The organism is Lysobacter hankyongensis (assembly GCF_039543145.1).
Taxonomy (GTDB): domain Bacteria; phylum Pseudomonadota; class Gammaproteobacteria; order Xanthomonadales; family Xanthomonadaceae; genus Lysobacter_I; species Lysobacter_I hankyongensis.
In genome coordinates, this window is record NZ_BAABJE010000007.1 from 55600 (window position 1) to 170942 (window position 115343).

Here is a 115343-nt window from a genome sequence, read left to right on the forward strand (position 1 = left end):
CCCGCGTCGACCATGAAATTCATTGAAATCATGCATTTGCGACGGATTTTCGGATCGGGACCGGTCGCATGCCGGCATGCGGAGAGCGGCGCCGGGCGGAGGTTTCGGCGCCGAACCGCGCCGGCGATCCGCTCAGATCGCTTCCGATTCGACGATGCGCACGCCCGGCGTCGCCGTGAGCGCGGCATCGAGCAGACAGCGTGCGATCCGCTCCGAGGGCGCCACCCGGTAACGCTTCGGCACCAGCGGTTCGAGCGCGCGCAGAGCGACCATGCCGAGATGCTCCATCGGTCGCCGCCGCTCGCGCTCGCCGCCGATGATCGACGGCCGCACGATCGTCAGCGACGGATAGCCGAGCGCTTCGACGCCGCGCTCCGCCTCGCCCTTGCAGCGCAGATAGAACCCGCGCGCGCCGGCGTCGGCGCCCAGCGAGGAATTCAGCGCGAAGGCCCGCGCCCCGGCATCGCGGGCGTTCGCGGCGACCGCGAGCACGTAGTCGACATCGACCCGTCGGAACGCCGCCTGCGAGCCGGCATCGCGGATCGTGGTGCCGAGCGCGCAGACGACGCCATCGACCGACCACCAGGGCGCCTGCGCGGGCAGGGCCTCGAAATCGACCACCGGGTTCTCGAGTTTCGCGTGAGCGGGCAGTGCGCGACGGGTGGGCGCGACGATCCGCGACACGCGCGGATCCGCGAGCGCCAGGGCCAACGCATGACGGCCGACGAGACCGGTCGCACCGGCGATGAGGATCCGGCTCATGGCGGCGTCGGCTCGGTGTCGCGGTCCGCAGCCGCCGGCGTTCGGACCGATGGCGCGGACGCCGTGGACGCATGTCGCGCCAGTGCGCCGCGCAGCGATTCGAGCTTCACCGGCTTGGTCAGGTAATCGTCCATGCCCGCCTCCAGACAGCGTCGGCGGTCGTCGGCCATCGCATGCGCGGTCAGCGCGATGATCGACAGCCGCGGGCGCCGTTCGGCGATCTCGATCTGGCGCCAACGACGGGTGGCGGCGTAGCCGTCGATGTCCGGCATCTGGCAGTCCATCAGCACCACGTCCCAGCGATCCTGTGCCATCCGCTCCAGCGCGCGTCCGCCGCTGCCGGCGCATTCCACCGTGCAGCCATCGCGTTCCAGCATGAGCTTGACCAGCGATGCGTTCAGCGCGTTGTCCTCGACCACCAGCACGCGCAGGCCGCCGATCGCGGACGCCGGCGTCGCGGTCGCGACCGTCGGCGGCATGCCGGCATCGTCCGCCGACGCGGCCGACGCCGCGCTCGCCTCGGCTTCGGGCACGATCACCGCGAAGCGGCTGCCGACGCCCGGCTCGCTGTCCAGATCGATGCGCCCGCCCATCAGCGCGATGAGGTCGCTGGAAATCTTCAGGCCCAGACCGGTGCCGGCATGCGCCCGGCTCACGGAATCGTCGCCCTGCTGGAACGCCGAGAAAATCCGCGTGCGCGCATGCGCGGCGATGCCGGGCCCGGTATCGACGACCGCGATCCGCAGCCTGCGCGGCGCGTCGTCGCCCGGCAGCAGGTCGACCTCGATCCGCACGCTGCCGGCGGCGGTGAACTTGATCGCGTTGCCGACCAGATTCACCAGCACTTGGCGCAATCGCGCCTGATCGCCGACGAAACGTGCGGGCACGTCGGGTGCGCAGACGGCATCCAGCACCAGCGATCTGGCGTCGGCGTCCGGAGCGAACATGTCGAGCACGCCGTCGACCAGTCGTCGCGGCGCGAACGGCGCGGCATGCAGCACGATCTTGCCGGCTTCGACCTGCGAGAGATCCAGCACATCGCTGATGAGCGCCAGCAGCGACTGCCCGGCGCGATGGATGCTGTGCGGCAACTGCCGGTGCTGCGGCGCGTCCGGCGCTTCGGCCAGCAGCTCGCTCATGCCGATGATCGCGTTCAGCGGCGTGCGCAGCTCGTGGCTCATGTTGGTGAGGAAGGTGGACTTGGCGCGATTGGCGGCATCGGCGCGATCGAGCGCTTCGCCCAGGGTCCGGGTCATCGTCATCAGCGCGGTGCGCTGGGCGATGTTGTGCTGGATGGTGCGGCTGACGACGAACCCCTGGCGCAGCAGGAAGGCGGCGAAGAAACAGGCGGCCACACCGGCGACGACGAAATCCCGTTGGCCGGAGAACAGGAAATACAGCGCGAAAGGCCCGATGTTGCACAGCACGTAAGCGGCATGCGCCGGCCACCAGGCGCCGAAACTGCTGGTCGCGGCGGCAGGCATGCTGATCAACAGGAATGCGATCACGAAGTACAGCTCGCTGTGGCCCAGCGGGAACAACAGCGTGGCGGCCGCGCCCCACACGCCGCCGCACAGCGCACCGAGCAGGATGCAGCCCAGCGGGGAGCCGGAAAGACTGTCGCCGTTCGCATCCGGCTGCCACTGCGCGGGCGACGCCAGCCAGATCCGCAACGCCGACGCCAGGCCCACGGCGATCGCCCATCCGCCCAGCAATTCCGGCGAATGCACGTCGCGCAGCGTCCACAGGAACAGCACGGCCACGGCGAGGGTCGCGAACGCACCGGCACGCCCCTGCGCAAGCACGAGCTGTCGGCATTCCTTCTGGATGCGCTCGCGCGTCGCCACGGATTCAGCGCTGGTCATGATCCCCCCCTCGTTCCGCGGCCCGCATTCCCCTGCGGTATCAGGCCATACGATACCGGCAGCCCACGTTCGCGGCGAGCGCCCGCCGCCATGAGACGTGACGCGCCCCCCGTTTCCGGCCGTCGGGGCCGATCCGCCCGCGACCGCTGGCGACATGCTTCGGCCGTATGGTGTCTGAACACGGCCGCGGTCCGCGGTGTCCTCTCGCCGCATGGCTCTGCGTTTGCTGGATTCGAGGCCGGCGCACCATCCCGCCGTCCGCTTCCATCCCGTCCTTCATCATTCGATTCGACAAGAGGTCATCCATGCTCAAGCGTCTGTCCGTTCTCATCGCCGCCTCGCTGCTCAGCACCTCCGCGTTCGCCGCGGACGGCTGGACCGGTTGGTACGTTGGCGCCAGCGCCGGCCACGGCAGCGGCGAATCCGATGCCCGCGTCGCGCTGGGTGGCGCCTGGTCCAGCGAATCGGCCGCGCTGCGCGACGAAGTGGTCGCGCAGATGTCCAACGACCTCGATCCGAGCGGCAGCGGCTATGGCCTGCAGTTCGGCTACAACCACGACTTCGGCGGTTTCGTGCTGGGCGCCGAACTCGATCACAGCTGGCTGAACATCGACGAGTCCGCCGTCGACGGCCCGCGCGCCACCACCGCTTTCCCCTCGCTGAGCTACACGACCGTCAACGCCGTCGAACTCAACGACCAGACCAGCCTGCGCGTGAAACTCGGCTATGCCGCGGATCGTCACTTCGTCTACGCCACCGGCGGCTGGACGCAGGTGGACGTGGATGCGGCCGCCGGCATCACCAGCAACGGCGGCTACGCCAAGCTCGGCGGCTTCTCCGATCGCCTTGACGGCACCCAGTATGGCCTCGGCTACGAATTCGACTTCGGCAATCAGTGGTCGATCCGCGGCGAATACCTGCGGACGAATCTCGACGATTTCGACTACGACACCGTCTACCTGCCGGGCAGCACCTTCGTGAGCCCCGCCTACACCGAAACGGTGCGCCAGGATCTGGATTTCGACACCATCCGCGTCGGCGTCAACTACCGCTTCTGATCCCGCTGCTGCAGCGCAATTCGGCGACACCCCCCTTCGGGCCCGGAATTCCGGGCCCGATTTTTGTTCTACCGCCCGGAATTCCGGGCCCGATCTTGTTCTACCGCCCGGAATTCCGGGCCCGATGTCGTTGGGCGCTCTCCGGCATCGATCGCGCCCGAAACGAGACGCGCATCTCACCCGACGATCGCGCACGCTCAGCGGATCGATTCTCATTTGCCGCAAACGACTGTTGCAGGGCAACAGATCGCGCCGTCGTCGCATGCCGCAAGGACCGCGATGCGGCGCAGGCGACGCGCGGCGCGATCCGCATCCATCGCCTGCGTTTCACGGGACGCGAACGCGCGCACGCAGTGGGGGACCGCCATCGACACGGCCGGGCGCGCGCGGCCATCGCGCCGGCGACGCTTGCAAAATGCACGCATTCGCGGCACACACACGTTCCCCCAGCCCTGCCGCGCCCGCGGCCCACCCGGTCGACATGATGCGACCGCACCACCCCGACATGGAGAGATCATGACCGCTCGTCTGTTGTTGCCTGCCGCGCTTCTGCTCTGCCTCGCCGCTCCGCTGCCCGACACCGCCCTCGCCGCGCCCCCCGACGCCGGCGCACCATCCGCCGAAGACGAGCGGCCGGTCTTCGTGACCATCCAGTATCGCGATCGCGCGCAGCTGCAGTCGCTGGCGTCGCGCTTCCAGCACATGATCGTCGACCGCACCCAGCGCACGGTCCGCACCGAAGCCACCACCGCCGATATCGACGCGATCCGGCGCAGCGGCATGCGCGTCGACATCGATCAGGCCTCGACCGACCGCATCCGCAGCGCCGAAGCCGCGATGCGCGGCGGCGGATTCGGCACCCGCAGCATTTCCGGCTATGCCTGTTATCGGACCGTCGAAGAGACCTACGCGACCATCGACCAGCTGGTCGCGAACAAACCCGCGCTCGCCAGCGTGTCCAACATCGGTCCGACCTGGTTGAAGTCGCGCAACACCGGCGGCTACGACATGAAGGTGCTGCGACTGACCAATTCGGCGACGAACGCGACGCGCCCGAACAAGCCGCCGATGGTGATGTTCGGTTCGATCCACGCCCGCGAATACACCCCGGCCGAGCTGCTGACCCGCTTCGGCGAATGGCTGGTCAACGGATACGGCAGCGACCCGGAAGCCACCTGGCTGATGGACAACTACACGTTCTATCTCGTGCTGCAGGCCAATCCCGACGGCCGCAAGAAAGCCGAAACCGGCCTGTCCTGGCGCAAGAACGTCAACAACACCAACGGCAGTTGCAGCGCCAACAGCGTCGGCATCGATCTCAACCGCAATTTCCCCTTCCACTGGAACACCGTGGCCGGCGGCTCCAGCGGCAACGCCTGCGTCGAAACCTATCGCGGCCCGCTGGCGCAGTCAGAACCCGAAACCCAGAATCTGATGCGGCTCGTCGCCGGCACACCGAACGCCAGCGGCGTCTACAGCGGCGGCCTGTTCCCGGATCGCCGCAGCGACGGCAACACCAGCGCCGCCCCGGACGACTACCAGGGCATGTTCCTCGACATCCACAGCTATTCGCAGCTGGTGCTGTGGTCGTGGGGCGATACCACCGCGGCGGCGCCGAACGGTCCCGCGCTGCGCACGCTGGGCCGGCGCATGGCCTACTTCAACGGCTATCGCCCGCAGCAGTCGAACGAGCTCTACGGCACCGACGGCACCACCGACGACACCATGTACGGTCTGCTCGGCGTGCCCAGCTACACGATCGAACTCGGCGTCTCGTTCTTCGAATCCTGTTCGACCTTCACCGGCTCGACGCTGCCGAACAATCTCGCGTCGCTGAAGTACGCGGCGCGCAATCTCACCGCGCCCTACCGCTATCCGTCCGGCCCGAACACGGTGAGCGTGTCCACCTCCAGCGCGTCGGTTCCGGCCGGCACGCCGGTGACGATCTCCGCGATCCTCGACGACAGCCAGTTCAACCAGAGCAACGGCACCGAAACCACGCAGGCGATCGCATCGGCGAAGCTCTATCTCGACCTGCCGCCGTGGGAAGCGGGCGCGACCGGCATCGCGATGAGCGCGAGCGACGGCAGCTTCAACGCCACCCGCGAGACGGTCACCGCCAGCCTCGGCACCACCGGTCTGGCCGCGGGCCAGCACATCGTCTACGTGCAGGGCACCGACGCCGCCGGCAAACCCGGCACACCGAATGCGGTGCTGCTGACGATCACCGGCGGCGGCGGTGGCGGCAACGTCGCACCGGTGGCGAACTTCAGCAGCACGGCGTCGGGGCTGACCGCCACGTTCACCGACACCTCCACCGACAGCGACGGCAGCATCGCCGCGCGCAGCTGGAATTTCGGCGATGGCAGCACCTCGACCGCGACGAATCCGAGCAGGACCTACGCGGCGGCCGGCACCTACAACGTCAGCCTCACCGTCACCGACAACGGCGGTCTCACCAACACGAAGTCGCAGTCGGTCACGGTGAGCGCCGGCGGTGCGCAGACCTACACCAACGGCACCGACGTCGCCATCGGCGACAACGCGACGGTGGAAAGCCCGATCACCGTGTCCGGTCGCAGCGGCAACGCGGGCGCGGCGACGCCGGTTCTCGTCAACATCGTCCACACCTACAAGGGCGATCTGAAGGTGGATCTGGTGGCGCCGGACGGCAGCGTGTACGTGCTGCACAACCGCACCGGCGGCAGCGCGGACAACATCAACACGACCTACACCGTGAATCTGTCGACCGAAGTATTGAACGGCATCTGGAAGCTGCGGGTGAACGACAACGCCGCGGGCGATACCGGCCTCATCGACAGCTGGAGCATCACGTTCTGAGTCGTCGGCGACAATGACGCGACACGAAAGACCCGGGCATGCCCGGGTCTTTTTTTGTGCGCCGCGCGAGCGCAGGGGCGTCGTTCCCGAACCACGACTCCGGCCTCGACGCAAGCCTTGACGAAGGCGAAATCTGTCGCCCGAGGAATCACGAAAACATCTGTTTTTCAAGAGATTTCATTGATCGTCCGGCGTCGCAGTCCGTGCGACCCCGATGCCGATAATGGACAGCACGCAAAGACACGACGTCATCCTCGAACGCCCGAATGCGTGCCGGGCGACACCCATCGAAGATCGCCGGGAGGAGGACAGGACGTCTTCCTTCGCAGGGACGCACTTGCCTGGCCGGTGGACTCCACGGATGGAGACCGCCGGCCGGGGAAGACGGCGCAGCGCGCGACGGCGGATGCCGAAAAGCCGCAACAGAGTAGGCGAAAGAGCAGGCAAACCACCACAAGGAGCAACACATGCCCAATCTCGTGCAGGAACTCAACAGCCTCGACTTCAGCGTCTACATCGGCGGCCCGCTGCAGGCGGCCGTGGATGCGCAGCATGCCGCGTCGATGTCGCAGGTCAATTTCATCAAGGAAGTCGGTTTCATCCCGAACCAGAACGCGTCGCTGCCGTCCGATCTGCGCTACGTGAAATTCAAGTACAAGAAGGACGTCCCGAATCCCGGCTACAGCCCGACCGCGACGAGCGCCCCCGCCAACCAGCCCTACAACAAGGTCGACGTCGAGATCGAAGTGCCGTTCCTGACCATGCTGACCATCCCGGCGCTGCGCATCGAAGAAGTCAACATCGACTTCAACGCCAAGCTCACCTCGGTGGAAACCACGAACGTCTCCAGCGAGTTCGCGGCCAACGCCGAAGTCAGCGGCCGGATCTGGAAGGTGAAATTCAAGGCCTCGGCCTCGTACAAGCGCACGTCCAGCAGCACCAGCACCACCGAGCGCACCTACAACCTCGGTGTGCGCGTCCGCGCGGTCAACGACGAGATGCCGGCCGGCCTCGAGCGGATCCTGAACCTGATGGAAGAAAGCATCATCCGCCAGGAAGCGCCAGCGGCGGCGTAAGCCGGTGCGATCGACGCGCGCGGCCCTCGCGACCGCGGCGTCGAACCGCTTCCGCATCGAACGGGGCCGGCTCCGGCCGGCCCCACTTTTCCCAAGCCCTTTCCAGGACAGCGCACCATGCCCACCCTCAACGAATATCTCGGCGGCCTCGTCGCCAGCATCACCGACGCGCGCGTGATCGCCGACCTGCAGACCGTGCAGGTCGCCGAGCAATACGCGAAACACGATCTGCTCAAACATTTCTCCGTGCCGCGCATGCGCATCGGCGACATCGAACTCACCATTCCGGTGGCGATCGAAGGGCTGAGCGAACGCAGCGGCTACCAGCTCGACCCCATCGGCAACGCCGAGTTCAAGCGCATCTGCGCGCGCGAACTCTCGCGCTTCGTCGGCTACGTGGAACTGCCGCCGGTCGCGGCCCAGAAACTGCTCTCCGCGCTCGACGCGCACATTCCGAAACTCGTGGACGGCATCCGCGTCTCCGGCGATCGGATCAAGCCGATGCTGACCTTCGCGGGCGATATCATCTCCAATCTGTTCGACATCGGCATCGAAGCGCGCCTGCACGAGGGCAAGTTCCCAGATGGCTACCCGCAGGACGAGATCACGAAGCGTTGCCACGAACTCGGTCTCGGCCTGGTGAACGGCGTCGTCGACAAACCCGTGCTCGACCAGCTCGCCGTGATCGCCGAATCCCATCGCCTGCGCGAGCAGCGTCCCGAAGACATCATCCACATCCGGATGAAGATCGGCGAGGACGGCATGGAATGGCAGACCTCGGAACGCAGCGACGGCACCATCGAACGCAAACTGATCCCGGAGTAAGCCGCCATGCTGAGATCGAAACTCCAGCTCGTCCGCCAGATGTCCGACCAGTTGCTGCGCGTGCCCTCGCTGGTGCGCGGCTTCGAACGCAAATCGCCGACCGCGCTCGACGACCTGCTGCACTGGATCGACGCATCGGAAACGCTGCTGTCGGGACACGGTCTGGTCGCGGCCGCCGATCTCGCCGGCCACAAGGCGCGCATCCTCGCGGCCGAATACGACGAACAGCGGCGCGGCACGCTGCGTCGCCGCCAGCATGCCATCGCCATCGGCCTGATGCACGAACTGCAACTGTCCGCACAGGACGCGCTCCGCCCGCATGCGGCGAAAGTGCAACAGGCACGCGATCTCGCCCGGCAGTTGTTGCAGATCGTCGCCCAGAGCGGCGCCGTGCACTACGACCCGGCCAACGACATCGCGACGATGGTCGACCAGGTCTGGGCGCTGTGCACCGGCCACGAGCAGCTGAAACCGCTGGCTGCGCAGTTGCGCGCACTGCTGTCGTCCGACGACATCCGGCTGCTGCTGGTCGAGGAAATCGAACCGCTGGATTTCCCCATGCAAACGGCCAGCCGCTGAGGACCGCGGCCTCCGTCGCCCGGATGCGGACGCATCCGGGCCGTGCGGTGATCCGCGTCTTCCGCATCGCACCCCGAACGAACGGCGCACGCCCAGGAGGGGCCATGCCCGACCGCAACGATATCCTCTGGTTCAAACGGCAGTTCGCGGCGCGCATCGCGTCCGCGGTCGAAGGCACGCCGCTGGGCGTCGATCTGGTCGTCGCCATCGCCTGCCAGGAAACGGGTTTCATCTGGTCGACCCTGCGTCGCAAGCGCATGCCGATCGCACGCATTCTCGAACTGTGCGTGGGCGACACCATCGATGCGCGCGCCGACGGCAGCGGACGCCCGTTCCCGAAGCACCGCGCCGATCTGCTGTCGCATCCGCAGGGCGCGGCGATGTTCGCGATCGCGCGCCAGGTGCTCGTCGACATGGCGGCGCATATTCCCGGTTACGAACGCTCGGCCGAGAATCCCGACAAGTTCTGCCGCGGTTACGGGCTGTTCCAGCGCGACCTGCAGCATTTCCGCACCGATCCGGATTATTTCCTGGACCGCCGCTACGCGCGTTTCGACGACACCCTGGCGATGTGCGTCGACGAACTGAAGCGCGGCCTGCGCACGCTCGGCCTCGAACACCGCCGCAGCCTCGGCAACGAAGCGCTCGCGCAGGTCGCCATCGTCTACAACACCGGCCGCTTCCGGCCCGAACGCGGGCTGCGTCAAGGCCATTTCGACGGCCAGCGCTATTACGGCGAATCGGTCTTCGCGTTCCTGCGGCTGTCGAAGACCGTGTCGATCGACGAAGCCCTCGCGCCATCGCCGGCCGCACCGCCCGCCACCGGCCCGTTCCTTCGCGTCGAAACGCGCGGCAGCGCGCTGCGACTGCGCAGCCGGCCGCGACGCAGCACCCCACCGGATGCGAACGTGATCGCGGACCTGCCCGACGGCCATCCGGTGCGCGCGGTCACCGGTCGTTCCGTGTACGGTTTCATGGCGGTCGAAACGATGCTCTCCGGCAGGTTGCTGCGCGGCTTCGCGGCGACCGCATTCCTGGTGCGCGACGAGCGCGTGGACGACGCGTCGCCGTGATGCTTCAGTTCGTGATCGCCTGGCTCAACTCCGCCCAACTCGGGGGCGCCGGCCATTCCGCGGTCTGATTGCCGGCCAGAATCCGCCGCAGATCGTGACGATCGAGCTGCGGCGCGAGAGACACCAGCAACTCCACGGTGTAATCGCGGAGCACGCGCTCGCGCGGCAGCACCGCCCAGGCGGTGCATTCCGGAATGGCGTCCGGCGCGGGCAGCGCGACCAGGTCGTTGTCCTGGATCGCGCTCACCGCCATCTCCGCGAGCAGTCCCACGCCGATTCCGGCGCGGACATAGGTCTTGATCAGATCGGCGTCGCGCGCGGTCATCGCCAGTTGCGGCTCCAATCCGCGCCCGGCGAAGGCGCGGCGCAGCGAGGAATCCGGACGGATCGAGGATTCGTAGCTCACCAGCGGATAGGCGGCGAGATCCGCCAGCGTCGGCCGCGCACCGCTCTGCGCCAGCGGATGCGCACGCGGCAACAGCACCACGCGGCGCCAACGGAACAGCGGAATGGCGATGCCGTCGGACGGCGCGGCACCCGCGGTGCTGATCAGCGCGAGATCGGCCTCGCCGCGGGCGAGCTGGGTGAGCACGTCGCCATCGGCGCTGGGCTGCAGATGGATGCTCAACTGCGGGTACGCCTGATGCACCTGCGAAATCACCGGCGGCAGCACGAAGCGGGCCTGGGTGTGGGTGGTGGCGATCAGCAGCTGACCCTGGCCGTCGCGGCGCTGGTTGGCGGCGAACGCGCGGATGTTCGCCGCCTCGCTGAGCAGCTTGCGCGCGTGCGCGAGCACCTGGGTGCCGGCGGGCGTCAGCCCTTCCAGACTGCGGCCCTTGCGCACGAACAGCAGGAAGCCGAGCTCATCCTCCAGTTGCTTGAGCTGCTTCGACAGCCCCGGCTGGGTGGCGTGGACGTGCTCCGCCGCCGAAGTGATGTTGAAGCCGGCATCGGCGATCGCGACGAAGTAGCGGAGCTGGACCAGGGTCATGGCAGTGGCGGGCTCATGGCGGAGAGCGTGGCGGGATGCGGGGCTCGATGAATCCGGACGGCGCCCGAAAATCTCTTCATTCGCATCAAGCGATATGAATAACAGATAACGATTGGATATGAGTGTGGCGCCTTATTCCAGATAAGCATATAACCAAGCCCCGCGATCATTTCCTGCGTTTCCGTCCCGGAACTACGTTGGAAAGCCCCTCTTCCCGGCGGATCGGCCATGCCCGAAGCCCAGCCCCACGCGAACACACCGCACCCGGCCGACCCGGCCCGGGAAGACGCGACGCGGACGGAGGACGCCGGCACGTCGCCCCTGTTCCCCGCCTTTCTCGACCTCCGCGGCCGACCGGTTCTGGTGGTCGGCGGTGGCGCCGTGGCCCGACGCAAGATCGCCGCACTGCTGCCCACCGGCGCCCGGGTGCGGGTCGGCGCACCGGAATTCTCCCCCGAAGTGGCCGCCTGGGCCGCCGAAGGTCGGATCGAACTGCTTACCGGCCGCTTCGAACCGGCCTGGCTCGACGATGTCTGGCTGGCGATCGCCGCGACCGACGATCCCGACGCCAATCGCGCCGTGGCCACCGCCGCCGAAGCGCGCCGGATCTGGGCGAACGTGGTCGACGACGCGCCCCTTTGCAGTTTCCAGGTGCCGGCGCGGATCGAGCGCGGCCCGCTGCAGATCGCCATCTCCAGCGGCGGCGGCGCGCCGATGCTGGCGCGGCACCTGCGCGAGAAACTCGAAACCGATCTCGACGAATCGCTGGGCGCGCTCGGCGATCTGCTGGTGCGACATCGCCACCGGATCCGCATGCGCATCCCCGATACCGGCGTGCGCCGGCGTTTCTTCGATGCGGTGCTGCGCAGCGATGTGCAGAGCCTGCTGCGTCGCGGCGACGCCGCGGCCGGCGAACAGCGGCTGCTGGCCCTGCTGGAGGCATCGGCCGACCTGAACGCGCGCGGGCGGGTGGCGCTGGTCGGCGCCGGTCCCGGCGATGCCGGGCTGCTCACGCTGCGGGGTCTGCGCCTGCTCAACGAGGCCGACGTGATCCTGCACGATCGTCTGGTGAGCGCGGACGTGCTCGAACTCGCGCGCCGCGACGCCGAACGCATCGAAGTGGGCAAGGAGGCCGGCCACCATCACGTGCCGCAGGAAGGCATCCACGCGCTGATGCTGGAACACGCGCGTGCCGGCAGGCGCGTGGTGCGGCTGAAAGGCGGCGACGGTTTCATCTTCGGCCGCGGCGGCGAGGAACTCGAATTCCTGCGCGCGCACGACATCGATTTCGAAGTGGTGCCGGGCATCACCGCGGCGCTGGCCTGCGCCGCGTATGCCGGCATTCCGCTGACCCACCGTGATCACGCGCAGTCGGTGCGATTCGTCACCGCGCATGGCAAGCAGGAAGACGACGGCCTGGACTGGGCCGGATTCGCGCGCGAAAAGCAGACGCTCGCGTTCTACATGGGCGTGTCCGGACTGGAGCGCGTGCGCGCGCGCCTGCTGGCGCACGGCCGCGCCGCGTCCACGCCCTGCGCCCTGGTCGAGAACGGCTCCCGCGCAGGACAGCGCGTGGTCGTCGGCACGCTGGACGACCTGCCGGAATGCGCGCGTCGCCACGACATCCGTTCGCCCGCGCTGCTGTTCGTCGGCGAAGTCGCCGCGCTGGCCGCACGATTGCACTGGTTCGGCGACGCGCCGCTGGTCGCGGAAGCGCGCGCCGCAGACGTTCCTGACGCCGCCGCGGCGCTGGCGGAGGCCGCATGACCGCGCAGCCCGCCGCCATCTTCCGATGTCGATGAGCGTCGCGATCATCGAACGCCGTCCACTTCCCGAAATCCGCCAGACCACAGGAATCCGCTCATGGCTCTTTACGACAACATCCTCGACACCATCGGCGGCACGCCGATCGTCCGCCTGCAACGCATCGCGCCGAAGCATGTGACGCTGTACGCCAAGGTCGAAGCCTTCAACCCCGGCGGCTCGGTCAAGGACCGTCTCGCCATCGCCATCGTGCTCGACGCCGAGAAGAAAGGCCTGCTCAAGCCCGGCGACACCATCGTCGAAGCGACCTCCGGCAACACCGGCGTGGCGCTGGCGATGGTGGCCGCGGCGCGCGGCTACAAATTCGTCGCGGTGATGACCGAAACCTTCTCGGTCGAACGCCGCAAGCTGATGCGCGCCTACGGCGCCAAGGTCATCCTCACCCCCGCCGCCGAGCGCGGCAGCGGCATGGTGCGCAAGGCCCGTGAACTGTCCGAGAAGCACGGCTGGTTCCTCGCCAGCCAGTTCGAGAACGAGGCCAATCCCGCCTATCACCGCAGCACCACGGGTCCGGAAATCCTGCGCGATTTCGCCGGCAAGCGGCTCGACTACTTCGTCAGCGGCTGGGGCACCGGCGGCACCATCACCGGCGCCGGCGAAGTGCTGAAACTCGCGCGTCCGGACATCCGCATCGTCACCACCGAACCTGCCGGCGCCGCGCTGCTGTCCGGGCAGGAGTGGAAGCCGCACAAGATCCAAGGCTGGACCCCGGACTTCCTGCCGGGCGTGCTCAACCGCACCATCGCCGACGAGATCATCCTGATCGACGACGTCGTCGCCCGCGACACCTCGCGGCGACTCGCCGCCGAGGAAGGCCTCTTCGTCGGCATCTCGGCCGGCGCGACCGCCGCCGCCGCGCTGAAGGCCGCGGAATCCGCGCCGGAAGGTTCGGTGCTGCTGACGATGCTGCCCGACACCGGCGAACGCTATCTCTCCACCTTCCTGTTCGAAGGCGTGAACGAAGGCTCCGACGACGAGTGGCTGGCCTCGCTGGGCTGATGCCGAACCGCCGGCCCTGAAACCTCCGCGCCGCGGTTCCGCGGCGCGGAGTTCCGCATTCGCTACGGCGACGACGCGACGTCCGCCTCGGCACAGTGCTTCTGGGTTTCCTGCATCAAACCGTTGCAGCCGGAATCGTTGCCGCGGCCATGCCGCAGGCAGGCGCTGGCGCTCCATTCGATCGTCTTCACGATCTCGCCCGGCGGCGGCACCTTGTCGCAGAAGCCATCTGCGCGACGACTGGCACGGAGACAGCCGCTCAACCACAGGCGCGCGCCGAGGCCCGTGCCGAACGATCCGTCCTCCTTCAGCCGCGCGATCGAGGCATCGACGCAGACACGATCGTCGAGATCGCGGCCCGCCCGCTCGCCTTCGGCCACGGCTTCGGTGCCCCGACTCAGCCAGGCGTCCTTGTTCGAGGACACGAAGCGCCAGGTCAGCACGGACACGCCTGCCCCGAACAGCAGCACGAGCAGGCATCCGGACAACAGCCACTTCATGCTTCGACGCATCGGAATCTCCCCAGGGCGGACAGACAGAACGAAAACAGGTGGAACAAGAAACAGGCGGAACGAAACGGCGCGGTGGATGCCGGCATCAGCGCGCCGGCACGCAGCGCATTTCGGGCGCGCCATAGCCCCAGACCACGGTCGCCTCGCCGTGGTGCTCCCATAACCACTCGTTGCGACCGACGTATTTCGCTCCGCTGGCGACGGGCTCGACATACATCAGCGACACGCTGTCGCCGCGTTCGGCGATGAGCGTCGCCGGCTCGGTCTCGAAATAGGTCGCGAGCACTTCATTCGCAGGCTGTCCGTCGCAGACATAACGCACGCTCGCCACGACCGGCACCAGCCGGTAGCGCGCCTGCAGTTCGGCGATGCGGCGGACGTAGGCGTCGCGCACGCAGGCGGGCTTGCCCTCGCTTTTCCAGCAGTCGTTGCGGCCCTTGACCCAGCCCGACTGCTCAGCCCGCAAGGTCGACGGGCGTTCCTTCGCGGCTTTCTTCGAGGCCCGCGCGTAGACATCGGCCAACGTGCGATCCAGCGCCGACAGCGCGGCATCGGTGCAGACCATCGCCTCGATGCTGCCCGGCGCGACCTTGGCGCAGGAAAACGACGGCCCCCGTGCGGCGGGTGGGGATGCGGCGGAGACAGGCAGCGCGAACGCCGCAACCAGAATCGTCATTGCCGGGGATACGCTGCGCATGCTGCCTCCATCGGGCGGATGAGGATGCGGAAGTCCGCAACGCCGATCATCGCGCATCGGGCCGCCAGTGCGACGCGCGATGCGACATCCTCCGACGACCGGCGCGCGCCGAAGACCGCCATACGCCGGTGTCGGCACTCAGGGGCCTGCGCCGGGTCCCGGGAAATACGGCATGTTCCCGCCGCCCTTCCGGTCGTTGCGCAACCGGAAGGGAATCAGGCCCTTGCCGGAGGTGCCCGGCTCGAAGCGCAGGCCACGCGCCCAGGCGAGCGCCGCCTTCTCGACGCCGCCGCTGCCGGTCCGCTCCAGCACGCGCGCCTGCTGCACCCGGCCCTCGTCGTCCCACTGCACTTCCACCGTCAGCTGCAGGGTCGCGAGGTTGGTCGCGTCCATCGCCCGCTGGACCTTGCGCAGGGACGGATACGAGACCAGTCCCGGAATATGAGGCCTGGAGGTGTCCACCGCCGCGGGGGCGGCGACTTCGGCCGGAGGCGGGGCGCCCTGCGCCTGCGCGATGGACAGGCACAGCATCGATGCCAAAACCACGATGAGCGAAATCTTCAAGTGACGGACTCCCGGTGAATGGTCGTGCGTTCAAGGCCGAAACGATGCGGGATACGCACATGTTCGCGACAATGATACGAGAGCGATGGCGTCGACGGGCGACGCTCAGAACCCGCGCTGGCGATAGGCGTCGAACAGCGGGAACGACGCCGGCGGCACCATGCGCCGAGGGCTGCGCGCGAGCGGCCAGTGATTGACGAACAGGATCTCCTTCGAGGCCGCGCCGTTCGCGAACGCCTGGGCCGCGGCCGCGTCGTTGAAGAAGGCCTCGCCCACGATCCACGGCAGCGCGCGGTACTTCGCCGGCAACGCCGACTGCTGCGCGAGCAGCGCGCTGAAGATCGCCGCGTCGGTGTTGCCGTTGCTGCCGTCGCCGTAGACGTGCACGTCGATCGCGGTCGGCGTGCGGCTGCCGTACAGCGATGCGATCTGGCCGTAGCGATGCTGCGCCGTCCAGGTGCTGTCGACGGCGATCGAGAAGCCGACGGTATCCAGGGTGCCGAACTCCGCGGCATAGCGGTTCCAGGTCGCACGCACATAGTCGAAGTGGCAGGCGGGGCGTCCGGTCTGCGGAATGCCTTCGTTGCCGAGATCGATCATGTATTTCAGGCCGGAGGCGCGCGCGATCGCGCGCAGGTCGGCGATCACGCGATAGTTCTGGTCGGCCAGTGCCTGCCAGCGCTTGGGTTCGCTGAGTTCGCACGACCACGGATCGTTGCGCCACTGCGGAAACAGGCCGACGATCACGTGCTCGTAACCGATCTGCTGCGCGTAATTGAGCAGCTTGGCGAGATTCGTCCTGCAGGCGGCTTCGAGCCCGCCGGACGCGCCGCGTTTCGAAACGGGATCGGACGGTGCGGGATCGGGGCCGCAGGCATAGTCGTTCGGCGGCGTTCCCATCCGCCCCTCGTCGAGGAACCACACCGGGATCCGCAGCGTGCGCGCACCGGCCTCGTGCATCTCGATCAACTGGTTCATGACGGTCTCGCCGAGCACGAAATGCCCGAGCCCTTCCATCGCGGTATACGGCACCCATTGGCCTTCGGGGTTCTGGGCGTAATCGATGTCGTAGTAGAAGTAGTTCATGCCGCCCGCCAGCGCGGCCTTCTGCATGCGCTTGCCCCAGACCCGGGTGCGCGCCGTGGCGATGCCATTCACCCGCACTTCGAATTCCTGCCCGGGCCACTGCACGGCATAGGGCCAGTCCTGATCGCCGCTGGTGCCGTTCGCCGCCCACAGCCTGGCGTCGCCGGTCATCGGGTCGACCACGTAGACCATCGCCTCCTTGCTGGACGATTGCCAGCGGATATTGAGCGTGCACATCGTTTGCCCGGCCGGCAGCGCGCAGGTCGTGGCGACGATGCTGTCCTCCGCCATCGCCGCATGCGGCGCGCTCGCCGCCAGACCCGCGCAGAGCGCCGCCTTCCACAGGTGTTTCGCCAATCGCATCGATTCGATTCCTCGTCGCGGTTGCCGCGGACTGTCGTCGGCGGCGGCCCCGACAGACGCGGAGCCACCCTGATCAGCGGATCGGGAAGGCGAAAAGGATCATGACCGCAAACGGCGCCGCGTCAGGTCTCGGGCCAGACCCGGAACCAGCTCTCGTCGGCCAGCGCCAGCAGTTCGGCGTCTTCCGGCGTGTCGCCGTAGGCGTGGACCGCACCGAAATCCGACAACACGTACTGCTCGCGGACGCGCCGGGCCTTTTCCGCGCCCACGCACTGCGCGCCAGCGTAACGGCCGGTGAGTCTGCCGTCGACGGTTTCCAGCGACGAGCAGATCAGCCCGAGCCCGTGTTCGCGACACCAGGGTTGCAGGTAGACATCGTACGCACCGGACACCACGACCACGGTATCGCCGCGCGCACGATGCCACGCGATCCGCGCCATCGCCTGCGGACGCAATACCGCCGGCAGGGCCTCGCGTGCGAAGCGCTCGCCGGCGGCGCGGCAATCGGCCGCGGACATCCCGCGAAAGCCGAACCACGCGATCTTCCGGCGGATCGACACGCCCGAGACCCAGCCGAGCCGATAGCCGATCACCCACGGCGCCAGCAGCCACGACCACAGCCGCAGTCGCGACGGCGGTACCGCGAAACGCACGAACGCCGGCAGCATCTCGCGATCCGTGATGGTGCCGTCGAAGTCGAAGAGGGCGAGATTCATCGCGACGCTGCACGCACTGTCATACCGGAACCGATCACGATGCGGACAGCCCTCAGGGCTTCCTGAACACGAACGGCAAGCGCCCCATGCCGGCCGTACCCGGCTTCAGCTTGATGCGCTTCGACCAGGCGACGACGGCCTTGTCGAGCGAAGCGCTTCCGCTCGAATCGACCAGTCGCACATCGGTGACGCCGCCGTCGGCGGCGTAGTCGACATGCACTTCCGCGAATGCTTCGGAGAAATCGGTGGACGCGAAACTCTGCAGCACGGCCTTGAGCGGCGGCTTGAACGCCAGCTCCGCAACCCTGATCTCCGGGATCGGCGCGACATCCTCCGTCAACGTCTCGTCGATGAAGCTGAAAGGGATCCGTCCACTGCCCGCCGATGTGGTCGCGAGGCGGACCTGCTTGGCCCACTCGACGATGGCGCGATCGAGATCGCGATGTCGCGAAGACTTCACGACATCGATATTGGTCGGACGCCCGTCGGCGTCGTAGGCGATCAGCAGCACCGGCTCCGCGACCCGCAACCCCGATGCCTTGAATGCCGCCTGGACCGGTTCCAGCGAGGGCCGCCACAGGAGCGAGACGCGCATGTCGCCCGCGTCCGGACTCGGTGGAGGCGGTGGCGGCGGCGGTATCGCCTGCGCATGCACCATCGCGCCGAGAGCGAGCGACACGATCAGCAGCGACCGCACGAACCGGATGCGCCACGATCGCATCCGCAGTGCGCCCCGGAATGGACAGAACACGAAACGATCAGCCCCGTCCATACACATCCTCATAGCGCACGATGTCGTCCTCGCCCAAGTAATCGCCGGACTGCACTTCGATCAGCTCCAGCATTTCGGTGCCGGGGTTTTCAAGTCGGTGCTTGGCGCCGATGGGAATGTATGTGGACTGGTTCGCGACCAGCTCGAACACGTCGAGATTGCGGGTGACGCGGGCGATGCCGCTGACCACGATCCAGTGTTCGGCGCGGTGCGCGTGCGACTGCAGCGACAGCGATGCGCCGGGCTTGACCTTGATGCGCTTGACCTGGAAGCGCGCGCCCATGTCGACGGAATCGTAACTGCCCCAGGGGCGCTGCACTTCGCGATGCAGCGCGGCCTGCGAGCGCTGGTCGGCCTTCAACCTGGCGACGACCTGCTTCACGTCCTGCACCTTGTCCTTCGCGGCGACCAGCACGGCGTCGTCGGTTTCGACCACCACCAGATCGTCGACGCCGACCAGCGCCACCAGTCGCCGCGCGTAGGCGTAGCTGTTGCGGGTGTCGATCGCGATCACGTCGCCGTGGTGCGCGTTGCCGTCGCCGTCCTGCTCGCTGACGTCCCACAGCGCCGACCATGAACCGACATCGTTCCAGCCGATGTCCACCGGCAGCACCATCGCGGCGTCGGTCTTCTCCATCACCGCGTAGTCGATGGATTCCGACGGCGACACCGAGAACGCGGCCTTGTCGAGACGCAGGAACTCTCCGTCCGGATCGAGGTGCTCGCAGGCGGCGCGCGCGGCGTCGAGGATGTCGGGGCGATAGTTCGCAAGTTCGGCGAGAAAGCGCGAGGCGCGGAACAGGAACATGCCGCTGTTCCAGAAATAGCCGCCTTCGTCGAGATACCGCTGCGCGGTGGCGGCGTCGGGCTTTTCGACGAAACGCAGCACGCGACGCACGCCGTCGCCCGTGCCGGCCTGCGCCGCGTCCGCCTGGATGTAGCCGAAACCGGTCTCCGGCGACTGCGGCACGATGCCGAACGTCACCAGCGCACCGGCATCGGCGGCGGGCACCGCGGCGAGTACCGCCCTGCGGAAGGCTTCGGGATCGCGGACGACGTGGTCCGAGGGCAGCACCAGCAGCAGCGGATCGTCCTGCGCGTGCTGCGGATCGGCGCGCGCGATCAGCGCGGCGGCAGCGATGGCCGGCGCGGTGTTGCGGCCGACCGGCTCCAGCACGATCCGCGGCGTCGGCGCACCGATCACCCGCAACTGCTCGGCGACGAGAAAGCGATGCGCCTCGTTCGCCACCACCAGCGGCGCGCGCGTGGCGATGGCTTCGACCCGGCGCCAGGTGGCCTGCAGCATGGTGTCGTCGCCAGCCAGCGCCAGGAACTGCTTCGGATAGGCCTCGCGCGACAGCGGCCACAGCCGGGTTCCGGACCCGCCCGACAACAACACCGGCTGCAGTTCGATCATGGCGCGCTCCCGAAAACGTGGCCCGCAGTTTACCCTGTCGGCTTCGCCGAACCGCCGCCGTCCCGCATGCGCACAGACCCCGCTTCAGCCCACGATGCCCTCTCGACCGACGACCGCGCCGCCGCCCGCGATGCCTGGGTCCGCACCGCGACCGGCGATGCCGGGCTGACGCTGGAACGCGCCTCGATGGACGCCGGCTTCCGCAGCTATTGGCGCGGCGACAGCGCCGCCGATGCGGCCGTCGCGGGCAGCGTGATCGTGATGGACTCGCCGCCGGACAAGGAAGACGTGCGTCCGTGGCTGCGCATCCGCGCCCTGCTCGAAGCCGGCGGCGTGCGCGTGCCGCGGGTGCTGGCCGAAGACGCCGACGCCGGCTTCCTGCTGCTGGAGGATCTCGGCCGCGACACCTATCTGCACGTCATCGACGCCGACAACGCCGACGCGCTGTTCGACGACGCGGTAACCCAGTTGCTGGCGCTGCAGCGGATCGCACCGCCGGCGGATCTGCCCGGCTACGACGAGGCGTTGCTGGCGCGCGAGCTGAAACTGTTCGACGAATGGTTCCTAGGCCGTCACCTCGGCATCACCCTGGACTGCGGCGATCTGGAAGCCCTGGAACTCGTCTACCGCCGGCTGATCGATGCCGCGCTGGCGCAGCCGCAGGTGCTGGTGCACCGCGATTTCATGCCGCGCAATCTGATGCCCGCCGACGAGGGCCCGGCGGTACTCGATTTCCAGGATGCGGTGCGCGGCCCGATCGCCTACGACGCGCTGAGCCTGTTCAAGGACGCGTTCCTGAGCTGGCCGCAGGATCGCGTCGATGCGTGGCTGGACCGCTATCACGCCCGTGCGCTGGCCGCCGGGCTGCCGGTGCCGCCGCTGGCGCGCTTCCGCCGCGACGCCGACTGGATCGGCGTGCAGCGTCACCTCAAGGTCATGGGCATCTTCGCCCGCCTGCACCATCGCGACGGCAAGCCGAAATACATCGCCGATGCGCCGCGCTTTCTCGCCTATCTCGACGCCATGGTGCGGAAATATCCCGATCTGTCGCCGCTCGGCACCCTGCTCGACCGCCACGTCCGCCCCGCACTGCGTGCCTGAACGCGACGACGTGCCGAACGGCACAGTCCCGACGCGGGTCTCCATGGCACAGTGGCGGGGACGCTCACAGGGGGATGCGGCGCCATGAAAGCCTTGATTTTCGCCGCGGGCCTGGGCGAACGGATGCAGCCGCTTACCGACAGCACGCCCAAGCCGTTGCTGGCGGTGGGCGGCAAGCCGCTGATCGTGTGGCATCTGGAAAAACTCGCCGCCGCGGGCATCCGCGACGTGGTGATCAACACCAGTTGGCTCGCGCAGCGATTCCCGGAAATGCTTGGGGACGGTTCGCGGTTCGGCGTGCATATCGACTACACCTATGAAGGCCCGACGCCGCTGGAGACGGGCGGCGGCATGTGGCACGCACTGCCGCTGCTGGGCCGCGAGCGCATCAGCGAAGAGCCCTTCCTCGCCATCAACGGCGACATCTGGACCGACCACGACTTCGCCGCGCTGCCGCGTGAGCCCGCCAGCGACGCGCATCTGGTGCTGGTCGACAATCCCGATCACAACGCACGCGGCGATTTCAGCCTGATGCGCGACGGACAGGTGTTGAGCGCGACGCCCGCCGCGGACGAGATCGTCGACGGCGACACCGGCACGCGGCTGACCTTCGCCGGCATCGGCGTGTACCGCCCGAATCTGTTCGACGACTGGCGGCGGATCATCGGCGACGCACCCGGCGCGCGCGAGAAACCGCCGCGCTTCAAACTCGCCCCGCTGCTGCGCGCCGCGATGGGTCGCGCCAGCGTGACCGGCGAACATCATCGTGGACGTTGGACGGATGTGGGAACGCCGGAGCGGTTGGCGGAACTGGATCGCAGTCTCGGCAGCTGAACCCGCAATCCCGGGCCATGACCGTTCGGAGGAATCGAAGATGTGCCACGTCTGCATCGATCTCGACCTCCCACGCAGCCGCGCGAAATACAGCGTCCGCAACGCGATCCGGGAATTCGCGGGAAATCGACCGCCCCGCCCGGTCCGTGACTATGCCGCCGCGGCTGGCGGCGGGCTTCGCACGCGGATGGCGGTATTGACCGGGAAGCGCTGGAAGCCGGGCCGCACGCTGAAGATCGCGTTTCTGGATGGCGACACAACGGTGCAGGCGCGGGTGGCCGACATCGCCCGGATCTGGCTGCGGCACGCCAACCTCAAATTCGACTTCGGCGACCACGACCGCGCCGAGATCCGGATCTCGTTCCGCGGCCCCGGCAACTCGTCCCACATCGGTACCGATGCGCTCGGCGTCTCGCGCTCGAAAGCCACGATGACGCTGGCCGGGCTGACCCCGGAAACCAAGGACGAGGAATACCATCGCGCGGTGCTGCACGAGTTCGGCCACGTGCTGGGCTGCATCCACGAGCATCAACACCCCGAAAACGGCATTCCTTGGCGCAAGGAACCCATCTACGCGTTTTACGCCGGCCCACCGATGCGCTGGTCGCGGGAGAAGACCGACCGCAATTTCTTCCAGCGCTACGCGCGCAGCGAGACGAACTTCGGCGCGTTCGACGAAACGTCGATCATGATGTACGGATTCCCCGCGGAGTGGACCGAAAATGGGTTCGCCACGCGCCGGAACACCATGCTCTCGCCGGGCGATATCGCCTTCATCGGCAGCGTCTATCCGTTCGACTGACCGACGCGGCGCAGCGACGAGGCGTCCGCGAGACTTTACGCTTCCGACATCGCAGACCGGCAGCAGGCCGCGCCGCAAGCTCGCAGCCGTGATCCTGATCGCGGCTCTTCTGCGCTTGAAGACATGTCGCCATCAAGTCCTGGCCCGGGAGCCCCCCATGCAGCACCCACGTCACGCCCACGCACCGACCCGCTGGTTGCGGGCGATCGTCGCCGTCGCCTTCGCCGCCGGCCTCGCGCTCGCGGCCACCGGCACCGCGCATGCCGACATCTCCGAACTCAACGACTGCACGACACCGCAGTACGTCGTGTTCTCCAGCGCCGGCAACGGCAGCGACGTCACCCGTACCGTGTATTACCGGGGCGCCTCCGCGCCGGTGGTGCTCGGACGCAATCCCGAGGGCAATCGCAATCATGCGCCCGGGCATTTGCAGAACTGCACCCGGAACTACAGCGGCAACCCCGATCAGGTGCAGTGGCTGACGTTCAAGCTGTACACGCGCAACTGGTTCGGCACACCGAACGAGGATCACCTCGCGGTGGCGATGCGCGCGAAATTCCGCAATCTGTCGATTCCCGGCAGCGAGTCCTACGATGCGCGCGGCTTCATCGTTCACCGCTACCTGGGCGGCATCCTCGGCGAGCGTTACGCGCTCAACGTTCCGGGCGTGCAACAGCAGATCGAATCGTTGGGCGCGTCGGCAGATCCCGGCTTCTTCCGCAACGACGTGATCTACCAGATCGAAGCGCACGCCTCGCGCAACGGCGTCGCCTATCGTGCGACCAACACCGCCACCGGGCAGACCACGGACTGGCGCTACCACGGGCAGTTGCCGGGCGATGTCGACACGCGGGGCACGGGCCTCGGCTTCGTGGTGCTCTGCCCCACCCCGGGCGCGGCGAACTGCGGCCTCAGCCCCGGTTTCAACGTGTACTTCTGGGACATCTCGACCGGCTGGTTCACGCCGTAACCGCATCCCCAGGCGGCCGCCGCGCGGCGGCCGCATTCACGCCGGCCCGACGATCCGCCTCAGGAACGGCACCGTCAGTCGACGCTGCGCGGCCAGCGATTCGCGGTCGAGGCGATCGAGCAGACCGGTGAGGCTGACCAGATCGCGATCCACGCGCTTGAGCAACCAATCGATGGCGGCATCGTCGAGCTGCAGGCCGCGGCGCAGCGCGCGCAGGCGGAGGACTTCGGCGCGGCCCGCGTCGTCGAGCGCTTCCAGCGCGATCCGCGCGCATTGCGACAGCCGCGAGCGCAGGTCCGGCAACACGAGTTCGAGCGCATCGGGCGCGACCCGCGCGGCGTAGAGCAGCGTGCGGCCTGCATCGCGGGCGCGGTTGTGAGCATCGAACAGGGCGATCTCGTCCTCGCGATCGCCGGCCACCGCTTCCAGGCCATCGAGGGCCAGCAGATCGGCATGTTCGAAGGCATCCAGCGCGTCGCGCAGGCGGCCAGCGGCGGCGGCCAAGGGCAGATAGGCGGTGCGACGACCCGCCGCCTCGGCTTCCGCACAGGCCGCCAGCAGCAGATGGCTCTTGCCGGTCGCGGCGGGGCCGGTGACATACACGCAATCCGCGGCGTCGCCCTGCGCCAGCGCGCGCAACTGCGCGAGCGCGCCGGCCGGCGCCGAAGCGAAGGTCTCGAACCGCTGGTCGGGCGGAAACCGCAGCGCCAGCGGCAACTGCACCGCGGCCGTGGCGGGTGTGCTCGCGTTCACGCCGGGTCCGTCGGCTCCGCCGGCCTGGCTGCATCGGTCGCCACGGGCTGGCGCCCGTGATGCACTTCGGCGATCTCGATCTTCGCCGTCGCCACGTCGTCGCCGAGATAGAAACGACTTGCGGTGTATTGCGTGTGCACGTGGCGGATCAGCACGTTCGCCACCGACGCCACGGGCAGCGCCAGCAGCATGCCGAGGAAACCGAACAGCGTGCCGCCGGTCATCACCGCGAACACCACCGTCACCGGGCTGAGGCCGACACGGTCGCCCACCAGTTTCGGCGTCAGCACGTAGCTCTCCAGCACCTGGCCGAGGCCCCACACCGCGAGCACGCCGACCAGATGCTGCCAGTCGCCGAACTGCACCAGCGCGGCGATGACGCCGCCGACCAGCACCGTGGTCGGGCCGATGTAGGGAATGAAGGTGAGCAGGCCGGCGAGCACGCCGATCAGGATGCCGACTTCCAGGCCCACGCCCCACAGGCCGACGGCGTAGAACACGCCCATCGCCAGCATCACCAGGAACTGGCCGCGCAGGAAGCTGCCGAGGACGGCGTCGGATTCCTTCGCCAGCTGCGCCACGACCGCAGCGCGCGCGCGCGGCACCAAGCCGGCGACGCGCTGCACCAGCAGACCCCAGTCGCGCAGGAAGAAGAAGGTGAGGAACGGGATCAGAACGATGTTGGCGAACCAGCCGAGCACCGTGAAACCGGACTGGGTGACCACGCCGAGCACCTGGGTGGCGATGCCGCTGGCCCCTTTCCAGTTGCGCTTGAGCATGTCGATCAGCGCGTCCTGATCCAGCCAGGCCACGATGTCCAGACCGGTCTTCGCCTGCAGCCACGGCAATCCGGTCTTCGACAGCCAGTCCAGATAGTTCGGCACGCTGCTCACGAGCACGACGACCTGTTCCTGGATCACCGGCACCAGGATCAGCACCAGCACCACTACGACCAGCACCATCAGCGTGAACACCAGCGCGACCGCGCCGTTGCGCGACATGCCGCGCTTCTGCAGGCGGCAGACCACCGGGTCGCCCAGCCACGCCAGCAGCAGCGAGGCGGCGAACGGCGTGAGGACCGGCGTCAGCAGCCAGATCAGCGCGCCCACGCCCAGCAGCAACAGCGCCCACTGCAGACGACGGAAGAACAGCGCGATGTCCTCGACGGCCCCGGAGTTGTCGGGACCGCCGGATGGTTCGGGTCGGATATCCATTTCGGCCTCAGCGCATGTCGAACGTGGGCACGAGCGGCGTTTCGCTCTCGGCCGGGGGCGTCGTGCCGTCCGACGCCGCGGCGGCGCTGCCGACCAGCACGCCGCGACCGTCGATCATCTTGCGGAACCCGGGCAGACCGCTGATCAGTTCCAGTTCCAGCAGCAGGCCATCGGGGCCGGCGTGGACCGGGCGCACCTTGCGCACCACAGAGATCTCCTGCAGGTGGGTCATCAGGCGGATGTAATCGTCGGCGCTGTCGATGCCGGTGATCAGCACGCGATAGTTGCCGGGCGCGCCGGCACCACCGCCGCGGCGGGCATAGCGACGGATCAGCGCGTCCGCGCCGCCGTCGGCGCCGCCGGCCATCGCGGCGCGAGCGTCGGAATGCTCGGTCGACCATTTCGACAGCACGCGACCGGCGTCGACGAAGATCCAGTCGGCTTTCCAGCCGGTGCCCTTGCGGTAGAGCTTGCCGATGAGCTGCATCGGCGGGCTGTAGCGCGCCGAGGCGCGGGCGACGGCGCCGGTATCGCTGCGCCAGATCGCACCGACCGCGGCCTGTTCGGCGGCGTTGCCGGCCGGCAGGCCGAGACGGTAGCCGCGCTCGATCGCCCGATCGAGCACCGCGCGGGCGGCATTGCTCTGGCCCACGCCGACCAGACGTGGCCCCTTGCCGTCGTCGATCGCCAGCCACAGCACGGGCTTGGGCCGCGGCTGCGGCCAGATCGGCAGACCCAGCGCGCCGATGACGCTGTCGACCTTGGCCTGATCGAAACGCACGACCAGCATGGTCTTGAAGGTCGGCGCGCCGGTGGCGGACACGCCCTGATCCTGGCGATAGTCGTAGCCGGCCACGTAATCCTTGGCGCGGCGCAGTTCCTGGCCGACACCCGGGCGCCCGGTGGCGGTGCGGTCGCCGCTGATCTTGGCCATCACCTGCGCCAACCCGCGGGCGAAACCGTTGTTGCGCTCGGTGTCGGTCTGGCTGTTCACCGGAACCTCGGCCTCGTAGATGCCGCTGGCGGCCGCACGGTCGCCCTCCACGCGCTGGGCGTGGGCCACGGGCATCGCCAGCGCGAACGCCAGGCCCAAGCCCGCGCACAGGCCGAACGCCCGGCGCAATCCGCCCGACCACCGCATCCACGCTCCACTCGACTGCCGCATTTTCACGTCCCGGACATTGGCCATCGCCGGAAATGGTGCCACAACGGCCCTGCCCGGGTAAGCGAAAGCGCCCGCATCCGCCCGCGACCGGCCCGGGCGACCGCCGCGCCGGGCTACAATTCCGCCTCTCCGCGCCAGCAGCCCTTGCCGTGACCCAGACCCCGCCCGACACCTCGCCCGCCGCCATGACCTACCGCGATGCAGGCGTCGACATCGACGCGGGCAACGAGGTCGTCGAGCGCATCAAACCGCTGGTGAAGCGCAGCTTCCGCCCCGAGGTGATGGGCGGCCTCGGCGGTTTCGGCGCGATGTTCGACCTCTCCGCCAAGTACCGCGAACCGGTGCTGGTCTCGGGCACCGACGGCGTCGGGACCAAGCTCAAACTGGCGCAGCAGCTGAACCGCCACGACACCATCGGCATCGACCTGGTCGCGATGTGCGTCAACGACGTGCTGGTGCAGGGCGCCGAACCGCTGTTCTTCCTCGATTATTTCGCCACCGGCAAGCTCGACGTGGACACCACGGTCGCGGTGGTCGGCGGCATCGCCAGGGGCTGCGAGCTGTCCGGCTGCGCACTGATCGGCGGCGAAACCGCGGAAATGCCCGACATGTACCCGCCGGGCGAATACGATCTCGCCGGCTTCTGCGTCGCCGGTGTGGAGAAATCGAAGATCCTCGACGGTGCGAAGGTGCGCGCGGGCGACGCGCTGATCGGCATCGCGTCCAGCGGCCCGCATTCGAACGGCTATTCGCTGATCCGCAGGATCTACGACCGCGCCGGCCGGCCCGCCGATCACGACCTCGGCGGCGTCAGGCTGGTCGATGCGCTGATGGCGCCGACCCGGCTGTACGTGAAGCCGATCCTCGAACTGCTGGCGGGCGCGCACGGCGGCGACATCCATGCGATGGCGCACATCACCGGCGGCGGCCTGACCGAGAACATCATTCGCGTGGTGCCCGACGGCCTCGGCCTGGACATCGATGCCTCGTCGTGGCCGCTGCCGCCGGTGTTCGAATGGCTGCAGCGCGAAGGCAACGTGCCGCGCGAAGAGATGTGGCGCACCTTCAATTGCGGCATCGGCTTCGTGCTGATCGTGCCGCAGGCCGCGACCGCCGCCATCGGCGCCGAACTCGACCGCCTCGCGCTGTCGCACTGGCGGATCGGCGACGTCGTCCCCACCGGTGACGGCGAACGCGTTCGGATCGGCTGAGATCCACATGGACCCGCACATGGACCCATCCATCGATACGCAGACGCACACGCCCGCATCGAGCGTCGACACCACCGCGCAGGATCTCGAACACCTGCGGCTGCTGTCGATCTTCCACTACATCGTCGCCGGCATTACCGCGCTGTTCTCGCTGTTTCCGGTGATCCACCTGGTGATCGGGATCGCGATGGTCAGCGGCAAAATGGAAGCGAGCGATCCCAATGCCGCCATCGCCGGCTGGTTCTTCATCGGCTTCGCCGCGCTGTTCATCGGTCTGGGCCTGACCTTCGCCGGTTTCATCGCCTACGCCGGGCGCTGCCTGCGCCAGCGCCGCCGCCACACGCTGTGTCTGGTGGTCGCCGCGCTTGAATGCATGATGATGCCCTTCGGCACCGTGCTCGGCGTGTTCACGCTGATCTCGCTGACCAAACCGCCGGTGAAAGCGCTGTTCGCGGACGCCTGACGTGGCGGCATTCGGCATCGCCGTGCTCGCCTCCGGCGCCGGCACCAACCTGCAGGCGCTGATCGATGCGATCGCCGGCGACGCGCTTCCGGCGAGGATCGTCGCGGTGTTCTCCGACAAGCCGAATTGCGCGGCGCTGCAGCGCGCGCGCGATGCCGGCATTCCCGCCGTCGCTCGCTCGCCGAAGGATTTCGCGAGCCGCGAGGCCTTCGACGCCGCATTCTTCGCCGATGTCGACGCGGCCGGCGCCGACCTGATCGTCTGCGCCGGCTACATGCGACTGATCGCGGCAGCGGAAGTCGACGCGCGCCCGGGTCGCATGATCAATCTGCATCCATCGCTGCTGCCGGCGTTCAAGGGCCTGCATACCCATCGTCAGGCGCTGGACGCCGGCGCACGCGAACATGGCGCCAGCGTGCACGCGGTCACCGCCGATCTCGATGGCGGTCCGGTCATCGCCCAGGCGCGGGTGCCGGTGCTGGTCGGCGACGACGAGGCTGCGCTCGCCGCACGGGTCCGCGCGATCGAACATCCGCTGCTGGTCGAGACCGTCCGACTGCTGGCGGAAGACCGGCTGCGCCTGCGCGACGGCGGCATCTTCCTGAACGGAGCGCCGCTCACCGCCCCGCTTCAGCTCGGAGCCAACCGGCGGCTTGCATGATCCCGGCCGTCATGCGCCCACTCGCCGCCCTCGCCCTGTTCCTGATCTGCCTCCCGCCTCCGGCCGGGGCGCAGACGCCGTCGGCCACAGCCGGGGACACCGCGCAGGCACAGGCCGCATCCATGTCTGCCGCACCGACGCTGGCGCCGTTCGTCGCCCGCTACGAAGCCCGCTATCACGCCAAACCCGCCGGCGACGCCACCCTCCGACTGGTCCAACTGCGCTCGCCGCAATGGCGGGTGGACCTGGGCATCGAAGGTCGCAGGGGCATGGCCGGGGTGCTGGGTCTGAACGTGCAGCAAAGCACCGTCTTCGATGCGCTCGACGACCGCAGCTACCGCCCGCTGAGCCAGAGCACCGTGCGCAAGGGCATGCTGCTGGGCCGCACATCCACCGGCGTCTACGACTGGGCCCATGCCAGCGCGCAGTGGCGTGGCGACCTCAAGCAACGTCATCGCGCACCGGTTGCCCTGCAGGCCGGCGACATGAGCGGCCTGCTGATCAATCTCGCGATCGTGCGCGACGCCCGTCCCGACGCGGTTCTGCGCTATCGTTTCGTCGAAGGCGGCCGGGTTCGCGAACACGTCTACCAGGCGGCCGCCGCGCCGGAACCGGTCGCGGTGGGCGAATTGAGTTATTCGGCGCTGAAGGTGACGCGTACCAACGGCGGCAACGACGACACCATCGTATGGGTCGCGGAAGGCGTCCCCACGCCGATCCGCATCCTTCAGCGCGAGGACGGCGAGGATGCCGTCGATCTGCGCCTCGTCGGATACGAATGATGCGACACGCCCGTCCCGAGACCGGCAACCGCCGGCTCTATTTCCAAGGAAACATCATGATGCCCGCCCGCCTTACGTCCACCGCCCGCAGCCTGCTGGTCGCCACGACGCTCGCCGCCGCCGCGATCGCGCTGCCGGCGCACGCGCTGGAGCCGTTCGCGGCCGACTACGAAGCCAGTTACATGGGTCTTTCGGCCAAGGGCCGCATGACCGTGGAGCCGCAGGGCGGCGATCAGTGGAAATACACGCTGAAGGTCAGCAATCAGGTCGCGCAGCTGACCCAGGTCACCGTCTTCGAAGACCGCAACGGCCAGTGGCGCCCGCTCAGCGGCACCGACGCTTCGCTGCTGCTGATCAAGAAGATTCGCCGCAGCGCGGTGTACGACTGGGCCGCGGGCGTCGCGCGTTGGAGCGGCGACGTGAAACCCGAGCGCGCCGGCCCCGTGCCGCTGCAGGCGGGCGACGTCGACGGTCTGCTGCTGAACCTCGCCCTCGTCCGCGACACGCTCGCCGGCAAGCCGCTGCGCTACCGCATGGTCGACGAAGGCCGCGCCAAGCCGATGCAATTCACCATCGCAGGCAAGGAATCCATCACCATCGGCGGCAAGCCGCAGCAGGCGACCAAACTCGTCAGCAGCAACGGCAACAAACAGATGCTGGTGTGGGTGGTCGAAGGCCTCGCGCTGCCGGCGCGCATCCTGCAGCGCAAGGACGGCAAGGACGATATCGATCTGCGGATCGTGTCGATGCGTTGATCGCGATCGCGCGATCGACGGAACGGGAAGACATCGTGCAGTAGAGCGGCCTGACCAGTCATTCGACTGTTGAAAACCAGGCCGCTGTTCCTCGCGAAAGGTACGGCGGCCTCAAGGCCGCTGTACCGGGGGCACATCAATCGATCCGCTTGATCTTCGCGCCCAGCGCCGAGAGCTTGGCCTCGATGCGCTCGTAGCCGCGGTCGAGATGGTAGATGCGGTCGATGATGGTGTCGCCGTCGGCGACGAGACCGGCGAGGATCAGCGACGCCGAGGCGCGCAGGTCGGTCGCCATCACCGGTGCGCCGCTGAGCTGCGGCTGGCCACGGACGATCGCGGTGTGGCCTTCGATGCGGATGTCCGCGCCGAGCCGCTGCAGTTCCTGCACGTGCATGAAGCGGTTTTCGAAGATCGTTTCGGTGATCACCGCAACCCCGTCGGCGACGCAGTTCAGGGCCATGAACTGCGCCTGCATGTCGGTCGGGAAGCCCGGGTGCGGCGCCGTCGCGATGTTCACCGCCTTCGGCCGCTTGCCGCGCATGTCCAGGGTGATGCTGTCGGCGTCGACGGCAATCTCGGCGCCGGCCTCGGTGAGTTTGTCGATCACCGCGTCGAGTGTTTCCGGACGCGCGGCGCGGGCGACGATGCGGCCGCCGGTCATCGCCGCGGCGACCAGGAAGGTGCCGGTCTCGATGCGGTCGGCGACCACGTCGTGGCTGCCGCCGTGCAGGCGCTCGACGCCGTGCACGGTAATGCGGTTGCTGCCGGCGCCTTCGATCTTCGCGCCCATCGCGATCAGGCAATCGGCGAGGTCGACGATCTCGGGTTCCATCGCCGCGTTCTCGAGCACGCTGACGCCGTCGGCGAGCGCCGCCGCCATCAGCACGTTCTCGGTCGCGCCGACGCTGACCATGTCGAACACCACGCGGCCGCCCTTGAGGCGATCGGCCTTGGCCTTGATGAAGCCGTGTTCGACCGAGACCTCGGCGCCCAGCGCCTGCATGCCCTTGATGTGCTGGTCGACCGGACGCGAGCCGATGGCGCAGCCGCCCGGCAGGGACACTTCGGCAGCGCCGTAACGCGCGAGCAGCGGGCCGAGCACCAGCACCGAGGCGCGCATGGTCTTCACCAGTTCGTACGGCGCGACGTGGCTGTTGACGCTGCGCGCATCGACGCGCACGTGGCCGTTGTCGATGTCGTGTTCGACCTGCGCGCCGAGTTCGCGCAGCAGCTTGATCGTGGTCACCACGTCGTGGAGGTGCGGCACGTTGCCGATGTCCACCGGACCGTCGGCGAGCAGCGTCGCGCACAGGATCGGCAGCACCGCGTTCTTCGCGCCGGAGATACGGACTTCGCCTTCGAGCGGCACGCCGCCGGTGACTACGATTTTCTGCATGGGGTCGTCGTGTGATCTGGAGTGTTGCGGGAATGGGGGCGCATGCATGCGTCCCCGGAAAGCGACGGCCGGCGGCCGCCGCCGGCTTACATCCGGGCTTCTTCGGGGGTCAGCGTCTTCAGCGCGAGGGCGTGGATCGCACCGCCCATGAGGTCGCCGAGGGTGGCGTAGACCATCCGGTGGCGGGCCAGCGGGAGCTTGCCCTGGAAGGCCGCGCAGACCACCACGGCCTCGAAATGCACCCCGTCGTCGCCCTGGACATGGGCCTGGGCGTCGGGAAGGCCCTGTTCGATGAGCTGGCGGATGGTCTCGGGGGTCATGTCGATGCCGTGTCGGAGGGACGAAGGGGATTCCGCGGCGCGCCGGAGGCGGAACCTGGAACGCGCCGGGTTCCCGCATTCATCGCCGGTGCGGGCAAAGCTGAATGCGGGTGCGTAGAATTGGCCGACTAGCGTAACGGAAAGCCGCCGGCTCCCCAATGGCGAACGCCACTCTGCCCTACTCCAAGCCGGCCTCCGGCGACGTTCCGGACACCACGCTGGCCGACAGCGGCCGGCGCGTCTTCGAGATCGAGCGCGAAGGCCTGGCCGCGGTCGCGGCACGGATCGACGGCCATTTCGCCGCCGCGTGCCGGGCGATGCTGGCCTGCGCCGGACGCGTGGTCTGCATGGGCATGGGCAAGTCCGGCCACGTCGCGCGCAAGATCGCCGCCACCCTCGCCTCCACCGGCACGCCCGCCTTCTACGTCCATCCGGGCGAAGCCGGCCACGGCGATCTGGGCATGATCACCGACCGCGACGTGGTCCTGGCCCTGTCCTACTCGGGCGAATCCGACGAAATCCTGACCCTGCTGCCGGTACTGAAGCGCCAGGGCAATCTGTTGATCGCGATGACCGGCCGCCCGCAGTCGACGATGGCGCGCGAGGCCGACCTGCATCTGGACGTGAGCGTGCCCGCCGAAGCCTGTCCGCTGGCCCTCGCGCCGACCGCCAGCACCACCGCCTCACTGGCGATGGGCGATGCGCTCGCGGTGGCGCTGCTCGAAGCCCGCGGTTTCACTTCCGACGATTTCGCGCGCTCTCATCCGGCCGGCGCGCTCGGCCGGCGCCTGCTGCTGCACATCGCCGACGTGATGCATGCCGGCGACGACATCCCGCGGGTCGGCGCCGACGCCACGCTCGGCGACGCCCTGCTGGAAATGAGCCGCAAACGCCTGGGCATGACCGCGGTCGTCGACGACGACGGCCGTCTGCTCGGGCTCTACACCGACGGCGATCTGCGTCGTTCGCTGGCCGATCCCGCCACCGACGTGCGCGACACCCGCATCGACAGGCTCATGACCCGCACGCCGATCACCATCGACGCCGATGCGCTCGCGGCCGAAGCCGCGCAACTGATGGAAACCCACAAGATCAACGCCCTGCTGGTGATCGACGGCGAACGCCGCGTGGTCGGCGCGCTGAACATCCACGATCTGCTGCGGGCGCGGGTCGTCTGATGACGTCATCGGTCGAAACCGCCTCGCTCGTACAACGCGCCGCGTTCGACGATGATCTGCGCGCCCGTGCCGCCGGCATCCGTCTCGCCTGTTTCGACGTCGACGGCACGCTCACCGATGGCCGCCTGTTTCTCGACAGCGAAGGCCGCGAACTGAAGGCGTTTCACGTCCACGACGGCCAGGGCCTGGTGCTGCTGCGCGAGGCCGGCATCGAGGTCGCGCTGATCACCGCCCGCCGCAGCGCGGCCGCGGTGCATCGCGCCAACGAACTGAAGTTGCGCGTGCACATCGGCGCGAAGGACAAGCTGGCCTGCGTGCGCGAACTCTGCGGCGAACTGGGCATCGGCCTGGACGCCGTCAGCTTCATGGGCGACGACCTGCCGGATCTCGCTGCGATGCGCGCCGTGGGGCTGTCGATCGCGCCCGCGAACGCGCATGCGACCACCCGCGATGCCGCCCGCTGGCGGACCCGCGCCGACGCCGGCGCCGGCGCCGCGCGGGAGTTGTGCGACCTGCTGCTGATGGCGCAGAGCCGGATCGACACCCCGCTGTCGCCCGCATCGAGCGGTGAGCGCGCATGAGCTGGCGCGGCATCGTCATTCTGCTGCTGATCGTCGGCGCCGCCGCGAGCGGCTGGGCGGTGTGGAAACACCGGCAACCGCCGCCGCGCGTGGCGGCCGCCAACGATCGCCCGGACTACGTGCTGCGCGACTTCGAGCTGATCGCGCTCAACGCCGAGGGCAAGGAATCGTTCACGCTGCGCGCGCCGACGCTGGAACGCCGCCCGGGCGACGAGACGATGTCGCTGACCACGCCGCTGTTCCTGGTGCCGAACGGCGACGGCAAGTACTGGGAAATCCGCTCGAAGACGGGCTGGGTCAGCGCCGACCAGAAAGAGATCCGGCTCAGCGGCGAGGTCAAGGCCAACAGCCCGCCCGACGACCTGCGGCCGATCACGATGAATACCGGCCGCCTGAGCGTGTTTCCGCGCCAGAACCGCGCCGCCACCGACGATGTCGTGACCATCGTCCAACCCGGCTCTATACTCCGTGGACGCGGTTTTGCGGTGTCCACGACCACGAAACGCTACGTGTTCCGCTCCGAGGTCCAATCCCGCTATGCGCCCAATCGCTGACACCACCGCCCGCCGCGCGCTGCCGCTCGCCGCCGCCGTCCTCGCGCTGGCGTTCGCCGGCATCGCCGTCGCGCGCGACGCGGACCGCAGCCAGCCGATGAACATCGAATCGGACCGCCAGGAGGGCACCCTCGACGGCAACAGCGTGAACGTCCTCACCGGGAACGTCACCATCACCCAGGGTTCGCTGGACATCCGCGCCAGCCGCGCCGACATCCATCAGCGCGGCGGCGACGTCGTCCGCGCGGTGCTGACCGGCAACCAGGCCGTGCTGAAGCAGCAGATGGACGACGGCTCGCCGATGACCGCCAAAGCCGACCGCATCGATTACGACATGACCGCCGACGTGATCGTGCTCACCGGCAATTACACGGTGACCACGCCGCGCGGCAGCACCAGCGGCCAGCGCCTCACCTACAACCTCAAGAGCGGTCGCGTCGAGAGCGGCGGCGACAGCGGCCGGGTCCGGATGACCATCCAGCCCAAGGCCTCGCGCACGCCGCCCGCCGCGGAAAAACCCTGATGCTGGTCGCCGAAGGGCTGCGCAAGCGCTACAAGTCGCGCGAGGTCGTGCGCGACTTCGGCCTGACCCTCAACGCCGGCGAAGTCGTCGGTCTGCTCGGTCCCAACGGCGCCGGCAAAACCACCTGTTTCTACATGATCGTCGGCCTGGTGCCGGCCGATGCCGGGCGCATCGTGCTCGACGGCCACGACATCACCGGCGAGCCGATGTACGCGCGCGCCAAGCGCGGCGTCGGTTACCTGCCGCAGGAACCCTCGGTCTTCCGCAAGCTGAGCGTCGCCGACAATCTGCGGCTGGTGCTGGAACTGCGCCGGGACCTGGACCACGACGGCCGCGAGCGCGAACTGGCGGCCCTGCTGGAAGAACTGCAGGTGGGCCACGTCGCCGAACAGATCGGCGCCAGCCTTTCGGGCGGCGAGCGTCGTCGCGTCGAGATCGCGCGCGCGCTGGCCGCGAAACCGCGGATGATCCTGCTGGACGAGCCCTTCGCCGGTGTCGATCCGATCTCGGTCGGCGAGATCCAGCGCATCGTCCGCCATCTGAAGAACCGCGGCATCGGCGTGCTGATTACCGATCACAACGTCCGCGAAACCCTCGGCATCTGCGATCGCGCCTACATCCTCAGCGAGGGCGCGGTGCTGGCCCAGGGCGCCCCCGAGGCGCTGCTGGCGAATCCCGAAGTGCGTCGCGTCTATCTCGGCGAATCCTTCCGGTTGTAACGCCACCAGGGCCGGCGGGATGCGGTTGTTCGACCGTGGTCACGGAAATCGATCGCCGCGGCACATCGCTCCGGAACCATTCACCGGGATACTTCAGCGGACGCCCCCGCACGCAAGGATCGGGCCAAGGGGGGTTCACGCGCCGCCCACAAGCTCTAACATACGGACATGAAGCCACGCCTGCAGACATCGCTGGGTCAACAGCTGGTCCTGACGCCGCAATTGCGCCAGGCGCTACACTTGCTGCAGCTGTCGTCGCTGGAGCTCGAGAACGAAATCACCATCGCCGTCGAAAGCAACCCGCTGCTCGACTGGGACGAATCCGTGGGCGAAGCGCCCGAGGGCATGCCCGAGGCGCCCGCGGTGCCGGAAGCCGCCGCACCGGAAGAGGCGCCCGAGCGCGAGCACGGCGGCGATGACGACGGCTGGGAACCACCGGACAGCTGGAGCACCAGCGGCGGCGGCGGCACGGGCGACGAAGACGGCCTCGATCCGATGGATCGTCTGGTCCATGCCGAATCGCTGCACGACCATCTGTCCTGGCAGTTGCACCTCACCCGGCTCTCGCCGCGCGACCAGCGCATCGGCGCCACGCTGATCGACGCCATCGACGACGACGGCTATCTGCGCGAAAGCCTGGACAACATCGCCGAGGCCCTGCGCCCGGACATCAACGTCGGTACCGCCGAAATCGGCACCGTGCTCCACCAGATCCAGCGCTTCGATCCGCTGGGCGTGGGCGCCCGCGATCTGCGCGAATGTCTGTTCCTGCAACTGGAAGCGCTGTCCAAAGACACGCCCGGCAAGGCCGAAGCGCTGCGGATCGTGAACGAGGTTCTGGAGCGGCTGCCGAAGCTGGGTGTGGACGGGCTGGCGGCCGAGCTGGGACTTTCGGTGGAAACCGCGGCGACCGGGCTGCATCTGGTGCGCTCGCTGGACCCGAGACCGGGTTCGCAACTGGGCGGCATGGGTGCCGATACCTACATCACCCCGGATTGCGTCATCTGGCGTCACAACGGCATGTGGCGCGCGGGCCTGGCCGGCAGCCACACCCGGCTGACCATCCATCGCGGTTACGAAGGCATGATCCAGCACGCCAACGGCAGCGATGCCGCGTATCTGCGCGGCCGCCTGCAGGAAGCGCGCTGGCTGCTGAAACATCTCGAAGCGCGCGGCGAGACCCTGCTGAAGGTGGTGCGTTGCCTGATCCGCCAGCAATCGGGTTATCTCGAATTCGGCGAGCAGGCGTTGCGTCCGCTCACGCTGCGCGAAGTCGCCGCGGAAGTCGGCCTGCACGAATCCACCGTCTCGCGCGCGATCGCGCGCAAATACGCGCTCACGCCGCGCGGCACGTTGCCGCTGCGCAGCTTCTTCGCGTCGGGCATCGGCACCGAAGGCGGCGGCGAAGCGTCCAGCACCGCGATCCAGTCGATGATCAAACGCCTCATCGACGCCGAGAATCCGCGCAAGCCGCTGTCGGACGCGAAACTGGCCGATACGCTGAAGGCCTCGGGCGTACCGGTGGCGCGGCGTACGGTCGCGAAATACCGGGAAGCGATGAACATTCCAGCTTCGCACGAACGCGTGCGCATGGCCTGAACGACGTCGTCATCGGCCGCTGCGCCACGACCGACTTTCGCACTTGCGTCCCCCGCGTGCTGGGGTAACCTGTCGACAGGGAGACGCTGCGGACGGCACCACCCTTGTGCGGAGGAGGAGTCGACCCGATGTCTTCGATCACGGAGTCGGCGTCGAACGCGCCGGCACCGGCACCGCACCGCCGACGGGCCGGGCCCGACGGCGCGACGTGCGACCCAGGCCCGGCATTCAGAGGACACCGTCGATGCGTATCGAAACCCACGGCCACCAGCTCGAAGTCACGCCCGCCCTGCGCGATTACGTCGAAACCAAACTCGCTCGCCTCGGCCGGCATTTCGAACACCCGATGGACGTCGTCCGCGCCCAGCTCAGCATCAACCGACCCGATCACTGCGCCGAAGCCACCGTGCACATCTCCGGCCGCACCCTGCACGCCGACGCCGCCGGCCAGGACATGTACGCCGCGATCGACCTGCTCGCCGACAAACTCGATCGGCTGCTGTTGAAGCACAAGGAAAAAATGGTCGACCACCACCGCGGCGAAAGTCTCACCCGCGCCGAGGGTTGACCCTCGCCATTTCCGCCGGCCCGACGACACGCTGCGCAACGGCGCGACGTCGGGCCCGACACTCCCCTTCGCGACCCACCTTCATGAATGCCAGCATCAGCGCCCGCGACCTGTTCGATCAGCAGGAAGAACGTCTCGGACTGCGCTGGATGGCCGGCCAACGCGGCGAACACCGCGTGCTCGAAGCGGTGGAGACGGTCGCCCGCCGGCCGTCGCTGGCCGGCTATCTCAACATCATCTATCCGAACAAGGTCCAGATCCTCGGCACCGAGGAGCTGGCTTGGCTGGACGCGCTCGACGCGCGCCAGCGCTGGGAAACCATCGAAAAGATCATCCAGTTCCGCCCGCTGGCGATGGTGATCAGCAAGAGCCAGCCCTGCCCGGAAGACCTGCGCGCCGCCGCCGAAGAATCGGACACGCCGCTGTGGTGTTCGCCGCGGCGTGGGCACGAATTGTTCAATCATCTGCAATACCACCTCGCGCGCAAGCTCGCGCCGCGGCTGACCGTGCACGGCGTGTTCATGGAGATCTATTCCATCGGCGTGCTGATCACCGGCGAATCCGGCGCCGGCAAGAGCGAGCTGGCGTTGGAACTGGTCACCCGCGGTCATCGGCTGGTCGCCGACGACGCGCCCGAATTCACCCAGATCGCGCCCGACGTGCTCGACGGTGCGTGCCCCGACCTGCTGCAGGACCTGCTGGAAGTGCGCGGCCTCGGCATCCTCAACGTGCGCCAGATGTTCGGCGACACGGCGGTGAAGCGGAACAAATATCTGCGGCTGATCGTGCATCTGAAAAAGCCGCAGGTCGAGCCGCAAACCTCGGGCATGGAACGGCTTATCGGCGACCTCGGCTCGCGCCGGCTGCTCGATCTCGACGTGCCGATGATCACCCTGCCGGTGATGGCCGGCCGCAACCTGGCGGTGCTGACCGAAGCCGCGGCGCGCGCGCACATCCTGCGGATCAAGGGCGTGGACCCGGCGGCGGCGTTCATGGCCCGCCACTCGCACTTCCTGGAGCGCGCGGAATGAGGCGCGCGGCATGAGCGCAGAGCGCGAGGGCGCCGCGCCCAGTCCGCGGCTGATCGTCGTCAGCGGCATGTCCGGCAGCGGCAAGTCGATCGCCCTGCACACCTTCGAAGACCTGGATTTCTACTGCGTCGACAACCTCCCCGCGGAGCTGCTGCCGGAGTTCGTGCGCGGCGCCATCGGCAAGAGCGATCTGCCGCCGAAACTCGCGGTCGGCATCGATGTGCGCAGCCGCAACACCGATCTGTCGAACCTGCCGACCCTGCTGTCGCAGGCGGGTGCGCTGGGGATGGACCCGAAGCTGGTGTTCTTCGACGCCAGCGACGGCGTGCTGCTCAAGCGCTACGCGGAAACCCGCCGCCGGCATCCGCTCAGCCATCTCGGGCTGACGCTGAACGAAGCGATCGCGCTGGAACGGCGCATGCTCAAGCCGCTGCGGGCGATGGCGGACATCCTGATCGACACCAGCGACACCAACGTGCACCAGATGCGGCGTCGCGTGATCGCCGAACTGGACCTGACCTCGGAACGCCCGGTGTCGCTGCTGTTCGAATCCTTCGCCTATCGCCGCGGCGTGCCCAGCGACGCCGATTTCGTGTTCGACGCCCGCTGCCTGCCCAACCCGCACTGGGACGCGCGCCTGCGCCCGCTGTCGGGCCGCGACCGCGAAGTGCGCGAATACCTCGATGCGCAGCCTGAAGTGGGCGAATACGTCGCCCAGGTCTCGTCGTTCCTCGATACCTGGATGCCCCGAATCCAGGCGGATACCCGCAGTTACATCACCGTCGCCTTCGGCTGCACCGGCGGCAAGCACCGCTCGGTGTATCTGGCCGAAACCTTCGCCGCGCACGCCCGCGACCACGGCTGGCGCGAGGTCGCGACGTACCATCGCGAGCTGGAATAACGCGACTCAGTCCGCGCGCAGCCTGCCGCGCAGTTCCGCCACCGCGGCCTTCCATGCGTCGAACTCGTCCGAGTCGGCCCAGAGTTCCGCCAGCTCGGAATCCGCGGCGAGAATGCGGTCGATGGCCGCATGCGCCTTGCCCACCAGCGCCACCGGCGGCGTCAGCCCCGCGGCCTCGACCCAGGCATCCATCCGCTCGGTATAACTGTTGCGCACGCCCCAATGCCCCTGCAGCCGCGCGAGCGCTTCGGCCGCGGCGAGCGCTTCCTCGCCCTCGCCGGCATCGAGATACGCTTCGCCGTTCTCCAGCACCGTGTCCAGCGTGCGTTCGATCACGCCCAGATCGCGCTGGCCTTCCAGTTCATATGCCCAATCGCAGGCGGTGTCGTTGTCGAAAATGCCCGTGCCCCATGCGCCCATCGATGCGTCTCCCTGGTTGTTTCGAAATGCGGTTGGTCGAAAATTTCGTCGCTGCGGCGCGTCAGGTCCGCCGCAACGACCAGAACGGAATCGTGCGGCGCAGGCGATAGCCCATGCGTTCGTACATCGTTTTCGCGCGCGTGTTGGCCTGACTGACATGCAGGTAAGGGATGCGGCCGGCGGCGAGGATGTCGTTGGTCAGCAGCGCGGTGATGCGTCTGGCGTAACCCAGTCCGTTGAACTCCGGATGGGTGCAGATCGCACTGACTTCCTGGAAACGATCGGTGCCGAGACGTTCGCCCGCCATCGCCGCGAGCCGGCCGTCGCGATGGATACCGAAGTAGCGGCCCATCGACATCGTGCGTGCGCGGAAATAATGCGGATACACCAGCGCGGTGAGCGCGAGTACGGCGTCGCGATCCGCGTCGCCCAGCGGGGAGACGTCCGGCCCGTCCGCCACCGGCAGCGGCACGGTGCACATCATCTGCGCGAGATCGCCGAGCCATTCGAGCGTCCAGCCTTCGGGTGCCTGCGGCGCCACACCGAGCAGATAGACGCTTTCGCCCGGCGCGATCAGCGCCTCGAACGCATCCGCGACCGCGACGCCTGCGTGGGCCACGCCGAGGAACGGCGCATGATCGGCGGGATAGCGCGCGACCTCGCCCACGACCTGCGCGATGCCGGCGTGCCGACTGCGCAGCGCGGACCAGAACGGATTGCGCAGGTCGGCATCGTCCAGGCCGCGATCATCCCATCCGCCATCGTCGAAGGCATGCCCGTCGAAATCCGGGTTGTCGGCATCGGCAATGCTCATGGTCGAAGCATAAGGGGAAATCCGCCGCTTACGCATCCGGGACGTGTTCGATTGCCGACATTGCGATTGTCCGCGATGCCGATCGCGATGCGGCCGACTCGATGCCGCGACGCGACACCGCTCGACGCGACACGGTTCAATCGCCCTCGCGCCGCAGCGATACCGCGATCTCCGCGGCGCCCAGGCGCACTTCGGTCTGGGCGAAGCCCGGCACTTCGACGCGGATCGCCGGGACCGTGACGTTCGCGAGCACCACACGCCCGTCGCCGTCGGTCGTCAGCGTTTTCGGCGGCACGCCGCGCAGGGGCGACACCACATGCACCGGTGCGAACGCCAGCGGTCGCCCGGCCGTGGACAGACGCAACCCGACCGTGCGCCCGCCGCCGGTCGCGATCCGCGTGCGCTGGCGCGCAACCCCTTCGCTCGCTTCCACCGCATCGCTGGCGGCCACCTGCCACGGCGACAACAGCGCCGACACTCGCACGGTGCCCGGGCGATCCAGCGAGACGGCGATGCCGCCCGGCACCGGGTGGAAGACATCGGCCTGCGATTCGCGCCAGACGCCATCCTCGCGACGCTGCAGCACGAACACCGGAAAGGGATCGCTCATGCGCGGACGGCGCGGAATTTCGAGACCCGGAGTCTCGACGATCAGCCAGCGCAGAGGCTTCAGTTCGACGGTCCTGTCGATCGCGCCGGAGACGACCGCGGCATCGCGCAGATCGAGCGCGAGCGCGATGCGCTCGGGCCAGATCGGCAATGCTTCGACCAAGAAGGACGGCGATTTCGGCGCCGGGAACAGCACCTGCAGCGCCAGCGGTTCCAGCGGATCGATGCCCTCGATGCGCACCACGCCGCGGGTATCGGGCCGCAGCGCGCGCTCGCCGCGCGGCGAGGCCCAGAGCACCGTCGCTTCGCGCACCGGTGCGCCGCTGCCGCGCTCGACCAGGCGCAGGCGCAGCGTCGTCGCGAGCGCGGCGCCGAGTTCGGAGGCTTCCGCATCGAGATCGAGTTCTGCGTAACGTCCTGCGGACAATGTCACCCGCCGACGCTCGGTCTCGACGCCGTTCACCACCGCGATCACGTCGAGCGGACCGGGCGGCAACGGCGCGAATGCGGTTTCGGCGCGTACCGGCAGGGCGCGCTCGTCGTAGGCGTCGAGCAGGGTCGGCGCTTCGCGGCGCATCAGCGGTTGCCACGCGGCACCATCGGCACCGTCGACGCGACGGAACAACACCGCCGCGCCCGCGATGCCGCGCGGCGCGCGTACGCGCAGACCCGCGGCGACGCGCGCGCGGACTTCGGCCGGCGCGCTGTCGCGCGCGAACGCAGCCTCGTAGAAACGCAGCCCATCGCCGGCATGCGCCTGCAGCACGTAGCGGTCCGCCGCGGGCAAGGCGACCGGACCGACGACGACGATGCCATCGGCGGCACGCGTCGCGGGCGCATCGATCCAGCGCACGACCGTGGCGAGATCTTCGAGTCGCTCCGGGCCGGCGCCTTCGCGGCCGCCGCGGAGCCACGCCCGATAGGCCTCACGCGCGTCGGGCGTCACCACCGCCAACCCGATCCGCACCGAATCCGCATCCGCGGACACGCCGGCATCGGGCAACAGATGCGTTCCGAAATCGAAGGCCTGCGTAGCGCCATCGCGGCGATCGCCGTGCATCGCGCCGTCGCGGGATCGATCCGGAGACGCGCGCTCCCGCGACTCCCGCCACCAGAGGCCGGAAACGATGAGGGCGCCCACCGCGAGGCAGGCGCCCAGCCACAGCGCGGAACGATGCCGGCCTGTCATCGTCGCGGACGATCCAACGACATCAGTCGGTATCGGCGGTCGAATAGAACGAGATGTAGATCGGCGCGTGATCCGACAGCCCGTTGCGGAACGCGCACATGTCGGCGATATAGTCGCGACCCGACGTCGAGTATTCGGTCACGTGGTTGTTCTGCATCCAGAAATGGTCGTAGCGGCTGGCGAACGCGCAGCTGGCGTTGATCGAGGTCAGCTCGTTGACGCGCCAGCTGACGGCCGGCGACACCGCGGTCAACGTCGTCCACCACGGCGACGTGGCTTCGCGGTTGTGATCGCCCACCAGGATCACATCCTGATCGCTGCTGCTGCCGTTCTGGATCGCGTTGAACACGGACGCGATCTGCTGGATCTCGGCCTGGCGCTCGGCGGTGGTGCCGAACACGGTATGCCAGTTGATGAAGGTGTAATCGGCACCGGTCTGGATATGACGCACCTTCACGATCTGCGGCTCGCGCTCGAACTTGTCGCCGGTATCGGTCCACACCGTGGACGAGAGCAGTTGCACGCGGTCGGTGCGGAAAAACACCGCATAGCGTTCCTTGTAGCTGCTGCGGCCGATGGCTTCGGTGACGCGATAGTCCCAGGTGAAGCCGCTGACCGCGGTCAGGGCCGACGCGACGCTGGCGGCGGATTCGGCGTACATCACTTCCTGGCCGAAGACGAGATCGACGCCATTGGCGGCGCCGGCCGCGCTGCCGTAGTTGTTCCAGATCTGGCGGGCGTAGCCGTTCCAGTCCTGCTGGCCGCTCCAGCCGGCATGCAGCATGTTCCAGGACACCACGCGCAGATAGGCCTGCGCCGAGGCCTGGCCCGCGAACATCAGCAGGCAGGCGACGAATATCGCGAGGACGGGGCGTTTCATGTTCTCTCCTTGAGGCGATCGATGGACGCGCAAGTATCCCGGCGCAATGTGTCCGTGCCATGTCGCTTCGAGCCCCCACCCGACGCTTCCGTGCCGCCAGCCTTCGCCGGGGCGCGCGGCATTATCGGCGCAAACCGGCGGCAAGCCTTGCCGCAGTGCGTCATGGCGATGGCCCGGGACGCGCACGTCTGCGATGATGGCCGGATGATCGCATCGCCCCCGGAAAACGAGTCCGACATCACGCCGGACCTCATGGCAGACACCGCGCCGGAGTCTGCGGCGGCGCCCGCAGTCGCCGCCACGGCCTTCACCTCGCTGCCGCTCTCGCCCGCGCTGCTGCAGGGCATCGACGCCCTCGGTTACGCCGCGATGACGCCGATCCAGGCGCGTGCGCTGCCGGCGATGCTCGATGGCCGCGACGTGATCGCCCAGGCCCCGACCGGCAGCGGCAAGACCGCGGCCTTCGGGCTGGGCCTGCTGCATCGGCTGGACGCCACGGCAGGCCGCACGCAGGCATTGGTGCTGTGTCCCACGCGCGAACTCGCCGACCAGGTCGGCAAGCAGTTGCGCAGACTCGCCACCGGTATCGCCAACCTGAAGATCTCGATCCTCTGCGGCGGCATCCCGCTGGGCCCGCAGTTGGCCTCGCTGACGCACGCGCCGCATGTCGTCGTCGGCACCCCGGGCCGGATTCTCGAACTCGTGCAGCAGCAGGCGCTGTCGCTGGCCGGCGTGCGCACCCTGGTGCTGGACGAAGCCGACCGCATGCTCGACATGGGCTTCGAGGACGCGATCCGCGACATCGTCAAACGCACGCCGAAGGACCGGCAGAGTCTGCTGTTCTCGGCCACGTTCCCCGAAGCGATCCGCGCGCTGGGCACCGCGATGCTGCGCGATGCGGTCGAAATCACCGTCGACGGCGGCGTCGAGCCGGCGACGATCGAACAACTGTTCTTCGAGATCGAACCCGCGCGGCGCGCGCCGCTGCTGGCGGCGCTGCTGCTGCGCTATCGACCGGAATCCTGCGTGGTGTTCTGCAACATGCGCAAGGACACCGAGGAAGTCGTCGGCTCGCTGGCGCACTACGGCTTTTCCGCGCTGGCGCTGCACGGCGACATGGAACAACGCGATCGCGACGAAGTGCTGCTGCGGTTCGCGAACCGCAGTTGCACCGTGCTGGTCGCCAGCGACGTCGCCGCGCGCGGCCTCGACGTCGAGGATCTCGGCGCGGTCGTGAATTACGAACTGCCCACCGATGCCGACACCTATCTGCATCGTATCGGACGCACCGGCCGCGCCGGCCGCGCGGGACTCGCGCTCAGCCTGTGCACGCCGCGCGAACTGCCGCGCGCGGCCCTGATCGAAGCGCGCCAGGGCAAGCCGCTGCGCTGGGAACGGTTGCAACCGCTGTCGGGCAAACCCGCGAACGTACCGGCCGCGGCGATGGCGACCCTGCGCATCGATGCCGGCCGCAGCGACAAACTGCGTCCGGGCGACATCGTCGGCGCGCTCACCGGCGACGCGGGCCTGAAGGCGGATGCGATCGGCAAGATCGATGTATTCGCCACCCGCGCCTACGTCGCCATCGCCAGGGCCCAGGCCGAACACGCACTCGCACGTCTGCGCGCGGGCAAGATCAAGGGCCGGAAATTCCGCGTGAACCGGCTGTAGCCTCGCCGGTTCATCCAGCGGATCGCGTGCTGTGCTACGTTCGCCGCACGCATGGGCTCCGGCCCGACGCCTCCCTCGATCCAAAGGAGTTGGTCGTGCCCATTCCCTCCGATGGCACCCTCGCCCACGCGGCACACGCCTCGCCGGCACCGCCCGTCCGAGCGCCCCTTGGCCGCGCACTCCGCGCCATTCCGTTTTCCAGACCATCCCTGACAGTGCTGCTCGCGCTGTCCCTCACCGTTTCCCTATCGGCCTGCGCAATGCAAAACACTTCCGACTTCGATTCGAGCGCCTGGAAATCCCAGCGCGGCGCCTCCGCCAAGGACAATACGCGCGGCCGGATGGTCGCCCCCCTGGAGAAGGCCCTGCATGCGGGCATGTCGCGCGACGACGTGATCCGTCTTCTCGGCGAGCCCGACTCCACCGATGCCGACACCGCGACCGATGTCTACGAGCTCGGCGTCGCCGCCTACGGCATCGATGAAGAGTTCTACGAAATCCAGTACCAGGACGGGAAGCTCGCTTCCCATCGCTGGGCCCGTCGATAAGCACTACGCACTGACGCACGGCTGCACAAGGAGCCTCCCATGGCAGATCCCCGGCCCGATCTGAACAACATCCGCACCCAGTACCAGGTCGCCAACGACCAGATGATCGATTACCACCCGCGCGCGTTCGGTGCGATCGACATCCCCTTCACCAGTTCGGTCCGCATGACGAAGACCGAAGGCGAACTGCTCGACCAGATGACCTTCGACCGCGGTCTCGTCGGGCTGAGCAGGATGAGCGACATCAAGGACCGCGCCTTCGCCGAAGGCGAGCGCCGTTTCCCCGACAATCCGCGGCCCGGGAACATTCCCGAAGGCCGCGAACGCGAATGGCAGGGCAACGACGGTCATCGCGACGCGTTCCGTCATGCCTACTGGAACGCGTTGATGACGAAGGAGTACGGCGAGAACTGGACGCGCGCGTTCGCGACCGCGCACGAGGGCGGGCCGAACAATCCCGCGAACCGCGAAGCGATGGATCTCTACAACAACGAGATCGGTCGCTCGATCGGGGCCGCCAATCGCAACGCCTCGCCGGAACAGCTCGCCAATCTCGTCGAGCAGGCCCTCAACCAGGGCAAGCTGGTCGTGGTCGACCGCAGCGGCAATCTCGAATGGAGCGATCGCGTGGTGCGCGGTCAGCACGGCCTCGCGCCGTCCGGCCCGCTGGCACCGCAGATCAACACGCCCGGCGTCGTCTCCACCGACACCTCGGTCAGTCAGGCCGCGCCGACGCCGACGCCCGGCCAGCCGGAAACGCGGCTGGCGAACGCGACCCCCAACGCAGCCGACCCCAACGTCGATCGCATGCGCCAGGACCCGATGTATGGCCAGGTGGTCACCGCGATGAACGCCAAGGGCCTGGAAGGCGATGCCTTGGCCGCGAATCTCTACGCTGCGGCGGCGCGCGCCAATCTGACCGGCGTCACCAGCATCGAGATCGGCAAGCCGGTGAACGATGCCAACGGCCAACCGGATCGCAATCTGTTCGTCTTCGACGGCCGCACCGATGTCCAAGGCCCCACCCACGCCCGGGTGAGCGAGAACGAAGCCCGCGCCACGCCGGTGCAGGTCGCGGCCAACAACGCGCTCGACGCACAGGCCCCGCAATTGGCCACGCCCGATCAGGACACGCGCCGGGCGCCGACCATGACCGCCTGAGTCCCGTCGTCCTCGACCGCGAACACGCCCGGCGCATGCCGGGCGTGTTCGTTTGCGCAGCAGGCGGTTCGCGGACCGGTGCCCAAGCCCCGGCCTGGCCCGGCGGATGGCGGCCGAATTCAATGAATGTCCCTGGAGACATTCATTCGCATCATGGAAATCGATTGCGGACGGTTTTCACGGACATTTTCATGCCTTGGTCGCGGTATTCGCAGCGATGCCGATCACATTCCATCGGCGGCCGAGCGTGCCCGTGAGCACCGAAGGATTCAAATAAATCATTGATTAAAATCGGAATAGAATCCACCCAAGGGGAAATGCCGTCATCGCTTTCGGCAATCCTCAGGTTGAGGCGTCGCCGCCGCGCCCATGCTGCAGCGCAAATTGACACCGGTGACATTCATCCATCGAATGGGCGCGTCGCAACGACAGCCGGCGGGGACAACGCCGGAGCGACGTCGGACGCGGCTGCGGAACAGGACCCACCCATCCCACAAGGACTCCCATGAACATCAGTCGCAGATTGCCGGCCCGGGCGTTCACGCTCGCTGCCGCCTCGCTCTCGCTCGCGCTCGCCTTCAACGCCGATGTGCACGCCCAGGCCATGGGCTATGCCGCAGGCGCCACCGGCGGCGGCAGCCGCACGCCGGTGAACGTGAGCACGCCCGAACAGATGCGCACCGCGATCGCCGCTTACAGCGGCAGCGGCGGCCTGGTACTCAACTACACCGGCACCTTCAACTTCGCCAGCATCACCGACGTCTGCGCGCAGTGGCAGAAGCCGGCGAACGTGGTCGAGATCAAGGACAAGAGCGACATCACGATCCTCGGCGCCAACGGCTCGTCCGCCAACTTCGGGATCTTCATCGTCGGCAACTCGCAGAACGTGATCGTGCGCAACATGACGATCGGCCTGCTGCCGGGCGGCGAAGGCGCCGACTCGATCACCGTCGAAGGTCGCGGCACCGGACGCATCCCCTCGCGGATCTGGATCGACCACAACACCATCTTCGCCTCGCTCACCAGTTGCCCGGGCGCCGGCGACGCCAGTTTCGACGGCGGCATCGACATCAAGCGCGGCGCCAACCGCGTGACCGTGTCGTACAACCATATCTACAACTACCAGAAGGTCTCGCTCAACGGCCACAGCGACAGCGCGACCGAACACAACAGCGCGCGCACCACCTATTACCGCAACCGCTTCGAGAACGTGCAGTCGCGACTGCCGCTGCAGCGCTTCGGCCTGAGCCACATGGCGAACAACTACTTCGGCAATGTGTCCACGTCCGGCATCAACGTGCGCATGGGCGGTGTCTCGCTGATCGAAGCGAACTACTTCGAGAACGTCGCCAACCCGGTCACCTCGCGCGACAGTTCGCAGATCGGCTACTGGGACCTGCGCAGCAACTATGTCGGCGCCGGCATCACCTGGACCTCCGGCAGCAGCGGCACCGTCAACGCCACCAACTGGCAGACCACGCGCGCGTACCCGGAAGCCCTGCCCTACACCCTGGGCATCGCTGCGGCCGCACAGGTGAAATGCGTCGTGTTCGCCACCGCGGGCGCGAGAACCAACCTGGCCACCACCGCGCCGCAGTGCACCGGCGTCGCCGCGTCGATCGACCTCACGGCCCGCGCCACCGGCACCGACATCGGTCTGACCTGGACCACCTCGAACCTCACCACCGCGGCGCAGGAGGTGTATCGCGACACCGACGCCGACCCCAGCGGCCGCACGCGCATCGGCACCATCGGCGCCGCCATCCGCAGCTTCAGCGACACCACCGCCGCCACGGGAACGACGTACTACTACTGGATCAAGAACACCACGAACGGAACCGTCACCAACTCCAACGCGGCTTCAGCGCGGCGTTGAGCCTTGATGTGCAGCGTCCCGCATTGCAGGAGCCACCGCTCCTGCAATGCCTTCCCCGACCCGGCGGTGCAATGATGAATACGGCCAATCGATCGCCCGTTCCACCCAACCATGCTTGACCGGGTTGAAATGGATGTAGTCGACGTGATGCCGCATGTCGGATTCATCCCGGATCGTGTGCTCCCAGAAACGCCGCGCCCAGACACGTCGCTCGCCCTTGGTGCGTTGCGGTATCCAGACGCCTGCATCCACGAGTTGTCGTGTGAACAGCGCCTTGATCATCCGCCAGCGCATCGAATACGCCGCATCGGCTTTCGGCAAACGCCAGATCGCATGCAAATGATCCGGCAATACGACGATCGCCACCGTTTCGAACGGATGTCGCGTCCGCACCTCACGCATGGCGCGCCCGAGCAGATCGACATGATCGGTCAACAATGAGGACGAACGGTTCGCGAGCGTGACCGTGAAGAAATAGGTGCCTCCGGGCATTCGATTGCGTCGATAGTTGACCATGATCGAAGCATCGGCAGATCGCGTCGCGAAAGGCATCGGACGATCACTCGATCCGGCATCGGAAAACCCCTCGCCCGCCGCAACCCGTAGCCCGGGTAGAGGCCGCAGGCCGAAACCCGGGGCTCTCGATCTGACGAAAAGGGATGTGCCCGGATGGGCTTGTCCGTTTATATCGATCCGAATGCGGTAAAGACGCCGAGAAAAGCCCCGGGTTTCGGCCTGCGGCCTCTACCCGGGCTACGGAAATCGATGATGTCAGCGCTTCGGACGCCCCGGAAAGAATCGGGGCGTCTTTTCCAGGTAATCGCGATAGGCCTGGCTGCGCTGGCGCAGATCGGCTTCCAGCAGCGGCACGCCGGAGACGCGGGTCAACAGCCAGGTCATCAGCAGCGGCGAAAACACCGTCCATGCGCCGCCCATGCTGGCCGACGCGAGCCAGAGGCCCCACCAGAACGTGGCTTCGCCGAAATAGTTCGGATGCCGGCTGTAGCGCCACAGGCCGCGATCCATGACCGTGTCCTGTGCGGCCGATGAGGCCTTGGCCCGATCCCGTTTGAATCGCGCCATCTGCGCATCGGCCACGGTCTCGAACAGCGCGCCGAAGACGGCGATCGCGAAACCGGTGTAGGTCACTGCATTCGCGGCCTGCGCCTCGTTGAGGATCGGCACGACCGGCAGCACGATCACCGCCGCCAGCACCGCCTGCAGGATGAAGACCAGATACAGGCTCTTGAACTCGAAATTCGGCTGGTTTCGCGCGCGGATGGCCTGATAGCGCCGGTCCTCGCCGTTGCCGTGGTTGCGTATCGTGATGTACGCCGACAACCGTACGCCCCACAGCACGACCAGCGCGATCAGCGCGTACGACGCGACCGCATCGCTGCGCATCCGCCACGCGAACAGCGCGGTGAAGACGATGAAGAAGATCGACCACAGGCTGTCGACGATGCTCACGTCGCGCAGGCGGACGCTCAATGCCCACACCGCGATCGCCATCAGCAGCATCGCCGACCACGGCACCCAGGCTTCGGAAAGGCCGGCAAAATTCATCGCGTCAAACTCCGAGTCTGCGGGCGATGGAGAACGACACGATCGACACCGACGCCGACAGCACCGTGCCCCAAGCCATGTCGACCACCGTCACCAACACCGGCCAATCGCGGATCATGGCCAGACTGGTCAGATCGAAGGTGGCGTAGGTGACGAATCCGAACGCCGCGCCCGCGATCGCGGCATGGCGCAGCGAACGCTTTTCCAGCGCCGGCGCGATGACGAAATACACCAGACCGCCGATGAAGATCAGATAGAACAGGATCGCCGCCATCCAGTTCACGTCGGCCTTGAGCAGGCTGCCGATCTGCTCGCGATAGAACCCGCGCGCGAGCACGCCCAACCACAGCATGTCGATGGCGAAGAACACCGGCAGGGTGATGCAGAAGCGCTTGAACCACATGGGACCTCCGAAAAACGCGTGGATCGGGTCGCAGACTGGACCGGGCGATCGCCAGGGTCAAGGAGACGGTGAAGGGGCGCCCGGCCGCGACAGGGGGGATACGGCGAACCCGCGCCAGCGGATGCAAGCGCCGCAACGGCTCAGCGGCTGCGCTGCGCGGTCCGCGCGCCGGGCAGGATCACCATCGCGATCCCGCCGAGGATCGCACCACTTGCGAGCAGCAGCCGGAGGCCCGGCGTCTCGCCGAGCAGCAGCGCGCCGCCGAAGGCCGCCAGCGCCGGGACGCTCAGCTGGATCGTGGCCGCGCTGGCCGCGCGCAGCGACGGCAGCGCCGCATACCAGATCGCATAACCGATCCCCGAGGTCAGCATGCCGGACGCCAGCGCATACGCGACCCCGACGGCATCCATCGAGGCGCGCGCGACACACAGCGCGCTGAGCGCCAGCGCGAACGGCACCGCACGCAGGAAATTGCCGGCGGTGACCGCGGTGGGATCGCCGGCGCCGCGGCCGCGCAACGAATAGACGCCCCAAGCCGCGCCCGCGCACAGCATCAGCGCGGCGCCAGCCGGCGGGGGCGTCGACACGCCCGGCAGCAGCAGGCCGACCAGACCGCCCATCGCCAGCGCGAGACCGAGCCACTGCGGGCCGCGCAGACCTTCGCCGCGCACCAAGCCGTGGCCAATCATCGTCGTCTGCACGGCACCGAACAGGAGCAATGCGCCGGTGCCGGCCTCCAGCGCGAGGTAGGCGAACGAAAATCCAGCGGCATAGACGAACAGTGCGAAGGCCGATCGCCAATCGCCGCCCGCAGCCGCACGACCTCGAAGACGCACGATCAGCCAGAGCGCCAGCGCACCCGAGACCAGCCGCAGCGTCGTGAAACTCGCCGCATCGATCGCGGTATCGCGCAGCGCCAGCCGGCACAACAGCGAATTGCCGGCGAAGGCCAGCATCGCCAGCGCGACGAGAACGATCAATCGCACCGGCGACGGTGGAACAGCGGGAGCGCGCATGCGGACATCAGAGGCCGACGGAGACCGCAGCATAGCCGTGGGCCATCGGCGCTGCATGCCCGACGCGTCGCAGCAAGGTGCATTCGAAACCCGGCGCGGCCTGCGCCGACCTTGCGGCAATGTCGCGGGAACCACACCGGCGACTGGCATCGCCGGGAATGGCCCGCGATCTCGAACGGATTACTTCACCGCCGCCGCATTCTTCGCGATGGCCTTGTCGGCCGCGTCCAGGATCTGCTTCTGCAGCGCCGCATCGCCGACGCCGCTGGCGAGATCGCGGATCGCCAGCGCGATCAACACCTGATTGGCTGGACGGCGCCCCCATTCGGGATCTTCCCAGTGGCCGTTGAAGTAATTGGTGATCTGAAGAACGAAATCGAGACGCGACTTCACTTTGCGCAGGGCCATGACCACTCTCCATGTCGACGCCGGGCGCGATTGCCCGGACACAGAGGCCAACGCGGGAAGATCAAGTGCGCGGCCATCGCTTCGGCTGCTGCGGTTCATCGTGCGCGCTGCACATGCGATCACCGTTTGCGGCGCTCCTCTATCGTGACAGGCGCCGACCGCATGATGCATGCGGTCGGCGGGCACGGGTCAGCGGTACTCGTACCAGTACAGCGAACCTTCGATGCACAGTCGACGATACGTTGTTCCGCCGGCGAGTGGCTCCCAGACTCCGCAGATGGGCCCGCCCGACTCTTCCGGCGCGCGGGCCCATGCGAAACCCGTCGCGATCGCGAGGAGCACCAGAGCACCACCCACAACCAATGTCGCTTTGCGCATGACGATCTCCTTGTAATGAATGGGCGCTACCGGTACCGGAAACGCCGGGCGCGAAGGCGACTCCGCGCCCACGCGCACCGTAGCATCGCAAGTGGCCTCGCACCAAATTCGATGCGCAAGCATTGCAACAGGATCACTCCCGCGGCGTCAACCAACACAGCAACCGATCAGCGACATCCGGATGCCCGAGCAGGTCCAGATGGTGCATCCCGTAACCGATCCATTGCCGGCGCTTCGCGAAACCGATGGCCCGCTCGGGGTCGGGGTGATGGCCGAGCGCGCTTTCGACCGGCACCAGGCCATCGCCGATCCAGCGATCCTTGAGATCGCCGCGTCGAAGGCCGGTGGTCGCGGCCATGGCGTAGCAGCGCACGCCGCGCGGCAACGGCGCGACGCGACGACGACTGCGCGGCGGACGCGTGGCGCCGTGGCGCAGATCGGTGATGCCGGCGCTGCGGAGTTTGCCCACGCGCGCCAGCGGCGATGCGAACGGCGTCGCGCCGAGGACGAGATCGATCCAGCGACCGCCGCGCTCCAGCGGCGCGCCGTGATGCGGCGAGCCCATGCAGACCAGATCGCGCAGCGATGCCAGCCAGGGATGGTCGGCGTCCGCGGCATACTGGCAGGCGCTGCGCGCGAGCAGTCCCCCCATGCTGTGGCCGATGATCGCGATCTCGTCGATCGGCGTCGGCCATTGCGTCCGCAGCGTTTCCATCAGATCGGCGAAATCGCGGCCGTTTTCCGCAATCGGAAGCCCGGTGTTGTAGTGCAGGTACAGCGGCGTATAGCCCAGCGCTTCGGCGAGCATCGCGCCGTGATCGTGGCCCCCGTACTCCCACTGCAGATCGTTCATGCACAGGCCATGCACGAGCACGAGCAGCCTGGGGCCGGCATCCGGGATGGCCCGCGACAGCGCCTCGCTGCGCAGCACCAGCGGTCTGCCCGCATGGTGCAGGCGCATGGGGATGGCCAGAGGATTGGCGGTGGCCGCGAGATGATCGCCCAGCACACCGTTGAGCGCCGCGATCACCGCCTCTCGCTCCGCGGAGGTGCGTTCGTGTTCGACGCCCCGCCGGGCGAGCACCGCATCGAGCCCGGCACCGGTCCATCCGGTCACGCCGCGGATGCTCCGATACACGAGCCTGGTGATCCCGGTGGTGCGCACCGATGCCGCACCGCGGAGACCCAGATCGGGACGCGCGATCGCGGCATGCATCGCCTCCACCAGATCGGTCATACCCGCCGTCGCATCGACCCCGAGGCGCGCGACGCCGTGCAGGTCGGACAGTCGCAGCGTGCGGGGATCGATCATGCAGTTCGTATTCCGAAGGATGGCGGCGCCTGCAGTATGCATGAGCCCACCGAATATCCAGAGAAGCGGGCATGCCCCCTGTAAGAGCGCGGGCTTTCAACAGCCGAAGGCTGGTCAAGGCGCGACAGGTTTCCCGCGCTCTTCCCGCAAACCCGTAACCCGAGCAAGTGAAGCGCATCCGAGTGGCGTGCTGCATGTCGTCCGGATTTCCTGGGGCGGCCTTTGGCCTTACCCGGGATGCGTCACCGGAAGGGCGAACAGCCGATCGATGCGCGTAAGCACGATGCGCATGGCCTCCGCGTCCGATCGGGCCGAATCCAACACAAGGAGGCGCTCCACCGCGCATTGGAGGCATTCGATCGCGACCCGATCGTCGCCGACCGGAGCGGTGGTTTCCGGCTCCCACTCATCGAGCAGCCACATGAAATCGTCGATCACCGCTTCATATCGGTCGATGGCTTCGACCGGCTCGCCGAGACGTTCGTGGCAATCGGCGCAGGCCAACATCGCGGGACCGACCATGTGGTGGCAATGCGCGCAGACCGCCAGCGTCGCCTTGCCCCACAGCCAACTGGCGAGGAATTCCTTCCGCAGCCAACCGGCGGCACGGAAATGCAGGGTCAGTCGCCCGGTGAGATCGATCATTCGCCGACCGGCGAACCAGACCGCGCCGTCGATCGGCGCCTGCGGGTACCCGTTGGCACGGACCTTGATCTCATTCAGATGCGCGTCGAGCGCTGCCAGCGCCGCGTAGACACCGTCGTGTCGTGCCTCCCGGATCACGGGATCGGAAAAATCCGTGGTCAGTATTGATTCGAGTTCAGCGATCAGGCGTTCATCGACTTCCATGACTTCTTCGATCCGTATTGTCTGAACCCGCATTGCGGGCGCAAGACCCACCCAGCAAGAGCACGGCTATCGGGTCACCAGCACAGTGTAGGCCGCACCGAAATTGGCGCCATCCTTCTTCGGAACGATCACGGTAAACCAATAGGTGCGGTTCGATCGGGCGTCGTATACAGCCCACCCCTCGGAAGCGACGAATTCGTTGTTCGGAACAGCGCGCTCATCCGTCACGGGCTTTGCATCGTTGCCTGGATACAGCAGATCGATCAACGCCTTGAGTTCCTTCATCGATGTTTCGCGATCCGAATTCTGCGCGTGCAGCGTGCAAACTCCGGACTCGGTCAATGCGATCGCATAACGGCTGTCCAAGCCTTGTCTTCCCCAGGCCATCCCCGGCAATCCACGGAGAAACGGTCTCGAAACTTTTTCGTCGTATCGGAGGTATCTCTTGTCGCCGTCGAGACTGACCGCGAGATCGTCTGCCATGACGGTATGGGCAATGCAGCTTTCGATGAAAAACCTCGCCGGCTCGCCAAGTTCGTTGTGCCGGGCTTCGAACTCCTGCCGCGAAAGGGGCGCCTGCGAGAACGCCAGAGATATTCCGATGATGAGATTGACGATTTGAAGCATGAAATCACTCTCTTCGGTGCCTGGCACCCGAGTTGAATCTACCGATACAAAATACACAAGCGACAGATGTCGGAACCCGCTTCGCTCTCCACCCCGCGGCGCACGACATCAACCGCGCCAGACGTGAGACCGGGTCATCGACCCTTCCACATCTCGAAAAACGCTGGGCCAACGGCCCAACCGACTCAAAGCATCGGCAACTTCAGCCCCTGTTCCTTCGCGCACGCCTTCGCGATTTCATATCCCGCATCCGCGTGGCGCATGACGCCGGTGCCCGGGTCGTTCCAGAGCACGCGGGCGATGCGCTTGTCGGCTTCGGCCGAACCGTCGCAGACGATGACCACGCCGCTGTGCTGGGAGAAACCCATGCCGACGCCGCCGCCGTGGTGCAGGCTGACCCAGGTCGCGCCGCCGGCGACGTTCAACATCGCGTTGAGCAGCGGCCAGTCGCTGACCGCATCGCTGCCGTCCTGCATCGCTTCGGTTTCGCGGTTGGGCGAAGCGACGCTGCCGCTGTCGAGGTGATCGCGACCGATCACGATCGGCGCCTTGAGTTCGCCATTGCGCACCATTTCGTTGAAGGCGAGGCCGAGCTTGTGGCGCAGGCCGAGGCCGACCCAGCAGATGCGCGCCGGCAGGCCCTGGAAGCTGATGCGTTCCTTCGCCATGTCGAGCCAGCGATGCAGGTGCGCGTCGTCGGGGATGAGTTCCTTGACCTTGGCGTCGGTCTTCGCGATGTCTTCGGGATCGCCGCTGAGCGCGACCCAGCGGAACGGGCCGACGCCGCGGCAGAACAGCGGACGCACGTACGCCGGGACGAAGCCGGGGAAATCGAAGGCGTCCCTGCAGCCGACCTCGAACGCCATCTGCCGGATGTTGTTGCCGTAATCGAAGGTGGGGATACCCATGTCTTCGAAATGCAGCATGGCCTCGACGTGGATGCGCATCGAGTGCTTGGCAGCTTCGACGACTTCCTCCGGCGCGGTCTTCTGCTTGTCGAACCACTGCTCCAGCGTCCAGCCCGCGGGCAGGTAGCCGTGCAGCGGATCGTGGGCGGAGGTCTGGTCGGTCACCGCGTCCGGACGCACGCCGCGGCGCACGAGCTCGGGCAGGATTTCGGCGGCGTTGCCGAGCAGCGCGATCGATTTTGCTTCGCCGGCCGCGCAGTATGTCTCGATCCGCGCGAGGGCGTCGTCGAGGTCGGTCGCCTGTTCGTCGACGTAGCGCGTGCGCAGGCGCATGTCGATGCGCGACTGCTGGCATTCGATGTTCAGCGAACACGCGCCGGCGAGCGACGCGGCCAGCGGCTGCGCGCCGCCCATGCCACCGAGGCCGGCGGTGAGGATCCACTTGCCGGTGAGGTCGCCGTCGTAATGCTGGCGCCCCATTTCGACGAAGGTTTCGTAGGTGCCCTGCACGATGCCCTGGCTGCCGATGTAGATCCAGCTGCCGGCGGTCATCTGGCCGTACATCATCAGGCCCTTCTTATCCAGTTCGTGGAAGTGTTCCCACGTCGCCCAGTGCGGCACGAGATTGGAGTTGGCGATCAGCACGCGCGGCGCGTCCGGATGCGTGGGGAAGACACCGACCGGCTTGCCCGACTGGATCAGCAGGGTTTCGTGGTCTTCGAGGTTGCGCAGCGATTCGAGAATGGCGTCGTAGCAGGCCCAGTCGCGCGCGGCGCGGCCGATGCCGCCGTAGACCACCAGATCTTCCGGGCGCTCCGCGACCTCGGCGTCGAGGTTGTTCTGGATCATCCGGTACGCGGCTTCGGTCAGCCACGACTTGCAGGTCTTCTCCGCGCCGCGCGGGGCGCGGATCGTGCGGGACGGATCGTGGCGGTTGGAACCGAACGGGATCGACGGAGTCATGGCGGAGGTCCTTGCGCGCGGCGCGGGTGGCGATCCGGAAATTATCGCGCCGCGTTTCCCGCCCCCACCAGCAGAAGCGCCGGCTTCGATGGTCAGCGTCATCGCAAGTGCTTGATTTCGTGGCGGCCGCCTGCGAATTGTGTACGCTGTACACATGACGCAGCCCGCCACCGCCGACCGCATCCTCCACGCCGCCCGCGTCGTGTTCGAACGCGAGGGCGCGGCGGCCATGACCATGCGCCGCATCGCGCAGGAAGTCGGCATCACGCCGATGGCGATCTACCGCCACTTCCCCAACCGCGACGCCCTGCTGAAACGGATCTGCGACGACAGCTTCCAGGAGATCGCCCACCACTGGCACGCCCGCAACACCGGCCCCGACGTGATGACCCGCATCGTCGCGCTGCAGGAGATCTACCTCGACTACGCCCTCGCCTACCCGCACCTCTTCGACCACGCCTTCTCCACCCGCCGCGACGACGCCCGCCGCTACCCCGACGACTTCCGCGCCCGCCGCTCGCCCACCCTCAACGAAGTCGCCGACGCGGTGGCCGACGCCCAAACCACCGGCGCGCTGAAACAGGACGACCCCTGGGAAGTCGCGCTGACGCTGTGGGCGCACTCGCATGGTCTCATCGCGCTCTATCGCGCCGGAAGGTTCAACTGCGATGCCAAGGAATTCCGCGCACTGCACGCGCGGGCATTGCGGCGATTGCTCGAAGGCTTGGCGGTGGATGCTTCGTCGCCCGGGTAAGTTCCGTAGCCCGGGTCCGCGCATTGCGCGGACCCGGGACAACGACCGCAGCGCCCCTTGAACTTCATGCGGGTCGGCGAGCGAACCCGCTCTCGTAGAAGGGACTTCAGGCCCGAGCTTTTTGCCTCGACCACCGCTTGCGCACGCCGCAATAGTCCAATACGGAATGCGCGACGTTATGATGACGAACCTGCAAATAATCCGCTCCATGCATCGCACATGCTCAAACGTCTCACCCTGATCGATTTGTCGGAACCACTCGTCCATGCCTGGAGGGAAGCGTTTCGTGATATCGAAGGCGTGCATATCGTGCAGGGAGATTTCTTTTCCCTGCCTGCGGATGCCATGGTCAGTCCTGCAAACAGTTTCGGCATCATGGACGGCGGTCTCGACCTCGCCATTCGAAATGAACTCGGCTTCCACGTCGAAACCGCCGTGCAGAAAGCGATTGTCGACCAACACCACGGCGAGCTTCCGGTCGGCGCAGCAATTTCCGTCCGTACAGGCCATGTCTCCTGGCCCTGGCTGATCGCGGCACCGACCATGCGAATTCCGGAAAACATCGCGCACACGCTTAATCCATATCACGCTTTCCGCGCGATACTGCTGGAAATCTCACGCATGCAGGCGAAGGATATCGCAATTGAAACGCTCGTGTGCCCCGGTCTCGGAACCGGGATTGGCATGGTCTCTCCACGGCGGTGTGCTGCGCTCATGCGCGCCGCCCATATCAACATGCAGCGACCACCGCGCATTCCCAGCTATCGTGAAATCCACGATGTACACGCGAGATTGAAGATCGCCGGCTGAAGCCTCGTTGTCCCAGGCAAGCACAAAGCGCGCACCTGGCAGAACGGCTGCATGACTCTCCGGAACCCCGAGTGCGGCCCTAGTTCATGTCCCGCCGAATCGAATCAGACGCCCTTCTTGCCGCCTCGGCACGCGAAACGCTCGGCGCTCGCTTGCGCTCCAACCCGATCAGGCGATCGGCCTTTTCCTTGTCCCCATGACAGAGACGAATCAGTTCGTCTTCGTGGCTGAAGACTTCTGCTTTCGCTTTCTTGCCTCGCTTGCGGAGCAACAGGCGCAGCAGCAGATACAGGGCTACGCCGACGACAGGCAGGAAGGCGATGGGATGCATTCGAGGCTCCTGGAGGCAGTACCTGATCAGATCTTAAGCCCTGCAACAACGAACTCTTGCATCAATTCGTGAAAGCCGTTGCGCACCGCGGCCCGCCATGGAGCGGCCCTCGCTCTCGTAGGAGGGCCTTCAGGCCCGAGCTCTTGCTTCGATTCCGGCTGGCGTAGGGCGCATAAGCCGAAGACGTCATGCGCCATGATGATCAACCGTCTCCGCAAACCGAAGCTGGTGCATGACGCTTCGCTTATGCACCCTACGAATGCACCTTACGGCCTTAACTCTAGGAGGATGTCAAAAACGCGCCTTCAAATAATCGAATAACGGTACGCGCGCGGGAAATCTAAACACGAATCTTTAGGCCTCGTTTGCATGGAAAGGAGAGGCTTCACTCCACATTCTTTCTAGCGAATACCAAAACGGCTCGTAGTGTAATGATGAACGAGTTAGTAGCAAGTTAGGACGGTAATCTAGATGATTACTAGTCCCGACGTGATCGGCGAAACAATAGAGGTAGCTCTCGATTTGCAGCAACCCGTAATTATCCTTTGGATCAATTGCAATACCACTCCAAGTCATCAGCCACGAGGTTTCACGGCACTCAAAATTGAATCGTCCAGAGCTTGGCAAAGACTCCCTTAGCTCAACAAGAAATCTCATTCCCGCAGCGATATCAGTTCCAACACCATCTTCGGTCCATGAACAGACAGGCCCAAGAGCCAAGTGTTTTGAAGCGGCTTTCGCCTTTGATGGGCTCAGAACCAAAAAATTAACTTTTTTGCCGGAGCTGGTTAGTTGACTAATCATATTGCGAGTTCTCTGGTTGTTGGCATTTACGCCTGACCAGCCCCAGACAAAAATCTCTTTTTTTACTCTTCGGTAAATTTCATCGAAAGGAAGTTCTTTCTGAAGTTGGCGTCTTTGAAATAGCCGCTCAGCAGGCGTTGAGTCTGCCCCATCCACAACCCTCATAAAGACATTGAGCGCGCTGTCGATTCGACTTGCGGCCTCTTTTTCCCAGCCGGTAGCCGAGCTGATTTGGTCAACAAGACTCAGGATATCTCCACGAGAACCCAAGTAGCCAGCTATATCTCCGCTTAGCGCAGCTGGGAGTTGATCGTGTTTAACCTCATACAGAAGAGGGACAACGCGACTCGAAAGGCCCCATGCTGCACCCAGCTCGAATAGCACCCAAGGGCTTTGCAAACTTCTAGGTGTAAGCAGACAAATCACTAGCGACGAGTTAATCTCAGAAGGAAGCTTGGCCTTTGGCGTATCACCCAGCGATAGCTTGTAGCCTTCAACTGATGTGCATCGAATATCAGGCCTATTTTCTCCTTTGAATGATTTTTCAAGGAAATTTATGAGAGCTTCAACTATTTCAGAGTCTGCGGACGAGTGACTAATAAATAACATTTTTCGAGAAAGCATAAATCTCCTTATGAGAATTCATGATTGGTAATAACTAATATGTCTAACTATGGCAGACCGAAAAACCATGGCATGACACCTATACCGCCCCCATAAACCGCCAATCACGAAAAATCCCAAAGAAAACAAGAAAACTGCAAAAACCACCAATCTGCGCAGCAAATGCATTGCCCTGATTTACAACACCACCGTCGCAAAAAAACTCAACACCGTGCAACCTGTCCGAAATGACAGCATCAACACACACTGCCTCGCCACCATCGCGTACGCGACCCGCAGGTCCTTCGCCATCGCCGCATCCCAAGTTTCGCCCGCTCCGATTTCGGCGGGCCCAGGGCCCGCCCTACGAAACCATTCCGGTCATGGCAGCCGTGTCCGAAAACGGCCAGCCACCCCCGCGCGGGTGGTCTACGATGCCCCCCATGACCACCGCCCCCGACCACCACCACGCCCTGCCGCCGCGCGAGGTCTGCCTTCGCGCCATGGCGGCGAAGGATCACCGGTTCGACGGGGTGTTCTTCATCGCGGTGCGCAGCACCGGGATCTATTGCCGGCCGGTGTGCCCGGCGCCGGCGCCGAAGCGGGAGAACATCGGCTTCCATCCCAATGCGGCGTCGGCGACGGCGGCGGGGTATCGGCCGTGCCTGCGCTGCCGGCCGGAGCTGTCGCCGGAGGCCTTCGCGCAGGTGCGCGAGGACAGCGTGCGGCGCGCGCTGGCGATGATCGCGGAAGGCGCGCTGCAGGACGACAGCGTGGATGCGCTGGCGGCGCGCGTGGGCTTGAGCGCGCGGCAGCTGCAGCGCGTGTTCGTCGCCCAGGTGGGCGCGACGCCGCATGCGGTGCACGCGACGCGACGCCTGCTGCTGGCGAAACAGCTGCTCACCGAAACCGCGCTGCCGGTGACCGATGTCGCGCTCGCGGCGGGTTACAACAGCATCCGCCGTTTCAACGCGGCGTTCCGCGAGGGCTGCGGAATGGCGCCGGGCGCGATCCGTCGATCGAAGTCCGCCGACGCGATGCCACTGGGCACGCTGCGGTTGCGGTTGGGGTATCGGCCGCCGCTGGATTTCCCGCTGCTGCGGGCGTTCATCGCGAAGCGTGCGATCCCGGGCATCGAGCATGTCGGTGCGGATCGCTACGAGCGCGCGATTGCCAATGCGGACGGCAGCGCCGGCTGGATCCGCGTGCGCGCGATCGACGACAGACCGGAACTGTCGCTGGAGATCGGCGGCGTCGCGCCACACATGATCCCGGATGTCGTGCGGCGCGTGCGCCGGATGTTCGATCTCGATGCGGATCCGCGCGCGATCCACGCCACGCTGGCGCAGGATCCGCTGCTCGCGCGCGCGCTGGACCGCCATCCCGGCCTGCGCGTGCCCTGCGGCTGGGATGGTTTCGAACTCGCGGTGCGTGCGGTGCTGGGCCAGCAGATCAGCGTGGCCGGCGCGACCACGTTCGCGCGGCGCATCGTCGAACGCTGGGGAACGCCATTGCGCATGCCGGCCGATGCGCCGAACGGACTGGATCGCGCGTTTCCGTCGCCCGACACGCTGCGCGACGCGACGCTGGAAGAGATCGGCCTGCCGAAGACGCGGGCGGCGACGATCCGCACGGTGTCCGCCGCGGTCGCCGAAGGCCGGCTGTCGTTCGCGGGCGGGCAGCGGCTGGAGGATTTCGTCGAACGCGCGGTCGCGTTGCCGGGCATCGGCCCGTGGACGGCGCAGTACATCGCGATGCGCGGCATGGCGATGCCCGACGCCTTCCCGGCCGGCGATCTGGTGCTGCAGCAGCGACTGGGCGTGGCGCAGGGCGCGACGCGGCTGAGCGAACGCGCGACCGAAGCGCGCTCGCAGGCGTGGCGGCCGTGGCGCGCGTACGCGGTACTGCATCTGTGGCATCTTCCCGCGGACCTCGCCGTGAGCCCCATCGCCGTGAACGACGCCGCATGAGCATGCAGCACATGGACATCCTTTACATGGACACGCTCGACACGCCGATCGGCACGCTGGTGCTGGCCGCCGATGCCGAGGGCCTGCGCCACATCGAATTCCCGAGCAACCGGCATCCGGTGGATCGCGCCGGCTGGGTGCCCGGCGCGGAAGGCATGGCGGCGGAGATCCTCGCAATGACATCGCGACAACTGAGCGAATATTTCGACGGCACACGACGCGATTTCGACCTGCCGCTGGCGCCGCGCGGCACCGAATTCCAATTGCGGGTCTGGAACGCGCTGGCGACGATTCCGTTCGGCGCGACCTGGAGTTACGGCGCACTCGCGCGCGCGATCGACAAACCCGATGCGATGCGCGCGGTCGGCGCGGCCAACGGCCGCAACCCGCTGCCGATCGTGCTGCCCTGCCATCGCGTGATCGGCGCCGACGGCAGCCTCACCGGGTTCGGCGGCGGCCTGCCGATCAAGGAAGCGCTGCTGCGACTCGAAGGCGCGTTGCCGGCAGGCGGCAGCGGCGATCTGTTCGGCTGAGGCGTCGCGTCTGGCGCGCATGCGCGCGCCCACGAAAAAGCCCGGCGCGAGGCCGGGCTTGGGGAACGGTGCGAATGCGCGTCAGCGGATCGACGTGTCGAGGCTGCGCAGGGCATCGGCGAGATTGATGTGGCCGCTGCGGTCGAGATCTTCGGCGGTGTAGACGCGACCCGCGGCGACGGCGCAGCCCTGCGGCTTGCGGTCTTTCTCGGCGCGGACATTGCGGCTGGCAACGATGCGCGAACCGGTGCTGCGCAGACAGGTGCGGGCCGGTTCTTCCGTCCGGGCCGGTACGGTCGCATCCGGAGTGGTCTCGGCCGCAGTGGTCTGCATGGTTTCGGTTTCGCCGGTGTCCTTGCTGACGGTGACGGTCTGGGCGGCGGCGATTCCGCAGGAAGCGGCGAGCAATGCGGCGAGCAGGAAGCGGGTCATGGCGGCGGCTCCGTTGTCCTCGGGATGGGTGTCACCTTACGCCGGGCCGGCGCGGCCTGCATGAACGCACCTGTCCGAAGGGGGCGCCACGTTCACTGCGGCGTCAGCCCGCCGGGCAGGCCTCGCGACGGCCGGCGCGGAAGGCCTGGACCTGCTCCGGTGTGGCCGGCGCGCTGTCGCTGCCGTCGTCGAAGAGGACACGCCAGACCCCGTCGGCGTCGCGGTGCCAGACCGAGCGGTAACCGCCGAGCGAATACTTCGCGTCGGGGGTACCGGGATTCTCGATCAGCAGCGACGGGCCTTCCGACCAGGCGATGCTGTCGAGGCCGCCGATCGTGGTCCGGACCGGATACCACTCGATGGTCACGTGCCTGCCTTCGATGATGCCGCCCCAGCGCGCGACGATGGCCTCGCGGCCGCGGGTCTGGCGCGCGCGACCGGCGCCGAACACCGCGCCCTCCGCGACATGATCGGCGAACGCGGCGGGATCGTGGTCGGCCACCGTGCGGGCGAAGCTCAGCTCCCTCGTCCAGACCTCGCACTCGGCGGGTGAATGCGCGGCGTTCGGCGTCTGCGGCGCCTGCGGTCCTTGGGCCGATGCGGACAGGCAGAAGACCGACGACACGGCGAAACACATCAGCGGGGCCAGGCGAGGCATGCGGACTCCGGAACAGTGGTCGAAAGTCGAAGAACCGTCGAAACCGCGGCGACATCGACCGCGTTTATCATGGCCGGATGATGCCACGCCGCCTGCACACCGTCTTCCCGGCATGGATTGCCGTTCTTGTCCTCTCGCTGCCGATCGCCGCCTGCACCGGCGGCCCGACGGCGCGGCCCGCGCCCATCGATGCCGGCCATCGCGTGGTGCTGGTCTCGATCGACGGTCTGCCCGCCTCGATGCTGGGCGACGGCACCCTGCCGACGCTGGACGCGATCGCCGCGGAAGGCGCGCGCGCCGAGTGGCTGAATTCCAGCTACCCGACGCTGACCTTCCCCAATCACTACACCCTCGTCACCGGCCTGCGCCCGGACCATCACGGCATCGTCCACAACAACATGCTGGACGAACAACTTGGCCGCTTCATCTCGAAGGAAGACGGCGCGAAGGACGGACGCTGGTGGGGCGGCGAACCGATCTGGGCCACGCTGCAGAAACAGGGCGGTATCGCGGCGACGATGTTCTGGCCCGGCTCGGAGGCGCGGATCGCCGGCGAACGTCCGCGCCATGCCCGCCCGTTCGACAAGACTGTGACCGCGAGTGCGCGGGTGGATCAGATCCTGCAATGGCTGGACCTGCCGGTCGGCGAACGGCCGCAGCTGCTGACGCTGTATTTCGACCAGTACGACGTGACCGCGCACGAATACGGTGCGACCGCGCCGCAGTCGCTGGCCGCGCTGCGCGGCGTGGACGCGGCGCTGGCGAAACTGCGCGACGGGCTGCGCGCGCGCGGCATGGTCGCGGGCACCGATCTGATCGTGCTGTCGGACCACGGCATGGCCGATGTGCCGCGCGATCATCTGCGCCTGCTCGACGACCGGCTGGACGCCTCCGCCTACACGCTGCGCGCGTGGGGCACGCTGGTCGGCATCGTGCCGAAACCCGGACGCGACGCGGACGTCGAGCGCGCCTTCCTCGGTCGCCACGATGTCTACGCCTGCTGGCGCAAGGCCGAACTGCCGAAGGCATGGCACTACGGCACGCATGCGCGGGTTCCGCCGATCGTCTGTCAGGTCGATGCCGGCTGGCGCGTGCAGACCCGCGCCAACGCGCCGCAGTCGCAGCCGGTGAAGGGCGAACACGGCTTCGCGCCGGAAGATCCGACGATGCGCGCGGTGTTCGTCGCGAGCGGACCGTCGTTCAAACGCGGCGTGGTGCTGCCAGCATTCGACAACGTCGACATCTATCCGCTGCTCGCGCGCCTGCTGCGCGTGCAGCCGGCACCGAACGACGGCAGCCTGGCCTCCACCGAAGCGGCGCTGCGGTAGCCTCATACGCGCCAACAAAGCAAAAGCACGCTGCATCCAGCGGTAGAGCGGGCTTGAGCCTGAGATATCTCCACAAATTTTCCATGAAACACAGTGATTTCTCAGTTCCGAAAGTATTCGTGATCCGGTTCTGGTCTTGATTTACCGGGGCCCCTGGCCGCGACGGGTTTCGCGGATCAGGCCCATCGGGCGCGCGGCAGGACGCCGCGCGTTTTTCGACAGGACACGGATGTCCTGTCGAAAAACCCCGCGAAACCCGTGGACCCGGCGCAACGCGCCGGGCGCGACCGACGGGGTGTGCTTTCTTTGGGTTACTTTTCTTGACTCGCGCTGCGCGCTCGCCCTTCGGGCCGGCTTCGCCGTTCGCGCCGCTGCGCGGCGCAGTGGCACAAGCAAAGAAAAGTGACTCGCTCGCGGCAGCGAGCGAAACCAAGGCCGTGCGGCAGATCGTTCCGTCAGCCTTCGTGGCGAGTTGGATTCGATCGATCACAAACAGGTCCCTCGCCTGCGGCTCGGGATGACAGTCGTATCCAGAATCATCGTAACCCGATGATCTATTGAAGGAAAAAGTGGGGACACCTCAGGCTTGATCCCGCTGCTTCATTTTTTTTCAGGACAGCGGCGTGAAGACCGCTCTACCGTGTTCTTCTGACGCGTTCACATCCCGCGGAACCGGTGCAGGAACGCCGCGCTCACCGGCAAGGCTTCGTCGTGACCGCGCAGATGCAGCATCGATTTGCCGAATTCGTCGCGGCGCAGGCGATCGATCGCGGATACCCGCACCAGCGTGCCGCGATGCACCTGCCAGAAGGCGTCTGGATCGAGTCCCGCCAGCAGTTCCTTGATCGGCGTGCGGATGATCGCCTCGCCGTCGGCGGTGACCACGCGCACGTATTTGTCCTGCGCCTGGAAGAACAGCACGTCCTCGATGCCGATCATGCGCACGCTGTCGCCCACCGCCGCGCTGATCCAGCGGATCAACCGCGCGCCGGCGGGGCGCAGCGCTGCTTCCAGCGTGTCGACGCGTGCAGCATCGTCGTCGGTCGAGGCATCGCGAAGTCGTGCACGGAGGCGTTCGACCGCGCGCTGCAGGCGCTCCGGCTGCACCGGCTTCAGCAGATAGTCGACCGCACCGGTCTCGAACGCGCGCACCGCGTATTTGTCGTAGGCGGTGGTGAACACGACCAGCGACTTCGCCGCGACTGCGGCGCGCGCCACGTCGAGGCCGCTCACGCCGGGCATGCGGATGTCGAGAAAACACAGGTCCGGGCGATGCGCGGCGATGGCCTCCATCGCGGCGATGCCGTCCTCACATTCGGCGACGACGCGCAATTCCGGCCAGGCCTCCGCCAGCAGCGCGCGCAGCGCGCGACGCAGCGGCGCTTCGTCCTCGGCGATGATCGCGGTGGGCGCCGTCGTCATCGCGCGTCACCGGCCAGCGGAATGCGCAGCTCCGCGCAGGCGCCCTTCGGCGGGCGGCTGTGCAGCGCGAACTCGGCGCGATCGCCGTAGCGCGTCTGCAGTTGCGCGCGCACGTTGGCGAGCCCGAGCCCGCCGCCGATGCCGGGCTGCAGGCCCATGCCGTCGTCGATCACGCGCACCCGCAGCGCGTCGCCGTCGCGTTCGGCGCTGAGCGTGATCCTGCCCGGGCCGGGCCGCGGTTCGATCCCGTGCTTGACCGCGTTCTCGACCAGACTGATCAGCAGCAGCGGCGGAAACGGCACGTCGCGCAGCGCGGGATCGACTTCGATCGCGTGCGACAGGCGGCCCGCGGTGCGCAGGCGCATCAGTTCGAGATAGCTCGCGCACAGATCGAGCTGTTGGCCGAGCGTGGAATCGAGCAGGCTGGAATCGGGCAACGTGGAATCGAGCGTGGCTTCGGCATCGCGCAGGCGCGGAATGCTGGCGCGCAGATAATCCACCAGCGCGTCCAGCGTGGCCTCGGCCTGCCCGGGATCCTGGCGCACCAGCGCGCGCACCGAGGCGAGCGTGTTGAACAGGAAATGCGGTTCGACCTGCGCCTGCAGCACGCCCAGACGCAGCTCGGAGCGCTGCTTCTCGGCCTGCAGCGCGGCCAGCGCCGCGGCCTGCCGACTGTCCTGCCAACGACCGAGTTCGCGGAAGTACGCGCGCAGCGCGAGCCCGCCGCCGAGCGCGCCGTAGATCAGCACCGCGAACGCGACATTGACCGTGGCCACGATCGCCTTCACGAACGGCGAGAATTCCGGCGGCTTCACCTTCGCTGTGATCCCGTGCGTCTTCGCGACCGCCTGTTCGAGATAGCCGGACGCCCAGGTGTCGGCGAAATAGGCGACCACGATGCCGGCCAGCACCGCCAGCACCACGCCGATGCGCTCGCGCCGCAGCGGCCAGCCGCGATGCCGCACCAGCGTGGCGAACAGCGGGCCGACACAGGACATCAGGATGAAACCGCCGAAGAAATGCAGGCCGGACAACAGGCCGAGGCGCATGTCCGACGCCATCATGCCCATGCCCCATCCGGTCAACAGCGCCCACGCGCCGATCGCGACGGCGAAGATCAGGCTGCGGCCGCGCAGCCAGCGCCAGCCGAACACCGGATAGCGCCGGTAACCGAGCCACGCGCCGCGTGCAACGACGACCTCGGCGGGCAGCGGCTGGTCCAGCGCGTACGGCGTGCGATCGGAGACGGTGGACGACGGGATCATTTGCGCATGCCCTGCAGGATCTGACCGCCCTGTTCGAGGGCGAGCGCGACGACTTTACCAGCCGCATCGCGACGGAACCGGATCACGATGCCGGCGTCGGCGAACGCGAACACGTCCTTGGCCTTGGGCGCAAGCGGAAACGCGCCCTGCCCCGTGGCCTGCGCGGTCAGCGTGGCGCCCTCGGCGCGCACCGTCAGCGCGAAGCCCGGCACCAGCGGGTACTCGCCGACGTAGGCCTTGAGGTCATCGGCGGACAGCATCGGCGCGGGGCCGGCATCGGCTTCCGGCTTCAGCGGTTTGCCCAGCGGCACGCGGGCGTCGAGCAGGTGCAGGCCGAGACTGCCCAGACCGCCGACGCCATGCAGCGCGGTATCGGAGAGGATCACCACGCCGAACTTTTGCTTCGGATCGAAGGCGACGAACGACGAGAACCCGCCGGTGCCGCCCTCGTGCGCGAGGAAGCTGCGGCCGTTGAGCTGCGCGATCATCCAGTGCATCGCCATCGGGGTCTTCGCATCGTTCGGTATCGCGACATGGGTCAGCGCGAAGTCGGCGTCCAGCGGCTTCGGCGCGGTGCCGGCCTGCGCCTGGACGTAGCGCACCATGTCGTCGAGCGTCGCGCGCACGCCGCCGACGCCGGCGAAATCGGTCGGGAAATCCCAGGGCGACGTCGGCTTGCCGTCCGGCGTGTGCCCGGTCGCGACCGTCGCGCCGTCGGGTTTGCGTCCGATGTAACTGCGGGTCATGCCCAGCGGCGCGAACAGGCGTTCGTCGATCAGGGTTTCGAAATCCTCGCCGGCGCGACGCGCCACCGCGTACGACAGCAGCATCGCCGCGAAATTGGAGTATTCGAACTGCGCGCCGGGCGCGCGCGACAGCGTCGTCTTGGACAGCGCATCCAGCAGACCGCGCTCGGTCAGGCGCGCATAGGGATTGGCCGGGTCTGCATGCTGCATGCCAGCGGGAATCGCCGGCAGGCCGGACGTGTGGGTGACGATGTGGCGCAGCAGGATGGGCTTGCCCTCGAAGGTCGGCACCCGGGTGCCTTCGGGCAGGTACGCCGACAGTGGATCGTCGAGCGAGGCCTTGCCCTCGCGGATCAGCCCGGCGAGCAGGGCCGCCATCATCGGCTTGCTGACCGAACCGATCTCGAAGGCGGTCGCGGGGCCGATCCGGCGCGCGGAGACGCCCATGTCTGCACCGCCATCGGCGCAGACGTAGGCGCGGCTGACGCGGTCGCCGTCGATCACCGCGGTCGCGAAGCAGGCGCCGGTGCGGTCGCCGTGCAGACGCTGCCCGACCACCGCCTGCAGTTCGGCATCGGACATCGCGTGGGCGGCGCCGCTGAGCAGCAACGCACCGGCGAAGACGAAGGAAGGACTGAGCAACATGGCCATGACGATCTCCACTGCGGAACGGGGTGGGCGGGATGGGACCAGCCTGCCCTGCCGCGTCGCGGCCTGCCGGGCCATGCGACGAACCCCCGCCTCCGGCGGATGAAACGGTGTCGCGGCCGGATCAGCCGGCCAGCAGCCCGCGCATCGCTGCCGCATACCGCGCGGCGATGGCGTCGCGGTCGCGGTGGCGGCCGTCGGCGACGACCTCGCGACCGTTCACCGTCACCGTCCGCACCAGCGGCCGGTTGCCGCTGAAGATCCAGCGGTCGGCGATGTCCTCGGGGGTCGCGCCGACCAGTTGCGGCGCATCGCCGTCGAGGACGACCGCATCGCCCGCGGTCGTCGCCGATGCGAACCCGGTCGAGGCTTCCGCGCTCGCCTGCACGCCGCGCAGCAGCGCGTCGCCGACGCTGGGCATCGCTTCGGTCGCGACGATGTTGCGGTGCTTCGTGGCCAGCCGCTGTCCGTATTCGAGCCAGCGCAGTTCTTCCACCGGCGAGACCGAGATGTGCGAATCCGAACCGATGCCCCAGGCGCCACCGGCATCGAGATGGTCGCGCAGCGGGAACAGGCCGTCGCCGAGATTCGCTTCGGTGGTCGGGCAGATCGCGACCGTGGCGCCGCGGTCGGCGATGCCGACGATCTCGTCGACCTCCAGATGGGTCGCGTGGACCAGCGTCCAGCGCGCATCGACCTCGGCGTGGTCGAGCAACCAGCGCACCGGGCGGTCGCCGCGGATCGCGAGGCTGTCCTGCACTTCGCCGATCTGCTCGGCGATGTGGATGTGGATGCGCGCGTCCCGCGGCAGCGCGGCCAGCGCCGTCGTCATCGCCTCCGGCGGCACCGCGCGCAGGCTGTGCAGGGCGCAGCCGACGCGCAGCATGTCGTCCTGTTCGCGATGCAGGGTCTCGAACAGCCGCAGCCAGGCATCGACGGCATGTCCGAAGCGGCGCTGGCGGTCGTTGAGCGGGCGCCCGTCGAAGCCGCCGGTCATGTACAGCACCGGCAGCAGGGTCAGGCGGATGCCGGTCTCGCGCGCCGCGGCGATCAGCGCCCGCGACATCGCCGCCGGATCGTCGTAGGGACGACCGTCCGGCGCGTGATGCAGGTAGTGGAATTCGCACACCGTGGTGTAGCCGGCTTCGAGCATCTCCGCGTACAGCTGCGCGGCGACCGCGTGCAGCGCATCGGGATCGAACCGCGCGGCCATGCGGTACATGGTTTCGCGCCAGGTCCAGAACGAATCGGAGGGATGCGTCATCCGCTCCGCGAGGCCGGCCATCGCGCGCTGGAACGCGTGGGAATGCAGATTGGCGACGCCGGGCAGGACCCAGCGGCCGTCAACGGACGTGATCGGTGTGCGCATGCGCGCATTGTCGCAGATCGCCCCGGCGCCATTCCCCCGGACCGGCCGTTAAACTCTCTCCACTTCATCCGGCGATCCATCCATGGCCGCACTGGCGGGAATCAAGGTCATCGAACTCTCGCGGGTGCTCGCCGGGCCGTGGTGCGGCATGACCCTCGCCGACCTCGGCGCCGAGGTGATCAAGCTGGAACCGCTGGAAGGCGACGACACCCGCGGCTATGGCCCGCCCTTCATCGGCCACGGCGAAGACGGCCTGTCCGCGTACTTCACCAGCTGCAACCGCGGCAAGCGCGCGATCGCGATGGACCTGCGCCACCCGCAGGCGCGGCCGTTGCTGGAAGCCCTGATCCGCGACGCCGACGTGCTGATCGAGAACTTCCGCAGCGGCGTCGCCGAATCGCTGGGCCTCGACTACCCCGCGCTGCGCGCGCTGAATCCGCGACTGATCCACTGCGCGATCTCCGGCTATGGCCGCAGCGGTCCCGGCGCGCAGCGACCGGGCTACGACTTCGCGGTGCAGGCGGAATCCGGGCTGATGTCGATCACCGGCCCCGCCGACGGCGCCGCGAGCAAGGTCGGCGTGGCCACGGTCGATCTCACCACCGGCCTGAACGCCACCATCGCCATTCTCGCCGCGCTGCACCAGCGCGCGCGCACCGGCGAGGGGCAATCGATCGAACTGAGTCTGTTCGACGTGCAGGTGCAGGCGCTGGCCAACGTCGCCGCCAGCGTGCTGTTCACCGGCCACGATGCGCGCCGCTACGGCAACGCGCACGCCAGCATCGTGCCCTACCAGACCTTCGACGCCGCCGACGGTGCGTTCGCGCTGGCCTGCGGCAGCGACGCGCTGTGGGCGCGGCTGTGCGCGCTGATCGAACGACCCGAATGGCGCGACGATCCGCGCTGCGCCACCAACGCGGCGCGGGTCGAACATCGCGGCTGGCTGATCCCGAAGCTCGAGGCCTGCTTCGCCGTCGACGGCGTCGCCGCGTGGCTGGCGCGATTCGAGAGCGCCGGCATTCCCGCGGCCCCGGTGAACACGGTGCGCGAGGCGGTGTTCGGCACACTCGCGACCGCGCGCGGCCTGCGCATCGAAGCAGACGGCATTCCGATGATCGCGAGCCCCTTGCGGATGTCGGCCTCGCCGCCCGCCGAACCGCAGCGCCCGCCGCATCTCGGCGAACACACCGATGCGATCTGCGCGGCGCTCGGGTTCGATGCGGACACGCTGCGCACGGCGGGAGCCATCCGATGAGCACGACCTCAATGAGCACGACCTGGGACGGCCTGCTCCTCAACGCATCGCTCGCCACCCTCGACGGCGACGGTTACGGCGCGATCGAAGACGGCGCGCTGGGCTGGAAGGACGGCGTGCTGACCTTCGTCGGTCCGCGCGCGGCGCTGCCCGGCGATGCGGAAGCGCGAACGGATGCGGTGATCGACGCCGGCGGCGGCTGGATCACGCCCGGCCTGATCGACTGCCACACCCATCTGGTGTTCGCCGGCGATCGCGCCCACGAATTCGAACGGCGCCTCGAAGGGGCGAGCTACGAGGACATCGCCCGCGCCGGCGGCGGCATCGTGTCGACCGTCCGCGCGGTGCGCGCGGCGGACGAAGACACGCTGCTGGCAGAATCGCTGCCGCGCGCGCGGGCGCTGCTGCGCGACGGCGCGACCACCCTGGAAATCAAGTCCGGTTACGGCCTGGACTTCGACAACGAACGCAAGATGCTGCGGGTCGCGCGGCGCGTGGGCGAAGCGCTGGGCATCGATGTGCGCACGACCTATCTCGGCGCGCATGCGCTGCCGCCCGAATTTTCCGGTCGTGCCGACGACTACATCGACGCCGTCGTCGACTGGCTGCCGCGGCTGCGCGCCGAAGGCCTGGTCGATGCCGTCGATGCGTTCTGCGAGCGGATCGGTTTCACCCCTGAACAGACGCGCCGGGTGTTCGAAGCCGCACGCGCACTGGATCTGCCGGTGAAGCTGCACGCCGACCAGCTCAGCGATCTCGGCGGCGCCGCGCTGACCGCAGGATTCGGCGGGCTGTCCGCGGACCATGTCGAGTACACCGACGACGCGGCGGTGCGCGCGATGGCCGCCGCCGGCACCGTCGCGGTGCTGCTGCCGGGCGCCTTCCATTGCCTGCGCGAGACGCAGCGGCCGCCAATCGAGGCTTTCCGCGCGCACGGCGTGGCGATGGCCGTCGCCACCGACTGCAACCCCGGCACCGCGCCGCTGCTGTCGCTGCCGCTGGCGATGTCGCTGGCCTGCACCCATTTCCGGCTGACCCCCGAGGAAGCGCTGCGCGGCGCCACCGTGCATGCGGCGCGGGCGCTGGGGCTGCACGACCGCGGCCGACTGCGGGCGGGCCTGCGCGCGGACTTCGTCCACTGGGCCATCCGGCGTCCGGCAGAGCTGTGCTACTGGCTGGGCGGCGACCTGGCCCGCAGCGTGTTCGTGGCCGGGTATCCTGTCGGCCGACAGGACTGACGCACCAGGAAGCCCGCCATGCGCCCCATGATTCACACACCGTTCGCCGGTTCCTTGCTCACCGTGCTCCTGTTCGCCGGTACGACCCATGCCGCCGACAGCACGCCGGCCGCACGCAAGCTCGCGCGGGACGCGGTCATCGTCGACACCCATATCGACGCACCGACCGAACTGATGAAGGAATGGCGCGATCTGTCGGTCGCGCAGCCGCGCGAGTTCGATTTCCCGAAAGCGCGCGCCGGCGGCCTCGACGTGGCGTTCATGTCGATCTACACCTCGCCCGGGCAGGACGACGACGGCAAGGCCTACGAGATCGCCAACCGCATGATCGACGCGGTCGAGAAACTGGCGAACGAGAATCCCGACAAGTTCGCGCTGCTGCGCACGCCGCGCGATGTCGAAGCGCTGCGGCTGCTCGGTCTCGTGCTGCTGCCGCTGGGCATGGAGAACGGTGCGCCGATCGGCGGCGATCTGGCGAAGCTCAAGTATTTCCACGGCCGCGGCGTGCGCTACATCACCCTCGCCCACAGCGCCAACAACCGCATCGCCGATTCGTCCTACGCCGCCGAAAAGAAATGGAAGGGCCTGAGCCCCTTCGGCCGCGAGGTGGTCGCGGAAATGAACCGGCTGGGCATGATCATCGACGTGTCGCACCTGTCCGACGACGCGGTCGCGCAGGCGGTCGACCTCAGCCGCACGCCGGTGATGGCGACGCACTCGGCGTTCCGTCATTTCACCCCGGGCTTCGAGCGCAACCTCAGTGACGAACTGGCGAAGGCCATCGCCGCGAAGGGCGGCGTGATCCAGATCCCGTTCGGCAACGCCTTCGTCGACCCGGCATCGGCCGCGAAGACCCAAGCCTATTTCGTCGCCTACGCCGAATACGAACGCGCGCGCAGCGCCGGCCGCACCACGCAGACGGTCGCTGAATTCGACGCCGAATGGGACCGCGACCATCCGCCGCTGCCGGTGAAGATCGACGCGGTGCTCGACCAGATCGACTACGGCGTGAAGCTGGTCGGCATCGATCACATCGGCATCGGCTCGGATTTCGACGGCGTGAGCGGCGCATTGCCGGAAGGGCTCAGGACCGTGGCCGATTATCCGAACCTCATCGCCGGACTGCAGGCGCGCGGCTACAGCGACGCCGACATCCGCAGGATCCTCGGCGAGAACGCGCTGCGGGTGTGGCGCCGCGTGGAAGCCTACGCCGCGGAGCGCCAGGCCGCTCCCGCGACGAAGCGCGACTGATCCCGATCCGACAAGCTGTCTTCCTTTCCCGGCATTCTTCATTCACCGGCATCCAACGCACCGATCGCCGGATTCTTCTTTCCAGGACCCCCATGACCGTCAACAACACCCAGGATCGCTATCTCGGCAAACCCGTCGTGGAATTCCGCATGGGCGACACCATCGCCGACCGCGACAGCGTGCGCACCCACGTCTACCGGTTGGCGCAGGATTACGATTCCAGCGAAAGCCAGCGCGAACTGTTCGACGCCTTCCTCGCCCAGGTCGATGCCGCCGCCATCGAAGCACTCATCATCGGCGCGTGGAGCGAAGCGCACGACACCTCGCCGCAGGCATACCTCGATGCACTGATCGAGCGCCGCGCCGAACTGCCGGCGCTGCGCGCGCTCTTCATCGGCGACATGACCTACGAGGACTGCGAGATCTCCTGGATCATCCAGACCGGCTACAACGCCCTGCTCGACGCCTTCCCGCAGTTGCGCTCCCTGCGCATCCGCGGCAGCAGCGGGCTGGCGCTGGAAGCGTTCTCGCATGCCGCGCTCGAGGAACTGGCGATCGAATGCGGCGGCCTGCCCGCGCAGATCGTGGATGCGATCGCGGGCTCGACCCTGCCGGCGCTGCGTCGTCTGGAGCTGTGGCTCGGCGACGACAATTACGGTTTCGACGGCGACGTCTGGACCTACGCGCGCATGCTCGACGCCATCGATGCGTCCCGGCTGGAATATCTCGGCCTGCGCGACGCGCAGAACAGCGACGATCTCGCGAAACACCTGGCGGCGCAGCCGTGGCTGGGCAAGCTGAAAACCCTGGACCTGTCGATGGGCACGATCGGCGACGCGGGCGCGCAGGCGCTGTGCGAGTCGCCGTATCTCGGCGGAATGGAAACGCTGGACCTCAGCCATCACTACATCGGTGCCGAGTGGCAGGCAAAGCTGCGCGCGCTGCCCTGCAAGGTCGTGCTGGACGACCCGCAGGACGAGGACGACGGGGAACGCTACGTCGCCGTCGCCGAATGACGTCATGAACGAAGTCGCCGGGTGAACAGGCGCGATCCGCGCATGGCGGTGTTCGGCACGCCCGGACATCGCCGGACACGACTGCTGCAGGCCGCGCTGCGTCGGCGTCGGCTCGGTCGCGCGGCCGTGTTCGACTACGGCACGGCGCTGTCGGAACGGCGTCCGATGCCGCCGTTCGACGACGGGGCTCCGTACGCCGTGAAGCTCGATGCACCGTCGTCGGATGCGCGACTGGATGTCGCCCTGATCCGTCGAGGCCGCGCCTGTCTCGGCCTCGATCCTGAGACACCGCTCGACATCGAAGCCGGCGAACTCGCGCAGCGGCATGCATGGCACGCGGGTTTCGCCGATCTGCTGCACGGCATCGCACGCGATTGCGAAGCGGCCGTGCCGGTGCGCTGGCTGAATCCGCCCGGCGATGTCCTGGACATGTGCGACAAATGGCGCTGTCAGCAGACGCTGGCCAACGCCGGCGTCGATGTCCCGCCGCTGCTGGGCTTGGTCGACGGCTACGCGCATCTGCAGCATCTGCTCGATCTCCATGGCTGCGATCAGGTGTTCGTGAAGGCGCGCTACGGGTCCGCGGCGGCCGGCGTGGTCGCGTACCGGCGCCATCGTGATGGCCGGGAGATCGCGCAGACCACGACCGAATGCGTGGTCGATCATGGCGGCATCCGGCTGTTCAACCGCCTCGCGCCGCTGCGTTACGGCGAACGCGCGCGGATCGCCATGCTGATCGACGCGCTCGCCGCGCAGGGCTGCTACGCCGAAGCCTGGGTGCCGAAGCCGCGCGCCGCGGGGTCGCCGCGGCATCACTTCGACCTGCGGGTGATCGCGTTCGCAGGCGAACCGCGACAGCGCGTCGCGCGCATCGCCGGCACGCCGATGACCAACCTGCACCTCGGCAATCGCCGCGAAGATCCCGCGACGCTGCTCGACGCCGAAACGATGCATCGGGTTGAAACCACGGTGCGTGCCGCCGCGCGCACGTTCTCCGGCAGCGCGTCGATCGGCTTCGACCTGATCCCGACCCGCGACCGCTGCGTCGTGCTGGAAGCGAACGCGTTCGGCGATTTCGTGCAGCACGCACGCTGGCAGGGCGCGGACGCCTGCGACGATCAGGCCGCCTGGGTTGCGCGCGAACGCGTCGCGGACGGGCTCGATGCCGTCGCGCAGATCGCACCGCGGCGGGCGCAGGCATGAGCGATACCGCGTCTCCCGTGCTCGACATGCACGCCATCGTCGGCAGCCACGACGTGCTGTTCATCACCCTCGACACCCTGCGCTTCGACGCCGCGCAGCGCTGCTTCGACGAAGGGCGTCTGCCGACGTTGTCGCGCCACCTGCCGGCGGGCGGCTGGGAGCGGCGGCACACGCCTGCGACCTTCACCTACGCCGCGCATCAGGCCTTCTTCGCAGGCTTCCTGCCCACGCCCGCGCGCCCGGGGCCGCATCCGCGGCTGTTCGCGCTGGCATTCGCGGGCAGCGAGACCATCGACGCCAATACCTTCGTGTTTCCGGATCATGCCGACATCGTCGACGGCTTCGCGGCGCAGGGCTATCACACGCTGTGCATCGGCGGCGTCGGCTTCTTCAATCGCGCCAACCCGCTCGGCCGCGCGCTACCCGGCCTGTTCGCGGAAGCGCACTGGCGGCCGGCCTTCGGCGTGACCGCGCACGATTCGACCGACGCACAGGTCGCGCTGGCGTGCGGGCGCCTGACGGCGGACGATCTGCGCGATCGGCGCTGCTTCACCTTCATCAACGTCTCCGCGCTGCATCAGCCCAATCTGCACTACCTGCCGGGCGCGACCGAAGACGGTCTCGACAGTCACTGTGCCGCGCTGGCATACGTCGACCGCGCATTGACGCCGCTGTTAGAGGCCGCGCGCCGGCGCGCGCCGACCTTCGTCGTGGTCTGCTCCGATCACGGCACCGCCTACGGCGAAGACGGCTACCGCGGCCATCGCCTCGCCCACGACGTGGTGATGCACGTGCCCTACGCCCATTTCCTGCTCGCGCCATGAACGCCCTCCCCGCGCAACCGTCGCTGGAATCGCTGCTGCGGATGCCGCCGTACCAGGCGTATTCGTATTCGTATCCGCACAAGACCGCGTATCGCGCGCTGCCCGGACCGCGTGCGCTGCGCGACGTCTGGGCCGCGGAGGACCGCAGCGCGCTGTTCCTGTATCTGCACATCCCGTTCTGCTCGTACCGCTGCGGCTTCTGCAATCTGTTCACCCTGGCGCGGCCGTCGGCGGAAGCCGTCGAACGCTATCTCGGTCAGCTCGACACCCAGCTCGCGGTCGCCATCGACGCGCTGGGCGAACATCGCTTCGCGCGGCTCGCGCTCGGCGGCGGCACGCCGAGCTATCTCGACACGGCGCAGTTGTCGCGGCTGTTCGACAGCCTGCGTCGGCGCGACGTGGATGCCCGTGCGATGCCCTCCGGCATGGAGGTCTCGCCGGAAACGGTCGATGGCGACAAGATGGCGCTGTGCCGCGACGCGGGTATCGACCGCATCAGCATGGGCATCCAGAGTTTCAGCGACGCCGAAGTGCGCACGCTGGTCCGGCCGCAGCAGCGCGATGAAGTGGAACGCGCGATCGCGGCGATCCGCGCGCAGCGCTTCCCGACGCTCAACCTCGATCTGATCTACGGCATCCAAGGCCAGACCGTCGCGAGTTTTCTCGCCTCGATCGACAGCGCGCTCGCGTTCGCGCCGGAAGAACTCTATCTGTATCCGCTGTACGTGCGCCCGCTCACCGGACTGGGGCGGATCGAAAGCCGCGACGGCCGGCCGCGGTTCGCGCTGCAGCCCGAGCCGCTGGACGCGCGGGCCGAGATGTACCGTGCCGGCCGCGATCGCCTGCTCGCCGCGGGCTACACGCAGGTCTCGATGCGCATGTTCCGCGCCGCGCACGCGCCTGCGAACGATGCCGGCCCGGCCTACTGCTGCCAGGACGACGGCATGATCGGCATCGGCTGCGGCGCGCGTTCGTACACGCGGGCATTGCATTACTCCAGCGAGTACGGGGTCTCGCGACGCAGCGTCGCCGCGATCCTCGACCATCACCTGTCGCTGACCGCGGAGGATTTCGCGCGGGTCGATCATGGCTTCGCGCTCGACGGCGACGAACAGCGGCGGCGCTATGCGATCCAGTCGCTGCTGGTCTGGCCGGGGCTGGATCTCGCGGCATGGCGCGCGCGTTTCGGCACCGAGGCCTTGGACGATCTGCCGCAGCTCGCCGCGCTCGAGCCGCTGGGTCTGGCGTCGCGCACGGATGCGCTGCTCGCGCTCACCGCATCGGGCATGGCCCGTGCGGACACCCTCGGGCCGTGGCTGATCTCGCCCGATGTCGCCGCGCGCATGGCCGCCTACGCGCCGCGCTGACATGGACGCGCCACGTGCCGCCATCGCCGCACTGGAATCCGATGCGCACACGGCGCCCGGACATCTGTCGCTGCTGTATCGCGGCCGCCTGAGCAGCTGCAACTACGACTGCGCCTACTGCCCGTTCGCGAAGACCCGCGACAGCCGCGCGACCCTGCAGCGCGACGCCGCCGATCTCGCGCGCTTCGTCGACTGGGCCGCAACGCGCACGGATGCGATGTCGATCCTGTTCACGCCGTGGGGCGAGGGCCTGGTGCGCCGGCACTATCGCGAAGCGATGATCGCGCTGAGCCGGATGCCGCAGGTGCGACGGGTCGCGATCCAGACCAATCTGTGCATCGGCACGCGCTGGCTCGATCGCGTGGACACCCGCAGTTTCGCGCTGTGGTGCACCTGGCATCCGAGTGAAGTTTCATTGGAAGCGTTCGTCGCGCGCTGTCTGGAACTGCGCAGGCGCGGCATCCGCTTCAGCGTGGGCATGGTCGCGATGCGCGAATTGTTCGATCAGATCGAACGCCTGCGCGCGGCGCTGCCCGACGACGTGCCGATGTGGCTCAACGCCTACGATCAGCGGACGGCGGACTATTACGACGACGCGGACGTCGCGCGCCTGCTGCGCATCGATCCGCATTTCGGCTACAGCGTGGCGCCACCGCCGAGTCTCGGCGCGGCCTGCGCCACCGGCGAGTCGGTGCTGTCGGTGAACGGCGATGGCGACGTACGCCGCTGTCATTTCGTGGACGCGCCGCTGGGGAATCTTTACGACGGCAGCTTCGCCGCGCGGCTCGGGCCGCGACCCTGCCCGAACCGGATCTGCGACTGTTTCATCGGCTACGTGCATCGGCGCGACCTGCCGTTCGCGCGCGATTACGCCGACGGGCAACTGGAAAGGGTGCCGGCGCGACCGGGCGAACCGACGTCACGCTGACGCCGGCAAATCCGGGACACCGCACTCGCGGATGTCCTGATACGCGAAACCCCGCCGGAGCGGGGTTTCGATCAAGCGACGGACCGGTGCGGTCAGTCCTTGGCGGCGGTCTTCTTCGCGACGGCCTTCTTGGCGGGCGCCTTGGCGGCCGGCTTGGCAGCGGCCTTCTTCGCGGCCGGCACGGCGGCACCGGCAACCGTCTTCACGGTGTGCGAACGGGCGTTGCCGTAGCTGGAGTTGTAGCGCTTGCCTTTGGCGGTCTTGCGGTCGCCTTTACCCATGACGGACTCCTGAATCTGATGGATGTGGATCTGAGGACTGGAATGCCCGTGCGGGCGGCCGGAGGACGCTGCACGGACCGAAAAACGGCCCCGACGCCGCCACTGGGGTGCGGGGCGCGAGGCACGGGGTCGCAAAGCCTAGCAGATCAGTGGGCGCAGGTCGCGTTGCAGGCGCCGGAATGGCCGAATTCGCGGTTGAGACGCAGATTGGCGAGATGCGCCAACGCCACCAGACAACCGCCGAGCGTCATCGCCACCGCATGCGGCAGTACCGAATGATGCAGCGGGGGGTACAGCACGCCGACCCAGACGATCAGCAGGCCCGGCACCAGCAACATCAGCGCATGCACGGCCCGGTGGCGGCGGTAGCCGGTGATCAGGGCGGCGAGACCGAGCACGGTGGCGAAGACGGCGAAACCTTCCTCGAAGTGCTCGTTGATCGAACCGGCGACCCCGAGCGCCGGCAGCAGCGCGATGACCACCGGCAACAGCGCGCAGTGCGCCGCGCACAGCATCGACGCGACGAATCCGACGCGATCGGCCTTGTGCAGGGTGGGAGCGGACTTGCGCATGACTTCCGGGGGGTGCGGACTGTTTTGAAACATTATAACATTTCTTCGTCGTCCACCAGTGTACCCCCAACTCATGCCCGATTTCCCGCCTTCCACTGCCGTCCGTCGCCTGCCCGCCCGCCACCGCCTGTTCACCGGCCTGACCGTGGCCTTGGCCCTCGCGCTGCCCGGCCTCGTCGCCGCCCAGAACACCGACGGCAAAGATCCGCGTCACGACGAGGCGCAGGAGATCGACCGCATCGTCGTCAACGCCAGCCCGCTGCGGCAGACCGCCGAAGAACTCAGCCAGCCGGTCGAAGTGCTCAACGGCGAGCGTCTGGACCAGACCAAGTCGGCCACTCTCGGCGAAACCCTCGACAAGGTGCCGGGCGTGCAGACCTCCAACTTCGGGGCCGGCGTCGGCCGCCCGATCATCCGCGGCCTCGACGGTCCGCGCGTCGGCGTGCTGTCCGGCGGCCTCGGCAGCCAGGACGTGTCGACCATCAGCCAGGATCACGCGACCGCGGTCGAACCCTTCCTTGCCGACCAGATCGAAGTGCTCAAGGGACCGGCCACTCTGCTTTACGGCAGCGGCGCCATTGGCGGCGTGGTGAACGTCGTCGACGGCCGCATCGCCGAGCGCGCGCTGGACGAGACCGTCCGCGGTCGCGCGGAACTGCGCTACGACAGCGTCAATCAGGGCCGCACCGCGATGGCCCGCGTCGATGCCTCCGGCGCCGACGGCGCGCTGGTGCTGCACGCCGACGGCGTGTATCGCGACCAGGACGACTACGACACGCCCGACGGCGAGCAGTCGAACAGCTTCGTCGAAACGCGCACCGGTGCGCTCGGCGCGTCGTACATCGGCGCGGACGGTTTCCTCGGTGTCTCGTTCTCGCGCTACGACAACCGCTACGGCAACCCCGGCGAGCCGGGCGACCCGGCCGCCGGCGAACCCGGCGTCTCGCTGGACATGCTGCAGAACCGCTTCGAACTGAAGGCGGGCGTGAACCGCGACTTCTGGATCTTCGACGGACTGCGTCTCGGCTTCGCGCATACCGCGTACGAACACACCGAGTTCGAGGGTGCGGACATCGGCACGCGGTTCACCAACGACGCCGACGAAGGCCGCCTCGAACTCACCCACAAGGCCTTCGGTGCGTGGACCGGCGCGATCGGCCTGCAGTCCGCCGAGCGCGCATTCGAAGCGATCGGCGACGAGGCGTTCGTGCCGCGCACCAAGACCCGCTCGAACGGCCTGTTCTGGATGGAACACGGGCAGTGGGACGCCTTCCAGGTCGATCTGGGCGTGCGCGCCGACCGCGTGCGCACCGATGCCGCCGGCCTGCCGCGTCGCAGTTTCAGCCCGGTCAGCCTCTCGGCCGGTGCGCTGTGGCGTTTCAGCGATGCCTGGCGCCTCAGCCTCAACCTCGACCGCGCCGAACGCGCGCCGGCGGAAGAAGAGCTGTTCGCCGACGGCCCGCACGTCGCCACCGCGTCGTACGAAATCGGCGACTCGACCATGCGCGAGGAGCGCGCGGACCAGATCGAACTCGGCCTGCACTATCACGGCGACCGCTTCGACGCGAAGGCCTCGGTCTATCACACCCGCTTCGACGGTTTCATCTATCTCGCCGAGACCGGCCTGTTCACGCCGCCGGAACCGGGCGAGGATCCGCTGCCGATCCGGGTGTGGACGCAGGACGATGCGCGCTTCCGCGGCATCGAGGCGGAAGTGATCGCGCATCTGGTCGACAACGATCGCGGCAAGCTCGATCTGCGGGTGTTCGGCGATCACGTCCGCGGCGAACTCGACGGCCTGCCGTCCGGCACCGACCGCGACCTGCCGCGCATCGCGCCCTCGCGCTTCGGTCTGGACATGAACTGGGAAGCCGACCAGTGGCGCGCCGGCCTCGGCGCCACCCGCGTGCTGCGCCAGGACGATGTCGCCGCGGGCGAGAGCGAAACCGCGGGCTACACGCTGGTCGACGCGCACTTCGCCTGGCATTGGGATACCGACAACTACGGTTGGGAAGTGTTCCTCGACGGCCGCAACCTCGGCGATGCCGATGCGCGCGTCCACACCTCGTTCCTCAAGGACAACGTGCTGCTGCCCGGACGCAATTTCAGCGCCGGCGTCCGCCTGTTCTTCTGAGCCTGATCTTCTAAGCGTGTTCTTCTGATCGTCACATCCGGTCGCCACACTGCGCGACCGACACGGCGCCCCCGCACCCGCCGCACCGCTGTCCACTCTCTCCCGGACAGCGACTGCGGCGGGTGCACTTTTTCGTGCGCGCCGGGCCGCGGACCTGCGATGGAACACTGCAACGGCATCGGCGACGCTTGCGGCCGCGGGCGCGGCGTGGGTTCATGACCACCCTGTTCCCCGCGGTTCCGCACGCATGTCACGCCCCATCCCGCAGTCCTGCCGCCGTCGTGCGTCTCGGTGTCCGGCATGAACGACACCACGCCGCAGACGGCGATGCCGCGTTACTGGCCGCTGGTCATCGCCGCGACCGCGACCCTGCTGGTCACGATGGGCATCCGCCAGTCGCTGGGCCTGTTCGTGCGCCCGATCGGTGCCGACACCGGACTGGGCATCGCCCAGATCAGTCTCGCGCTCGCGGTCGGACAGTTCGTCTGGGGCGCCGTGCAACCGTTGTTCGGCGCGCTCGCCGACCAGCGCGGGCCAGGCCGGGTGCTGGTCGCCGGTGGACTGCTGCTGGTCGTCGGCACCGCGCTCACGCCGTGGCTGGCATCGTCGCCGATGGGCCTGATGTTCGGTCTCGGCGTACTCGTCGCGGCCGGCGCGGGCGCGGGCAGCTTTTCGATCCTGATCGGCGCCACCGCGCGTCATGTCCCGCTGCAGAAACGCTCGATGGCGGCTGGCGTGATCAACGCCGGCGGCTCGCTCGGGCAATTCCTGTTCGCGCCGTTCGTGCAGGCGATGATTGCGGCCTTCGGCTGGGCCGCCGCCATGTGGGCGCTGGCGGTTTCGGCGCTGGCCACGCTGCCGCTGGCCTGGCCGCTGCGGCGACGCGAAGCGCCCGCGGTCGTGCAGGCCGCCGACAAGGACAGCGGGCTGCGCGCGCAGTTGGCCGTCGCCGTGCGCGACCGCAGCTACTGGTGCCTGCACATCGGCTTCTTCACCTGCGGCTTCCACATCGCATTCCTGGTGACCCATCTGCCGACCGAGATCGCGCTCTGCGGCCTGCCCGACAGTGTGTCGGCGATGTCGCTGGCGCTGATCGGCCTGTTCAACGTCGCCGGCAGTCTCGCCGCGGGCTGGCTGGGCGGCCGCTATCGCATGAAACATCTGCTGGCGCTGATGTACGCCAGCCGCGCGGCGATGGTCGCGATCTACCTGGCTTCGCCGCCGACGCCGATCGTCTTCTACGCGTTCGCCGCGGGCCTGGGCCTGACCTGGCTGGCGACGGTGCCGCCCACCGCCGGTCTGGTCGGCAAGCTGTTCGGCCCGCGCTATCTGGGCACGCTGTTCGGGCTCACCCTGCTGTCGCACCAGATCGGCGGATTCGCTGGCGCATGGCTCGGCGGCCTGGCGATGGAGCGCTTCGGCGATTACACGTGGATGTGGTACGCCGACATCGTGCTGGCGCTGCTGGCGGCGGCGGCGAACCTGCCGATCCGCGAGGCGCGGGTGATGCCGGTGCCCGCGTCGGCGCCGGCGCGCTGACCGACAGGTTCCGACGCCTCAGCCGGCCTGCACGCAGCGCGCGCAGAGCCCGTGCACTTCCAGGGTCTGCGCCTGCGGCACGAAACCGAGCGCGCGCGCTTTTTCGTCGAGCAGCGCGACGATGCGCTCGTCTTCCAGTTCCACCGCGCTGTGGCAGCGGTCGCAGATGAGGAACGGCACCGAATGCTGCGCGGTGCTCGGGTGGTGGCAGGCGACGAACGCGTTGACCGATTCGAGCTTGTGGATGAAGCCGTTGGCGAGCAGGAAATCCAGCGCGCGGTAGACGGTCGGCGGCGCGGCGGCGCCCGCGCTGTCCTCGTCCTCGAGTTTGTCGGTGCGGATGCGGTCGAGCAGATCGTAGGCCTTGATCGGCCGGCCCTGCGCGGCGATCAGGGTCAGCACCTTGGTGCGGATCGGGGTGAGCCGCAGGCCACGTTCGTGGCAGGCATGTTCGACCGCCGCCACGAAGCTGGACGCATCGTGGACGTGGTGCGAAGGATCGGTGCAGTCGTGGGCCATGTGCGGATGATGGTGCCGGTACGGGGCGGACTCAAGCGAAGCGAATCCGCAGCCCGTTCAGGATGACGTGTTCAGCCCGCGGCTTTCGCCTGGTCGATCTTCGCCAGCGCGGCGTCGATCCGCGCCACCGCCTCGGCCTGCCCGGCCAGATGGACCGTATGCGAGATGTCCGGGCTGACCTGGGTGCCGGTGATCGCCACCCGCATCGGTTGCGCCACCTTGCCCATGCCCAGCCCCAGCGCTTCGGCGGTTTCGTGCAGCGCGGCGCTCACGGTGTCCGCGGTCCACGACGACAACCGCGCCAGACGCGCGCGGGCATCGGCCAGCGGTGCGGCGGCCTCGGGCTTGAGGTGCTTGGCGACGGCCGCCTCGTCGTAGGTCGTCAGCGGCTGGAACCACACCGCCGCGCGCTCGGCCATGTCCTTCAGCGTCTGCACGCGATCGCGCAGCGCGACGACCACGTCGGCCGGCGCCGGGCCCTTCGACAGGTCGAGGCCAGCCTGTTCGAGATGCCAGACCAGATGCTGGCCGACCGCGACCGGATCGTCGCTCTTGAGGTACTGCTGGTTGAGCCAGCCGAGCTTGGCCATGTCCAGGCGCGAGGCGGCCGGGTTCACGTCGTGCAGCTCGAACAGCTTGACCATCTCCTCGATGCTGAAGATTTCCTGGTCGCCATGCGACCAGCCCAGCCGTACCAGATAGTTCAGCAGCGCATGCGGCAGATAGCCGGCATCGCGGTACTGCATCACGTCGGCGGCGCCGCTGCGCTTGGAGAGCTTGGCGCCGTCCTGGTCGAGGATCATCGGCAGGTGCGCGAAGTTCGGCACGGGTGCGCCGAGCGCTTGGTAGATGTTGATCTGCCGCGGGGTGTTGTTGACGTGGTCGTCGCCGCGCACGACATCGGTGATGCCCATGTCGAGATCGTCGACGACGACGGCGAAGTTGTAGGTCGGGTAGCCATCGGCGCGGAAGATCACGAGGTCGTCGAGCTCGCTGTTGTCGAACTCGATGCGGCCCTTGACCTTGTCGTCCCACGCAACCTTGCCGTCGAGCGGATTCTTGAAACGGATGACCCGGTTCGGGTCGTCGCGATAGCCTGCGTTGGCCTCGCGATACGCACCGTTGTAGCGCGGCTTCTCCTTGGCGGCGAGCGCGGCCTCGCGCACGGCCTGCAGTTCTTCCTTCGTCTCGTAGGCGTAATACGCGGTGCCGGCGGCGACCATCGCCTCGGCGACTTCGCGATAACGGTCGAGACGGTGGGTCTGGTAGATCGGGCCTTCGTCGTAACCGAGGCCCAGCCAGTCCATCGCATCGAGGATCGCGTCGATCGCCGCCTGGGTGCTGCGCTCGCGATCGGTATCCTCGATCCGCAGCACGAACTTGCCGTCGGCATGGCGCGAGGCCAGCCAGCAGTACAGCGCGGTGCGCGCGCCGCCGATGTGCAGATAGCCGGTCGGGCTGGGGGCGAAGCGGGTGCGGATGGTCATGGTCTGGGCGCGGAGCTCGGGAAAAGGCGGATTTTACCCCACGGCCACAAATGGCCGGGCGAAACGGAACGATTCCTTCGCAAGACCGAAAGCCGTCATCCCGCGCATGCGGGGGACCCACGCATGCTCATCGTCGGACATGGGTCCCCGCATGCGCGGGGATGACGGCGTTCCGTTGCGCATGCCCCCACCGCCCACCGTTACAATTCCGGCATGACCACGCTCTTCATCTCGGACCTTCACCTCGACCCCGAACGCCCGGAGGTCACCCGCCTGTTCGGCGAGTTCATCGACGGCGAGGCCCGCGGCGCCCGGGCGCTGTACATCCTCGGCGACCTGTTCGAAGCGTGGGTGGGCGACGACGACCCATCGGAGACCGGCATGTTCGTCGCCGACGCGCTGCGCAGGCTCACCGACGCCGGCGTGCCGGTGTACTTCCAGCACGGCAACCGCGATTTCCTCGTCGGCCAGGCATTCGCGCGGCGCGCGGGCATCCATCTGCTGCCCGAGCACGCGGTGATCCTGCTCGACGGCGAACCGGTGCTGCTGATGCATGGCGACACCCTGTGCACCGACGATCATGCCTATCAGGCCTTCCGCGCGCAGACCCGCGACCCGGCGTGGCGCGCGCGTTTCCTGGCGCAGCCGCTGGCCGGCCGGCTCGCCTTCGCCGCGCAGGCGCGCGCGGCCAGTCAACAGCGGCAGCAGGCGATGAAGGCCGACGACCGCGCGCAGTTCGAGACCGTCACCGATGTCTCGCCGACGGCGGTGCACGAGACCTTCGCCCGCTACGGGCTGCGCACGATGATCCACGGCCACACCCACCGGCCGGCGATCCACGAGATCGACGTCAACGGCCACGCCTGCCGGCGCATCGTGCTGGGGGATTGGTACACGCAGGGCTCGGTGCTGCGGATGCAGGCCGATGGCGCCGCCGTGCTGTCCGCCCTGCCGCTCTGATCGTTCCGGATTCCGCGCGCCCGACCGCGGCTCCCGGCCTGCTCGGGAGAGCGGCGTCGAGACCGCTGTTTCGGGCCTCGACCACCGGACGTGCGGTGGCCTGAAGACCGCTGTGCGCGCCGCGCAAGGCGGGCCAAGTCAGCGCATCAGGGACAGCACCGCGAACGGCACCAGATTGAACAGCAGGATGCCGATCTTGTAGAACGCCATGCCCGCGTAGTGCAGCGTGTCGAAACGTTCGCGGCTCAGCGAAAACCAGCGCCCATGCAGACGATGCAGACGGTCGTGCGCGAGCGCGAATGCGGCAAACCACACCAACAGCACGGCGTAGTTTGCGAGCGCGCACCAGCCTAGAAAGTCGCGGATCGCGGCGAGGTCCATGGGTCGGCTCCGAGGCGGGCGGAAGTGCCGGCAACGATTGTGCGCTCGCGCGCAGACAAGGTCGAACCGCTGGTCGAATGCGTCAGGCCAGCGCCGCGGCGGCCGCCTGCTCCAGCGCCTGCAATTCTTCTTCGCTGAAACCCGCGGCGCTGCGCGCGTCGTGATTGAACGGGCCGTACAGCACACCGCGACCGTACGCGACCAGCAATCGACGGAACGTCGGCTCGGGATCGACGCCGTCGCGTTCGCAGTGCCAGCGGAACCAGCGCGATCCCGAGGCGACATGGCCCACTTCCTCGCGCAGGATCACGTTGAGAATGTCGGCGGTCTCGTGGTCGCCGAGCTGACGCAGCTTGACGATCATCGCCGGGGTCACGTCCAGTCCGCGCGCCTCCAGCACCCGCGGCACCAGCGCCATGCGTTCCAGCGCGCTGTGCGCGGTCTTCTCGGCCATTTCCCACAGCCCGTTGTGGGCGTCGAAATCGCCGTAGTCGCGGCCAAAATCGTTCAGGCGTCGGCGCAGCATCGCGAAATGCCGCGCCTCGTCGTGCGCGACCTGCGCCCAGTCGGCATAGAACGCTCGCGGCATGCCGCGGAAGCGATAAACCGCATCCCAGGCCAGATCGATCGCGTTGAACTCGATGTGCGCGATCGAATGGATGAACGCCGCGCGGCCCTCGTCGCTGCCGAGGCCGCGCCGCGGCAAGTCGCGCGGATGCACCAGCGTCGGACGTTCGGGACGGCCGGGCATCCGGATCGGTTCGGGCGCCGGCGCGTCGTCCTCGATCGCGAGTCCGCCACGCGCGAATGCGTCGGCGGTCGCGAAGGTCAGCGCGAGCTTGTCCTCGGGCATCGCGGCGCGCAGGCAGGCGTGGGCGGCAGCGAACAGGGACTCGGGCGGGGGCATGGTCATCGCAGCCGACGACATCACGCCGCGTCCGGACCGGCGAGCAGAATCTCGCGCGCCACCGCGTACTCGCGCAGCCGCGCACGATCGCGTTCGGAAGGCGCGGGAATCCGTGTCAGATCCATGTTGTCGGCGATGTCCGCAAGCTTCACCGCGCGGGCGATCGGATCGCGCACGATCCGTTTCGCGGCCTGTTCGCGCGTCTCGCCCTCGAACTTGGTCAACGCCCGGATGGCGTCGACGATGTCGTCCGCGAAGCCTTCGGCGACGAGATCATCGAACGTGATCGACGTGTCCTCGACGATGTCGTGCAGGACCGCGGCGATGCGCCCCGCGTCGGTCGTCATCGCCGCCATCACCCGCAGGGGATGCAGGATGTAGGGTTGGCCGCCCTTGTCGCGCTGGCCGGCGTGGGCCCGCGCCGCCAGTTCGATCGCGCGTTCGAGCGTCGCCATGTCGTGCGCGCCGCCGGCCTCAGCCCGCCAACCGCCGCTTCTTCTTCGCCTCGTCCGAACGCAGTTGCTTGATGCGCTCGAAATAGCCGGGGTCGACGCCGGTGACGTATTCGCCGTTGAAGCAGGAGCTGTCGAAGCGGCGGCCCGGGAACTTGGGCCCGGCGACGGCGGCTTCGAGATCGGCGAGATCCTGATAGATCAGCCAGTCGCAGCCCAGCAGCTCCTGCACTTCCTGCTCGGTGCGACCGTGCGCGACGAGTTCCTCCGGCGACGGCATGTCGATGCCGTAGACGTTCGGGAAGCGCACCGGCGGCGCGGCGGAAGCGAGATAGACCTTCTTGGCGCCGGCGTCGCGCGCCATCTGCACGATCTGCTGCGAGGTGGTGCCGCGGACGATGGAATCGTCGACCAGCAGCACGACTCTATTCCGGAACTCCAGCGGGATCGGATTGAGCTTGCGGCGCACGGATTTCGCGCGCTCGCCCTGCCCCGGCATGATGAAGGTGCGGCCGACGTAGCGGTTCTTGATGAAGCCCTCGCGATACTTCACGCCGAGGACGTTCGCGATCTCCAGCGCGGCGTCGCGCGAGGTGTCCGGAATCGGAATCACCACGTCGATGTCGTGCTCGGGACGCAGGCGCAGAATCTTCTCGCCGAGGGTCACGCCCATGCGCATGCGCGCCTTGTGCACCGAGATCTCGTCCATCATCGAGTCCGGGCGCGCGAAATAGACGAATTCGAAGATGCACGGCCGCAGCTCGCCTTCGGTGCACTGGCGCGAGTGCAGTTCGCCGCGCGGCGTGATCACCATCGCCTCGCCCGGCGCGATGTCGCGTACGCGCTCGAAGCCGAGCACGTCCAGCGCCACCGATTCGGAAGCGATCGCATATTCGGTGCCGGCGTCGGAATCGCGGCGGCCCAGCACCAGCGGACGGATGCCGTGCGGATCGCGGAACGCGACCAGGCCGAGGCCCAGCACCACCGTGACCACGGCATAGCCGCCCTTGGCGCGGCGCACGACGCCCTCGACCGCGCGGAACGCCGCGTCCGGCGTCAGCACGCGCTGCATGTCGAGTTCGTGCGCGAACACGTTGAGCAGCACTTCGGAGTCGGAATCGGTGTTGACGTTGCGGCGGTCCTGCTCGAACACCTCGCGACGCAACGTGTCGGTATTGATCAGGTTGCCGTTGTGCGCCAGCGCGATTCCGAACGGCGAGTTCACGTAGAACGGCTGCGCTTCATCGCTGCCTTCGCTGCCTGCGGTGGGATAACGGCAATGGCCGATGCCGACGCGTCCCTGCAGCAACGCCATGTCGGCCGGTTTGAAGGCGTCGCGCACCAGTCCGTTGCCCTTCACCACGCGCAGCGCGGTGCCGTTGGCGGTGGCGATGCCGGCAGCGTCCTGGCCGCGATGCTGGAGCACGGTCAGCCCGTCGTAGAGCGCTGCCGCGACGTCGGACGTGCCGACGATGCCGAGAATGCCGCACATGATGTTGACTCCGGAACGCTGATGAGCGGTCGATGCGTGGTGCGTGATGCGTCTGTCGTGGTGCGTGTCGGTTACGGGTGCGGACGGACGATGCCGTCCACGCCGGTCCTGGCCTGGATCTGCGATTTCAGCTGGTCGGCGGCGGCGCGGTCGAGCACCGGGCCGACGCGGACGCGGGTGAGCTTGCCCTTGTCGGTGTTCACGGTTTCGGTGAACGCGGTGAACCCGGCGGCACGCAGTCGCTCGCGCATCGCACCGGCTTCGGTGGCGTCGCCGAACGCACCGACCTGGACCGCGAAACCGACCTTGGCGGTCGCGGACGGCGCGGACGGCGCGGACGGCGCGGGCGCCGCCGGCTTCGGCGCGGGCGGCTTGGCGGGTGCCGGCGCGGGCTTGGACTCCGCGGGCTTCGCGGCCACCGGCTTGGGGTCGGCCGGTTTCGGCTGCGGTTTGGTTTCGGGCCTGGGCTCCGGCTTCGGTTCGGCCGGCTTCGCGGGCACCGGCTTCGGCGGCTCGACCGCGGCGGTGGCCATGGCGGGCGTCGGCGCGGGGGCGGGCTCGGCGTCGAGCGCCACCACCTTCACGGGCACGTCGCTGCGGACTTCCAGCGCCTTCACGCGGACGATTTCGGCCTCGGCGCGTGTGGCATAGGGACCGATGCGCACCCGCACGGCCGGTTTGCCGTTCACGGTGGTGGCTTCGCTGTAGGCCGGCAGGCCGGCGCCCCTGGCGAGCGCGACCACGGTGTCGGCGCCCTTCTGGCTCGCGTAGGCGCCGAAATGGACGGCGTAATCGCCGGCGGCGACGGTCGGCGGGAGCGCAGTGGCGGCCGGGGCATCGCCGGTCGCGGGCGCGTCGGGATCTGTCGTCGGGTCGGTTGCGGCCGGATCGGTCGCAGCCGGGGCGCCTGCGGGCGTCGCGGTCGTGGCCGGTCGATCCACCGGGGTCGCGTCCATGCCCACGGCGCCGCCCTTGGGCACTTCGCCCGGCATCACCAGCGGCAGTTCGCGGGTTTCGGTGTCGCCGCCGGGCGCGTCGGGCATCTTCAGCGGCACATCGGAGACGCCGCTGTCGGGCGCCGGGCCCTTCACCAGCATGGGCAGGAAAATCACCGCAAGCGCGACCAGCACGGCCGCGCCGATGAGGCGCTGTTTGAGTCCAGTGTCCATCGGCATCCGGAAAAGGAGGAAGCGCGCGGATTATACGCCGCGACCGGCCGTGCCCGACCGGGCATCCGTCCGCGGATCGTTCAGTCGGAGGCGAACGCCGCCAGCGCGGCCGCCGCGGTGTGGAACGAGCCGAACACCAGGACCCGGTCGCCCGCCGCGGCCTCGCTCCGGGCCGCGGCCAAGGCCCCGGCGACGGTGGCGCAGCGGTCGCCGGCTGCCGCGGCAGTGCCGGCCAGGCGTTCGGCGAAGGCCTCCGCATCCAGTCCGCGCGGTCCGGTGTCGGCCAGGCCAGCCAGCCACCAGCGGTCGACCTGCCCGGCCAGCGCCTCCACCACGCCGACGACGTCCTTGTCGGTCAGCGCCGCGAAGACCGCGAACGTCCGGCCCTGCGCCGGCGCTGCCGCCAGCCAGGCCGCCAGCGCGCGCGCGGCCTGCGGGTTGTGGCCGACATCGACCAGGATCTCGACGCCCTCGCGCTCGAAACGCTGCAGCCGCGCCGCCACCTGCGCTTCGCGCACGCCTGCCGCGTACGCCGCATCCGGCAGATCGATCGGCAGCGCGCGCAGTGCGGCGATGGCGACCGCGGCATTGCGCAACTGCACCGGCGCGGCGAGCCGCGGCATCGGCAGTTCGAGTTCGCAGCCGATCTCGCGCCAGCGCCAGCGTTCCGCATCGATGGGCTCGAAGAAGAAATCGCAGCCGATGCGGACCGCCGACGCGCCGATGGCGTAGGCATGTCCGAGCACGGTCGAAGGCGGGTCGTCGTCGCCCAGCACCAGCGGTTTCCAGGCACGGGCGATGCCGACCTTCTCCGCACCGATGGTGTCGATGTCGCCGCCGAGCCAGTCCTGGTGGTCGAGATCGACCGTGGTGATCACGGCGACATCCGGATCGACGATGTTCACCGCGTCGAGCCGGCCGCCGAGGCCGACTTCGAGCACCGCCAGATCGAGATCGCTGCGGGCGAACAGCCACAGCGCGGCGAGCGTGCCGTATTCGAAATAGGTCAATGGAACGTCGGCACGCGCGTCTTCGACCGCTTCGAACGCCGCGACCAGCGCGGCATCGTCCGCATCCGCGCCGTCGACGCGCACGCGTTCGTTGTAGCGCAGCAGATGCGGCGAGGTGTAGGCGCCGACGCGCAGGCCCGCGGCGCGGGCGATGGCCTCGATGAAGGCGACGGTCGAGCCCTTGCCGTTGGTGCCGCCTACGATCGTCACCTGTCGCGCCGGCCTGGACAACACGCGCCCGGGCAGCGCCATCGCGTCGGCGACGGCGCGCACGCGCTCCAGTCCCATTGCAATCGTTTTCGGGTGCTGGCGCTCGATGAAGGCCAGCCATTCGGGAAGAGTGCGCGCGGTCATGCCGCTATTATCCGGCGTCATCGCCTCACGCGGCCAGCAGCAGGATCAAGCATGCCCAAGTCCAGTCCGATCCTCGGCTCCATGCGCTTCGGCGAATGGGGCGCGCGCCTCTCGCCCGTGGCGGTGGCCGACCTGCTCGAAGCCGCGCTCGACGCCGGCATCGACACTTTGGATCTCGCCGATATCTACGGCGGCCACAGCACCAACGCCTTGGTAGGCGCGGCCTTCGCCGTGCGGCCGGGCCTGCGCGCGCGACTGAAGCTGATCGCGAAGATCGGCATCGTGATGGCCGGCAGCCCGGGCAACGCGCGCGGCGTGCAGCACTACGATCTTTCGGTCGAACACCTGCGGCGGGCGCTGGACGATTCGCTGTCCGCGCTCGGTGTCGATCGCGTCGACACCCTGATGCTGCATCGCTTCGATCCGCTGCTGCGGCCGGACGCCATCGCCGCGTGGATCCGCGACGAACAGCGCGCGGGCCGCGTCGGCGACTTCGGCGTGTCGAACTTCGACGCGCATGCGATCGCATTGTTCGACGGTCGTCTGCCGGTGAGCGCGAACCAGATCGAACTGTCGCTGGCGAACGCCGGCGCGATCGACGACGGCACGCTCAATGCGACCCGCGCGCGCGGCGCCGAAGTGCAGGCGTGGTCGCCGCTCGGCGGTGGCGATCTGCTCGACCCGCATTCCGCGGTCGGAGGTCGCGTGCATGCGCGCCTGCAGGCGATGGCCGGCGAATTCGGACTCGATCCGGCCTCGCTGCTGTTGCGCTGGGTGGCCTCGGTGCCCGATACGCGCGTCGTGCTCGGCAGCACGAAGATCGAACGTCTGCGCGAAGGCGCGCGCGTCTGCGCCGAACCGCTGCCGCGCGATGCGTGGTATGCGCTGTGGGAAGCGGCACGGGGACGGCCGGTGCCCTGAGGCATCGGAAGCGCCCCTCACCCGGCCTTCGGCCACCCTCTCCCCGTCGCACGGGGAGAGGGTCGGATCAGGAGCCGCGTTACAGCGCCCGATGCACCGCTTCGCCGAACAGCGCGGTGTGGTGCGCGCAGTCGTTCAGGCGCACCACTTCCATGCGATCCGCCGAGGGGCCTTCGAGCAGATTCAGGGTCGCGGGCGCCTGGCGGAAACTCCACAAGCGGCTCAGCGGAATGCCGAGCACGCGACACAGCAGCACGCGATTGACCGCGTCGTGCGCGACCAGCAACAGCGTCTGATCGTCGCCCAGCCCTTCGAGCGCGCGCTCGAACGCGGGCCATGCGCGATCGAGCACATCCTGCAGCGATTCGCCGCCCTGTCCCGGCATCAGCACGGTGTCCGGCGCTTCGCGCCAGGCCTGGAGACGGTCGGGGTCGCGCTCGCGGATCTCGCTGGCGAGCAGACCTTCCCATTCGCCGTGGCCGATCTCCATCAGCCCGGGATCGGTGCCGAGGAGGTCCTGGCGCGCGTCGCCGAGCGCGAACGCGGCGGTGGTCTTCGCGCGCGTCAGCGGCGAGGCCACCGCGCGATCGATGCGGACGTCGCCCAGACGCGCACCGAGCGCGCGCGCCTGGCCTTCGCCGACCGGCGACAGCGGGATGTCGATCTGGCCCTGATAGCGGCCTTCGGCGTTCCACGGCGTTTCGCCGTGGCGTGCGAGAAGAATGCGCATCGTCGACCTCAGACCTGCTGCAGCGAGAGGATGCCCGGCACCGACTTCAGCGTCGCGATCTGTTCGTCGCTCAGCGGTTTGTCGACCGTGATCGCCGCGCGCGCCTGGCCGTCGCCCGCCGCACCCAACGCGAAGTTGACGATGTTCACGCCGGCGGTGCCGAGCTGCGAGCCGACCTGGCCGATCATGCCGGGACGGTCTTCGTTGCGCATCAGCAGCACGTGCGCGAGCGGATCGAACTCGATCTCGACGCCGTCCAGACGCACCACGCGCGGGCCGCGATGCAGAGTCGCTTCGATCTCGCGGGTCCGGATGTTGCCGCTGCCGTTGTCGCCGACCACGCGCACCTTGAGCAGGCGGTCGAAACCGTCGCCGTCGCCGCCGACGGTTTCGGCGACCGTCAATCCGCGCGCGGCGGCTTCCTGCAGCGCGTTCACCGGGGTGACGCGGCCGGATGCCGTACCCAGCAGCGCGGCGACCAGCAGACGCGTCAGCGGACGCGTATCGAGGGCATCGGTGCGACCGGCGTAGGTGATTTCCAGACGCGTCGGTGCGCGCACCAGACGCACGGCCAGGCGGCCCAGCGACGACATCAGCGGCATCCACGGCCCGACTTCGCGTGCGGCTTCGGCGGTGAGCGGCGGCAGATTGACGCAGCCCGCGACCGCGCCGGTGGCGGCGAAATCGATGATCTGCTTGGCGAGGATGGTGCTGACCGCCTGCTGCGCTTCGCTGGTCGATGCGCCGAGATGAGGAGTGAGGATGAGTTTCGGGTGCGCGCGCAGCGGCGAATCGGCCTGCAGGGGTTCGGTGGCGAAGGTGTCGAGCGCGGCGCCGGCGAGGTGGCCCGCGTCGAGCTGGCGCAGCAGCGCGTCCTCGTCGATCAGTCCACCGCGCGCGGCGTTGATCAGATACGCGCCCTTCTTCATCGCGCGCATCTGCGCTTCGCCGATGATGTTGGTGGTGTCCTTGGTGCGCGGGATGTGCAGGGTGACGATGTCGGCCCAGGCCAGCAGTTCGTCGAGGGTCTTCAGCGCGACGCTGCCCTTGCCCGCGGCCGACGCCGGCAGGAACGGATCGTACGCGGCGACGTCCATGCCGATGCCCTGCGCCTTGCGCGCGACTGTGCTGCCGATGCGCCCCAGACCGATGACGCCCAGGCGCTTGCCTTCGAGTTCGAAACCGGTGAGGCCGGCCTTGGGCCACTGCCCGGCCTTCATGCCGGCATCGGCTTTCGGGACGTGACGTGCGAGCGAGAACAGCAGCGAGATCGCGTGTTCGGCGGCGGCGAGCGTGTTGCCGTCCGGCGCGTTCATCACCGCGATGCCGCGGGCGGTGGCGGCATCGACATCGATGGTGTCGACGCCGGCGCCGGCGCGACCGATGACCTTGAGCTGCTTCGCCGCTTCGATCGCTTCGGCAGTGATCTGGGTGGCCGAACGCACGAGCAGCGCATCGACGCCATCGAGGGCGGCGGCGAGTTTGGCGGGGTCTTTGATCGGATCGGAGATTTCGACGGTCCAACCGGCGTCGCGGAACATCGCAAGGCCGTCTTCGTGGATACCGTCGCATGCCAGGACTTTCATTTCGAGCGCTCCATGTGGGGAAGGAATCCCGCGGAGCCCTGCAAGCCGGCACGACGAACAACATGATTGCGTTGGATCTGGGCGGCGAAAGCACCTGAACCTGGGTTCGAAGGGCCTTTCACCTGCGGTCGAGAAACGGGGCCGGCTGGCATGGGAATCCGCGACAGGGATCAGCCTAGCAGAGGATTCCGGCGCGGGAAAGGCCAACCCCGCCCCGTTCGTCGCGGCGAACGGTTGCAATCGAAACCATCGCGTCCGCGCCTCCGGGGGCCGGTCTGCCGGCGGGATCAATCTACCCGGTTGCGGCCCGCGCTCTTCGCCCGATACAGCGCCGCATCGGCACGCGCAACGCAATCGGCCGGCGTTTCGCCCGGATGCAGCTCGCTGACACCGATGCTGACGGTCATGCCGTCCGCGGCCTCGGCGACGTGGGCGCGGATGCGTTCGGCCAGATGCCGCACGTCCTCCAGCCCGCATCCCGGCGCGACGATCGCGAACTCCTCGCCACCGTAACGCGCGACCAGCGTATCGCCGCGCACGCTGTCCGAGAGACAGCGCGCGACGCGGATCAGGGCATCGTCGCCGGCCTGATGTCCGTTCGCATCGTTGTAGGTCTTGAAATGATCGACATCGATCAGCGCGAGACCGAGACGTTCGCCGGTGGCGTGCGCGCGCTCCACGGCCTGCTGCAGGAATGCATCGAATTTCCTGCGGTTCGCGATGCCGGTGAGGCCATCGCGATCGGCAAGATCCTGCAGACTGAAATTCAACCGTTCGAGATCCTGCGTGCGGGCGCGGACCAGTGCGTCCAGTTCGATATTCCGGGACCGCAACGCAGCGAGCCTCCGGCGCTGACGCCGGATCAGCGCGAAGCCGGCGAGCAGGCTCGCCAGCGCGACCAGCGCGGGCAGGAACCAGGCGCGCTCGTACCAGCGCGGAATCACCTCGAACGGATACGGCACGCCTTCGATCGGCGGCGCATTGCCCACGCGGGCGCGCACGTGCAGCGTGTACCGGCCGGGCGGCAGCGAGAAGAAGCGGAAGCCCGGCTGCATGCCGAAATCCGACCATGTGTCGTCGAAGCCCTCAAGACGGAACTGATAGCGTTTGTCGCCGACGCCCGAAAAATCGGTCAGCCCCAGATCGAACTCGAGGGTGGCGCCGGTCATCAGGAATCCGGGCGGCTGGTCGAGCGGCAGCGTCGACACCCGTTCGCCGCCGCGGTTCAGCCGCACCCGGGTGATGCGCAGCGTCGCACGCTCCGCGATGGGCCGCGTGCCGTCTCCATCATGGTCTCCGGCACGACTCAGATAGCGCACCAGCAGCCCGTTCGCCGCGATCAGCGCATCGCCGCCGGGCAGCGTCAGCAGACTCATGAACGGGCCGTCTTCGGGCCGCGCATGCAGCGCGACCGCCCATCGACCGTTGCCGCTCTTCCGATACGCGGTGTGATAGCTGTATGCCCAGCGATCGCCGTCGCCGGAGGCGACCAGGGTCACGACTTCGCCCGCGTCCAACAGCCCGCCGAGACCATCGAGATCGTCCGCGACGAAGCGGCCCGCGCGGTAACGGAACAACCCCGCTTCGGTGCTGACCACCGCGCCCTCCGGCGTCGCGCTGACGACGGCCGTGTTCGCGGCGCCGAAGCGCAGGCCCTCGCGCGGACCGAAACGCACGACGCGAAAGCCGTTGGGATCGCGCGCGTCCAGGACCGCCATCGCCAGACCGTTTTCGTCGCTGCCGAGCAGAATGCCGTCCGCCGTCGCGGCCAGCGAACTGACCAGCCAGGGCGCTTTCGTATGCCGACCCGCTTCGACATAACCGTCGCCGTCGCGCTTCAGCAGCACCGGCCCGAATTCCGATCCCACCCACAAAAGCCCGGGATGCGCGGGATCCAACAGCAGCGTGCGCGGGTACAGGTCGTCGCTGCCGATGACGGTCGCGCGCCCGTGGTCGATCCGGCTCAGGCTTCGCGAATCGGCGAGCAGCAGACCGGCACCGTCGTCGAGGATGTGCCATGCCTCGCCGCGGGTCCAATCCTGCCGCGCAAGAGGATGGTCGAACACGCCGTTCGCGATGGACCCGCGATAGACGCCGGCCCCGGTGGAGAGATACAGCGCATCGCCGATGCGATGCAGCGCGTACACCGACCCTTCGACGCCTTCGGCCTTGCCGTAGCGCAACCAGCGGAACGGCCATTCGACGCGGATCAAACCGCGATCGTCCACGCTCAGCAGCGCGCCGTCGTCGTCGACCACCACTTCGGGAATGAAACTCTTGCCGACCTGGATCGATTCGAAGCGGCGCCGCGGCAGATCGAGCACGCGCAGGACGCCGTCGAACGAACCGAACGCGAACTTGCCGCCGCCGAGGGCGACGCCGTTGTTGATCTGGATCGCATTGTCGTGGAGGCCGCCGCCGTGGGCACTGCCGTCATCAGCAGCGCCATCGGTCGAGGCCACGTCGTCGAGCGGATCGACCCGGCCGTCCTTGAAGATCTTGAGTCCGCCGGCCGCATCCGTGATCAGCACGCCGCCGTCGTCGAGCGCGAAGAAGTTGTAGATCAGCGCGGTCGACAATCCGCCGGTGCCCGCGATCGGCACGAAGGCATCGCCCTCCAGACGACGGAGACCTTCGCCGCGCCACTGCACCCAGAGTTCGTCGCCCACGCGATCGATCTCGCCGAAACGGCCTTCGTGATGCCAATAGCCCGCGCGCGCGCCATCCGCGTCGACCGCGAACAGATCGCGCAGGCCGCGAAAGTAGATGCGGCCGCGGTGCTCGGTGATCTGCCAGATGTCGGCAAAGTTGATGTCGGCGAAGTTCGCGTCCGCGACATCGGTGCCGGAGGCGTCGGCACCGGCGGGCCGGGCGCCCGACGATCCGCTGTCGGCGAGATCGCGCCGGAATCCCGGCACGAGATCGACGTATTCGAGATCGCCGTTCGACAAGGTGCGGAGATAACCGAAACAGTCGCTGCCGCCCACCCACAGGCGCCCGCGGGCGTCGGCGTGCAACGCGCGGACCGCACCGGGCCGCGGCGTTTTCAGCCATGTCCAGCGGCCGCCATCGAAACGCAGGATGCCGCCGCTGCCGCCAACGTAGATGTGGCGCAGGCGGTCCTGCTCGACCGAGAAATACTGCGGATAGACCCGCACATCCGGCGAGATGCGCGTGATCTGCGGATCGGCTGCACGGGCCATGCTCGCCGCGAACAGCAGCAGCGCGAACGCCCATCCGATGCATCCCCGCATATCGCGCTCCCGTGCCCTGCCATGGCTCCGATCGCAGGGTCGGCGCGCCTCGGCCGCGGATTCCTCCAACGACGGTCCGCGACCCGGACTGCGGCTGCGCGCCCTGCGAAGGACGGCGTTGCGCAACGGACCGCCCCCTGCCGACCGGTCCCACGGGCAGCGTCGCAAGAGTATCGGCGCTTTGCAAGCGTTTGCGCGAAGCCGCGGCGCCCACTCGAAGAAGTGCTGCCGGGATAACGTTTTCGCAATTCGGCTGGCGCTAGAGTCGGTGCGCCGGACTTCCCGGCAGTACTTCACAACAAAGGAACGAACGATGAAGACTTCACTCAAGCGCCGCAGCACCAAGATCGCTCTCGCGCTGGGCGCCGCCTTCGCCATCGGCGCAGCGGTCGCCGCCGCCCCCGGGCCGACCTCGATTGGCGAGTTCTACTATTACTTCGATGCCGCCGGCAACACCATCGGTTATCGCGCGATCGACTGCAACGGCAACTACACCGCGTGGGGCAAGACCAGCACGCGCTATTCCAACGGCTACGCGCTCTGCCTGCCCCGCGACTGACCGGGGCGCAATCGGAAGCCACAGATGCGGAAACGGCGGCCGTGGCCGCCGTTTCCTTCGCACGCCGCGCCGGAGCGGTTACTTCTTCGCCGGCACGCCCAGTTCCTGCAGCAGCTGCGGCGCCGGAAACACTTCCTGCATGATCCAGCGCATGTAGCGTTGATCCACCGAGATCATGCGGGTGACGGCGGGATCGAACACCCAGTTCGAACTCACCGATTCCCAGTTGCCGTCGAACGCCAGGCCGACCAGACGACCATTGGCGTCGAGCACCGGCGAGCCGGAGTTGCCGCCGGTGATATCGAGGTCGGACAGGAAATTCACCGGCACGGTACCGAGCTTCTTGTCGACGAGGCCGCCGTAACGCTTGGCGCGGATCGCTTCGAGCTGCGCCTGCGGTGCGTCGAAGGGCTCCTGGCCGGTCGCCTTCGCCGCCACTTCCTCCAGCAGCGTGAACGGCTTCTGCCGCGAGCCGTCGCGCTTGGTGTAGCCGGTCACGTTGCCGAAGGTGATGCGCAGGGAACCGTTGGCGTCCGGATAGACCGCCTCGCCCCGGCTTTTCTTGTATTCCGCGACCGCCTGCAGGAACAGCGGACGCGCGACCATGCTGTCGCCGGCGCGCGATTTGCGGGCCTCTTCGAGCCGCAGCAGGGTCGGCATCATCGCCACCGCATAGCGGATCGCCGGATCCTTGCTGCGCTCGAATTCCTTGCGGTCGGCCTTCATCCAGCGCAGACGCTCGTCGGTATTGCCGAGCTTGCTCGCGGACATGGACTTCAGCGCGGCGGCGATCGCCTTGTCGTCGCTGCCCTTCAGCCAGGCATCCAACGGCTGCAGGCGCTGTTCCTTCGGAAGACGCACGTACTGTTCCAGCCAGTAGCGCATCATCTCGCGATCCATGGTCGGGTGATAACGGCGTTCCATCTGGCGCAGGCTGCCTTCGATGCCGGCGAGATCGCGCTGCTGGAAGCCGGACTCGCGGTCGGCATCGGCCTTCTCGCGCTCGATCGACAGCCGGTACAACTGGGTGGCGACGCTGAGCACGCCGTTGCCGCCGAGACGGGCGAGCACCAGATCGCGCTCGCGCGTGGCCTGGGTCTGCACATTGAGCGAACGCAGGGTCTCGTAAGCCTCCAGCGCCGGCGTGCCGGCCTTGCCGCGCTTGCGCAGCCAGCTCAGCACCGCCTGCTCCTGCTTCTCCTTGATGCCCGACGCGCCCATGCGCTCGAACCCTTCGAGCTGGCCGTCGTAGTTCTTCAGCACATTCTCCCAACTGCGCACGATGCTGGCGTACTTCACCGCGATGTCGGGGACCTTGCGGCCCTCGGCGTCGACCAGCGCCACCACCGCCTTGTTGTGGCGGCTGATGGTGGGATAGGTCCAGTCCACGGTGTTGGCGAATTCCTCGGCCAGCGCGTAGCGATTGGTGTTGCCCGGATAGCCGGCCACCATGACGAAATCGCCGGCGGCCAGCGGCTTGTCGGCGATGCGCAGGTATTGCTTCGGCCGGTACGGCACGTTGTCGGTCGAATACGCGGCGGGACGACCGTCGCGGCCGACGTAGGCGCGGTAGAACGCTAAGTCGCCGGTGTGGCGCGGCCACATCCAGTTGTCCACTTCGCCGCCGTAGTTGCCGACGCTGCCGGGCGGCGCGTAGACCAGGCGCACGTCCTTGATCTCGAGATTGCGGAACAGGCGATAGGTGCCGCCACCGAAGAAGCTGTACAGGGTGCAGCGATAACCCGGCGTGGCTTCGCAGTCGGCGATCAGGCGCTTCTCGATGACATCCCGGGCCCGGGTGCGGCTCAGTGCGTCCGGCGCCGCGGCGATGGCCGCGCGCACCTGCGTGGTCACGTCGTCGATGCGGTCGAGCACGTAGATGCGGGCGTTCGGGCCGGCGCTCAGCTCCTGCGCCTGCGTCGGCGCACTGAAGCCGTCCTTGATGAGGTTCTTTTCCGGCGTGGAATTCAGCTGGATCGCACCGTAGGCGCAGTGATGATTGGTCGTGACCAGACCCTGCGGCGAGACGAAGCTGGCGGTGCATCCGCCCAGCGAGACCACCGCGCCCAGCGGGTCGCCGGTGAGGTCGCTCAGCTGTTTCGGGGTGAGCTTGAGGCCGGCGGTCTTCAGCGGCCCGGCGATTTCGGGCAACTGCTGCGGCACCCACATGCCTTCGACGGCGGAGGCGGCAGGCGAAAACACGCCGGCGACGAAGGCGACGGTCGCGACGGCGAGCAGGTTCGGGGAAATACCGTGACGGGACATGACGTTCTCGGACTGCGGGACAAAGAGCACGAGTGTATCGGTTCGTCACCGGCGCCGGCCATGTCCAATGGTCATGCCTGCCGAAGCGACGCTGCGACGGACGTCGCACTGCAGGCGCCGCCTGACGTCCATACGCGACGGCATGGCGCACATGCCGTCGACGCCTGAACGGACGGTCGCGGACCGGGGCGTATAATCCGCGCCCCAACCACAGCGACGGGCGATCCATGGCCACGACGACGATGAAGGCGCTGGTGAAGCGCGAAGCCGGCAAAGGCATCTGGATGGAGGACGTGCCGGTGCCGTCGCCCGGCGCCAACGAGGTGCTGATCAAGCTGGAGAAGACCGCGATCTGCGGCACCGACCTGCACATCTATCTCTGGGACGAGTGGAGCCAGCGCACGATCAAGCCCGGCCTGGTGATCGGGCACGAATTCGTGGGCCGCATCGTCGAGATGGGTCCCGGCGTCACCGGTTATCGCCTCGGACAGCGGGTCTCGGCGGAGGGCCACATCGTCTGCGGCCATTGCCGCAATTGCCGCGCCGGCAAACCGCATCTGTGCCCGAACACGGTGGGCATCGGCGTGAATCGCGACGGCGCCTTCGCCGAATACCTGGTGATGCCGTCCAGCAACCTCTGGCCGATCCCCGACCAGATCCCGAGCGAACTGGCCGCGTTCTTCGACCCGTACGGCAACGCCGCGCACTGCGCGCTGGAATTCGACGTGGTCGGCGAGGACGTGCTGATCACCGGCGCAGGCCCGATCGGCGTGATGGCCGCCGGCATCTGCAAGCACATCGGCGCACGCAACGTGGTCGTCACCGACGTCAACGACTACCGCCTCAAGCTCGCCGCCGACATGGGCGCCACCCGCGTGGTCAACGTCAGCAACACGTCGCTGAAGGAAGTGATGAAGGACCTGCACATGGAAGGCTTCGACGTCGGCCTGGAAATGAGCGGCAATCCGCGCGCGTTCAACGACATGCTCGACTGCATGTACCACGGCGGCAAGATCGCGCTGCTGGGCATCCTGCCCAAGGGCGCGGGCGTCGACTGGGACCGGATCATCTTCAAGGGCCTCACCCTCCATGGCATCTACGGGCGCCGGATGTACGAGACCTGGTACAAGATGACCCAACTCGTGCTGTCCGGCTTTCCGCTGGGCAAGGTCCTCAGCCACCAGTTGCCGATCGACGACTTCCAGAAAGGCTTCGATCTGATGGAATCCGGCAAGTCCGGGAAGGTCGTGCTGAGTTGGAACTGAAACGGCGGATTCATGCCGCGGGCGGGTGGTCGCACGTTCGGAACCCACTCGGGAAGGGGCATGAATTCGGCCGTGCCGGGAGTCGCGTCCATCTGACGCAGTCGTCGGCAATGATGTGACCATGCGCGGCAGCATGGGACGGGAACCGCAATCGATTGTCTCCCGGCCACCGCGTTACATCGCGTTACATCGCGTTACATCGCGGACCCGGACTGCGCTGCAATCGTATTCAATAGATTTGGCCAATCGAACATACCGGAACGATCTGCGGGCCGAACGCGACACGCAAAAAGAAAGGGCGCCGAGGCGCCCTTTCTCGTGTCTCCGGATCGCTCCGGCGGGAGGCGATCAGCCGCCGACCGAGAACGTCACCACGAACTTGTCTTCGGCATTGTCTTCGCCGAACAGATCTTCGCCGTTGTTGTCGGTGCCGATGTAGCTGACGCCGATGTTCACCGGGCCGAAGTCGCGGTTCACGCCGACCGAGTAATCCATGTAACCGTCCTGGGTGGCCAGGTCGTCGTCGACCGTGGTGTAACCCACGCCGGCGGTGATGTTGTAGCCGTCGCCGACTTCCCAGCTGCCGCCCAGCGCAGCGTAGATGCTGTCGGTGCTGCTGTTGAGGTAATCGTTGGTGTAACCCAGCGTCGCCGAATAATTCTCGGCGAACGAGACCTTGCCGATCAGCTCGTTGTAGGCGTAATCCACGCCATCCGGCTCGCCGACGTAGTTGTAGCGGACCAACTGCACGTCGAGATTGACGCTGTCGGAAAGATCGCCGTTCCAGCCGACGAAGGTGTCGACTTCGGCATCGGTGCTCTCGCCGAAGTCCACGTTCGACGCCCATGCGCCGACGTAGAGACCGTTCGACCAGCTGTAGCCGGCGCCGGCCTGGATGGCGGGCTTGTCGTCGGTCTGGGAAATGCCGCGGAACATGTATTCGGACGTTGCGGCGGCGTTCCAGTTGAAACCGGAATCGTCTTCGTCCTGAGCCTGTGCCGCCAGCGGCATCAGCGCCAGCAGCGCCACGGAAATCAGCTGTTTACGCACAAGAACCTCCTCTGTCAGGGGATGTGGATCGTTTCGTAGGGGGGAGAGTGGATGCCGTTTTTGGCGGCATCACCCCCGAGATTAACTCATATTTAACCGACGGAAACACCCCTGAAATTTCTCGGTCACCTCTCTGCCGTATGCCAACCGTTCATTTTTGGCATCAATCTTGCTCAATATCTCGAACGCTCCAGCCTGTCTCAACTGACAGGTCCTCCCACGAACATGAGGTTCAGGTATGGCCTACCAGGTCGCGCTGTGCGGATTGACCGCCAGGGATTCCAGGCTGCTCGAAATCGTGATCAACCGCGCCAACAGCGGACGCCACGCTTTCCACGCCGGCCAGGCGGAGAACATGCCGCAGCCCGGCGTGGCGATCGTCGACGCCAGCTCGCCGCTTTCGATCGAGATGTACCAGGATCTGCAGCAGCGCCACCCGCGGCTGATTCCGGTGACCATCTCCGACCATGGCATGGCCGGGGACAGCCGTTACCGGATCGAACGCAAATCGCTGTTCCTCCAGGTGATGAAAGTCCTGGACGACCTCGCAGACCACGAATTCATGGGCAACAAGGTGACGGCCCACCCGACCGCGACGACGACCGCGCCATCGCAGAGCGCGGCCGCCCAGGCGGTGGTCGAGTCGGCTTTCGTCCCCGGCAAGGCCGGCGAACCCCAACCGCTGACCGCGCTGGTGGTGGACGACAGTCTGACCGTGCGCGAGCAGATGCGGCAGGCATTGCAGCGTCTGGGCATCGCCTGCGATCTGGCCGACAGCGCCGAAGCGGCGATGCGCCTGCTGGAACACCACAGTTACAACCTCGCGTTCCTGGACGTGGTGATGCCCGGCACCGACGGCTACGAACTGTGCCGCAAGATCAAGCACAACACCTACCTGCGCATGATGCCGGTGCTGATGCTCACCAGCCGCTCTTCTCCGTTCGACCGCGCGCGCGGCGCGCTCTCGGGCTGCGACAGTTATCTCATCAAGCCGATCACGTGGGACACCTTCAGCCAGGCGGTCGACAAGGCGCTGATGAAATCCTTCCGCAACGATCGCGCGCAGATGATCGCGCGCGGTTACCGGCTCTGATCGACCCGCGCACACCGTATTTCCGCTCCCTCCTTTCCAAGGAACGTCCACCGTGCCGAAAGCTCTCATCTGCGACGACTCCGCCGCCGAACTCGCGAATCTGCGCAGCATCCTCACCAACGCCGGCTGGCATTCGGTGACCGCCTCCAACGGCGCGGAAGCCGTGCAGAAGGCCATCTCCGAGAAACCCGCGCTCATCTTCCTCGACATCATCATGCCGGACATGGACGGCTACGAAGCGTGCCGGCAGTTGCAGGCCAGTGCCGATACGAAGGCCATTCCGGTGGTGTTCGTCTCCAGCAAGAACCAGAAGGCCGACCAGATCTGGGCCAAGATGCAGGGCGGCAAGGCGCTGATCGGCAAACCCTACTCCGCCGATCAGATCGTCGACACGCTGAAGGCCTTCGGCTGAGCATGACCGCAACCGACGTCCCCGCGATCAACGGCGGTTTCACCGGTGCCGCCGCGACCGCGCCGGCCGCCACGCCGCGCATCGCGTTCCAGGCGCATCCGCGGTTGCCGTGGCTGCTGGTGCCGGAAGGCGTTCCGATGCAGGTGCTGATCGACGCGGTACCGGTGCGCGTGCCGAATACCCGCGCATGGTTCAAGGGCGTGGTCAGCCAGCGCGGCAACCTGCTGCCGGTCTTCGATCTGGCCGGTTGGGCCGGATTGTCCGCAGGCGACGCAAAACCGCTGATCGTTTCGGCAGGCGTCGGCGCCAGCGCCTGCGCGATCGCGTGCGCCGCGACGCCGACGCTGTTGTACGCGGAACGCGAAGCGACGCCTGCGGCGACGGTCGCAGCGCTCGAACCGTTTCTGGGACGCGCCCATGCCAGCGCACAGGGGATCGCGCGCGAGTTCGATCTCCAGCGCTGGCTCGCGGCCGTCGCACAAGACATCACCGGCGGCGCGTCGGGCTGATCGCCCGCGTCCCGCTTTCCGATATCCGCTCCGGGGAAAATCCGCATGGCCACTTCTTCGTCCTCGTTCTTCGGCAGCATCCGCGGCCGGCTCATCGTCGGCACCGCGGCGCTGGCGCTGATCCCGCTGATCCTGCTCGCCGGTGTGCTGGGCTATTACGCCAGCCGCCAGTCGGCCGCAGCGCTGGATCAGCGCGCCTACGACCAGATGGCGTCGATCCGCGCCGGCAAACAGGAAGAAATCAACGCCTATTTCGGCAACGTCTCCGACCTGATGCGCACCGTGGCCAACACCGCCGAAGTGAGGCAGGCGCTGCGCGAAGGCACCACGACCCAGCCGCAGATGGCGGCCGGCGTCGATCTGGACGTCGCGAAGGCCGCGCTCACGGATTACTACCAGGCCGATTTCGGCCGGCAGTATTCGATCCGCAATCCCGGCCAGCGCGCGGACATTTCCGGGTTCGTCGAAAAGCTGCCGCCGCAGACGCTGGCCGCGCAGTACGTCTACATCGCCGACAACCCGAACCCGCTGGGCAAGAAGGGCGATCTGGACCAGGCGGACGACGGCTCGTCCTACAGCGCGATGCACGGCCGCATCCACGGTTACGCGCGGCGCGCGGTGGAAAGCTACGGCCTGTACGACTTCTTCCTGGTCGACGCGCAGACCGGCTTCGTGGTCTACACCTACTTCAAGGAACTCGACTTCGCCACCAGCCTGCGCGACGGCCCCTGGGCACAGAGCGGCCTGGGCCAGGCCTACGCCAAGGCGATGGCCTCCAAACGCGCCGACGACGTCTCCATCACCGACTATTCGCCCTATCGCCCGTCGTACGACGATCAGGCCTCGTTCGTCAGCACGCCGATCACCGACGAAACGGGCAAGACCATCGGCGTGTTCATCGTGCAGCTGCCGATCGACCGCGTGAACCAGATCATGACCTTCGATGGACGCTGGAAGGATGTGGGCCTAGGCGAATCCGGCGAAACCTATCTCGTCGGCGCGGACAAGACCCCGCGCTCGATTTCCCGGTTCATGAAGCAGAACAGTGCGGGCTTCCTCGACATGATGCGCGGCCTGAAGACCCCGCAGGCGAAGCTGGCGGCGATGGATTCGCGAGACTCCAACATCGGCCTGATGACGGTGGACACCCGCGGCGTGAAGGATGCGCTGGCGGGCAAAAGCGGCACAGCGGTCTATCCCGATTACCGCGGCATCGACGTCCTCGGCTCCTACGCGCCGATCGACGTGCTCGGTCTGCGCTGGGTGATTCTGTCGGAAATCGACGCCGCCGAATCCAGCGCACCGGTGACCGCGCTGCAGCGAGGCATCGCGATCGCGGGTCTCGCCACCCTCGTGCTGGTGGGCCTGATCGCGCTGTTCGCCGCCCTGCGCCTCGCGCGCTCGATCAACGTGCCGCTGAGCCGGGTGCAGGACACCGTGCTGAAGGTGGGCGCCGGCGATCTCGACGCCCGCACCGGCCTGCAGAGCAACGACGAAATCGGCCAGCTGGCGAAGGCCTTCGACGGCCTGCTCGACGAAAAGGTGGCCGAGCTGGCGCGCGCGCAGCAGGAGAACGAACAGCTCAACAACTCGGTGATCGAGATCATGACCTCGGTCGCGCAGCTCGCGCAGCGCGATCTGAACGTGAAGGTGCCGGTGTCCGAGGACGTGACCGGCGCGGTCTCCGACGCGATCAACATGATGACCACCTCGACCGCGCGCGCGCTGCGCGACGTCAACGCGATTTCCGCGCAGGTCTCGGACAGTTCCAGCCGCGTGAAACAGCGCGCGGACACCGTGCTCAAGCTCGCCGACGAAGCCAGCAACCAGGCGAACGCGGCCTCCGCTGAATTGAGCACCACCGCCAACGCGCTGCGCCAGATCGGCGAACAGGCGCAGGGCGCAGGGCGCGAAGCGGAACGCGCGCTGAGCACCACCGGCGAAGCGCTGAGCGTCGTGCGCGCCACGGTCGAAGGCATCACCGCCTCGCGCGACCAGATCCGCGAAACGGAAAAACGCGTCAAGCGGCTGGCCGAACGCTCGCAGGAAATTTCCTCGGCGGTGACCATCATCGGTCAGATCGCCGAGCGCACGTCGGTGCTGGCGCTGAACGCGTCGATGCAGGCGGTGGCGGCCGGCGAGGCGGGCCGCGGTTTCGCGGTGGTGGCGGACGAAGTGAAGCGGCTTGCGGAAAACGCCCGCGAAGCGACCCAGCAGATCGCCGGACTGGTGAACGCGATCCAGTCGGATACCACCGAAACCCTGCAGGCCATGAACGGCACGATCACCCAGGTCGTGGACATCACCCGCCTCGCCGACAAGGCCGGCGCGCAGATGAACGACACTCGCGAAGCGACCGAAGCGCTGGTGAATTCGGTACGCACGATTTCGCAGGCCACCCAGACCCAGGGCGAAGCCTCGCAGCGTCTGTTGGCCCGCGCCTACGAACTCATCAGCGCGTCGCAGCGCACGCTGGAGGAAATCGAACAGCAGCGCGGCGATACCGAGCATCTCAACGCGTCGGCGTCCGCGCTGGTCAGGACGGTGTCGGAATTCCGGCTGCCGGGCTGATCCCGGCGCCGATCGCGATTCCGGTTCCGATTCCGCACCACCGCACGCCACCGCGCATCGAGGTCCACCGCCATGTCATCGCCATCCGAGAGCGCAGACGCCCTGCCCGCCGCGAGACCGCTCGCCACGGCGGACTACCGCGCGCAGCTCGACACCCTGGTGTCGCTGTTGCAGGTGGCCAATGCCGTGCCCGAGATGGCCGACGCGGTCCTGCTCGGACAGATGGTGGAAACCTTGCAGACCGGCGCGGCCAACGCGCCGCTGCCGGGCGTCGCCGATCTGCTGCGCAGCTGGATGGCGGCACTGCAGGATCTTGGCCGGCGCGGCGATGCGCTGACCCGCGACGATCTGATCCGCATGAGCCTGTGGTTCATCGGGCTGCAGGAGCATCTCGCCGGCCGCCTCGACCGCGACGGCCGACGCATGCTCGCGCAATTGCCCGACGACATCCGCTGGCTGCCGCGGTTGTCGCCGAGTTTCGTCCACGTGATCGCACGCCGGCTCGATCAGGCCGCGAGCGAACCCGCGAACGCGGCGCAGCCCATCGCCATCGCCGCGACGGACGCCGTGGCGGCGCCTCGCGTGCCGGATGCCTTCACGGTCGCCGCCGACACCGCGCGACTGTTCGTCGAATCCTCGGCCGCGGATCCGATCGCACGGACGAATCCCGATCCCGTCGTCACCTCCGCAGCGTCGGCGATCGGCGACACATCCGAGGACATCGTCGCCGACAGCAATGGATCCGAAGCTGTGGAGCCCGATGCGATCGCATCGCCCGTCTCCAGCATCGAAGCGGACGCCTTCGTCCCCGATGACGCGCCGGCCGCAGGCACCGGTCCGATCTGGATCGGACGGGAAGAACTCGACCTCACCCGCCAGGCCATCCTCGAACAGGTGCTGCCGCTGACGCAGACCTGGTCGGATGCGATGGATACGGCGGCCGCCGATGCGCTGATCGAGGAACTCGGCTATCAGTGCCAGCTGATCGTCAATGTGATGGAACTGATCGGCACGCTCGAACTCGCCCGCGGCATGGATCTCATCCGCGAAGGTCTGGAACGGCGCGAGGCCGCCATCGGGCCGGAAGCGCTCGCGATCTGGTGCAACGCGCTGCTCGCCGCGTTCGAACAGCCGGGCCGCGAGGCCGCCGACCTGCTGGTCGCGACCGCTCCTGCCCTGCCCGCGCTGGATGCGCGCTGGTCGGCCGCGCTCGGCGACGAACTCGCGCGCGTCGCGGTCGGATTCGATCCGGCGCTGATCGCGCAGCGCAAGACCGTCGCCGGATTCGAAGACATCGGCCTGACCCCCGCGAACGATGTGCTGCCGAGCGTGCTCGACGGCATGTATCGCGAACTGCCGGGCAACACCGCCCGACTTGGCGATGCCGTGCGCGCGCTCGCCGCGACCCGCTCGCCCGAGCCCATCGACGAAGCACGCCGCGTCGCGCACACACTGAAGGGCGACGCCAACACGGTCGGCATCCGCGGGCTGGCGAATCTCACCCACGCGCTCGAAGACATCCTGATCGCGCTGGCGAAGCGGCCGGATCTGCTCGACGACGATTGCGCCGAGCTGCTGACCGCCGCCAGCGATTGCGTCGAGGAAATCTCGGATCATCTGCTCGGCCGCGGCCCGGCGCCCGACGATCTGCTCGACCTCTACCAGCGCGTGCTGGATGCCGCGAATGCGCTCGCCGACGGCGCGCAGACGCCGCAGACGTCGATCCAGCATGCGCCCGCCGATATCGCCACGGCATCGACACCGGCGCCGACGCCATCGCTGACACCCGCATCGACGGTCATGCCCGCAGCGTCCACGCCTGCGCTGCCTGCAATCGCGGGCGGCATGGCCGCGAGCGGCATCCAGAGCCTGAACGTGCCCAGCGCACTGCTCGACGAACTGCAGCGCCTCGCCGGCGAAACCCTGGTGACATCGCGCCAGATCGACCAGCAGCTCGAAGGTCTCGGCACGATCCATCGCGACCAGCGCCAGGGCGTGCGCTACACCCACGAACTGATGGGGCGCCTCGACGATCTGGTCGCGCTGCGCGGCGCGGCGCTGCAGTCAACCGCGCAGAAGGCCGGCGCCGATCTCGATCCGCTCGAGATCGACCAGTACAACGAACTGCACGTGATCTCGCGGCAGTTGCTGGAAGCGCACGCCGACAGCGGCGAATTCATGCGCCGCATCGACCGCATCATGAACGCGCTGTCCGATCTGCGCAGCGAACAGGAACAGCTCAACCGCGATCTGCAGCGCACCATCCTGCGCACCCGCACGGTCCCGTTCGGCCAGATCTCGCAGCGCCTGCAACGCATCGTCCGCCAGACCGCGAAACAGGTCTTCAAGCAGGTCGAACTCGACATCGTCGGCGAGGACATCCCGGTCGACGCCGAACTGCTGGAACGCATCGTCGAACCGCTGGCGCATCTGCTGCGCAACGCCATCGACCACGGCATCGAAGCGCCCGAAGCGCGCATCGCCGCCGGCAAGCCCGACACCGGCCGGATCATGCTGCGCGTGGGCCTGCAGGGCGACGCGGCGACGATCGAACTGCAGGACGATGGTCGTGGTCTGGATCTCGACGCGATCCGCGCGCGCGGCATCGCCGCCGGCCTCATCGACGCCGACCAGCCCGCCGACGAACGCCTGCTCACCCGCCTGATCCTGCTGCCCGGCTTCTCCACCCGCAGCAGCGCATCGGACGTCTCCGGCCGCGGCATCGGCATGGACGTCGTCAACCAGCGCATCGCCGCGCTGCGCGGCACGCTGACGCTGTCCAGCCAGACCGGCCACGGCACCCGCGTGCTGATGCGCCTGCCGGTGACGCAGACGCTGGCCAACGTGATCGTCGCCCGCGGCCAGCGCCAGGTCAGCGCGGTGGTCGCGGCCTCGGTCGAGCGCGTGGTGAGCTTCGCCGCCGGCGAATGCCGCTACGACGACGGCCACCTGACCGTCGCGCTGGACGGTACCCCCGTTCCGGCGCTGCCGATCGAAGCGTTCTACGGCGACAGCGCCGACATTTCGATGTGGCTGGGCGGCGGCATCGGCCTCGCCGTCCGCGACCCCGACGGCCGGCCCAGCGTCGTGCTGGTCCGCAGCATCGACGAGGTGCGCAGCGTGGTGGTGAAACCGATGGGCGCGTATCTGCCGCCGGTGCCCGCGGTGCGCGGCATCACCCAGCTCGGCGACGGCGGCCTGGCGCCGGTGATCGATCTCGACGTGCTGCTGCAGTCGTCGCACGACCGCCGCTTCGATACCGCGCGCCTCTCGGTGACCGCGGCCGCGGCCGCCACCCGCGTGGTGGTGGCCGACGACTCGCTGAGCGTGCGCCGTGCACTCGAACAATTGATGCAGGATGCCGGCTTCGAAGTCGCCACCGCGCGCGATGGCTTCGAAGCGCTGGCCGCCATCCAGGCCAAACCGACCCACGCCCTGCTGGTCGACCTCGAAATGCCGCGGATGAACGGTCTGGAAGTCGCCCGCAACCTGCGCAATCAGGCGTCGACCCGCGACCTGCCGGTGGTGATGATCACCTCGCGCGCCACCGACAAGCACCAGGCGATGGCCGAACAGGCCGGCGTCACCCGGCTGCTCGGCAAACCCTTCTCCGAAGACACTCTGGTCGCGCTGGTGCGCAGCCTGATCGCGGAACGCGCTTCGGCGGAAGCGGCCAGCGGCTGACATCGACGACGATACGGCGGCGCAGGGCGGTGCCGCCGTGCCGCGCGTACACTATGCGGCCACGCCATTTCGTGTGCCGCCATGTCCAACGATTCCGCCCTCGCCCGGACCGCACTCACCCAGCGCTACGCCGAAGAACTCGACGCCATCCGCGCCCAGGGCCTGTTCAAGTCGGAACGCATCATCACCAGCCCGCAGTCCGCCGAGATCGAACTCGCCGACGGTCGCACGGTGCTGAATTTCTGCGCCAACAACTATCTCGGCCTGGCCGACCACCCTGACATCATCGCCGCGGCAAAGACCGCGCTCGATACCCACGGTTTCGGCATGGCCTCGGTGCGCTTCATCTGCGGCACGCAGGACCTGCACAAGCAGCTCGAAGCGAAGATCGCGGCGTTCTTCGGCACGGAGGACACGATCCTCTACGCCGCCTGCTTCGACGCCAACGGCGGCCTGTTCGAGCCGCTGCTGGACGAGCGCGACGCGATTATCTCCGACGCCCTGAACCATGCCTCGATCATCGACGGCGTGCGCCTGTGCAAGGCCAGACGCTATCGCTATGCGAACTGCGACATGGCCGACCTGGAGCAGCAACTGCAGCAGGCGAAAGCCGACGGCGCGCGCACGATCATGATCACCAGCGACGGCGTGTTCTCCATGGACGGCGTCATCGCTCCGCTCGACGAGATCACCGCGCTGGCCGCGAAGTACGGCGCGCTGGTGCACATCGACGAATGCCATGCCACCGGATTCCTCGGCGCCACCGGTCGCGGTTCGGCCGAGGTGAAGGGCGTGATGGACCGGATCGACATCTTCACCGGCACCCTCGGCAAGGCCATGGGCGGCGCGCTCGGCGGTTTCACCACGGCGAAAAAGGACGTGATCGAAATGCTGCGCCAGCGCTCGCGGCCTTACCTGTTCTCGAACTCGCTGCCGCCGCACGTGGTGGCGGCGGGCATCCAGGCCTTCGACATGCTGTCGACCGCCGACGACCTGCGCGAACGGCTCGCCGGGAATACCCGGTATTTCCGCGAGCGCATGACCGCCGCAGGTTTTGACATCAGGCCCGGCGTGCACCCGATCAGCCCGGTCATGTTGTACGACGCGCCGCTGGCGCAGCGGTTCGCGGAACGTCTGCTGGAGGAAGGCATCTACGCCATCGGTTTCTTCTTCCCTGTCGTACCGCAGGGCAAGGCCCGCATCCGCACCCAGATGAGCGCCGCGCACACCCGCGAACACCTTGATCGCGCGATCGATGCGTTCGTGCGGATCGGCCGCGAGCTGGGCGTCATTCCGTCCTGACGTGCGTCCCGCGCTGCGCCGGCTGTTCCTGCGCGCGCTCGCCAGCGATGCATTGGCGGCACGGGAGGACGGCGAATGGCGGACGCGCTGCCTGCACTGCCGTCGTCGCCTGCACGTGCGCGCCGACGGCGAAGCGCTCGGGCACGCGACCCTGGAACACGTCGTGCCGCAGGCCTGGTTCGGCAAGCGCGCGGCCGCCACACTCACCGCCCGCGTCGGCGACGATGCCAACGATGCGCGCAATCTCGCCGTGGCCTGCGCGGGATGCAATCACGGCAAGGGCGTGAGCCACGATGCTCGCGGCCCGCAGGACGAGCGCGCACGCGAGGTCGTCGCACGGTTGCTGGAGAGCCGGCTCGCGCGCTGGCGCGCGCCGGAGACGGACGACGACGAAGGCTGAACGCGCGTCGCGACTCGAGGGACGACATCAG

General features: G+C 67.8%; 107 protein-coding genes and 1 pseudogene. 56 read left to right on the top strand and 52 right to left on the bottom strand.

Going from position 1 to position 115343, the window contains the following annotated elements:
• Positions 1–132: 132 nt before the first annotated feature.
• Together ABD974_RS08375 and ABD974_RS08380 are read right to left on the bottom strand one after the other, a co-directional pair.
• On the bottom strand, positions 133–762 hold the full coding sequence (locus tag ABD974_RS08375; RefSeq protein WP_345302860.1) for an NAD(P)H-binding protein: 630 nt from the start codon (positions 760–762) through the stop codon (positions 133–135).
• A complete protein-coding gene (locus ABD974_RS08380; protein WP_345302861.1) occupies positions 759–2627 on the bottom strand; it encodes a response regulator in 1869 nt (622 codons plus the stop codon). The genes ABD974_RS08375 and ABD974_RS08380 overlap by 4 nt, the downstream gene beginning before the upstream one ends.
• A 305-nt stretch (positions 2628–2932) precedes the next feature.
• Between ABD974_RS08380 and ABD974_RS08385 the strand changes: the two genes are divergently transcribed.
• From ABD974_RS08385 to ABD974_RS08410, 6 genes are all read left to right on the top strand, one after another.
• Positions 2933–3685 carry an outer membrane protein gene (locus ABD974_RS08385; RefSeq protein ID WP_345302862.1) on the top strand — a complete coding sequence of 251 codons (753 nt, stop codon included), beginning with the start codon at positions 2933–2935 and terminating at the stop codon, positions 3683–3685.
• A gap of 516 nt (positions 3686–4201) precedes the next feature.
• Positions 4202–6526 (top strand): M14 family zinc carboxypeptidase, encoded by a 2325-nt coding sequence (locus tag ABD974_RS08390; RefSeq protein WP_345302863.1) that lies wholly within the window; start codon positions 4202–4204, stop codon positions 6524–6526.
• 467 nt (positions 6527–6993) lie between these two features.
• Complete coding sequence (locus ABD974_RS08395; RefSeq protein WP_345302864.1) at positions 6994–7602, top strand: DUF2589 domain-containing protein; 609 nt, start codon at positions 6994–6996, stop codon at positions 7600–7602.
• A gap of 117 nt (positions 7603–7719) precedes the next feature.
• Entirely contained in the window at positions 7720–8427 is a 708-nt protein-coding gene (locus ABD974_RS08400) for a hypothetical protein (protein ID WP_345302865.1), read from the top strand.
• A 6-nt stretch (positions 8428–8433) separates the two neighbouring features.
• Positions 8434–9006, top strand: coding sequence for a hypothetical protein (locus tag ABD974_RS08405; protein WP_345302866.1), 573 nt, complete (start codon positions 8434–8436; stop codon positions 9004–9006).
• Positions 9007–9110: 104 nt separating this feature from the next.
• Positions 9111–10079 (top strand): hypothetical protein, encoded by a 969-nt coding sequence (locus ABD974_RS08410; protein ID WP_345302867.1) that lies wholly within the window; start codon positions 9111–9113, stop codon positions 10077–10079.
• A 4-nt stretch (positions 10080–10083) separates the two neighbouring features.
• Here the strand turns inward: ABD974_RS08410 and ABD974_RS08415 are convergent, their stop codons facing one another.
• Positions 10084–11070, bottom strand: coding sequence for a LysR family transcriptional regulator (locus ABD974_RS08415; RefSeq protein WP_345302868.1), 987 nt, complete (start codon positions 11068–11070; stop codon positions 10084–10086).
• A 228-nt stretch (positions 11071–11298) separates the two neighbouring features.
• Here ABD974_RS08415 and cysG point away from each other — a divergent pair, with 228 nt between their 5' ends.
• Positions 11299–12837 carry a siroheme synthase CysG gene (cysG, locus tag ABD974_RS08420; RefSeq protein ID WP_345302869.1) on the top strand — a complete coding sequence of 513 codons (1539 nt, stop codon included), beginning with the start codon at positions 11299–11301 and terminating at the stop codon, positions 12835–12837.
• Positions 12838–12933: 96 nt separating this feature from the next.
• Positions 12934–13893 (top strand): cysteine synthase A, encoded by a 960-nt coding sequence (gene cysK, locus ABD974_RS08425; protein WP_345302870.1) that lies wholly within the window; start codon positions 12934–12936, stop codon positions 13891–13893.
• A gap of 62 nt (positions 13894–13955) precedes the next feature.
• On the opposite strand, the gene ABD974_RS08430 is transcribed toward cysK, so the two are convergent.
• The 7 genes from ABD974_RS08430 to ABD974_RS08460 form a co-directional block, all read right to left on the bottom strand.
• Positions 13956–14528 (bottom strand): hypothetical protein, encoded by a 573-nt coding sequence (locus ABD974_RS08430; protein WP_345302871.1) that lies wholly within the window; start codon positions 14526–14528, stop codon positions 13956–13958.
• Complete coding sequence (locus ABD974_RS08435; protein ID WP_345302872.1) at positions 14491–15102, bottom strand: MliC family protein; 612 nt, start codon at positions 15100–15102, stop codon at positions 14491–14493. The genes ABD974_RS08430 and ABD974_RS08435 overlap by 38 nt, the downstream gene beginning before the upstream one ends.
• Before the next feature lie 138 nt (positions 15103–15240).
• A complete protein-coding gene (locus tag ABD974_RS08440) occupies positions 15241–15666 on the bottom strand; it encodes an energy transducer TonB family protein (protein WP_345302873.1) in 426 nt (141 codons plus the stop codon).
• 105 nt (positions 15667–15771) lie between these two features.
• Positions 15772–17115 carry a hypothetical protein gene (locus ABD974_RS08445; protein WP_345302874.1) on the bottom strand — a complete coding sequence of 448 codons (1344 nt, stop codon included), beginning with the start codon at positions 17113–17115 and terminating at the stop codon, positions 15772–15774.
• Between the two features lie 122 nt (positions 17116–17237).
• Positions 17238–17831, bottom strand: a complete 594-nt coding sequence (locus tag ABD974_RS08450; protein ID WP_345302875.1) for an HAD family hydrolase — start codon at positions 17829–17831, stop codon at positions 17238–17240.
• 52 nt (positions 17832–17883) lie between these two features.
• On the bottom strand, positions 17884–18426 hold the full coding sequence (locus tag ABD974_RS08455) for a TonB family protein (protein ID WP_345302876.1): 543 nt from the start codon (positions 18424–18426) through the stop codon (positions 17884–17886).
• A 163-nt stretch (positions 18427–18589) separates the two neighbouring features.
• Entirely contained in the window at positions 18590–20020 is a 1431-nt protein-coding gene (locus tag ABD974_RS08460) for a mannose-1-phosphate guanylyltransferase/mannose-6-phosphate isomerase (protein WP_345302877.1), read from the bottom strand.
• Between the two features lie 66 nt (positions 20021–20086).
• Here ABD974_RS08460 and ABD974_RS08465 point away from each other — a divergent pair, with 66 nt between their 5' ends.
• From ABD974_RS08465 to ABD974_RS08480, 4 genes are all read left to right on the top strand, one after another.
• Complete coding sequence (locus tag ABD974_RS08465) at positions 20087–21121, top strand: aminoglycoside phosphotransferase family protein (RefSeq protein ID WP_345302878.1); 1035 nt, start codon at positions 20087–20089, stop codon at positions 21119–21121.
• 84 nt (positions 21122–21205) lie between these two features.
• Positions 21206–21955, top strand: coding sequence for an N-acetylmuramate alpha-1-phosphate uridylyltransferase MurU (gene murU / locus ABD974_RS08470; protein ID WP_345302879.1), 750 nt, complete (start codon positions 21206–21208; stop codon positions 21953–21955).
• 196 nt (positions 21956–22151) lie between these two features.
• The gene (locus tag ABD974_RS08475; RefSeq protein ID WP_345302880.1) at positions 22152–22757 is read left to right on the top strand and encodes a zinc metalloprotease; all 606 of its coding nucleotides are present in this window, start codon (positions 22152–22154) and stop codon (positions 22755–22757) included.
• Between the two features lie 157 nt (positions 22758–22914).
• Complete coding sequence (locus tag ABD974_RS08480; RefSeq protein ID WP_345302881.1) at positions 22915–23727, top strand: hypothetical protein; 813 nt, start codon at positions 22915–22917, stop codon at positions 23725–23727.
• Positions 23728–23763: 36 nt separating this feature from the next.
• Here ABD974_RS08480 and hda read toward each other — a convergent pair whose 3' ends face one another.
• From hda to ABD974_RS08495, 3 genes are read right to left on the bottom strand one after another with little or no spacing between them, the layout of a single operon-like run.
• Positions 23764–24480, bottom strand: coding sequence for a DnaA regulatory inactivator Hda (hda, locus tag ABD974_RS08485; protein WP_345302882.1), 717 nt, complete (start codon positions 24478–24480; stop codon positions 23764–23766).
• Positions 24477–25694 (bottom strand): AI-2E family transporter, encoded by a 1218-nt coding sequence (locus tag ABD974_RS08490; RefSeq protein WP_345302883.1) that lies wholly within the window; start codon positions 25692–25694, stop codon positions 24477–24479. The genes hda and ABD974_RS08490 overlap by 4 nt, the downstream gene beginning before the upstream one ends.
• 7 nt (positions 25695–25701) lie before the next feature.
• Positions 25702–26835: a DUF2066 domain-containing protein gene (locus ABD974_RS08495; protein WP_425562659.1), complete on the bottom strand. Its 1134-nt coding sequence runs from the start codon at positions 26833–26835 to the stop codon at positions 25702–25704.
• A 209-nt stretch (positions 26836–27044) separates the two neighbouring features.
• Here ABD974_RS08495 and purM point away from each other — a divergent pair, with 209 nt between their 5' ends.
• The 5 genes from purM (at position 27045) to ABD974_RS08520 (ending at position 30731) form a co-directional block, all read left to right on the top strand.
• Positions 27045–28070 carry a phosphoribosylformylglycinamidine cyclo-ligase gene (purM, locus tag ABD974_RS08500; RefSeq protein WP_345303014.1) on the top strand — a complete coding sequence of 342 codons (1026 nt, stop codon included), beginning with the start codon at positions 27045–27047 and terminating at the stop codon, positions 28068–28070.
• A 19-nt stretch (positions 28071–28089) separates the two neighbouring features.
• Positions 28090–28533, top strand: a complete 444-nt coding sequence (locus ABD974_RS08505) for a hypothetical protein (RefSeq protein ID WP_345302884.1) — start codon at positions 28090–28092, stop codon at positions 28531–28533.
• Position 28534: 1 nt separating this feature from the next.
• Complete coding sequence (gene purN, locus ABD974_RS08510) at positions 28535–29194, top strand: phosphoribosylglycinamide formyltransferase (RefSeq protein WP_345302885.1); 660 nt, start codon at positions 28535–28537, stop codon at positions 29192–29194.
• A 122-nt stretch (positions 29195–29316) separates the two neighbouring features.
• Entirely contained in the window at positions 29317–29976 is a 660-nt protein-coding gene (locus ABD974_RS08515; protein WP_425562661.1) for a DUF3108 domain-containing protein, read from the top strand.
• 59 nt (positions 29977–30035) lie between these two features.
• Complete coding sequence (locus tag ABD974_RS08520) at positions 30036–30731, top strand: DUF3108 domain-containing protein (RefSeq protein ID WP_345302887.1); 696 nt, start codon at positions 30036–30038, stop codon at positions 30729–30731.
• A gap of 136 nt (positions 30732–30867) precedes the next feature.
• Here ABD974_RS08520 and murA read toward each other — a convergent pair whose 3' ends face one another.
• Positions 30868–32127, bottom strand: coding sequence for a UDP-N-acetylglucosamine 1-carboxyvinyltransferase (murA, locus tag ABD974_RS08525; RefSeq protein WP_345302888.1), 1260 nt, complete (start codon positions 32125–32127; stop codon positions 30868–30870).
• Positions 32128–32213: 86 nt separating this feature from the next.
• Positions 32214–32447, bottom strand: coding sequence for a BolA family protein (locus ABD974_RS08530; RefSeq protein WP_345302889.1), 234 nt, complete (start codon positions 32445–32447; stop codon positions 32214–32216).
• A gap of 158 nt (positions 32448–32605) precedes the next feature.
• Here ABD974_RS08530 and ABD974_RS08535 point away from each other — a divergent pair, with 158 nt between their 5' ends.
• The 9 genes from ABD974_RS08535 to rapZ all read left to right on the top strand — a co-directional run bounded on the left by ABD974_RS08535 (position 32606) and on the right by rapZ (position 40101).
• Positions 32606–33625, top strand: coding sequence for a KpsF/GutQ family sugar-phosphate isomerase (locus tag ABD974_RS08535; protein WP_345302890.1), 1020 nt, complete (start codon positions 32606–32608; stop codon positions 33623–33625).
• Positions 33625–34206, top strand: coding sequence for a KdsC family phosphatase (locus ABD974_RS08540; RefSeq protein ID WP_345302891.1), 582 nt, complete (start codon positions 33625–33627; stop codon positions 34204–34206). Before ABD974_RS08535 ends, ABD974_RS08540 begins: the two co-directional genes overlap by 1 nt.
• Complete coding sequence (gene lptC / locus ABD974_RS08545) at positions 34203–34760, top strand: LPS export ABC transporter periplasmic protein LptC (RefSeq protein ID WP_345302892.1); 558 nt, start codon at positions 34203–34205, stop codon at positions 34758–34760. Before ABD974_RS08540 ends, lptC begins: the two co-directional genes overlap by 4 nt.
• Positions 34744–35283, top strand: a complete 540-nt coding sequence (gene lptA, locus ABD974_RS08550) for a lipopolysaccharide transport periplasmic protein LptA (protein ID WP_345302893.1) — start codon at positions 34744–34746, stop codon at positions 35281–35283. Before lptC ends, lptA begins: the two co-directional genes overlap by 17 nt.
• A complete protein-coding gene (lptB, locus tag ABD974_RS08555) occupies positions 35283–36002 on the top strand; it encodes an LPS export ABC transporter ATP-binding protein (RefSeq protein WP_345302894.1) in 720 nt (239 codons plus the stop codon). Before lptA ends, lptB begins: the two co-directional genes overlap by 1 nt.
• 168 nt (positions 36003–36170) lie before the next feature.
• Positions 36171–37601 carry an RNA polymerase factor sigma-54 gene (locus ABD974_RS08560; RefSeq protein ID WP_345302895.1) on the top strand — a complete coding sequence of 477 codons (1431 nt, stop codon included), beginning with the start codon at positions 36171–36173 and terminating at the stop codon, positions 37599–37601.
• Between the two features lie 244 nt (positions 37602–37845).
• Entirely contained in the window at positions 37846–38169 is a 324-nt protein-coding gene (gene hpf, locus ABD974_RS08565) for a ribosome hibernation-promoting factor, HPF/YfiA family (protein WP_345302896.1), read from the top strand.
• An 83-nt stretch (positions 38170–38252) separates the two neighbouring features.
• The gene (gene hprK, locus ABD974_RS08570; RefSeq protein WP_345302897.1) at positions 38253–39200 is read left to right on the top strand and encodes an HPr(Ser) kinase/phosphatase; all 948 of its coding nucleotides are present in this window, start codon (positions 38253–38255) and stop codon (positions 39198–39200) included.
• A gap of 10 nt (positions 39201–39210) precedes the next feature.
• Positions 39211–40101 carry an RNase adapter RapZ gene (gene rapZ / locus ABD974_RS08575; RefSeq protein WP_345302898.1) on the top strand — a complete coding sequence of 297 codons (891 nt, stop codon included), beginning with the start codon at positions 39211–39213 and terminating at the stop codon, positions 40099–40101.
• Between the two features lie 6 nt (positions 40102–40107).
• Here rapZ and ABD974_RS08580 read toward each other — a convergent pair whose 3' ends face one another.
• The 4 genes from ABD974_RS08580 to ABD974_RS08595 all read right to left on the bottom strand — a co-directional run bounded on the left by ABD974_RS08580 (position 40108) and on the right by ABD974_RS08595 (position 44013).
• Positions 40108–40521, bottom strand: coding sequence for a DUF4259 domain-containing protein (locus ABD974_RS08580; RefSeq protein WP_345302899.1), 414 nt, complete (start codon positions 40519–40521; stop codon positions 40108–40110).
• Positions 40522–40582: 61 nt separating this feature from the next.
• Positions 40583–41335 carry a GNAT family N-acetyltransferase gene (locus tag ABD974_RS08585; protein ID WP_345302900.1) on the bottom strand — a complete coding sequence of 251 codons (753 nt, stop codon included), beginning with the start codon at positions 41333–41335 and terminating at the stop codon, positions 40583–40585.
• A 136-nt stretch (positions 41336–41471) separates the two neighbouring features.
• Positions 41472–43133 carry a hypothetical protein gene (locus ABD974_RS08590; protein WP_345302901.1) on the bottom strand — a complete coding sequence of 554 codons (1662 nt, stop codon included), beginning with the start codon at positions 43131–43133 and terminating at the stop codon, positions 41472–41474.
• A 22-nt stretch (positions 43134–43155) separates the two neighbouring features.
• The gene (locus ABD974_RS08595) at positions 43156–44013 is read right to left on the bottom strand and encodes an endonuclease/exonuclease/phosphatase family protein (RefSeq protein ID WP_345302902.1); all 858 of its coding nucleotides are present in this window, start codon (positions 44011–44013) and stop codon (positions 43156–43158) included.
• A gap of 252 nt (positions 44014–44265) precedes the next feature.
• Between ABD974_RS08595 and dbpA the strand changes: the two genes are divergently transcribed.
• From dbpA to ABD974_RS08615, 4 genes and pseudogenes are all read left to right on the top strand, one after another.
• A complete protein-coding gene (dbpA, locus tag ABD974_RS08600; RefSeq protein ID WP_345303015.1) occupies positions 44266–45684 on the top strand; it encodes an ATP-dependent RNA helicase DbpA in 1419 nt (472 codons plus the stop codon).
• 95 nt (positions 45685–45779) lie between these two features.
• Positions 45780–46232, top strand: coding sequence for a hypothetical protein (locus tag ABD974_RS08605; RefSeq protein WP_345302903.1), 453 nt, complete (start codon positions 45780–45782; stop codon positions 46230–46232).
• Between the two features lie 39 nt (positions 46233–46271).
• Positions 46272–47393: a DUF6973 domain-containing protein gene (locus ABD974_RS08610; RefSeq protein WP_345302904.1), complete on the top strand. Its 1122-nt coding sequence runs from the start codon at positions 46272–46274 to the stop codon at positions 47391–47393.
• Between the two features lie 505 nt (positions 47394–47898).
• A pseudogene (locus tag ABD974_RS08615) lies at positions 47899–48975 on the top strand (pectate lyase family protein); the annotation flags it as partial.
• Positions 48976–49254: 279 nt separating this feature from the next.
• Here the strand turns inward: ABD974_RS08615 and ABD974_RS08620 are convergent.
• The 10 genes from ABD974_RS08620 to hutU all read right to left on the bottom strand — a co-directional run bounded on the left by ABD974_RS08620 (position 49255) and on the right by hutU (position 57699).
• Positions 49255–49821, bottom strand: a complete 567-nt coding sequence (locus ABD974_RS08620) for an REP-associated tyrosine transposase (RefSeq protein WP_345302905.1) — start codon at positions 49819–49821, stop codon at positions 49255–49257.
• Positions 49822–50040: 219 nt separating this feature from the next.
• Complete coding sequence (locus ABD974_RS08625) at positions 50041–50835, bottom strand: DUF1295 domain-containing protein (RefSeq protein ID WP_345302906.1); 795 nt, start codon at positions 50833–50835, stop codon at positions 50041–50043.
• A gap of 4 nt (positions 50836–50839) precedes the next feature.
• A complete protein-coding gene (locus ABD974_RS08630; RefSeq protein WP_345302907.1) occupies positions 50840–51238 on the bottom strand; it encodes a DUF2177 family protein in 399 nt (132 codons plus the stop codon).
• Between the two features lie 140 nt (positions 51239–51378).
• Positions 51379–52254 carry a DMT family transporter gene (locus ABD974_RS08635; RefSeq protein ID WP_345302908.1) on the bottom strand — a complete coding sequence of 292 codons (876 nt, stop codon included), beginning with the start codon at positions 52252–52254 and terminating at the stop codon, positions 51379–51381.
• Between the two features lie 180 nt (positions 52255–52434).
• The gene (locus ABD974_RS08640; protein WP_345302909.1) at positions 52435–52662 is read right to left on the bottom strand and encodes a hypothetical protein; all 228 of its coding nucleotides are present in this window, start codon (positions 52660–52662) and stop codon (positions 52435–52437) included.
• Positions 52663–52851: 189 nt separating this feature from the next.
• On the bottom strand, positions 52852–53040 hold the full coding sequence (locus ABD974_RS08645) for a hypothetical protein (RefSeq protein WP_345302910.1): 189 nt from the start codon (positions 53038–53040) through the stop codon (positions 52852–52854).
• Positions 53041–53173: 133 nt separating this feature from the next.
• Positions 53174–54352 carry an esterase/lipase family protein gene (locus tag ABD974_RS08650; protein ID WP_345302911.1) on the bottom strand — a complete coding sequence of 393 codons (1179 nt, stop codon included), beginning with the start codon at positions 54350–54352 and terminating at the stop codon, positions 53174–53176.
• A 228-nt stretch (positions 54353–54580) separates the two neighbouring features.
• Complete coding sequence (locus ABD974_RS08655; protein WP_345302912.1) at positions 54581–55201, bottom strand: hypothetical protein; 621 nt, start codon at positions 55199–55201, stop codon at positions 54581–54583.
• A gap of 66 nt (positions 55202–55267) precedes the next feature.
• Positions 55268–55828: an NMCC_0638 family (lipo)protein gene (locus ABD974_RS08660; RefSeq protein WP_345302913.1), complete on the bottom strand. Its 561-nt coding sequence runs from the start codon at positions 55826–55828 to the stop codon at positions 55268–55270.
• Between the two features lie 185 nt (positions 55829–56013).
• Complete coding sequence (gene hutU / locus ABD974_RS08665; RefSeq protein WP_345302914.1) at positions 56014–57699, bottom strand: urocanate hydratase; 1686 nt, start codon at positions 57697–57699, stop codon at positions 56014–56016.
• 154 nt (positions 57700–57853) lie between these two features.
• Between hutU and ABD974_RS08670 the strand changes: the two genes are divergently transcribed.
• On the top strand, positions 57854–58453 hold the full coding sequence (locus ABD974_RS08670) for a TetR/AcrR family transcriptional regulator (protein WP_345302915.1): 600 nt from the start codon (positions 57854–57856) through the stop codon (positions 58451–58453).
• A gap of 219 nt (positions 58454–58672) precedes the next feature.
• Positions 58673–59263: a macro domain-containing protein gene (locus ABD974_RS08675; protein WP_345302916.1), complete on the top strand. Its 591-nt coding sequence runs from the start codon at positions 58673–58675 to the stop codon at positions 59261–59263.
• Positions 59264–59342: 79 nt separating this feature from the next.
• Here ABD974_RS08675 and ABD974_RS08680 read toward each other — a convergent pair whose 3' ends face one another.
• Both ABD974_RS08680 and ABD974_RS08685 read right to left on the bottom strand, forming a co-directional pair.
• The gene (locus tag ABD974_RS08680; RefSeq protein WP_345302917.1) at positions 59343–59594 is read right to left on the bottom strand and encodes a hypothetical protein; all 252 of its coding nucleotides are present in this window, start codon (positions 59592–59594) and stop codon (positions 59343–59345) included.
• 354 nt (positions 59595–59948) lie between these two features.
• Positions 59949–61022, bottom strand: coding sequence for a toll/interleukin-1 receptor domain-containing protein (locus ABD974_RS08685; protein ID WP_345302918.1), 1074 nt, complete (start codon positions 61020–61022; stop codon positions 59949–59951).
• A gap of 422 nt (positions 61023–61444) precedes the next feature.
• Here ABD974_RS08685 and ABD974_RS08690 point away from each other — a divergent pair, with 422 nt between their 5' ends.
• Complete coding sequence (locus ABD974_RS08690; RefSeq protein ID WP_345302919.1) at positions 61445–62971, top strand: AlkA N-terminal domain-containing protein; 1527 nt, start codon at positions 61445–61447, stop codon at positions 62969–62971.
• Positions 62972–62982: 11 nt separating this feature from the next.
• Positions 62983–63504: a methylated-DNA--[protein]-cysteine S-methyltransferase gene (locus ABD974_RS08695; RefSeq protein WP_345303016.1), complete on the top strand. Its 522-nt coding sequence runs from the start codon at positions 62983–62985 to the stop codon at positions 63502–63504.
• Positions 63505–63585: 81 nt separating this feature from the next.
• Here ABD974_RS08695 and ABD974_RS08700 read toward each other — a convergent pair whose 3' ends face one another.
• Both ABD974_RS08700 and ABD974_RS08705 read right to left on the bottom strand, forming a co-directional pair.
• A complete protein-coding gene (locus ABD974_RS08700) occupies positions 63586–63936 on the bottom strand; it encodes a hypothetical protein (RefSeq protein WP_345302920.1) in 351 nt (116 codons plus the stop codon).
• Positions 63937–64039: 103 nt separating this feature from the next.
• Positions 64040–64594: a YybH family protein gene (locus ABD974_RS08705; protein WP_345302921.1), complete on the bottom strand. Its 555-nt coding sequence runs from the start codon at positions 64592–64594 to the stop codon at positions 64040–64042.
• Positions 64595–64671: 77 nt separating this feature from the next.
• On the opposite strand from ABD974_RS08705, the gene ABD974_RS08710 reads away from it, so the two are divergent.
• Positions 64672–65922 carry an alkaline phosphatase family protein gene (locus ABD974_RS08710; protein ID WP_345302922.1) on the top strand — a complete coding sequence of 417 codons (1251 nt, stop codon included), beginning with the start codon at positions 64672–64674 and terminating at the stop codon, positions 65920–65922.
• A gap of 657 nt (positions 65923–66579) precedes the next feature.
• On the opposite strand, the gene ABD974_RS08715 is transcribed toward ABD974_RS08710, so the two are convergent.
• The 4 genes from ABD974_RS08715 to ABD974_RS08730 form a co-directional block, all read right to left on the bottom strand.
• On the bottom strand, positions 66580–67344 hold the full coding sequence (locus ABD974_RS08715; RefSeq protein ID WP_345302923.1) for a LytR/AlgR family response regulator transcription factor: 765 nt from the start codon (positions 67342–67344) through the stop codon (positions 66580–66582).
• Positions 67341–68609 carry a sensor histidine kinase gene (locus ABD974_RS08720; RefSeq protein ID WP_345302924.1) on the bottom strand — a complete coding sequence of 423 codons (1269 nt, stop codon included), beginning with the start codon at positions 68607–68609 and terminating at the stop codon, positions 67341–67343. Before ABD974_RS08720 ends, ABD974_RS08715 begins: the two co-directional genes overlap by 4 nt.
• A complete protein-coding gene (locus tag ABD974_RS08725; protein ID WP_345302925.1) occupies positions 68606–70006 on the bottom strand; it encodes a serine hydrolase in 1401 nt (466 codons plus the stop codon). Before ABD974_RS08725 ends, ABD974_RS08720 begins: the two co-directional genes overlap by 4 nt.
• A gap of 121 nt (positions 70007–70127) precedes the next feature.
• Positions 70128–71372 carry a formimidoylglutamate deiminase gene (locus tag ABD974_RS08730; RefSeq protein WP_345302926.1) on the bottom strand — a complete coding sequence of 415 codons (1245 nt, stop codon included), beginning with the start codon at positions 71370–71372 and terminating at the stop codon, positions 70128–70130.
• Positions 71373–71454: 82 nt separating this feature from the next.
• Between ABD974_RS08730 and ABD974_RS08735 the strand changes: the two genes are divergently transcribed.
• From ABD974_RS08735 to ABD974_RS08770, 8 genes are all read left to right on the top strand, one after another.
• Entirely contained in the window at positions 71455–72627 is a 1173-nt protein-coding gene (locus ABD974_RS08735; RefSeq protein WP_345302927.1) for a CaiB/BaiF CoA transferase family protein, read from the top strand.
• Positions 72624–73865 (top strand): imidazolonepropionase, encoded by a 1242-nt coding sequence (gene hutI, locus ABD974_RS08740; protein ID WP_345302928.1) that lies wholly within the window; start codon positions 72624–72626, stop codon positions 73863–73865. Before ABD974_RS08735 ends, hutI begins: the two co-directional genes overlap by 4 nt.
• 18 nt (positions 73866–73883) lie before the next feature.
• Positions 73884–75116, top strand: coding sequence for a dipeptidase (locus ABD974_RS08745; RefSeq protein WP_345302929.1), 1233 nt, complete (start codon positions 73884–73886; stop codon positions 75114–75116).
• A 92-nt stretch (positions 75117–75208) separates the two neighbouring features.
• Positions 75209–76132, top strand: coding sequence for an STM4015 family protein (locus ABD974_RS08750; RefSeq protein WP_345302930.1), 924 nt, complete (start codon positions 75209–75211; stop codon positions 76130–76132).
• Between the two features lie 21 nt (positions 76133–76153).
• Positions 76154–77335: an STM4014 family protein gene (locus ABD974_RS08755; RefSeq protein ID WP_345302931.1), complete on the top strand. Its 1182-nt coding sequence runs from the start codon at positions 76154–76156 to the stop codon at positions 77333–77335.
• Positions 77332–78159, top strand: coding sequence for an STM4013/SEN3800 family hydrolase (locus tag ABD974_RS08760; RefSeq protein ID WP_345302932.1), 828 nt, complete (start codon positions 77332–77334; stop codon positions 78157–78159). Before ABD974_RS08755 ends, ABD974_RS08760 begins: the two co-directional genes overlap by 4 nt.
• On the top strand, positions 78156–79526 hold the full coding sequence (locus ABD974_RS08765; protein WP_345302933.1) for an STM4012 family radical SAM protein: 1371 nt from the start codon (positions 78156–78158) through the stop codon (positions 79524–79526). The genes ABD974_RS08760 and ABD974_RS08765 overlap by 4 nt, the downstream gene beginning before the upstream one ends.
• 1 nt (position 79527) lies before the next feature.
• Positions 79528–80454, top strand: coding sequence for an STM4011 family radical SAM protein (locus ABD974_RS08770; RefSeq protein WP_345302934.1), 927 nt, complete (start codon positions 79528–79530; stop codon positions 80452–80454).
• A 92-nt stretch (positions 80455–80546) separates the two neighbouring features.
• On the opposite strand, the gene ABD974_RS08775 is transcribed toward ABD974_RS08770, so the two are convergent.
• A complete protein-coding gene (locus ABD974_RS08775; RefSeq protein WP_345302935.1) occupies positions 80547–80735 on the bottom strand; it encodes a 30S ribosomal protein THX in 189 nt (62 codons plus the stop codon).
• Positions 80736–80881: 146 nt separating this feature from the next.
• The gene (locus ABD974_RS08780) at positions 80882–81307 is read right to left on the bottom strand and encodes a MerC domain-containing protein (protein ID WP_345302936.1); all 426 of its coding nucleotides are present in this window, start codon (positions 81305–81307) and stop codon (positions 80882–80884) included.
• A gap of 73 nt (positions 81308–81380) precedes the next feature.
• Between ABD974_RS08780 and ABD974_RS08785 the strand changes: the two genes are divergently transcribed.
• On the top strand, positions 81381–83441 hold the full coding sequence (locus tag ABD974_RS08785) for a TonB-dependent receptor (protein ID WP_345302937.1): 2061 nt from the start codon (positions 81381–81383) through the stop codon (positions 83439–83441).
• A gap of 300 nt (positions 83442–83741) precedes the next feature.
• Positions 83742–84980: an MFS transporter gene (locus ABD974_RS08790; protein WP_345302938.1), complete on the top strand. Its 1239-nt coding sequence runs from the start codon at positions 83742–83744 to the stop codon at positions 84978–84980.
• 18 nt (positions 84981–84998) lie between these two features.
• On the opposite strand, the gene ABD974_RS08795 is transcribed toward ABD974_RS08790, so the two are convergent.
• On the bottom strand, positions 84999–85499 hold the full coding sequence (locus ABD974_RS08795; RefSeq protein WP_345302939.1) for a transcriptional repressor: 501 nt from the start codon (positions 85497–85499) through the stop codon (positions 84999–85001).
• A gap of 71 nt (positions 85500–85570) precedes the next feature.
• Positions 85571–86986, bottom strand: coding sequence for a glutamate--tRNA ligase (gene gltX, locus ABD974_RS08800; protein ID WP_345302940.1), 1416 nt, complete (start codon positions 86984–86986; stop codon positions 85571–85573).
• A gap of 213 nt (positions 86987–87199) precedes the next feature.
• Between gltX and lpxH the strand changes: the two genes are divergently transcribed.
• Entirely contained in the window at positions 87200–87946 is a 747-nt protein-coding gene (lpxH, locus tag ABD974_RS08805) for a UDP-2,3-diacylglucosamine diphosphatase (protein ID WP_345302941.1), read from the top strand.
• Between the two features lie 138 nt (positions 87947–88084).
• On the opposite strand, the gene ABD974_RS08810 is transcribed toward lpxH, so the two are convergent.
• The 6 genes from ABD974_RS08810 to folC all read right to left on the bottom strand — a co-directional run bounded on the left by ABD974_RS08810 (position 88085) and on the right by folC (position 93711).
• A complete protein-coding gene (locus ABD974_RS08810) occupies positions 88085–88327 on the bottom strand; it encodes a DUF6868 family protein (protein WP_345302942.1) in 243 nt (80 codons plus the stop codon).
• 82 nt (positions 88328–88409) lie between these two features.
• Positions 88410–89234: a ferritin-like domain-containing protein gene (locus tag ABD974_RS08815; RefSeq protein ID WP_425562664.1), complete on the bottom strand. Its 825-nt coding sequence runs from the start codon at positions 89232–89234 to the stop codon at positions 88410–88412.
• 20 nt (positions 89235–89254) lie between these two features.
• On the bottom strand, positions 89255–89689 hold the full coding sequence (locus tag ABD974_RS08820) for an HD domain-containing protein (RefSeq protein ID WP_345302944.1): 435 nt from the start codon (positions 89687–89689) through the stop codon (positions 89255–89257).
• Between the two features lie 19 nt (positions 89690–89708).
• Positions 89709–91178, bottom strand: a complete 1470-nt coding sequence (gene purF / locus ABD974_RS08825) for an amidophosphoribosyltransferase (protein WP_345302945.1) — start codon at positions 91176–91178, stop codon at positions 89709–89711.
• A 71-nt stretch (positions 91179–91249) separates the two neighbouring features.
• Positions 91250–92347: an SPOR domain-containing protein gene (locus tag ABD974_RS08830; RefSeq protein ID WP_345302946.1), complete on the bottom strand. Its 1098-nt coding sequence runs from the start codon at positions 92345–92347 to the stop codon at positions 91250–91252.
• Positions 92348–92427: 80 nt separating this feature from the next.
• Positions 92428–93711: a bifunctional tetrahydrofolate synthase/dihydrofolate synthase gene (gene folC / locus ABD974_RS08835; protein WP_345302947.1), complete on the bottom strand. Its 1284-nt coding sequence runs from the start codon at positions 93709–93711 to the stop codon at positions 92428–92430.
• A gap of 51 nt (positions 93712–93762) precedes the next feature.
• Here folC and ABD974_RS08840 point away from each other — a divergent pair, with 51 nt between their 5' ends.
• Positions 93763–94632 carry an aldo/keto reductase gene (locus tag ABD974_RS08840; protein ID WP_345302948.1) on the top strand — a complete coding sequence of 290 codons (870 nt, stop codon included), beginning with the start codon at positions 93763–93765 and terminating at the stop codon, positions 94630–94632.
• Positions 94633–94711: 79 nt separating this feature from the next.
• On the opposite strand, the gene ABD974_RS08845 is transcribed toward ABD974_RS08840, so the two are convergent.
• The 3 genes from ABD974_RS08845 to ABD974_RS08855 all read right to left on the bottom strand — a co-directional run bounded on the left by ABD974_RS08845 (position 94712) and on the right by ABD974_RS08855 (position 100202).
• Positions 94712–95362, bottom strand: coding sequence for a histidine phosphatase family protein (locus ABD974_RS08845; RefSeq protein ID WP_345302949.1), 651 nt, complete (start codon positions 95360–95362; stop codon positions 94712–94714).
• 8 nt (positions 95363–95370) lie between these two features.
• Positions 95371–96948: a phosphoglycerate dehydrogenase gene (serA, locus tag ABD974_RS08850; protein WP_345302950.1), complete on the bottom strand. Its 1578-nt coding sequence runs from the start codon at positions 96946–96948 to the stop codon at positions 95371–95373.
• A 287-nt stretch (positions 96949–97235) separates the two neighbouring features.
• Positions 97236–100202, bottom strand: a complete 2967-nt coding sequence (locus ABD974_RS08855) for a diguanylate cyclase domain-containing protein (protein WP_345302951.1) — start codon at positions 100200–100202, stop codon at positions 97236–97238.
• Positions 100203–100515: 313 nt separating this feature from the next.
• Between ABD974_RS08855 and ABD974_RS08860 the strand changes: the two genes are divergently transcribed.
• Positions 100516–100761 carry a DUF6289 family protein gene (locus ABD974_RS08860; protein WP_345302952.1) on the top strand — a complete coding sequence of 82 codons (246 nt, stop codon included), beginning with the start codon at positions 100516–100518 and terminating at the stop codon, positions 100759–100761.
• A gap of 78 nt (positions 100762–100839) precedes the next feature.
• Here ABD974_RS08860 and ABD974_RS08865 read toward each other — a convergent pair whose 3' ends face one another.
• The gene (locus ABD974_RS08865; RefSeq protein ID WP_345303017.1) at positions 100840–103011 is read right to left on the bottom strand and encodes a S46 family peptidase; all 2172 of its coding nucleotides are present in this window, start codon (positions 103009–103011) and stop codon (positions 100840–100842) included.
• 257 nt (positions 103012–103268) lie between these two features.
• On the opposite strand from ABD974_RS08865, the gene tdh reads away from it, so the two are divergent.
• Positions 103269–104291 (top strand): L-threonine 3-dehydrogenase, encoded by a 1023-nt coding sequence (tdh, locus tag ABD974_RS08870; protein ID WP_345303018.1) that lies wholly within the window; start codon positions 103269–103271, stop codon positions 104289–104291.
• 348 nt (positions 104292–104639) lie between these two features.
• On the opposite strand, the gene ABD974_RS08875 is transcribed toward tdh, so the two are convergent.
• Positions 104640–105341 carry a TorF family putative porin gene (locus ABD974_RS08875; RefSeq protein ID WP_345302953.1) on the bottom strand — a complete coding sequence of 234 codons (702 nt, stop codon included), beginning with the start codon at positions 105339–105341 and terminating at the stop codon, positions 104640–104642.
• Positions 105342–105579: 238 nt separating this feature from the next.
• Between ABD974_RS08875 and ABD974_RS08880 the strand changes: the two genes are divergently transcribed.
• The 7 genes from ABD974_RS08880 to ABD974_RS08910 all read left to right on the top strand — a co-directional run bounded on the left by ABD974_RS08880 (position 105580) and on the right by ABD974_RS08910 (position 115312).
• Complete coding sequence (locus ABD974_RS08880; RefSeq protein WP_345302954.1) at positions 105580–106434, top strand: response regulator; 855 nt, start codon at positions 105580–105582, stop codon at positions 106432–106434.
• A gap of 52 nt (positions 106435–106486) precedes the next feature.
• A complete protein-coding gene (locus ABD974_RS08885; RefSeq protein ID WP_345302955.1) occupies positions 106487–106846 on the top strand; it encodes a response regulator in 360 nt (119 codons plus the stop codon).
• A gap of 2 nt (positions 106847–106848) precedes the next feature.
• The gene (locus ABD974_RS08890) at positions 106849–107355 is read left to right on the top strand and encodes a chemotaxis protein CheW (RefSeq protein WP_345302956.1); all 507 of its coding nucleotides are present in this window, start codon (positions 106849–106851) and stop codon (positions 107353–107355) included.
• Positions 107356–107400: 45 nt separating this feature from the next.
• Positions 107401–109926, top strand: a complete 2526-nt coding sequence (locus tag ABD974_RS08895; RefSeq protein WP_345302957.1) for a methyl-accepting chemotaxis protein — start codon at positions 107401–107403, stop codon at positions 109924–109926.
• A 72-nt stretch (positions 109927–109998) separates the two neighbouring features.
• A complete protein-coding gene (locus ABD974_RS08900) occupies positions 109999–113610 on the top strand; it encodes a hybrid sensor histidine kinase/response regulator (protein ID WP_345302958.1) in 3612 nt (1203 codons plus the stop codon).
• A gap of 81 nt (positions 113611–113691) precedes the next feature.
• Positions 113692–114912, top strand: a complete 1221-nt coding sequence (gene kbl / locus ABD974_RS08905) for a glycine C-acetyltransferase (RefSeq protein WP_345302959.1) — start codon at positions 113692–113694, stop codon at positions 114910–114912.
• Between the two features lies 1 nt (position 114913).
• Complete coding sequence (locus tag ABD974_RS08910; protein ID WP_345302960.1) at positions 114914–115312, top strand: HNH endonuclease; 399 nt, start codon at positions 114914–114916, stop codon at positions 115310–115312.
• Positions 115313–115343: the final 31 nt, after the last annotated feature.

Bases quoted from the DNA above. Each gene is read 5' to 3' on its own strand.
- ABD974_RS08375 (WP_345302860.1), bottom strand. From the start codon at position 762: ATGAGCCGGATCCTCATCGCCGGTGCGACCGGTCTCGTCGGCCGTCAT.
- ABD974_RS08380 (WP_345302861.1), bottom strand. From the start codon at position 2,627: ATGACCAGCGCTGAATCCGTGGCGACGCGCGAGCGCATCCAGAAGGAA.
- ABD974_RS08385 (WP_345302862.1), top strand. From the start codon at position 2,933: ATGCTCAAGCGTCTGTCCGTTCTCATCGCCGCCTCGCTGCTCAGCACC.
- ABD974_RS08390 (WP_345302863.1), top strand. From the start codon at position 4,202: ATGACCGCTCGTCTGTTGTTGCCTGCCGCGCTTCTGCTCTGCCTCGCC.
- ABD974_RS08395 (WP_345302864.1), top strand. From the start codon at position 6,994: ATGCCCAATCTCGTGCAGGAACTCAACAGCCTCGACTTCAGCGTCTAC.
- ABD974_RS08400 (WP_345302865.1), top strand. From the start codon at position 7,720: ATGCCCACCCTCAACGAATATCTCGGCGGCCTCGTCGCCAGCATCACC.
- ABD974_RS08405 (WP_345302866.1), top strand. From the start codon at position 8,434: ATGCTGAGATCGAAACTCCAGCTCGTCCGCCAGATGTCCGACCAGTTG.
- ABD974_RS08410 (WP_345302867.1), top strand. From the start codon at position 9,111: ATGCCCGACCGCAACGATATCCTCTGGTTCAAACGGCAGTTCGCGGCG.
- ABD974_RS08415 (WP_345302868.1), bottom strand. From the start codon at position 11,070: ATGACCCTGGTCCAGCTCCGCTACTTCGTCGCGATCGCCGATGCCGGC.
- cysG (WP_345302869.1), top strand. From the start codon at position 11,299: ATGCCCGAAGCCCAGCCCCACGCGAACACACCGCACCCGGCCGACCCG.
- cysK (WP_345302870.1), top strand. From the start codon at position 12,934: ATGGCTCTTTACGACAACATCCTCGACACCATCGGCGGCACGCCGATC.
- ABD974_RS08430 (WP_345302871.1), bottom strand. From the start codon at position 14,528: ATGGCGCGCCCGAAATGCGCTGCGTGCCGGCGCGCTGATGCCGGCATC.
- ABD974_RS08435 (WP_345302872.1), bottom strand. From the start codon at position 15,102: ATGCGCAGCGTATCCCCGGCAATGACGATTCTGGTTGCGGCGTTCGCG.
- ABD974_RS08445 (WP_345302874.1), bottom strand. From the start codon at position 17,115: ATGCGATTGGCGAAACACCTGTGGAAGGCGGCGCTCTGCGCGGGTCTG.
- ABD974_RS08450 (WP_345302875.1), bottom strand. From the start codon at position 17,831: ATGAATCTCGCCCTCTTCGACTTCGACGGCACCATCACGGATCGCGAG.
- ABD974_RS08455 (WP_345302876.1), bottom strand. From the start codon at position 18,426: ATGCGCGTCTCGCTCCTGTGGCGGCCCTCGCTGGAACCGGTCCAGGCG.
- ABD974_RS08460 (WP_345302877.1), bottom strand. From the start codon at position 20,020: ATGATCGAACTGCAGCCGGTGTTGTTGTCGGGCGGGTCCGGAACCCGG.
- ABD974_RS08465 (WP_345302878.1), top strand. From the start codon at position 20,087: ATGCGCACAGACCCCGCTTCAGCCCACGATGCCCTCTCGACCGACGAC.
- murU (WP_345302879.1), top strand. From the start codon at position 21,206: ATGAAAGCCTTGATTTTCGCCGCGGGCCTGGGCGAACGGATGCAGCCG.
- ABD974_RS08480 (WP_345302881.1), top strand. From the start codon at position 22,915: ATGCAGCACCCACGTCACGCCCACGCACCGACCCGCTGGTTGCGGGCG.
- ABD974_RS08490 (WP_345302883.1), bottom strand. From the start codon at position 25,694: ATGGATATCCGACCCGAACCATCCGGCGGTCCCGACAACTCCGGGGCC.
- ABD974_RS08495 (WP_425562659.1), bottom strand. From the start codon at position 26,835: ATGCGGTGGTCGGGCGGATTGCGCCGGGCGTTCGGCCTGTGCGCGGGC.
- purM (WP_345303014.1), top strand. From the start codon at position 27,045: ATGACCTACCGCGATGCAGGCGTCGACATCGACGCGGGCAACGAGGTC.
- ABD974_RS08505 (WP_345302884.1), top strand. From the start codon at position 28,090: ATGGACCCATCCATCGATACGCAGACGCACACGCCCGCATCGAGCGTC.
- ABD974_RS08515 (WP_425562661.1), top strand. From the start codon at position 29,317: ATGTCTGCCGCACCGACGCTGGCGCCGTTCGTCGCCCGCTACGAAGCC.
- ABD974_RS08520 (WP_345302887.1), top strand. From the start codon at position 30,036: ATGCCCGCCCGCCTTACGTCCACCGCCCGCAGCCTGCTGGTCGCCACG.
- murA (WP_345302888.1), bottom strand. From the start codon at position 32,127: ATGCAGAAAATCGTAGTCACCGGCGGCGTGCCGCTCGAAGGCGAAGTC.
- ABD974_RS08530 (WP_345302889.1), bottom strand. From the start codon at position 32,447: ATGACCCCCGAGACCATCCGCCAGCTCATCGAACAGGGCCTTCCCGAC.
- ABD974_RS08535 (WP_345302890.1), top strand. From the start codon at position 32,606: ATGGCGAACGCCACTCTGCCCTACTCCAAGCCGGCCTCCGGCGACGTT.
- ABD974_RS08540 (WP_345302891.1), top strand. From the start codon at position 33,625: ATGACGTCATCGGTCGAAACCGCCTCGCTCGTACAACGCGCCGCGTTC.
- lptC (WP_345302892.1), top strand. From the start codon at position 34,203: ATGAGCTGGCGCGGCATCGTCATTCTGCTGCTGATCGTCGGCGCCGCC.
- lptA (WP_345302893.1), top strand. From the start codon at position 34,744: ATGCGCCCAATCGCTGACACCACCGCCCGCCGCGCGCTGCCGCTCGCC.
- lptB (WP_345302894.1), top strand. From the start codon at position 35,283: ATGCTGGTCGCCGAAGGGCTGCGCAAGCGCTACAAGTCGCGCGAGGTC.
- ABD974_RS08560 (WP_345302895.1), top strand. From the start codon at position 36,171: ATGAAGCCACGCCTGCAGACATCGCTGGGTCAACAGCTGGTCCTGACG.
- hpf (WP_345302896.1), top strand. From the start codon at position 37,846: ATGCGTATCGAAACCCACGGCCACCAGCTCGAAGTCACGCCCGCCCTG.
- hprK (WP_345302897.1), top strand. From the start codon at position 38,253: ATGAATGCCAGCATCAGCGCCCGCGACCTGTTCGATCAGCAGGAAGAA.
- rapZ (WP_345302898.1), top strand. From the start codon at position 39,211: ATGAGCGCAGAGCGCGAGGGCGCCGCGCCCAGTCCGCGGCTGATCGTC.
- ABD974_RS08580 (WP_345302899.1), bottom strand. From the start codon at position 40,521: ATGGGCGCATGGGGCACGGGCATTTTCGACAACGACACCGCCTGCGAT.
- ABD974_RS08585 (WP_345302900.1), bottom strand. From the start codon at position 41,335: ATGAGCATTGCCGATGCCGACAACCCGGATTTCGACGGGCATGCCTTC.
- ABD974_RS08590 (WP_345302901.1), bottom strand. From the start codon at position 43,133: ATGACAGGCCGGCATCGTTCCGCGCTGTGGCTGGGCGCCTGCCTCGCG.
- ABD974_RS08595 (WP_345302902.1), bottom strand. From the start codon at position 44,013: ATGAAACGCCCCGTCCTCGCGATATTCGTCGCCTGCCTGCTGATGTTC.
- dbpA (WP_345303015.1), top strand. From the start codon at position 44,266: ATGGCAGACACCGCGCCGGAGTCTGCGGCGGCGCCCGCAGTCGCCGCC.
- ABD974_RS08610 (WP_345302904.1), top strand. From the start codon at position 46,272: ATGGCAGATCCCCGGCCCGATCTGAACAACATCCGCACCCAGTACCAG.
- ABD974_RS08620 (WP_345302905.1), bottom strand. From the start codon at position 49,821: ATGCCTTTCGCGACGCGATCTGCCGATGCTTCGATCATGGTCAACTAT.
- ABD974_RS08625 (WP_345302906.1), bottom strand. From the start codon at position 50,835: ATGAATTTTGCCGGCCTTTCCGAAGCCTGGGTGCCGTGGTCGGCGATG.
- ABD974_RS08630 (WP_345302907.1), bottom strand. From the start codon at position 51,238: ATGTGGTTCAAGCGCTTCTGCATCACCCTGCCGGTGTTCTTCGCCATC.
- ABD974_RS08635 (WP_345302908.1), bottom strand. From the start codon at position 52,254: ATGCGCGCTCCCGCTGTTCCACCGTCGCCGGTGCGATTGATCGTTCTC.
- ABD974_RS08640 (WP_345302909.1), bottom strand. From the start codon at position 52,662: ATGGCCCTGCGCAAAGTGAAGTCGCGTCTCGATTTCGTTCTTCAGATC.
- ABD974_RS08645 (WP_345302910.1), bottom strand. From the start codon at position 53,040: ATGCGCAAAGCGACATTGGTTGTGGGTGGTGCTCTGGTGCTCCTCGCG.
- ABD974_RS08650 (WP_345302911.1), bottom strand. From the start codon at position 54,352: ATGATCGATCCCCGCACGCTGCGACTGTCCGACCTGCACGGCGTCGCG.
- ABD974_RS08655 (WP_345302912.1), bottom strand. From the start codon at position 55,201: ATGGAAGTCGATGAACGCCTGATCGCTGAACTCGAATCAATACTGACC.
- ABD974_RS08660 (WP_345302913.1), bottom strand. From the start codon at position 55,828: ATGCTTCAAATCGTCAATCTCATCATCGGAATATCTCTGGCGTTCTCG.
- hutU (WP_345302914.1), bottom strand. From the start codon at position 57,699: ATGACTCCGTCGATCCCGTTCGGTTCCAACCGCCACGATCCGTCCCGC.
- ABD974_RS08670 (WP_345302915.1), top strand. From the start codon at position 57,854: ATGACGCAGCCCGCCACCGCCGACCGCATCCTCCACGCCGCCCGCGTC.
- ABD974_RS08675 (WP_345302916.1), top strand. From the start codon at position 58,673: ATGCTCAAACGTCTCACCCTGATCGATTTGTCGGAACCACTCGTCCAT.
- ABD974_RS08680 (WP_345302917.1), bottom strand. From the start codon at position 59,594: ATGCATCCCATCGCCTTCCTGCCTGTCGTCGGCGTAGCCCTGTATCTG.
- ABD974_RS08685 (WP_345302918.1), bottom strand. From the start codon at position 61,022: ATGCTTTCTCGAAAAATGTTATTTATTAGTCACTCGTCCGCAGACTCT.
- ABD974_RS08690 (WP_345302919.1), top strand. From the start codon at position 61,445: ATGACCACCGCCCCCGACCACCACCACGCCCTGCCGCCGCGCGAGGTC.
- ABD974_RS08695 (WP_345303016.1), top strand. From the start codon at position 62,983: ATGGACATCCTTTACATGGACACGCTCGACACGCCGATCGGCACGCTG.
- ABD974_RS08700 (WP_345302920.1), bottom strand. From the start codon at position 63,936: ATGACCCGCTTCCTGCTCGCCGCATTGCTCGCCGCTTCCTGCGGAATC.
- ABD974_RS08705 (WP_345302921.1), bottom strand. From the start codon at position 64,594: ATGCCTCGCCTGGCCCCGCTGATGTGTTTCGCCGTGTCGTCGGTCTTC.
- ABD974_RS08710 (WP_345302922.1), top strand. From the start codon at position 64,672: ATGATGCCACGCCGCCTGCACACCGTCTTCCCGGCATGGATTGCCGTT.
- ABD974_RS08715 (WP_345302923.1), bottom strand. From the start codon at position 67,344: ATGACGACGGCGCCCACCGCGATCATCGCCGAGGACGAAGCGCCGCTG.
- ABD974_RS08720 (WP_345302924.1), bottom strand. From the start codon at position 68,609: ATGATCCCGTCGTCCACCGTCTCCGATCGCACGCCGTACGCGCTGGAC.
- ABD974_RS08725 (WP_345302925.1), bottom strand. From the start codon at position 70,006: ATGGCCATGTTGCTCAGTCCTTCCTTCGTCTTCGCCGGTGCGTTGCTG.
- ABD974_RS08730 (WP_345302926.1), bottom strand. From the start codon at position 71,372: ATGCGCACACCGATCACGTCCGTTGACGGCCGCTGGGTCCTGCCCGGC.
- ABD974_RS08735 (WP_345302927.1), top strand. From the start codon at position 71,455: ATGGCCGCACTGGCGGGAATCAAGGTCATCGAACTCTCGCGGGTGCTC.
- hutI (WP_345302928.1), top strand. From the start codon at position 72,624: ATGAGCACGACCTCAATGAGCACGACCTGGGACGGCCTGCTCCTCAAC.
- ABD974_RS08745 (WP_345302929.1), top strand. From the start codon at position 73,884: ATGCGCCCCATGATTCACACACCGTTCGCCGGTTCCTTGCTCACCGTG.
- ABD974_RS08750 (WP_345302930.1), top strand. From the start codon at position 75,209: ATGACCGTCAACAACACCCAGGATCGCTATCTCGGCAAACCCGTCGTG.
- ABD974_RS08760 (WP_345302932.1), top strand. From the start codon at position 77,332: ATGAGCGATACCGCGTCTCCCGTGCTCGACATGCACGCCATCGTCGGC.
- ABD974_RS08765 (WP_345302933.1), top strand. From the start codon at position 78,156: ATGAACGCCCTCCCCGCGCAACCGTCGCTGGAATCGCTGCTGCGGATG.
- ABD974_RS08770 (WP_345302934.1), top strand. From the start codon at position 79,528: ATGGACGCGCCACGTGCCGCCATCGCCGCACTGGAATCCGATGCGCAC.
- ABD974_RS08775 (WP_345302935.1), bottom strand. From the start codon at position 80,735: ATGGGTAAAGGCGACCGCAAGACCGCCAAAGGCAAGCGCTACAACTCC.
- ABD974_RS08780 (WP_345302936.1), bottom strand. From the start codon at position 81,307: ATGCGCAAGTCCGCTCCCACCCTGCACAAGGCCGATCGCGTCGGATTC.
- ABD974_RS08785 (WP_345302937.1), top strand. From the start codon at position 81,381: ATGCCCGATTTCCCGCCTTCCACTGCCGTCCGTCGCCTGCCCGCCCGC.
- ABD974_RS08790 (WP_345302938.1), top strand. From the start codon at position 83,742: ATGAACGACACCACGCCGCAGACGGCGATGCCGCGTTACTGGCCGCTG.
- ABD974_RS08795 (WP_345302939.1), bottom strand. From the start codon at position 85,499: ATGGCCCACGACTGCACCGATCCTTCGCACCACGTCCACGATGCGTCC.
- gltX (WP_345302940.1), bottom strand. From the start codon at position 86,986: ATGACCATCCGCACCCGCTTCGCCCCCAGCCCGACCGGCTATCTGCAC.
- lpxH (WP_345302941.1), top strand. From the start codon at position 87,200: ATGACCACGCTCTTCATCTCGGACCTTCACCTCGACCCCGAACGCCCG.
- ABD974_RS08810 (WP_345302942.1), bottom strand. From the start codon at position 88,327: ATGGACCTCGCCGCGATCCGCGACTTTCTAGGCTGGTGCGCGCTCGCA.
- ABD974_RS08815 (WP_425562664.1), bottom strand. From the start codon at position 89,234: ATGCCCCCGCCCGAGTCCCTGTTCGCTGCCGCCCACGCCTGCCTGCGC.
- ABD974_RS08820 (WP_345302944.1), bottom strand. From the start codon at position 89,689: ATGGCGACGCTCGAACGCGCGATCGAACTGGCGGCGCGGGCCCACGCC.
- purF (WP_345302945.1), bottom strand. From the start codon at position 91,178: ATGTGCGGCATTCTCGGCATCGTCGGCACGTCCGACGTCGCGGCAGCG.
- ABD974_RS08830 (WP_345302946.1), bottom strand. From the start codon at position 92,347: ATGGACACTGGACTCAAACAGCGCCTCATCGGCGCGGCCGTGCTGGTC.
- folC (WP_345302947.1), bottom strand. From the start codon at position 93,711: ATGACCGCGCGCACTCTTCCCGAATGGCTGGCCTTCATCGAGCGCCAG.
- ABD974_RS08840 (WP_345302948.1), top strand. From the start codon at position 93,763: ATGCCCAAGTCCAGTCCGATCCTCGGCTCCATGCGCTTCGGCGAATGG.
- ABD974_RS08845 (WP_345302949.1), bottom strand. From the start codon at position 95,362: ATGCGCATTCTTCTCGCACGCCACGGCGAAACGCCGTGGAACGCCGAA.
- serA (WP_345302950.1), bottom strand. From the start codon at position 96,948: ATGAAAGTCCTGGCATGCGACGGTATCCACGAAGACGGCCTTGCGATG.
- ABD974_RS08855 (WP_345302951.1), bottom strand. From the start codon at position 100,202: ATGCGGGGATGCATCGGATGGGCGTTCGCGCTGCTGCTGTTCGCGGCG.
- ABD974_RS08860 (WP_345302952.1), top strand. From the start codon at position 100,516: ATGAAGACTTCACTCAAGCGCCGCAGCACCAAGATCGCTCTCGCGCTG.
- tdh (WP_345303018.1), top strand. From the start codon at position 103,269: ATGAAGGCGCTGGTGAAGCGCGAAGCCGGCAAAGGCATCTGGATGGAG.
- ABD974_RS08880 (WP_345302954.1), top strand. From the start codon at position 105,580: ATGGCCTACCAGGTCGCGCTGTGCGGATTGACCGCCAGGGATTCCAGG.
- ABD974_RS08890 (WP_345302956.1), top strand. From the start codon at position 106,849: ATGACCGCAACCGACGTCCCCGCGATCAACGGCGGTTTCACCGGTGCC.
- ABD974_RS08895 (WP_345302957.1), top strand. From the start codon at position 107,401: ATGGCCACTTCTTCGTCCTCGTTCTTCGGCAGCATCCGCGGCCGGCTC.
- ABD974_RS08900 (WP_345302958.1), top strand. From the start codon at position 109,999: ATGTCATCGCCATCCGAGAGCGCAGACGCCCTGCCCGCCGCGAGACCG.
- kbl (WP_345302959.1), top strand. From the start codon at position 113,692: ATGTCCAACGATTCCGCCCTCGCCCGGACCGCACTCACCCAGCGCTAC.